This window comes from Rhodococcus sp. JG-3, assembly GCF_000482405.1.
Taxonomy (GTDB): domain Bacteria; phylum Actinomycetota; class Actinomycetes; order Mycobacteriales; family Mycobacteriaceae; genus Rhodococcoides; species Rhodococcoides fascians.
In genome coordinates this window covers 2,991,183-3,106,525 of the sequence record NZ_KI519398.1, presented here as the reverse complement: position 1 = coordinate 3,106,525, position 115,343 = coordinate 2,991,183, and the positions used below count along the sequence as shown (strand labels likewise).

104 protein-coding genes and 1 pseudogene (1 of these 105 only partly in view) are annotated in these 115,343 nt (G+C 63.0%); 37 read left to right on the top strand and 68 right to left on the bottom strand.

The genetic code is table 11. From position 1 onward, the window contains the following. The first annotated feature begins 36 nt into the window (after positions 1-36). The 3 genes from K414_RS0116135 (at position 37) to K414_RS0116125 (ending at position 3,073) form a co-directional block, all read left to right on the top strand. A complete protein-coding gene (locus K414_RS0116135) occupies positions 37-405 on the top strand; it encodes a DUF3099 domain-containing protein (protein WP_027496880.1) in 369 nt (122 codons plus the stop codon). Positions 406-450: 45 nt separating this feature from the next. Continuing rightward, the gene (locus K414_RS0116130) at positions 451-1,932 is read left to right on the top strand and encodes a class I SAM-dependent methyltransferase (protein WP_027496879.1); all 1,482 of its coding nucleotides are present in this window, start codon (positions 451-453) and stop codon (positions 1,930-1,932) included. A gap of 169 nt (positions 1,933-2,101) precedes the next feature. Beyond that, entirely contained in the window at positions 2,102-3,073 is a 972-nt protein-coding gene (locus K414_RS0116125) for a sigma-70 family RNA polymerase sigma factor (RefSeq protein ID WP_027496878.1), read from the top strand. 138 nt (positions 3,074-3,211) lie between these two features. Here the strand turns inward: K414_RS0116125 and K414_RS0116120 are convergent, their stop codons facing one another. Beyond that, the gene (locus K414_RS0116120) at positions 3,212-5,869 is read right to left on the bottom strand and encodes a bifunctional GNAT family N-acetyltransferase/acetate--CoA ligase family protein (RefSeq protein WP_027496877.1); all 2,658 of its coding nucleotides are present in this window, start codon (positions 5,867-5,869) and stop codon (positions 3,212-3,214) included. A gap of 64 nt (positions 5,870-5,933) precedes the next feature. Further along, on the bottom strand, positions 5,934-7,202 hold the full coding sequence (locus tag K414_RS0116115; RefSeq protein WP_051365138.1) for an acetoin utilization protein AcuC: 1,269 nt from the start codon (positions 7,200-7,202) through the stop codon (positions 5,934-5,936). A 185-nt stretch (positions 7,203-7,387) separates the two neighbouring features. On the opposite strand from K414_RS0116115, the gene K414_RS0116110 reads away from it, so the two are divergent. Together K414_RS0116110 and galE are read left to right on the top strand one after the other, a co-directional pair. Next, positions 7,388-8,074 (top strand): metal-dependent transcriptional regulator, encoded by a 687-nt coding sequence (locus K414_RS0116110; RefSeq protein ID WP_027496875.1) that lies wholly within the window; start codon positions 7,388-7,390, stop codon positions 8,072-8,074. Positions 8,075-8,120: 46 nt separating this feature from the next. Further along, positions 8,121-9,101 carry a UDP-glucose 4-epimerase GalE gene (galE, locus tag K414_RS0116105; RefSeq protein ID WP_027496874.1) on the top strand — a complete coding sequence of 327 codons (981 nt, stop codon included), beginning with the start codon at positions 8,121-8,123 and terminating at the stop codon, positions 9,099-9,101. Positions 9,102-9,113: 12 nt separating this feature from the next. On the opposite strand, the gene K414_RS0116100 is transcribed toward galE, so the two are convergent. The 4 genes from K414_RS0116100 to K414_RS0116085 all read right to left on the bottom strand — a co-directional run bounded on the left by K414_RS0116100 (position 9,114) and on the right by K414_RS0116085 (position 12,933). Then, positions 9,114-10,229, bottom strand: coding sequence for a DUF4192 domain-containing protein (locus tag K414_RS0116100; RefSeq protein WP_027496873.1), 1,116 nt, complete (start codon positions 10,227-10,229; stop codon positions 9,114-9,116). Positions 10,230-10,398: 169 nt separating this feature from the next. Next, positions 10,399-11,052: a DUF5642 family protein gene (locus K414_RS0116095; protein ID WP_032365090.1), complete on the bottom strand. Its 654-nt coding sequence runs from the start codon at positions 11,050-11,052 to the stop codon at positions 10,399-10,401. A 166-nt stretch (positions 11,053-11,218) separates the two neighbouring features. Further along, a complete protein-coding gene (locus tag K414_RS0116090; protein WP_027496871.1) occupies positions 11,219-11,851 on the bottom strand; it encodes an MBL fold metallo-hydrolase in 633 nt (210 codons plus the stop codon). Next, positions 11,848-12,933, bottom strand: a complete 1,086-nt coding sequence (locus K414_RS0116085) for an S-(hydroxymethyl)mycothiol dehydrogenase (RefSeq protein WP_027496870.1) — start codon at positions 12,931-12,933, stop codon at positions 11,848-11,850. Before K414_RS0116085 ends, K414_RS0116090 begins: the two co-directional genes overlap by 4 nt. 164 nt (positions 12,934-13,097) lie before the next feature. On the opposite strand from K414_RS0116085, the gene sthA reads away from it, so the two are divergent. The 7 genes from sthA to K414_RS0116045 all read left to right on the top strand — a co-directional run bounded on the left by sthA (position 13,098) and on the right by K414_RS0116045 (position 21,843). After that, on the top strand, positions 13,098-14,513 hold the full coding sequence (gene sthA, locus K414_RS0116080) for a Si-specific NAD(P)(+) transhydrogenase (protein WP_027496869.1): 1,416 nt from the start codon (positions 13,098-13,100) through the stop codon (positions 14,511-14,513). A 181-nt stretch (positions 14,514-14,694) separates the two neighbouring features. Beyond that, on the top strand, positions 14,695-15,639 hold the full coding sequence (locus K414_RS0116075; protein WP_027496868.1) for a PAC2 family protein: 945 nt from the start codon (positions 14,695-14,697) through the stop codon (positions 15,637-15,639). Between the two features lie 225 nt (positions 15,640-15,864). Then, positions 15,865-16,905 carry an alpha/beta hydrolase gene (locus K414_RS0116070; RefSeq protein ID WP_027496867.1) on the top strand — a complete coding sequence of 347 codons (1,041 nt, stop codon included), beginning with the start codon at positions 15,865-15,867 and terminating at the stop codon, positions 16,903-16,905. 65 nt (positions 16,906-16,970) lie between these two features. After that, positions 16,971-19,487 carry a DEAD/DEAH box helicase gene (locus K414_RS0116065; protein ID WP_027496866.1) on the top strand — a complete coding sequence of 839 codons (2,517 nt, stop codon included), beginning with the start codon at positions 16,971-16,973 and terminating at the stop codon, positions 19,485-19,487. Positions 19,488-19,943: 456 nt separating this feature from the next. After that, a complete protein-coding gene (locus tag K414_RS0116055; RefSeq protein WP_027496864.1) occupies positions 19,944-20,531 on the top strand; it encodes a peroxiredoxin in 588 nt (195 codons plus the stop codon). Between the two features lies 1 nt (position 20,532). Beyond that, positions 20,533-21,072 (top strand): carboxymuconolactone decarboxylase family protein, encoded by a 540-nt coding sequence (locus K414_RS0116050; protein ID WP_027496863.1) that lies wholly within the window; start codon positions 20,533-20,535, stop codon positions 21,070-21,072. A 96-nt stretch (positions 21,073-21,168) separates the two neighbouring features. Continuing rightward, a complete protein-coding gene (locus tag K414_RS0116045; RefSeq protein ID WP_027496862.1) occupies positions 21,169-21,843 on the top strand; it encodes a PhzF family phenazine biosynthesis protein in 675 nt (224 codons plus the stop codon). Here K414_RS0116045 and K414_RS0116040 read toward each other — a convergent pair. Then, complete coding sequence (locus K414_RS0116040) at positions 21,833-22,507, bottom strand: hypothetical protein (protein ID WP_027496861.1); 675 nt, start codon at positions 22,505-22,507, stop codon at positions 21,833-21,835. The two genes, K414_RS0116045 and K414_RS0116040, sit on opposite strands and share 11 nt — an antisense overlap. Positions 22,508-22,544: 37 nt before the next feature. On the opposite strand from K414_RS0116040, the gene K414_RS0116035 reads away from it, so the two are divergent. Next, on the top strand, positions 22,545-22,775 hold the full coding sequence (locus tag K414_RS0116035; protein WP_027496860.1) for a hypothetical protein: 231 nt from the start codon (positions 22,545-22,547) through the stop codon (positions 22,773-22,775). On the opposite strand, the gene K414_RS0116030 is transcribed toward K414_RS0116035, so the two are convergent. Then, complete coding sequence (locus K414_RS0116030; RefSeq protein WP_032383678.1) at positions 22,759-24,018, bottom strand: aminotransferase class III-fold pyridoxal phosphate-dependent enzyme; 1,260 nt, start codon at positions 24,016-24,018, stop codon at positions 22,759-22,761. The genes K414_RS0116035 and K414_RS0116030 overlap by 17 nt on opposite strands. Positions 24,019-24,115: 97 nt before the next feature. On the opposite strand from K414_RS0116030, the gene hrpA reads away from it, so the two are divergent. Beyond that, on the top strand, positions 24,116-28,012 hold the full coding sequence (gene hrpA, locus K414_RS0116025; RefSeq protein WP_027496858.1) for an ATP-dependent RNA helicase HrpA: 3,897 nt from the start codon (positions 24,116-24,118) through the stop codon (positions 28,010-28,012). 12 nt (positions 28,013-28,024) lie between these two features. Here hrpA and nrdR read toward each other — a convergent pair whose 3' ends face one another. Beyond that, positions 28,025-28,489 carry a transcriptional regulator NrdR gene (gene nrdR / locus K414_RS0116020; protein WP_027496857.1) on the bottom strand — a complete coding sequence of 155 codons (465 nt, stop codon included), beginning with the start codon at positions 28,487-28,489 and terminating at the stop codon, positions 28,025-28,027. A gap of 99 nt (positions 28,490-28,588) precedes the next feature. Continuing rightward, the gene (locus tag K414_RS0116015; protein ID WP_027496856.1) at positions 28,589-28,978 is read right to left on the bottom strand and encodes a hypothetical protein; all 390 of its coding nucleotides are present in this window, start codon (positions 28,976-28,978) and stop codon (positions 28,589-28,591) included. Positions 28,979-29,377: 399 nt separating this feature from the next. Here K414_RS0116015 and lexA point away from each other — a divergent pair, with 399 nt between their 5' ends. Beyond that, a complete protein-coding gene (gene lexA, locus K414_RS0116010; protein ID WP_027496855.1) occupies positions 29,378-30,061 on the top strand; it encodes a transcriptional repressor LexA in 684 nt (227 codons plus the stop codon). Between the two features lie 79 nt (positions 30,062-30,140). Here the strand turns inward: lexA and K414_RS0116005 are convergent, their stop codons facing one another. From K414_RS0116005 to ptsP, 3 genes are all read right to left on the bottom strand, one after another. Then, positions 30,141-31,283 (bottom strand): acyl-CoA dehydrogenase family protein, encoded by a 1,143-nt coding sequence (locus tag K414_RS0116005; RefSeq protein WP_027496854.1) that lies wholly within the window; start codon positions 31,281-31,283, stop codon positions 30,141-30,143. Between the two features lie 153 nt (positions 31,284-31,436). Then, entirely contained in the window at positions 31,437-32,708 is a 1,272-nt protein-coding gene (locus K414_RS0116000) for a solute carrier family 23 protein (protein WP_032400221.1), read from the bottom strand. Positions 32,709-32,728: 20 nt separating this feature from the next. Then, on the bottom strand, positions 32,729-34,468 hold the full coding sequence (gene ptsP / locus K414_RS0115995) for a phosphoenolpyruvate--protein phosphotransferase (RefSeq protein ID WP_237606194.1): 1,740 nt from the start codon (positions 34,466-34,468) through the stop codon (positions 32,729-32,731). 170 nt (positions 34,469-34,638) lie between these two features. On the opposite strand from ptsP, the gene K414_RS0115990 reads away from it, so the two are divergent. The 4 genes from K414_RS0115990 to K414_RS0115975 are packed head-to-tail and all read left to right on the top strand — an operon-like array spanning position 34,639 to position 38,777. Next, a complete protein-coding gene (locus K414_RS0115990; RefSeq protein WP_027496851.1) occupies positions 34,639-35,406 on the top strand; it encodes a DeoR/GlpR family DNA-binding transcription regulator in 768 nt (255 codons plus the stop codon). Continuing rightward, complete coding sequence (locus tag K414_RS0115985) at positions 35,403-36,413, top strand: 1-phosphofructokinase family hexose kinase (protein WP_027496850.1); 1,011 nt, start codon at positions 35,403-35,405, stop codon at positions 36,411-36,413. The genes K414_RS0115990 and K414_RS0115985 overlap by 4 nt, the downstream gene beginning before the upstream one ends. Before the next feature lie 8 nt (positions 36,414-36,421). Continuing rightward, positions 36,422-38,476, top strand: coding sequence for a fructose-specific PTS transporter subunit EIIC (locus K414_RS0115980; protein WP_027496849.1), 2,055 nt, complete (start codon positions 36,422-36,424; stop codon positions 38,474-38,476). A gap of 43 nt (positions 38,477-38,519) precedes the next feature. Next, positions 38,520-38,777, top strand: coding sequence for an HPr family phosphocarrier protein (locus K414_RS0115975; RefSeq protein WP_027496848.1), 258 nt, complete (start codon positions 38,520-38,522; stop codon positions 38,775-38,777). Here the strand turns inward: K414_RS0115975 and K414_RS0115970 are convergent. From K414_RS0115970 to K414_RS0115950, 5 genes are all read right to left on the bottom strand, one after another. Further along, positions 38,774-39,877 (bottom strand): hypothetical protein, encoded by a 1,104-nt coding sequence (locus K414_RS0115970; protein ID WP_027496847.1) that lies wholly within the window; start codon positions 39,875-39,877, stop codon positions 38,774-38,776. The genes K414_RS0115975 and K414_RS0115970 overlap by 4 nt on opposite strands. 5 nt (positions 39,878-39,882) lie before the next feature. Then, on the bottom strand, positions 39,883-41,304 hold the full coding sequence (gene hflX, locus K414_RS0115965; protein ID WP_051365137.1) for a GTPase HflX: 1,422 nt from the start codon (positions 41,302-41,304) through the stop codon (positions 39,883-39,885). 184 nt (positions 41,305-41,488) lie between these two features. Next, positions 41,489-42,358 carry a diaminopimelate epimerase gene (dapF, locus tag K414_RS0115960; RefSeq protein WP_027496845.1) on the bottom strand — a complete coding sequence of 290 codons (870 nt, stop codon included), beginning with the start codon at positions 42,356-42,358 and terminating at the stop codon, positions 41,489-41,491. Positions 42,359-42,382: 24 nt separating this feature from the next. Beyond that, positions 42,383-43,324 (bottom strand): tRNA (adenosine(37)-N6)-dimethylallyltransferase MiaA, encoded by a 942-nt coding sequence (gene miaA / locus K414_RS0115955; protein WP_051365136.1) that lies wholly within the window; start codon positions 43,322-43,324, stop codon positions 42,383-42,385. Continuing rightward, the gene (locus K414_RS0115950) at positions 43,317-44,039 is read right to left on the bottom strand and encodes a class III extradiol dioxygenase subunit B-like domain-containing protein (protein WP_027496843.1); all 723 of its coding nucleotides are present in this window, start codon (positions 44,037-44,039) and stop codon (positions 43,317-43,319) included. The genes miaA and K414_RS0115950 overlap by 8 nt, the downstream gene beginning before the upstream one ends. Before the next feature lie 152 nt (positions 44,040-44,191). Here K414_RS0115950 and K414_RS0115945 point away from each other — a divergent pair, with 152 nt between their 5' ends. Then, entirely contained in the window at positions 44,192-45,667 is a 1,476-nt protein-coding gene (locus K414_RS0115945; protein ID WP_027496842.1) for a DUF349 domain-containing protein, read from the top strand. A 26-nt stretch (positions 45,668-45,693) separates the two neighbouring features. On the opposite strand, the gene K414_RS0115940 is transcribed toward K414_RS0115945, so the two are convergent. Then, the gene (locus K414_RS0115940; RefSeq protein ID WP_027496841.1) at positions 45,694-46,281 is read right to left on the bottom strand and encodes a hypothetical protein; all 588 of its coding nucleotides are present in this window, start codon (positions 46,279-46,281) and stop codon (positions 45,694-45,696) included. Then, positions 46,278-47,828, bottom strand: a complete 1,551-nt coding sequence (miaB, locus tag K414_RS0115935; protein ID WP_081701705.1) for a tRNA (N6-isopentenyl adenosine(37)-C2)-methylthiotransferase MiaB — start codon at positions 47,826-47,828, stop codon at positions 46,278-46,280. The genes K414_RS0115940 and miaB overlap by 4 nt, the downstream gene beginning before the upstream one ends. A gap of 249 nt (positions 47,829-48,077) precedes the next feature. Between miaB and K414_RS0115930 the strand changes: the two genes are divergently transcribed. The 4 genes from K414_RS0115930 to K414_RS0115915 all read left to right on the top strand — a co-directional run bounded on the left by K414_RS0115930 (position 48,078) and on the right by K414_RS0115915 (position 51,335). Next, positions 48,078-48,806, top strand: coding sequence for an amino acid ABC transporter ATP-binding protein (locus K414_RS0115930; RefSeq protein ID WP_174557262.1), 729 nt, complete (start codon positions 48,078-48,080; stop codon positions 48,804-48,806). A gap of 52 nt (positions 48,807-48,858) precedes the next feature. Further along, positions 48,859-49,689 carry a glutamate ABC transporter substrate-binding protein gene (locus K414_RS0115925; RefSeq protein WP_027496838.1) on the top strand — a complete coding sequence of 277 codons (831 nt, stop codon included), beginning with the start codon at positions 48,859-48,861 and terminating at the stop codon, positions 49,687-49,689. A 96-nt stretch (positions 49,690-49,785) separates the two neighbouring features. Further along, positions 49,786-50,463 carry an amino acid ABC transporter permease gene (locus K414_RS0115920; RefSeq protein ID WP_027496837.1) on the top strand — a complete coding sequence of 226 codons (678 nt, stop codon included), beginning with the start codon at positions 49,786-49,788 and terminating at the stop codon, positions 50,461-50,463. Next, positions 50,463-51,335: an amino acid ABC transporter permease gene (locus K414_RS0115915; protein ID WP_027496836.1), complete on the top strand. Its 873-nt coding sequence runs from the start codon at positions 50,463-50,465 to the stop codon at positions 51,333-51,335. Before K414_RS0115920 ends, K414_RS0115915 begins: the two co-directional genes overlap by 1 nt. 96 nt (positions 51,336-51,431) lie before the next feature. Here the strand turns inward: K414_RS0115915 and K414_RS0115910 are convergent, their stop codons facing one another. From K414_RS0115910 to K414_RS0115890, 5 genes are all read right to left on the bottom strand, one after another. Next, a complete protein-coding gene (locus tag K414_RS0115910) occupies positions 51,432-51,983 on the bottom strand; it encodes a regulatory protein RecX (protein ID WP_027496835.1) in 552 nt (183 codons plus the stop codon). A gap of 12 nt (positions 51,984-51,995) precedes the next feature. After that, positions 51,996-53,033, bottom strand: coding sequence for a recombinase RecA (gene recA / locus K414_RS0115905; protein ID WP_027496834.1), 1,038 nt, complete (start codon positions 53,031-53,033; stop codon positions 51,996-51,998). 193 nt (positions 53,034-53,226) lie between these two features. Further along, positions 53,227-53,418 carry a DUF3046 domain-containing protein gene (locus K414_RS0115900; RefSeq protein ID WP_027496833.1) on the bottom strand — a complete coding sequence of 64 codons (192 nt, stop codon included), beginning with the start codon at positions 53,416-53,418 and terminating at the stop codon, positions 53,227-53,229. A 10-nt stretch (positions 53,419-53,428) separates the two neighbouring features. Next, entirely contained in the window at positions 53,429-54,601 is a 1,173-nt protein-coding gene (locus K414_RS0115895; RefSeq protein WP_027496832.1) for a nucleotide disphospho-sugar-binding domain-containing protein, read from the bottom strand. A 65-nt stretch (positions 54,602-54,666) separates the two neighbouring features. Further along, positions 54,667-55,293: a TetR/AcrR family transcriptional regulator gene (locus K414_RS0115890; RefSeq protein ID WP_228139207.1), complete on the bottom strand. Its 627-nt coding sequence runs from the start codon at positions 55,291-55,293 to the stop codon at positions 54,667-54,669. Between the two features lie 223 nt (positions 55,294-55,516). Here K414_RS0115890 and K414_RS0115885 point away from each other — a divergent pair, with 223 nt between their 5' ends. Beyond that, complete coding sequence (locus tag K414_RS0115885) at positions 55,517-56,413, top strand: diacylglycerol kinase (protein ID WP_027496830.1); 897 nt, start codon at positions 55,517-55,519, stop codon at positions 56,411-56,413. A 12-nt stretch (positions 56,414-56,425) separates the two neighbouring features. Here K414_RS0115885 and K414_RS29420 read toward each other — a convergent pair whose 3' ends face one another. The 5 genes from K414_RS29420 to pgsA all read right to left on the bottom strand — a co-directional run bounded on the left by K414_RS29420 (position 56,426) and on the right by pgsA (position 59,721). Beyond that, entirely contained in the window at positions 56,426-56,599 is a 174-nt protein-coding gene (locus K414_RS29420; protein ID WP_027496829.1) for a hypothetical protein, read from the bottom strand. A gap of 98 nt (positions 56,600-56,697) precedes the next feature. After that, positions 56,698-57,567 carry a hypothetical protein gene (locus tag K414_RS0115875; RefSeq protein ID WP_230591973.1) on the bottom strand — a complete coding sequence of 290 codons (870 nt, stop codon included), beginning with the start codon at positions 57,565-57,567 and terminating at the stop codon, positions 56,698-56,700. Between the two features lie 45 nt (positions 57,568-57,612). Continuing rightward, a complete protein-coding gene (locus K414_RS0115870; RefSeq protein WP_027496827.1) occupies positions 57,613-58,422 on the bottom strand; it encodes a PspA/IM30 family protein in 810 nt (269 codons plus the stop codon). Between the two features lie 144 nt (positions 58,423-58,566). Next, complete coding sequence (locus K414_RS0115865) at positions 58,567-58,908, bottom strand: helix-turn-helix transcriptional regulator (RefSeq protein WP_027496826.1); 342 nt, start codon at positions 58,906-58,908, stop codon at positions 58,567-58,569. Positions 58,909-59,127: 219 nt separating this feature from the next. After that, positions 59,128-59,721: a CDP-diacylglycerol--glycerol-3-phosphate 3-phosphatidyltransferase gene (pgsA, locus tag K414_RS0115860; RefSeq protein WP_027496825.1), complete on the bottom strand. Its 594-nt coding sequence runs from the start codon at positions 59,719-59,721 to the stop codon at positions 59,128-59,130. A gap of 203 nt (positions 59,722-59,924) precedes the next feature. Here pgsA and K414_RS0115850 point away from each other — a divergent pair, with 203 nt between their 5' ends. Together K414_RS0115850 and K414_RS0115845 are read left to right on the top strand one after the other, a co-directional pair. Further along, entirely contained in the window at positions 59,925-60,512 is a 588-nt protein-coding gene (locus K414_RS0115850) for an amino-acid N-acetyltransferase (RefSeq protein ID WP_237606192.1), read from the top strand. Between the two features lie 41 nt (positions 60,513-60,553). Beyond that, the gene (locus K414_RS0115845; RefSeq protein WP_027496823.1) at positions 60,554-60,838 is read left to right on the top strand and encodes a YciI family protein; all 285 of its coding nucleotides are present in this window, start codon (positions 60,554-60,556) and stop codon (positions 60,836-60,838) included. Between the two features lie 86 nt (positions 60,839-60,924). Here the strand turns inward: K414_RS0115845 and K414_RS0115840 are convergent, their stop codons facing one another. Then, complete coding sequence (locus K414_RS0115840; RefSeq protein ID WP_202595069.1) at positions 60,925-63,615, bottom strand: DNA translocase FtsK; 2,691 nt, start codon at positions 63,613-63,615, stop codon at positions 60,925-60,927. A 68-nt stretch (positions 63,616-63,683) separates the two neighbouring features. Then, complete coding sequence (locus K414_RS0115835; RefSeq protein WP_027496821.1) at positions 63,684-64,307, bottom strand: TIGR03085 family metal-binding protein; 624 nt, start codon at positions 64,305-64,307, stop codon at positions 63,684-63,686. A 79-nt stretch (positions 64,308-64,386) separates the two neighbouring features. Between K414_RS0115835 and K414_RS0115830 the strand changes: the two genes are divergently transcribed. Then, positions 64,387-65,166: a sulfite exporter TauE/SafE family protein gene (locus tag K414_RS0115830; RefSeq protein WP_027496820.1), complete on the top strand. Its 780-nt coding sequence runs from the start codon at positions 64,387-64,389 to the stop codon at positions 65,164-65,166. Positions 65,167-65,169: 3 nt separating this feature from the next. Here K414_RS0115830 and K414_RS0115825 read toward each other — a convergent pair whose 3' ends face one another. The 3 genes from K414_RS0115825 to thyX all read right to left on the bottom strand — a co-directional run bounded on the left by K414_RS0115825 (position 65,170) and on the right by thyX (position 68,816). Further along, positions 65,170-67,032, bottom strand: a complete 1,863-nt coding sequence (locus K414_RS0115825; protein ID WP_027496819.1) for a ribonuclease J — start codon at positions 67,030-67,032, stop codon at positions 65,170-65,172. Continuing rightward, a complete protein-coding gene (gene dapA, locus K414_RS0115820) occupies positions 67,029-67,937 on the bottom strand; it encodes a 4-hydroxy-tetrahydrodipicolinate synthase (RefSeq protein ID WP_027496818.1) in 909 nt (302 codons plus the stop codon). Before dapA ends, K414_RS0115825 begins: the two co-directional genes overlap by 4 nt. A gap of 99 nt (positions 67,938-68,036) precedes the next feature. Further along, on the bottom strand, positions 68,037-68,816 hold the full coding sequence (thyX, locus tag K414_RS0115815; RefSeq protein ID WP_237606189.1) for an FAD-dependent thymidylate synthase: 780 nt from the start codon (positions 68,814-68,816) through the stop codon (positions 68,037-68,039). Positions 68,817-68,942: 126 nt separating this feature from the next. On the opposite strand from thyX, the gene K414_RS0115810 reads away from it, so the two are divergent. After that, positions 68,943-69,419: a hypothetical protein gene (locus tag K414_RS0115810; RefSeq protein ID WP_027496816.1), complete on the top strand. Its 477-nt coding sequence runs from the start codon at positions 68,943-68,945 to the stop codon at positions 69,417-69,419. Positions 69,420-69,449: 30 nt separating this feature from the next. On the opposite strand, the gene zwf is transcribed toward K414_RS0115810, so the two are convergent. The 3 genes from zwf to K414_RS0115790 form a co-directional block, all read right to left on the bottom strand. Continuing rightward, a complete protein-coding gene (gene zwf / locus K414_RS0115805) occupies positions 69,450-70,904 on the bottom strand; it encodes a glucose-6-phosphate dehydrogenase (protein WP_027496815.1) in 1,455 nt (484 codons plus the stop codon). Positions 70,905-70,952: 48 nt separating this feature from the next. After that, positions 70,953-72,161 (bottom strand): crosslink repair DNA glycosylase YcaQ family protein, encoded by a 1,209-nt coding sequence (locus tag K414_RS0115800; RefSeq protein WP_027496814.1) that lies wholly within the window; start codon positions 72,159-72,161, stop codon positions 70,953-70,955. 148 nt (positions 72,162-72,309) lie between these two features. Further along, positions 72,310-73,680 carry an OFA family MFS transporter gene (locus K414_RS0115790; protein WP_027496813.1) on the bottom strand — a complete coding sequence of 457 codons (1,371 nt, stop codon included), beginning with the start codon at positions 73,678-73,680 and terminating at the stop codon, positions 72,310-72,312. A gap of 170 nt (positions 73,681-73,850) precedes the next feature. Here K414_RS0115790 and K414_RS27175 point away from each other — a divergent pair, with 170 nt between their 5' ends. Beyond that, positions 73,851-74,270 carry a hypothetical protein gene (locus tag K414_RS27175; protein ID WP_235610121.1) on the top strand — a complete coding sequence of 140 codons (420 nt, stop codon included), beginning with the start codon at positions 73,851-73,853 and terminating at the stop codon, positions 74,268-74,270. 56 nt (positions 74,271-74,326) lie between these two features. Here the strand turns inward: K414_RS27175 and K414_RS27170 are convergent, their stop codons facing one another. Continuing rightward, the gene (locus K414_RS27170; RefSeq protein WP_202595068.1) at positions 74,327-74,497 is read right to left on the bottom strand and encodes a hypothetical protein; all 171 of its coding nucleotides are present in this window, start codon (positions 74,495-74,497) and stop codon (positions 74,327-74,329) included. Between the two features lie 124 nt (positions 74,498-74,621). Between K414_RS27170 and K414_RS28960 the strand changes: the two genes are divergently transcribed. After that, positions 74,622-75,161, top strand: a complete 540-nt coding sequence (locus K414_RS28960; protein WP_152530437.1) for a hypothetical protein — start codon at positions 74,622-74,624, stop codon at positions 75,159-75,161. Positions 75,162-75,301: 140 nt separating this feature from the next. On the opposite strand, the gene K414_RS0115770 is transcribed toward K414_RS28960, so the two are convergent. Continuing rightward, entirely contained in the window at positions 75,302-75,706 is a 405-nt protein-coding gene (locus tag K414_RS0115770; protein WP_027496811.1) for a hypothetical protein, read from the bottom strand. A gap of 488 nt (positions 75,707-76,194) precedes the next feature. Between K414_RS0115770 and K414_RS0115760 the strand changes: the two genes are divergently transcribed. Beyond that, on the top strand, positions 76,195-77,070 hold the full coding sequence (locus K414_RS0115760) for a hypothetical protein (protein WP_027496809.1): 876 nt from the start codon (positions 76,195-76,197) through the stop codon (positions 77,068-77,070). Between the two features lie 88 nt (positions 77,071-77,158). On the opposite strand, the gene K414_RS28605 is transcribed toward K414_RS0115760, so the two are convergent. The 5 genes from K414_RS28605 to K414_RS0115735 form a co-directional block, all read right to left on the bottom strand. Next, positions 77,159-78,046 carry a phage major capsid protein gene (locus K414_RS28605; protein ID WP_202595067.1) on the bottom strand — a complete coding sequence of 296 codons (888 nt, stop codon included), beginning with the start codon at positions 78,044-78,046 and terminating at the stop codon, positions 77,159-77,161. A gap of 118 nt (positions 78,047-78,164) precedes the next feature. Continuing rightward, positions 78,165-78,602 carry a hypothetical protein gene (locus K414_RS0115750; RefSeq protein ID WP_027496807.1) on the bottom strand — a complete coding sequence of 146 codons (438 nt, stop codon included), beginning with the start codon at positions 78,600-78,602 and terminating at the stop codon, positions 78,165-78,167. Next, positions 78,599-79,942, bottom strand: coding sequence for a phage portal protein (locus tag K414_RS0115745; protein WP_027496806.1), 1,344 nt, complete (start codon positions 79,940-79,942; stop codon positions 78,599-78,601). Before K414_RS0115745 ends, K414_RS0115750 begins: the two co-directional genes overlap by 4 nt. A gap of 70 nt (positions 79,943-80,012) precedes the next feature. After that, a complete protein-coding gene (locus tag K414_RS28600; protein ID WP_081701613.1) occupies positions 80,013-82,082 on the bottom strand; it encodes a hypothetical protein in 2,070 nt (689 codons plus the stop codon). Beyond that, a complete protein-coding gene (locus K414_RS0115735) occupies positions 82,079-82,492 on the bottom strand; it encodes a hypothetical protein (protein ID WP_037219299.1) in 414 nt (137 codons plus the stop codon). The genes K414_RS28600 and K414_RS0115735 overlap by 4 nt, the downstream gene beginning before the upstream one ends. Positions 82,493-83,313: 821 nt before the next feature. Here K414_RS0115735 and K414_RS0115725 point away from each other — a divergent pair. Beyond that, positions 83,314-84,168 (top strand): hypothetical protein, encoded by an 855-nt coding sequence (locus K414_RS0115725; protein ID WP_027496803.1) that lies wholly within the window; start codon positions 83,314-83,316, stop codon positions 84,166-84,168. 410 nt (positions 84,169-84,578) lie between these two features. Here K414_RS0115725 and K414_RS29160 read toward each other — a convergent pair whose 3' ends face one another. From K414_RS29160 to dapB, 7 genes and pseudogenes are all read right to left on the bottom strand, one after another. Beyond that, on the bottom strand, positions 84,579-84,746 hold the full coding sequence (locus K414_RS29160) for a hypothetical protein (protein WP_161631806.1): 168 nt from the start codon (positions 84,744-84,746) through the stop codon (positions 84,579-84,581). 397 nt (positions 84,747-85,143) lie between these two features. Next, positions 85,144-85,785: a hypothetical protein gene (locus K414_RS0115715; protein ID WP_152530436.1), complete on the bottom strand. Its 642-nt coding sequence runs from the start codon at positions 85,783-85,785 to the stop codon at positions 85,144-85,146. 856 nt (positions 85,786-86,641) lie between these two features. Beyond that, positions 86,642-86,866, bottom strand: coding sequence for a hypothetical protein (locus K414_RS0115710; RefSeq protein ID WP_027496800.1), 225 nt, complete (start codon positions 86,864-86,866; stop codon positions 86,642-86,644). Between the two features lie 11 nt (positions 86,867-86,877). Next, positions 86,878-88,281, bottom strand: coding sequence for a recombinase family protein (locus K414_RS0115705; RefSeq protein WP_161631805.1), 1,404 nt, complete (start codon positions 88,279-88,281; stop codon positions 86,878-86,880). Between the two features lie 38 nt (positions 88,282-88,319). Then, a pseudogene (locus K414_RS27150) lies at positions 88,320-88,538 on the bottom strand (flavodoxin); the annotation flags it as partial. A gap of 5 nt (positions 88,539-88,543) precedes the next feature. Further along, a complete protein-coding gene (locus tag K414_RS0115695; RefSeq protein ID WP_072692106.1) occupies positions 88,544-88,963 on the bottom strand; it encodes a hypothetical protein in 420 nt (139 codons plus the stop codon). Positions 88,964-89,013: 50 nt separating this feature from the next. After that, positions 89,014-89,772, bottom strand: a complete 759-nt coding sequence (dapB, locus tag K414_RS0115690; protein ID WP_027496797.1) for a 4-hydroxy-tetrahydrodipicolinate reductase — start codon at positions 89,770-89,772, stop codon at positions 89,014-89,016. A 93-nt stretch (positions 89,773-89,865) separates the two neighbouring features. Here dapB and K414_RS0115685 point away from each other — a divergent pair, with 93 nt between their 5' ends. Further along, the gene (locus K414_RS0115685) at positions 89,866-90,654 is read left to right on the top strand and encodes an ATP-binding cassette domain-containing protein (protein ID WP_027496796.1); all 789 of its coding nucleotides are present in this window, start codon (positions 89,866-89,868) and stop codon (positions 90,652-90,654) included. A gap of 3 nt (positions 90,655-90,657) precedes the next feature. On the opposite strand, the gene K414_RS0115680 is transcribed toward K414_RS0115685, so the two are convergent. The 6 genes from K414_RS0115680 to K414_RS0115655 all read right to left on the bottom strand — a co-directional run bounded on the left by K414_RS0115680 (position 90,658) and on the right by K414_RS0115655 (position 101,145). Next, positions 90,658-91,764: an alcohol dehydrogenase catalytic domain-containing protein gene (locus K414_RS0115680; RefSeq protein WP_027496795.1), complete on the bottom strand. Its 1,107-nt coding sequence runs from the start codon at positions 91,762-91,764 to the stop codon at positions 90,658-90,660. Between the two features lie 116 nt (positions 91,765-91,880). After that, positions 91,881-94,559, bottom strand: coding sequence for a glucosidase (locus tag K414_RS0115675; protein ID WP_237606188.1), 2,679 nt, complete (start codon positions 94,557-94,559; stop codon positions 91,881-91,883). Between the two features lie 24 nt (positions 94,560-94,583). Then, positions 94,584-96,533, bottom strand: coding sequence for a putative nucleotidyltransferase substrate binding domain-containing protein (locus K414_RS0115670; protein ID WP_027496793.1), 1,950 nt, complete (start codon positions 96,531-96,533; stop codon positions 94,584-94,586). Next, entirely contained in the window at positions 96,523-98,070 is a 1,548-nt protein-coding gene (locus tag K414_RS0115665; protein WP_027496792.1) for a GMC family oxidoreductase N-terminal domain-containing protein, read from the bottom strand. Before K414_RS0115665 ends, K414_RS0115670 begins: the two co-directional genes overlap by 11 nt. Before the next feature lie 12 nt (positions 98,071-98,082). Next, entirely contained in the window at positions 98,083-99,594 is a 1,512-nt protein-coding gene (locus K414_RS0115660; RefSeq protein ID WP_027496791.1) for an amino acid permease, read from the bottom strand. 24 nt (positions 99,595-99,618) lie between these two features. Continuing rightward, complete coding sequence (locus tag K414_RS0115655; protein ID WP_051365132.1) at positions 99,619-101,145, bottom strand: aldehyde dehydrogenase family protein; 1,527 nt, start codon at positions 101,143-101,145, stop codon at positions 99,619-99,621. Between the two features lie 212 nt (positions 101,146-101,357). Between K414_RS0115655 and K414_RS0115645 the strand changes: the two genes are divergently transcribed. Both K414_RS0115645 and K414_RS27145 read left to right on the top strand, forming a co-directional pair. Beyond that, positions 101,358-101,612 carry a hypothetical protein gene (locus tag K414_RS0115645; RefSeq protein WP_027496789.1) on the top strand — a complete coding sequence of 85 codons (255 nt, stop codon included), beginning with the start codon at positions 101,358-101,360 and terminating at the stop codon, positions 101,610-101,612. Positions 101,613-101,739: 127 nt separating this feature from the next. Continuing rightward, positions 101,740-102,663, top strand: a complete 924-nt coding sequence (locus K414_RS27145) for a YdcF family protein (protein ID WP_051365130.1) — start codon at positions 101,740-101,742, stop codon at positions 102,661-102,663. Here K414_RS27145 and K414_RS0115635 read toward each other — a convergent pair. Further along, positions 102,657-103,250, bottom strand: coding sequence for a TetR/AcrR family transcriptional regulator (locus tag K414_RS0115635; protein ID WP_027496788.1), 594 nt, complete (start codon positions 103,248-103,250; stop codon positions 102,657-102,659). The two genes, K414_RS27145 and K414_RS0115635, sit on opposite strands and share 7 nt — an antisense overlap. A gap of 81 nt (positions 103,251-103,331) precedes the next feature. Between K414_RS0115635 and K414_RS0115630 the strand changes: the two genes are divergently transcribed. After that, on the top strand, positions 103,332-103,811 hold the full coding sequence (locus K414_RS0115630; protein ID WP_032370831.1) for a DUF4188 domain-containing protein: 480 nt from the start codon (positions 103,332-103,334) through the stop codon (positions 103,809-103,811). A gap of 11 nt (positions 103,812-103,822) precedes the next feature. On the opposite strand, the gene nuoN is transcribed toward K414_RS0115630, so the two are convergent. The 9 genes in view from nuoN to nuoF are tightly spaced (at most 26 nt apart) and all read right to left on the bottom strand, a layout consistent with a single transcriptional unit that may run on beyond the window. Beyond that, positions 103,823-105,385 (bottom strand): NADH-quinone oxidoreductase subunit NuoN, encoded by a 1,563-nt coding sequence (nuoN, locus tag K414_RS0115625; RefSeq protein ID WP_051365129.1) that lies wholly within the window; start codon positions 105,383-105,385, stop codon positions 103,823-103,825. Continuing rightward, positions 105,382-106,920: an NADH-quinone oxidoreductase subunit M gene (locus tag K414_RS0115620; RefSeq protein ID WP_027496785.1), complete on the bottom strand. Its 1,539-nt coding sequence runs from the start codon at positions 106,918-106,920 to the stop codon at positions 105,382-105,384. The genes nuoN and K414_RS0115620 overlap by 4 nt, the downstream gene beginning before the upstream one ends. After that, the gene (gene nuoL / locus K414_RS0115615) at positions 106,917-108,788 is read right to left on the bottom strand and encodes an NADH-quinone oxidoreductase subunit L (protein ID WP_027496784.1); all 1,872 of its coding nucleotides are present in this window, start codon (positions 108,786-108,788) and stop codon (positions 106,917-106,919) included. The genes K414_RS0115620 and nuoL overlap by 4 nt, the downstream gene beginning before the upstream one ends. A 16-nt stretch (positions 108,789-108,804) precedes the next feature. After that, positions 108,805-109,104 carry an NADH-quinone oxidoreductase subunit NuoK gene (gene nuoK / locus K414_RS0115610; RefSeq protein ID WP_027496783.1) on the bottom strand — a complete coding sequence of 100 codons (300 nt, stop codon included), beginning with the start codon at positions 109,102-109,104 and terminating at the stop codon, positions 108,805-108,807. Continuing rightward, positions 109,101-109,868, bottom strand: coding sequence for an NADH-quinone oxidoreductase subunit J (locus K414_RS27140; RefSeq protein ID WP_037219294.1), 768 nt, complete (start codon positions 109,866-109,868; stop codon positions 109,101-109,103). The genes nuoK and K414_RS27140 overlap by 4 nt, the downstream gene beginning before the upstream one ends. After that, positions 109,865-110,410 carry an NADH-quinone oxidoreductase subunit NuoI gene (gene nuoI, locus K414_RS0115600; RefSeq protein ID WP_027496782.1) on the bottom strand — a complete coding sequence of 182 codons (546 nt, stop codon included), beginning with the start codon at positions 110,408-110,410 and terminating at the stop codon, positions 109,865-109,867. Before nuoI ends, K414_RS27140 begins: the two co-directional genes overlap by 4 nt. Then, positions 110,403-111,683, bottom strand: a complete 1,281-nt coding sequence (gene nuoH, locus K414_RS0115595; protein ID WP_032391636.1) for an NADH-quinone oxidoreductase subunit NuoH — start codon at positions 111,681-111,683, stop codon at positions 110,403-110,405. Before nuoH ends, nuoI begins: the two co-directional genes overlap by 8 nt. Positions 111,684-111,709: 26 nt before the next feature. Beyond that, complete coding sequence (locus K414_RS27135; protein ID WP_081701611.1) at positions 111,710-114,316, bottom strand: NADH-quinone oxidoreductase subunit G; 2,607 nt, start codon at positions 114,314-114,316, stop codon at positions 111,710-111,712. Continuing rightward, a protein-coding gene (nuoF, locus tag K414_RS0115585; RefSeq protein WP_027496780.1) for an NADH-quinone oxidoreductase subunit NuoF crosses the window boundary here: on the bottom strand, positions 114,313-115,343 show its 3' portion. Its footprint extends 271 nt past the window's final position; the window shows 1,031 of its 1,302 coding nt (coding positions 272-1,302); its start codon lies off the right edge, out of view; it ends in the stop codon at positions 114,313-114,315. Before nuoF ends, K414_RS27135 begins: the two co-directional genes overlap by 4 nt.

Sequence of the window (115,343 nt, the reverse complement as noted above, 5' to 3'; positions counted from 1 at the left end):
TATGCAATCTGTGAGCGGTAGTGCCACAGTGGAGGTATGACGAGAACCCCAGGGTTCGACGGAAGCGCGTACAGCGACTCGCCGGATGGGCCCGTCCTGATCACCGAGGCGCAACAGTCGGTGGAAGAGCAGCACAAAGCGCGTGTCCGCAAGTACATGTTCATCATGTCCTTCCGCATACCGGCCTTGGTGCTCGCTGCACTGGCATACGGAATGTGGATGAACCCATGGATATCCATGGCGATCGTCGGTCTGTCCATTCCGCTCCCATGGATGGCGGTGTTGATCGCGAACGATCGGCCGCCGCGTACCAAGGACGAAATGAGCCGGTACGACTACCGGACCATCGACAGTCCGGCCATCGAATCGAGCAATCACCGCGTGATCGAAGCCGGCGAGGACTGACAGGAAGCCGACAGGCGGTGCGACACTTGCTCGGTGAACGCACAGATTTCTCCGTCCCCACTGGTCGCTGCCGCCGCTGCCCTCCGTGAAGCCTTCGATCGCGCGGGTTACGACGCCGACGGCGTCCTGACGTTGCTGGGCTCCGACGCCCACGCCGCACTGGGACGCAGCGAACCGGTACCGGTCCGCAACGCGAGCCTCGGCGGCGGGGATCTGGGTGTCCTGGTGCGATTGTTCCTGCTGGTCGACGACTGCCCCGAGGACGAGGTCGCGGCCGCTCTCGCACCGCTGACCGTCTCCGAAGCCATCTCGGCCGACATTCTCACTCGTACCGGATCCACGGTGCGCACCCTGCTCGACATCCGGCCCCTCGACGCCGGGCACGGAACCCGGTGGATCGTCTCCGATCCCGACGGCAGCATGCGCGTCGCCGACACGGCCTCCGATCATGTGCTCGGCGTCGGCCAGGCGTCGCTGTCGTTGTTGCGCGGTACACCGACCTCGCCAGTGGACACCGTCCTCGACGTCGGAACCGGATGCGGCGTCCAAGCCGTCCACGCGTGCGACTACGCAACGACGGTCACCGCGACCGACATCAGCCCGCGTTCGATGGATCTGGCGGCAGCGACGACGGCCCTCAACGGTCTCGACGTCGAATTGCTGCACGGTTCGTGGTTCGAGCCGGTGGCCGGACGTACGTTCGATCGGATCGTCGCCAATCCCCCGTTCGTCGTGGGACGAGCCGAAGTACTGCACTCGTACCGAGATTCCGGCCTCGACCTCGACGGTGCGAGCGCATTGATGATCGCCCAGGCACCCGAGCACCTCACCCTCGGTGGGACTGCTGCCATCCTCGCGTCGTGGGTGCACATCGAGGGCGAGGACTGGCGTACGAGAGTGGCGTCCTGGCTTCCCGCCCACGGCGTCGACGCCTGGGTGGTCGAGCGTGACGTGGCAGACCCCGCTCTGTATGTGGGCACCTGGATGCGCGACGGCGGTTTGGACCCGCGCGACCCCGATGCGGCCGCGGTGGCCCAGTCCTGGCTCGATCATTTCGCCGCCGCGGGTGTCGAGGGCGTCGGTTTCGGGTTCGTGTATCTACGCAAGACGGACTCTCCGACGGATCTGCTCGCCGAGGAGTTGACGCACGGGTTCTCCGACCCGCTCGGGAACGAGTCGCTCGAGTATTTCTCTCGGCTCGAGTGGCTCCGTGACAACCACATTCTCGACTCGGTACTGACTCTCGACCCCAACACCGCGCTCGAACGGGTGTTTCTTCCCGGCGACGAGGGCTGGGCTCCGGTGGCGATCCGTGTCCACCGGGGAAACGGACCACAGTGGCAGCACGACGTCGACGAGCTCGGTGCCGCGCTTCTGGCGGGCCTGCGTCCGGATGGGCTCGCGGTGGGCGAACTGGTCGAGCTGCTCGCCGCCGCGCACGGTGAGGATGCCGACGAACTGGCGGGGCATGCGGTGACGCTGATGCAGGGTCTGGTGCGGCACGGACTCGTGTTGCCGGCTCGCTGAACGGACCTGGGGCTGCGCTGCCGTTCCCGCTGCGAACGTTCTCAGCAACTTCTCAGGACGGACCCGCCGTATTCCCTGGTCAGGCGGGTATCACAAGGATCGGCGTGGGAACTTATCGGAGCGTCCCGAGCGTTGAACCTGTGAGACACCACCGACCAGGAGGCAAGTCATGACCAGCCCCAGCACCACGATTCGTCCGCGGCCCACCGATGCCGATCTGGACGCCCAGAGCCCAGCAGCCGATCTCGTTCGCGTCTACCTCAACGGCATCGGCCGCACCGCGTTGCTGACGGCTGAAGAAGAGGTCGACCTGGCCAAGAGGATCGAGGCAGGTCTGTACGCCAAGCAGGTTCTCGAGAACACGAAACGGTTGAGCGCAGTCAAGAAGCGCAACCTGGCCATCATCGTGCGGGACGGAAGCGCGGCGCGCAGCCATCTGCTCGAAGCAAACCTCCGGTTGGTCGTCTCGCTCGCCAAGCGCTACACCGGTCGCGGAATGCCGTTGCTCGACCTGATCCAGGAGGGCAACCTGGGCCTGATTCGCGCCATGGAAAAGTTCGACTACGCGAAGGGCTTCAAGTTCTCGACCTACGCAACGTGGTGGATCCGTCAGGCCATCACTCGCGGCATGGCAGATCAGAGCCGAACGATTCGGCTCCCTGTCCACCTCGTCGAGCAGGTCAACAAACTCGCCCGGATCAAGCGGGAGCTGCATCAGCAGCTCGGACGCGAGGCAACCGACGAAGAGCTGTCGAGTGAATCGGGCATCGCAGTCGAGAAGATTGCGGATCTGCTCGACCACAGCCGGGATCCGGTCAGCCTCGACATGCCGGTGGGTAGCGACGAGGAAGCGCCGCTGGGTGACTTCATCGAGGACTCGGAAGCCACGTCCGCCGAGAACGCCGTCATCGCCGGGCTGCTGCACAGCGACGTTCGCGTTGTGCTCGGCACCCTCGACGAACGTGAGCAGCAGGTCATTCGCCTGCGCTACGGCTTGGACGACGGCCAGCCGCGCACCCTCGATCAGATCGGCAAGCTCTTCGGACTGTCTCGCGAGCGCGTGCGTCAGATCGAGCGCGAGGTGATGGTCAAGCTTCGCCAGGGTGACCGCGCCGAGAAGTTGCGTTCGTACGCCAGCTGATTCCAGTTCTCCGACCGGTGGAGCGACGGTGACCACTCCCGTTCGCGCCATCCGACGCGGTGGCCGAACCGACGTTCTTTCCCCCTCGGGACGTCGGCTCGGTCGCCGCTTCTCTCGTTTTCGGCGACACAGTCCTCGTCAACGCAATCGTCGGGGACCCAGATCTGCCTTCGTCGGTTCGGGCCCGATTCGTACTCGCGCATCGGTGATGTACGCGCCGTCGGCGGATGCCAGCACCGGTTCGCAAGAAATCTCACGGATGTCGGGAATGTCCTCGGCCAGCGCAGATATGCGCTGGACGAGGTCGATCAGCGCACTCTTATTGACCGGCACGGCGTTTCGGTAGCCCGACAGCAGCGGAGCAGCCTTCGGCGCGTCGATCAACTGTGCCGCTTCGTCCTCGGTCAACGGCAGCACACGGTAGGCACGGTCGCCCAACAGATCCGAGATCACTCCGGCCAGACCGAACGAGATGAGCGATCCGAACGACGGGTCGTCCTGAACCCGCACCACGCAGCCGATTCCCTTGACTGCCATGCGCTGGACGTGCAGTAGCGGCTCTCCGGATTCGGCGGCCAGGTTGCGGTATGCCACCCGTACTGCCGAGGCGTCGGCGACGTCCAAGCGGACACCGCCCAGATCGGGCCGGTGCCGCCACCGCTTCCCTGTCGCCTTCACGGCAACCGGGTACCCCAGTTCGTCGGCCGCCGCGACGGCCTCGTTCTCGTCGGTGACGGCGCGGAACGCCACGACGTCGAGGCCATAACAGGCCAACAGTTCGGCAGTCTCGAAATCCGACAGCCAGCGCCCTTGTCCCCCTGCCGAACGCCAATCCCGGACAAGCTGCTTGGCGCGATCGCCGTCGATGCTCTTGGGCCGAACCAGATTCGACACCGGCCGCGAGCGCCAGGACGAATACCGCCACGCGGCAGCGAGTGCCGCCACGGCTCGTTCGGGGCTCGAGTACGACGGAACCGAGCCCCGAACCGGGTGCCCGCCGGGCCCGCGTACAGCCAGCACATCCGGGATACCTTCGGTGGCAAGGAATGTCGACAGCACCGGCTTGTCGGATCCCCGGACCGCATTGCCCAGCGCAGTCGCGAACGGTTCTACCTCGACCGCGACCGGGGGCACGAACACGACGATCACTGCATCGATGTCGGAGGCGGCCAGTGCCGACGAGACGGCCGCGGCAAAATCCTCGGGACCGGCCTGCGGTCCGACGTCGGTCGGGATATCGGCATGCAAGCCTTTGGCGCGAGCGGCGTCGACGGCCAGGACTCCCAGGGCCGTCGAGTTGCCCACGACGGCCACGCGCGGGCCGGCCGGGAGCGGTTGGTTGCCGAACAGTACTGCGCAGTCGAACAGTTCGGAGATGGTGTCGACCTGGATCACTCCGGCTTGGGCGAACAACGCTCGGACAATGGAATCGTCGATGTCGGCACCGATGGCGTGCGCGGGTGGCACGGCGCCGCGGCCACTCTTGACCGCGATGATCGGCTTGCTGCGCGCGACCCGTCGTGCGATCCGGGTGAACTTGCGGGGATTTCCGAAGCTCTCCAGGTACAGCAGGATCACCTCGGTCGCCGGGTCGGAGTCCCAGTACTGCAGTAGGTCGTTGCCCGAGACGTCCGCTCGGTTGCCGGCGGAGACGAACGTCGACAGACCCAGTCGGCGATTGGCTGCCTCGTCGAGAATTGCGATGCCGAGCGCGCCGGACTGGCAGAAGAACCCGACGTTGCCCGGGGTCGGCAGATGCGGTGCCAATGTGGCGTTCAACCCGAACTCAGGGTCGGTGTTCGCGACGCCGAGCGCGTTGGGCCCGATCAACCGCATCCCGTGGGCACGAGCGGCGAGCACCAGTCTGCGTTCGCTCTCCTGCCCCGCTGGCCCGGTCTCGCCGAATCCACCCGACACCACGAGCAGTGCTTTGACACCTTTGTCCAGGCAGTCGTCGAGCACCGCGTCGATGGCATCGGCCGGAACCGCAGCGATAGCAAGGTCGACCGGGTCCGGGATGTCGTGCACGGTGGCGTACGCGCGCACACCGCGCACCGAGCGGTGGTCGGCGTTGACGGGGTACACCGGGCCCGTGAAGTTACCGGCGAGCAGGTTCGCCAGCACCGCGTTGCCCACCTTGGAGCTGTCGGTCGATGCGCCGATCACGGCGACCGATCGAGGGCTGAGTACGTTGCGAACGCTACGGGCCTCGGCTGCGCGCTCGCGAGAGTTCCGCACCGACAGCAATGCCTCGCTCGGATCGATGGCGAATTCCAGCCGCAGGACGCCGCCCTCGAAGGAACGGCTCACCTGATATCCGGCCTCCCGGAACACGGTGACCATGTTGCGGTTTTCGGCCAACACCTCGGCGACGAACATGTTGACGCCGTTCTCGGCGGCCGCACCCGCGAGGTGCTCGAGCAGGATGGGTCCGAGTCCGCGGCCCTGGTGGGCGTCGGCGACGACGAAAGCAACCTCGGCCGAGTTGCCGTCGCCCTCGGGTAGCCGCTCGTACCGGCCGACCGCGATGATGTCATCGCCCAGTACTGCAACGAAGGCCACACGGTCGTGATGGTCGACAGTGGTGAAGTTCAGAACGTCCCGCTGCGGCATCGTCGGATAGGGGCCGAAGTACCGAAGGTATCTGGTGCGCTCCGACAGTCGTCCGTGAAAAGCCACGATGGCCTCGGAGTCCGAGGGCACGATGGGCCGCAGGTGCACGACGCCGCCGTCCGACGTCAGAACGTCGGCGACCCAGTGCCGCGGAAATTCTGTTTCCGCGCGCTCTCGTGCCAGTTCCTTGCTGCTCTTCTCGTCTGTCGCGGCGGCCTGTTCGGCGGCCGGATCGGTACCGGTGGAATCAGTCACGCGGGTCCTCCGGATCGAGTCCGAGCAGCGGAAACACTGCTCGACGAGTGGCGATGATGGCCGAGTCGACGCGTTCGAGTGCCCGGTCGGTGCCGTCCGTTCCGGCCAACGATCCGCCGGGACCGTCCCAGGCGGGATAGTCGACATCCCCACCGTCGCCCATGGTCTGGGGCAGATCCACGCTCGGTGCCATGGTTCTCACTCGCTCGCGCCAGGTGTCGGGTAGGGGTGCCATCGGATCGATGTTGCGGCCGAGGGCAGCGGCGATCAGGTGAGTCCAGGCCCGTGGAACCACCCGAACGAGGCCGTACCCGCCTCCCCCGACGGCCAACCACCGACCCTCCGAGTATCGGTCCGCAAGGTCGCGCATCGCCAGGAAGGCCGCGTTCTGCCCGTCGACGGTGAGCGCAAGGTCTGCGAGCGGATCCTCGCGGTGACTGTCGACGCCGCACTGACTGACGATGATCTGCGGCCGGAACGCTCCGATCGCGCCCGGAACGATCGCGTGGAAAGCGCGCAGCCAGAGCCGATCTGCGGTTCCGGGCAGCAGTGGGACGTTGATCGAGGAACCCTCTCCGCGTTCGGTTCCTACCTCCGTCGACCATCCGGTGTTCGGCCACAGTGTTGCCGGGTGCTGATGCAGCGAAACCGTCAGAACCCGAGGATCACCGAGAAACGCTGCTTGGACGCCGTCGCCGTGGTGTGCGTCGACGTCGATGTAGGCGATGCGATCGAACCCGTTGTCCAGCAACCACGAAATCGCGATGGCGGCGTCGTTGTAGACGCAGAAGCCCGAGGCCCAATCGGCCATCGCGTGGTGCATTCCACCGCCGATGCTCACGGCTCTCCTGGCCCGCCCCGACGCGATCTCCCGCGCGGCCGCCAAGGAGCCGCCGGTCAGCATCGCGCTGGCTTCGTGCATGTGCTCGAACACCGGGTTGTCGTCGGAACCGAGACCGTGGACGACGTCGTCGGGGTCTCGCAAGGCCGGACCCTGCGACGGCGCGCGCTTGACGGCCTCGATGTACGCGCTGGTATGAAAACGCAGCAGCTCCGAGTCCGGTGCCGCCGACGGTTCGACGAGCTCCACGCCCGCCAACACACCGAGATCGGTGGCGAGGGCCATCGTCAGATCGAGCCGCGTCGGGTTCATCGGATGGTCGTCGCTCCACCGGTAACCGAGATAGTCCGCGCTCCACACGACGATGTCCTCGGGACGGTTCGGAATGGATACGGCGGCGCGTGTCGCCTGATCAGACATACGGACAAAACTACGTTGCCGCGCGGGATGGTGTTGCCGGGTTCCGGTGTTGTCTTCGGTACCCGGTTGTGACGCGCCACGGCGAGCGGCTTCCGGGGTTGTGATGCGCCGCGCCCGCCGCCATCGGGTGCAGCGCCGATTCAGAGCCGCTGACGGTAGGATCGAACCCGACGAAGGGGTTGAGTGTGAAGGATCTGGTCGACACCACGGAGATGTACCTCCGGACGATCTACGATTTGGAAGAAGAAGGCGTCATCCCGCTCCGCGCGCGGATCGCCGAGCGGCTGGAGCAGAGTGGTCCCACCGTCAGTCAGACCGTCGCCCGAATGGAGCGCGACGGTCTTCTGTCCGTCGCCGGCGACCGGCATCTGGAGCTGACCGAGAAGGGCCGCAGCCTGGCCGTCGCGGTCATGCGCAAGCACCGTCTCGCGGAGCGTCTGCTCGTCGACATCATCGGACTGCGCTGGGAAGATGTGCACGCCGAGGCGTGCCGTTGGGAACACGTGATGAGCGAGGAGGTCGAGCGCCGGTTGGTCACCGTGCTGAACAACCCGACGACCTCGCCCTACGGTAATCCGATCCCTGGTCTGGCGGAGTTGGGTCTGGGTCAGACGACACTGGCACCGGAGGCTCTCATTCGTCTCACCGACGTACCGCTCGGCGAGCCTACGGCGGTCGTCGTTCGCCGCTTGGCCGAGCACGTTCAGTCCGACCCCGAGGTCATCGCTCAGCTACGCGAGGCGGGCGTGGTTCCCGATGCCCGGGTTACAGTCGAAGCCAAGCCCGGGTCGGTGACGATCACGGTGCCAGGACACAGTGGTGTCGACATATCCGACGAAATGGCGCATGCCGTTCAGGTGAAGAAGGTCTGATCTCTTCCCACGGACGGCCTCTGCCGCGTGTGAGGGAGATCGAACAGTGAAGCTTCTCGTTACCGGTGGTGCAGGGTACGTCGGCAGTGTGTGCGCGGCGGTACTCGACGAACGCGGCCATGAGGTCGTCGTCGTGGACAACCTGTCCACCGGTAATCGGGATGCCGTTCCCGCCGGGGTCACTTTCGTCGAGGGTGACATCAAAGACGTCGCGGCGGAAGTATTGACGGGCGGCGACTTCGATGCAGTTCTGCATTTCGCAGCGCAGTCGTTGGTGGGCGAGTCGGTTGTGTCGCCGGACAAGTACTGGAGTGGGAACGTAGTGACGTCCCTGGCTCTTCTGGACGCGATCCGGTCCTCCGGCACCCCCAAGTTGGTGTTCTCCTCCACCGCGGCCACCTACGGCGAGCCCGAGAAGACTCCCATCACCGAGGACGACCCCACACGTCCCACCAACCCGTACGGTGCGACGAAACTCGCGATTGACCACGCCATCACCTCGTACGCAGCGGCCTACGGTCTCGCCGCTACCAGTCTGAGGTACTTCAACGTGGCCGGCGCGTACAAGGGTTTCGGTGAGAACCGCGTCGTCGAGACCCATCTCATCCCCCTCGTATTACAGGTCGCCCTCGGTCAGCGAGAGAAGATCTCGGTGTTCGGCACGGACTGGCCCACTCCCGACGGCACAGCCGTCCGCGATTACATCCACGTCGCCGATCTCGCCGAAGCGCACATCCTCGCCGTCGATGCCGCCCAACCCGGTCGGCACTCCATCTACAACCTCGGCAGCGGAACGGGATTCTCCGTCGACGAGGTCATCTCGTCGTGCAAGCGCGTCACCGGACTGCCCATTGCCGTCGAACATGCGCCTCGCAGGCTCGGTGATCCGGCCGTGCTGATCGCATCGAGCGCCCGTGCCGTCGAGGAACTGCATTGGACGCCGGAGTTGACCGATCTCGATCGCATCGTGTCCGATGCGTGGGACTTTCTGCAGCAGCTCGGCGACCGTTCTCACGCGGCTCGCTGAGCAGACTCCAGATCAGCGCCGACCGAACCGGTCGCCCGGTAGCCGAATGCCACAGGCTCGCGCACAGGCGAACCCACTCTCGGCGACTTCGCGAACCAGGGCAGGACTGGCACCGACACCGAGCGACCGGTCCAACAGCGACGCCAAACTGTGGGAGCTGTCTGCCTTCAGGGCCGCATCGATCGCGATTCGGGCCATCGGCCCGTCTCCTCGCACGTAGGCGCTGAACGCGAGAAGTGTTGCTGCTATTGCTCTTTCGCGGTTCGGAACCACACGGACGAGGTGCACCCAGAATTCCTCGACGATATCTGCATCCTCACCGAGAGTCAGTGCCAGCACCGCGTCCCGGACCTGCACATGCCCGATCGCGACGGCGACCCGCGCGAAGTCGGTGGTCTCGAGCTCGGAGTCGTAGGGAGACCGCGCGAGGTAGGACAACACCGCTGTCAGGTGGTCGGTCAGCGACAGTGCACCGCTGCGCCGAAACTTTGCCATCTCGGCGGCGACTGCCTGCACCGTCTCGACCGGGCCGGGTGCGATGAATTCGGCGAGCTCGTCTCTCGAGCGTCGCACCGGATAGCCGTCCAGCACTCTGGCCACCGTCAGCGGCGATGCCGTCGGATCGGCTATACGACCGTGCTGCCGTGGTCCCTGTAGCGACCACCAGTGCGCGGCATCGGCAATGGCCGAGGTTGCGAAGGCGGCTTCGAGCCGCACACCGAACGTCGGGAGGGTGACCTCGAGCTCGTTCACCAGATCCTGAACGTCGAGTGTGTAGTGCGTTCGCTCGTTGCGGCCGAGTCTGTCGTCGACGAACACAGCGATCACCGAGACGATGTTCTCGAATGCGCAGTAGCCCGCCAGGTAGTCGATGACGTCGAGCATGTCCGGCGTGGCGCGAGTGTCGCTACCCGCACGTCGATCGGTGTGTTCGCCGGCCAGCACGAGGTCGTGCCGCATCGTCGGGCCGATGCTGGTGCCGCCGTCCTCGAGCGCGATCAGCACCATCGATCGATGGGGATCGAAGCCGAGCATCGCCGGGATCGCGGCCAACAGTTCGCTCGCGTCACCGATCCGTACGCGGTGTCGACCGGAGAAGGGGTCGTGGGAGTTCGTCGGTGTGTACATGCCTCGAAGTCTTACGAGGCTCCGTGGTGCCTTCCCGGCTCGACCAGGGGCCGAGCAGCACCCTGTGCATGCCGGACTCTCTGTGGATGAAACGGCGTCCACCCGCCTCCGCCGAGCGGACCGTGTCGGTCCGCTCTGCTAGAGAGGCCGCCACTTCGGCAGGAGAACGTCAGCTCTGGTTCACCTTCTGCACCGCGGCCGTGAACAGCTCGTCCAACGTCATTGCATCGGGTGTGGCGGACCCGAAGGACATGAATGTCGCCGAGATCCGCACGCCGTCGACCTGCGCCATCAGGGTCAACATCGACTGGGTGACGGCATCCCCGCCGGTGCCCGACGAGACGGTCTGTCGCACGGCGAGTGTGTCGTCGGCGTCTATCGGCGGTGCGGGTGTCAGCGTGGACGTGACCGTGGAGGTGGCACCGGACTTGGTTGCGGTCACTTCGCCGCACTGTTCGAGCTGCTCTTTGCGCGCCGAGAGCGGCTGGTCGACAGCGGTCAGTTCGATGGAGATCGTGGATCGACTGTCGTTGTCGGTGCCGACGATCATCGCCGTACCGGTCGGGCCGAAGTCCTGGTCCGCTGGTTTACACCCCGCCGGGCTGACCTCGGCACCGGCCGGTATTCCGCTGAGATCGGGAGCGGCCTGCGAGATGGCCTGCTGGGGCAAAACCAACGCGTCGTACGGGGCCGGGAAGCTCGCCGGGTCGATGAGCAGTGTGTTCAGGTCCGTGCCGGGCTGCGATGCGGTGGTGCCACCGGCAGTGGGCTCGGCTGTTCCGGTGACGGTGGAGCTGCACCCCACCAGCACGAATGCTCCGATCGCCGCCGACGTGGCAGCGATGGTCAGGCGGGTCTGTGCGGCGCGGCTCACGTGAAGTCCTCTTCGAGTTCGTGGGGACGCCGCAGCGAGCGCTTCGGCGTCCCCACCACTGTCTCATTCCACCCACCTCGAACGCGGCAGGCGAGCTACGGCAGTGTCGTCGGTGTCAGTTCCCGCGGGCGATCCATTCTTCGAGGTGCGGGGACTCGTCCCCGATACTCGTTCCGTCTCCGTGCCCGGTGTTGACTCGGGTCTCGGCGGGCAACGCGAACAATCGATCCCGGATCGAGCCGATGATCGTCGGGAAATCCGAATACGACCGACCCGTCGCCCCGGGCCCACCGGAGAACAACGTGTCCCCCGAGAACAACTGACCGGCCTCGGGCAGATACAGACAACTCGACCCCGGCGAATGACCGGGAGTATGCAACGCCACGATCTCCGTCCCCGCGACGGTGATCCGCTGACCGTCCTCGAGCACCGAATGACCGATGCCCGGATGCGTCTGCTCCCACAACACATCATCGGCCGGATGCAACAGAATCGGCGCATCCAACTCCCCCGACAACTGCGGCGCAACCGTCACATGATCGTTGTGACCATGCGTACAGACAATCGCCCGCACGTGCCGACCGGCGACCGCATCGACGATCGGACCGGCCGTATGCGCAGCATCGACGATCACCACCTCGTCGTCGTCACCGACCAACCAGATGTTGTTGTCGACCTCCCACTCGCCACCATCGAGCGCGAACGTCCCCGACGTGACCACCTTCTCGACCCGGAACTGCCCGCTCACAGGACCACCACCGAACGCAGCACCGTGCCCTGATGCATCTTCTCGAACGCCGCCTCGATATCACCGAGACCGATCCGTTCGGTCACGAACTTCTCGAGCGGCAACCGACCCTGCTCGTACAGATCGACCAACATCGGAAAATCCCGCTCCGGCAGGCAATCGCCGTACCACGACGACTTCAACGACCCACCCCGGGAAAAGAAATCGATGAGCGGCATCTCGACGGTCATCTCCGGGGTCGGCACCCCGACGAGGACGACGGTCCCGGCGAGATCGCGGGCGTAGAACGCCTGCTTCCACGTTTCCGGGCGACCGACGGCATCGATGACCACATCCGCCCCGAACCCGCCCGTGAGCTCTTGGATGGCCTCGACGGCATCGACCTGCGAGGCATCGACGGTGTGGGTGGCACCGAGTTCGAGGGCCCAGTCGAGTTTTTTCTTGTCGCGGTCGACGGCGATGATCGTCGACGCCCCCGCCAGGCGGGCGCCGGCGATCGCGGCATCACCGACACCGCCGCACCCGATCACGGCGACGGAATCCCCGCGGGAGACGTGGCCGGTGTTCATCGCCGCACCGAGTCCGGCCATCACCCCGCAGCCGAGCAACCCGACCACTGCCGGATCGGAGTCGGGGTCGACTTTGGTGCATTGTCCTTCGTGGACGAGGGTCTTGTCGGCGAACGCCCCGATCCCCAACGCCGGGGAGAGTTCGGTGCCGTCGGCGAGGGTCATCTTCTGCGATGCATTGTGGGTGTCGAAGCAGTACCAGGGGGTGCCTTTCTTGCAGGCTCGGCATTCCCCGCACACCGCCCGCCAGTTCAACACCACGAAGTCGCCGACCTCGACATGAGTGACCGCGTCGCCGATGGTTTCGACGGTGCCTGCGGCTTCGTGGCCGAGCAGGAACGGGAACTCGTCGTTGATGCCGCCCTCGCGGTAATGCAGATCGGTATGACACACCCCGCACGAGGCGATGGTGACCACGACATCGTTCGGGCCGGGATCGGGAATGGTGATCGTCTCGATCGAGACGGGCTCGCCTTTGCTCTTGGCGACGACGGCGCGGACCTGCTGCGGCATGTATTCCTCCACTGAAAATCGTGTGTTGCGTGCTCGGTTCAGCCTCGCACAACGCATCGTCACGTGGCGACATCTGCATTCGTTCGGTGGGACGAGCCGCGGAATTCACACGCTCGTGACCGAGCGGGCACACAGTCTTCTCGTGCGAGCGGTACCTATGAACGATGTCTGCACCCATGGAATACGACCTGGTGGTCATCGGCTCGGGCCCCGGCGGCCAGAAGGCCGCGATCGCGGCCGCGAAACTCGGCAAGCGAGTGGCGATCGTGGAGAAGGGCCACATGCTCGGCGGCGTGTGCGTCAACACCGGAACCATTCCGTCCAAGACACTCCGAGAAGCCGTGCTCTATCTGACGGGGATGAATCAGCGAGAGCTGTACGGTGCGAGCTACCGCGTCAAGGCCGACATCACTCCCGCCGACCTGCTGGCCCGAACCCAGCATGTGATCGGTAAGGAAATCGAGGTGGTGCGCTCGCAGCTGCTCCGTAACCGCATCGAGCTGATCACCGGGGTCGGCAAGTTTCTGGATGCACACACCATCGTCGTCGAGGACGAGGCCCGGGGCGAGCGCATCACGGTCTCGGCCGCCAACGTGGTGATCGCCACCGGCACCGCCCCCGCGCGACCCGCCGACATCGCATTCGACGACTATCGGGTGTTGGACTCCGACGGCATTCTGAACTTGGAGTTCATCCCGGCGTCGATGGTCGTCGTGGGTGCCGGCGTGATCGGCATCGAGTACGCCTCGATGTTCGCCGCCCTGGGCACCAAGGTGACCGTCGTCGAGAAACGCGATTCGATGCTCGACTTCTGCGATCGCGAGATCATCGAATCCCTGCAGTTCCACCTCCGCGATCTCGCGGTGACGTTCCGCTTCGGTGAAGCAGTCACGGCGGTGGACGTCGGGCCGAACGGCACGGTGACGACCCTTGCCAGCGGCAAACGCATCCCGGCCGAGACGGTGATGTACTCGGCGGGTCGCCAGGGGTTGACCACGGCCCTCGAACTCGAGAACGCGGGCCTCGAAGCCGACGCCCGTGGGCGCATCTTCGTCGACGAGCATTTCCAGACCAAGGTGGACCACATCTATGCCGTCGGCGACGTCATCGGGTTTCCGGCGTTGGCGGCGACGTCGATGGATCAGGGCAGGTTGGCGGCGTATCACGCGTTCGGGGAACCGAGCGCGCAGCTCACCGACGTCCAACCGATCGGCATCTACTCCATCCCCGAGGTCTCGTACGTCGGCGCGACGGAGGTCGATCTGACGAAGGGATCCATTCCATACGAGGTCGGTGTGTCGCGATACCGCGAACTCGCCCGTGGCCAGATCGCCGGGGACTCGTACGGGATGCTCAAGTTGCTCGTCTCCACCGAGGACCGTTCGATTCTCGGCGTGCACATCTTCGGTTCGGGAGCCACGGACCTGGTGCACATCGGTCAGGCCGTCATGGGGTGCGGCGGCACCGTCGACTACCTGGTCGACGCAGTCTTCAACTACCCGACGTTGTCCGAGGCGTACAAGGTCGCCGCACTGGAGGTCACGAACAAGATCCGAGCCCTGGCACATTTCGACCGCTGATGCGTCGACGCGGGGACCGAATCGCCGACCGGGAATGAACGACGGTTCCGCGGTTGTTCTGTCGGGTAGTGATTCACCACGATCGACGTCGGCGTGTATGCGGCTCGAGCAGACGGTCCGCGTATTCTGACCCGATGCTCGCGTCGAGGCATCGACGAGTCGATCCGAAAGGGGCCCGGCCATGACCGAACAGTCGAAGATGTACGAGCTGGAATTTCCGGCACCTCAGATTTTCTCCAACGACGGAGTCGGGCCCGTGCTGGTGCACGGGCTGGAAGGATTCTCCGACGCCGGCCATGCCGTGAAGCTTGCGACGACCCATCTGCGGGAGAGTCTCGAAACCGAGCTGGTGGCCTCCTTCGATGTCGACGAGTTGATCGATTACCGGTCCCGTCGGCCGACCATGACGTTCAAGTCCGATCACTTCTCGGATTACGACGCTCCCGAGCTCAACCTGTATGCCGTCAAGGACAACGTGGGGACCCCCTTCCTTCTTCTGGCAGGCATGGAGCCCGATCTGCGATGGGAGAAGTTCACGACGGCAGTGCGACTGCTTGCCGAGCAGCTCGGAGTGCGGCGCACGATCGGTCTCGGCTCCATTCCGATGGCCATTCCGCACACCCGCCCGCTGGGCGTCACCGCGCACGCGAGCGACAGGGCGTTGGTCAAGGAAGGCAACAGCTGGGCGGGCGAGCTGCAGGTGCCCGGTAGTGCGTCGTCCTTGCTCGAACTACGGATGGCACAGCACGGCCACGAATCGATGGGCTTCTCGGTACACGTCCCGCATTATCTCGCGCAGACGGACTACCCGGGGGCTGCGGAAACGCTGCTCGAGAACGTCGGTGAAGCCGCCGAGCTCGATCTACCGTTGGCAGCGTTGGGCGAGGCCGCGGCTCGCGTCCGGGAGCAGGTCAACGAGCACATCACCGGAAACGAGGAAGTGCAGTCGGTCGTACAGGCGCTCGAGCGCCAGTACGACACGTATGTCGCCGCGCAGGAACAACAGTCCACGCTGTTGGCCAGTGACGAGCCGCTCCCCAGCGGCGACGAGCTGGGTGCCGAGTTCGAGCGGTTCCTTGCCGAGCAGGCCGGCCTCGACGACGGAGACGGGCAAGCACCCCGGTAGTTGTGGAGCTGGTCACAGCGAAAGCAGTGGGATCCAGTCATATGCGACAGCCCCGGCGGATCGCAACATACCTGTAACCCGCAATACGCCCGATGCACTGCCCCGAGCGCGATCTCGTGCGAGAGTCGTAGCAACACACAACCGTCGTCTGTGTTGCTGCGCTCTCGTGAGCAGCGACGCCGTACTGCGTCGTACGTAGGCGCACCAGGGAATCAGGAGGCGCGAATGTCCACTACTCCGCGCAGTCGTAAGCTCCGGCCGGTTCCCGACGAGGAACCGCGGCTGATCTTTCGGACCATTCACGGCTATCGGCGGGCCTTTCGCATGGCCGGTGAAGGCCCTGTGCTGCTGCTGATCCACGGAATCGGTGACAATTCCGAGACGTGGAACGAGGTCATCCCGCACCTCGCCAAGAGCTACACGGTGATCGCACCCGATCTCCTCGGCCACGGCCGCTCCGACAAACCGCGGGCCGACTATTCCGTTGCCGCGTACGCCAACGGTATGCGCGATCTGTTGTCCGTTCTGGGCATCGAGCACGTCACCGTGGTGGGCCACTCGCTCGGCGGCGGGGTGGCGATGCAGTTCGCCTATCAGTTCCCGCACATGGTCGATCGCCTCGCGTTGGTGTCCTCGGGCGGAGTGACCAAGGACGTGCACCCCCTTCTACGATTGGCGTCGATGCCGTTCCTGTCCGAGGCGGTGAAGCTGCTGCGCTTGCCGGGCGCGATACCGGCGGTCAAGCTGGCCGGCGGCCTGTTGAGCAAACTGCACAGCTCCCCACTGCGACCGGGGTCGATGCTGCACGACACCCCCGATCTGATCCGAGTGCTGAGCGAACTGCCTGCACCGACGACATACGAGGCCTACCTACGGACGTTGCGTGCCGTGGTGGACTGGCGTGGCCAGGTGGTCACGATGCTGGACCGCTGTTATCTCACCGAAAATCTGCCGGTGCTGCTGGTCTGGGGTGAGCAGGACTCGGTGATCCCGGTGGCGCACGCCCGGCTGGCTCATTCCGCCATGCCCGGTTCGAAGCTGGAAGTGTTCGACAATTCCGGACACTTCCCGTTTCGTGATGATCCGATGCGCTTCCTTCAGGTCCTCGAGGACTTCATCGACTCGACTCCCTCGCTCAGTTTCGACGAGGTGCGCTGGCGCAACCTGCTCATCACCGGCGTCGGCGAGGACATGATCAGCGGCAGCTCGAGCACCAGGATGGCCGTGCTCGGGGCCATGGGGTCCGACGAGCGAAGCGCGACCTGACGCTCCCGTCGCAGGCGTTCGGTGTCGATTCGGGAACCGCCGTCACCGACACATAGCCTGTAGAGGTGCTCCTCACCGAACTGATACCCGACGTTTCCGCCGCCACCTCCGACGGCGTGGACCCGGACGTCCTGTTCGATACGTTCACCACCTGGGCCTCGGACCGGGGCCTGACGCTGTATCCCGCGCAGGAAGAGGCGCTGATCGAGCTGGTGTCGGGATCCAACGTCATCCTGGCCACGCCGACCGGTTCCGGAAAGTCCATGGTCGCCATCGGTGCCCACTTCGCGGCCATGGCCGCAGGCATTCGCAGTTTCTACACCGCGCCGATCAAGGCGCTCGTCAGCGAGAAGTTCTTCGCCCTGTGCGAGATCTTCGGAGCGCAGAACGTCGGCATGATGACCGGCGACGCGTCGGTCAATTCCGGTGCGCCGATCATCTGCGCCACTGCCGAGATCGTCGCGAACCTGGCACTGCGGCAGGGCGCCGACTCCGACATCGGCCAAGTGATCATGGACGAGTTCCACTACTACTCCGAGCCGGACCGGGGGTGGGCCTGGCAGGTACCTCTGATCGAACTGCCGAACGCCCAGTTCCTGCTCATGTCGGCGACGTTGGGCGACGTCTCGTTCTTCCGCGACGATCTGACCCGACGTACCGGCCGCACGACCACCGTCGTCTCCGGTACCGAGCGGCCTGTCCCGTTGATGTTCTCGTATGTCACCACCCCGATCGGCGAAACGATCGAAGAGCTGGTGCAGACGCACCTGGCTCCGGTGTACGTCGTGCACTTCACCCAGGCAGCGGCACTCGAACGCGCTCAGGCCCTGACGAGCATCAATGTCGCGTCCAAGCAAGAGAAGGCCGCGATAGCCGAGGCCATCGGCAACTTCCGCTTCACCACCGGCTTCGGGTCGACGCTGTCCAGACTCGTTCGTCACGGTATCGGGGTGCATCACGCCGGCATGCTTCCCAAGTACCGCAGGCTGGTGGAGAAACTGGCGCAGGACGGTCTGTTGAAGGTGATCTGCGGTACCGACACGTTGGGCGTGGGCATCAACGTTCCCATCCGGACCGTGCTGTTCACCGGACTCACCAAATACGACGGCATCAGAACACGCAAGCTTCGGGCGCGTGAGTTCCATCAGATCGCGGGACGCGCGGGCCGCGCGGGGTACGACACCCTCGGCACCGTCGTGGTCGAGGCACCCGAGCACGACATCGAGAATGCGCGGCTCGTGGCCAAAGCCGGTGACGACCCGAAGAAGCTCAAGCGGGTACAGCGCAAGAAGGCACCCGACGGCTTCGTCTCGTGGGGCGAGCCGACGTTCGAGCGCATCATCGCGGCGAGCCCGGAGCCGTTGACGTCCCGGTTCTCGGTCAGCAATGCGATGTTGCTCAATGTCATTGCGCGGCCGGGCAATTGCTTCCACGCGATGCGTCATCTGCTCGAGGACAACCACGAGACCCGGCCGGCTCAGCGCAAGCACATCCTGCGTGCGCTGTCGCTGTACCGCGGCCTGGTGGAGGCCGGAATCGTCGAACAGTTGGCCGAGCCGGACGCGGACGGGCGCCATGCAAGGCTGACGGTGGACCTGCAGCCGGACTTCGCGCTCAATCAGCCGTTGTCGACGTTCGCGGTGGCCTCGTTCGAGTTGCTCGACGTCGACTCCCCCACCCACGCGCTCGACGTGGTGTCGATCATCGAGTCGACGCTCGACGATCCTCGGCAGGTGTTGATGGCGCAGCAACATGCCGCACGCGGCGAAGCGGTGGCACAGATGAAGGCCGACGGCATCGAGTACGACGAGCGGATGGAACTCCTCGAAGAGGTCACCTGGCCGAAACCCCTTGCCGAGCTGCTCGTTCCGGCCTTCGAGATCTACCGCGGGTCTCACCCGTGGCTCTCCGAGGTGGGTCTGTCGCCCAAGTCCGTCGTCCGTGACATGGTCGAGCGCGCGATGACCTTCGCGGAGCTGATCAGTCACTACGGCCTCATGCGCTCGGAGGGCCTGGTACTGCGCTATCTTGCCGACGCGTACCGAACTCTGCGCCAGACGGTTCCGCCGGAATCGCGGACCGAGGAAGTGCAGGACATCACCGAGTGGCTGGGCGAGCTGGTTCGGCAAGTCGATTCCAGCCTGCTCGACGAGTGGGAGAACCTGACCGATCCCGGTGCCGAACCGGAAGCCCTGGTCGAGGCGTACGGGTCCGATGCGCCGCGTCCGATCTCGGCGAATCCACGGGCTTTCCGAATCCTGGCCCGTAACGCGATCTTTCGAAGGGTCGATCTGGCGGCGCGTCGTCAGTGGAACGCGCTCGACGACCTGGACGACGGGCCGGACTGGGAGGAGGAATTGGAGCCGTTCTTCGCCGAGTACGGGTTCATCGGCACCGGCCCCTCGGCTCGCGGACCGGCGCTGTTCACCCTGAACGTCGGTGCGGAATCCACCACGGTCCGCCAGGTACTCGAAGATCCGGACGGCGACCACGGCTGGTCCCTCGATGCTGTCATCGACCTCGCCGAATCCGACGCAGCCGGAGAAATCGTGTTCGACGAGATCGTCGTCACGCCCGGCTGATGCGTGCGCCTCGCACGCGAGAAAGCCTGCGAGCGTGGCGAAGTCGGTTACGGCCGACCCGTTCCACGCACTTCGGATCCGAATTGCGTTGCGCGGCAACGGTCAGGGTGCGTCCGCCGAGTACACGACCGGACGGTACGACGGGGACGAAATGCTCCGTGTACACGGTTGGTTGGGCAGGTACCTAGTTTTCGACGGCCCGATACGGTGCCGAGACCAATTGCGTTGCTGCCGTTACGAAGTGGCGGTACTGTGCGGATCGCGGACAAGACTGCGTCGGCCGACAGGGTCGATCGGGCACGCCTGTCGGTCCAGTGCCACTCATCACGTTTACCTTTCGGCCCATTTTTGGCACACTCGTCCAGGTCGGTCGAGCTCGTGCGGCTGCACAATCGCCACCGAGCCGAACCGCTTCCCGACGGAACCGACGCGATCATTTCGACACGAGGAGACCACATGGCACTGTTGACAATCGGCGACCAGTTCCCCGCATACAATCTCACCGCCGTCATCGGCGGCGACCTGTCCAAGGTGAACGCGCAGCAGCCCGACGACTACTTCACCACCGTCACCAGCGACGACCACGCCGGAAAGTGGCGCATCGTCTTCTTCTGGCCCAAGGACTTCACGTTCGTGTGCCCCACCGAGATCGCAGCATTCGGCAAGCTCAACGACGAGTTCGAAGATCGTGACGCGCAGGTCCTCGGTGCCTCCGTCGACAACGAATTCGTGCACTTCCAGTGGCGCGCGCAGCACGACGAGCTCAAGACGCTCCCCTTCCCTATGCTCTCGGATCTCAAGCGCGAATTGGCCGCTGCCACCGGTGTTCTCAATGCCGACGGCGTCGCCGACCGGGCCACCTTCATCGTGGACCCGCACAACGAGATCCAGTTCGTCTCGGTCACCGCCGGATCGGTCGGTCGCAATGTGGACGAGGTTCTTCGAGTACTGGACGCACTGCAGTCTGATGAGCTGTGCGCCTGCAACTGGAAGAAGGGCGATCCCACCATCGACGCCGGCGAACTACTGACTGCGAGCGTCTGACATGTCGATCGACAATTTGAAGAACGCCGTCCCCGAATACGCGAAGGACCTCAAGCTCAACCTCGGTTCGATCGTGCGGTCCACCGTGCTCAGCGAGCAACAGCTCTGGGGCACATTGCTTTCGGTGGCCGCCGCGTCGAAGTCCGCGACCACGTTGAAGGAGATCGCCGAGGACGCCGCCGACTCGTTGTCGGCCGAGGCGTACAACGCCGCTCTGGGTGCCGCGTCGATCATGGGTATGAACAACGTCTTCTACCGCACCAAGGGCTACCTGGACGGAAAGTACGACGATCTACGCGCCGGCTTGCGCATGAACATCATCGGCAACCCTGGCGTCGAGAAAGCCGATTTCGAGCTGTGGTCGCTCGCGGTCTCGGCCGTCAACGGATGCAACCACTGCCTCGAGGCGCACGAGAAGACTCTGCGCGCCGAGGGCGTCGACCGCGAGAAGATCTTCGAGGCGATTCGCGCCGCATCGATCGTCGCGGGTGTCGCGCAGGCCGTCGAGGCCGGCCGCGTACTCGACGGTGCCTCCGTCTGAGGTTCCGCTGAACAGGTCGAAACGGGGATCCGCTGCGGCGGGTCCCCGTTCGTCGTCGATCGAGACGCCCCGACGACGTATTGGTAACGTCCCCGCATGGCTATCGAAGTGTCCGTCGTCCGAGTGTTCACCGATGCCGACGGCAGGTTCGGTAATCCACTGGGCATCGTTGACGCACAGGCTGTAGGCGAGAGCGACAGGCAGGATGTTGCTAGGCAGTTGGGTTTCAGCGAGACGGTGTTCGTCGATCGCTCGTCACCTGGTACCGCGTCGGCAACGATCTACACCCCGGCTACGCAGCTCCCGTTCGCCGGACATCCGACGGTCGGACTGTCGTGGTGGCTTCGCAACAACGGACATTCGGTGCAGACGCTCGCCGTCCCCGCTGCCACGCTCGACATCCGCTACGACGGCGAGCTCACCTGGGTGCGTGCACGCGCCGAGTGGACTCCGCAGTTCACGTTTCATCAGGTCCACGACGCAGCCGAGGTGGCAGCGGCAGATCCGAACACCTACGACAGTGGCCACCACTACATCTGGGCCTGGACCGACGAGCAGCGCGCCGAACTGCGCTCGCGCATGTTCGCCCCGATGATGGGAATCGCCGAGGACGAGGCAACAGGTGCTGCCGCCGTCCGGCTCACTGCCGAGCTCGGTCGGGGCCTGAACATCGTCCAGGGTGCGGGGTCTGCGCTGTGGACCACCGTCGACGAGGATGGGTGGGTGGAGCTCGGGGGCCGAAGCGTCGACGACGACTCGATCACGGTGTGACGGGCACGTCCACTTCGATTTCCTCACCCAGACGCACCCCTTCCGCCAGTGGCAGACGGTCGCCGCTCCAGAACTTTCCTGGATCGAACCAGTTGGCTTTCTTGTTTCCCGTCAACAGACCCATCGAGTCGTAGGTCATCGCAACAACTTCGGCGCAGTACGCGGTTTCGAGCGCAGCGCTCTCCTGCGCGTTCTTCCGGAGCGCCGGCACGCGTCCACGGAACCACCGACCGGCGAGCGCCGCGGTGGTCGGAAAAGCCGTTCCGTCCATCCGCGCGATGGTGCGAAGCAGCGCGTCTTCCTGCTCCTTCGTCACGGCCGGAGTGGAGCCTGGGGAACGACCGGCGTATCCGTCCAATTGCCGCAGCCAACAACGCTGTTGATACCGCTGGGCCCAGTGCGTGACGGCAGCGCGTAGGTCGTGCAGCTGCACTCCACGCTGGAAGTTTCCGGTCCACATGTCCTGCAACGACTTTCCGAGCTCTGCGTGCCACATCAGCGGCGGGAGGTCGTCCAGGACGACGGCCATACCGACGTGGTTGACCGGGCTGTTCGTCAAAGCCTGGATTGCGCGGTCCGCCGACGAGTGGCCGCGGAAGATCCAGATGTCGCCGGTTCTGGTGGCATCCACAGCGGTATCGAGGCTGATTCGCGACGGATTCATGGACCAACCCTAGATCTCGTGGCGGTACGGTTGCCGCATGAACGTCTGGAAAGCTCTCGGTCTCGCCGGGATGGCCGGGGTTGCGGCCACCGGGGCGTTGGTGGTGCGGTCCGAGCGCAAGCGGCGCGCGTATGCGCCCGACGAAGTGCGCGATCAGCTGCACCGGCGGTTCGCCGCAATCTCCGCTGAGCCGGAACCCGAACCTGCTCCCCCGCTCTCGCGGGGGAAGCAGCTGTTGAGCAGACTCCGGTTCAGCCGAGCGCACTGAGGATGCGCGAGGCCATATCCTCGATCTCGGCGTCGGTCATGACGAACGCCGGCGAGATCTGCATTGCACCCTGTCCGGCCGCGCGGCCCGAAACACCATGAGCTCTCAAGGTTTTCACGAACGGTAATGCCTCCGCCGGGTCGGCGAGCTGAACGGCAGCGACAGCGCCGATGCCGCTGCGGACTTCCGCGACCCGATCGTGGTCGGCCAGGGGCGCGAGGTGGGTGTGCAGTGCGGCTTCGATGCGCTTGGAGTGACTCAGCAGGTCCTCGCGCTCGATGATGTCGAGATTGGCCATCGCTGCGGCGGCTGCACCTGCGTGGCCACCGTAGGTGTAGCCGTGACGCCACCAGACTCCGCCTGCGAAGAACGGTTCGGCGATCTTCGGAGCGATGAACACTGCGCCCATCGGGACGTAGCCCGACGTCAACCCCTTGGCGGTCGTCATCAGGTCGGGTTCGAGCTCGAAGCGGGTGGAGGCGAACCAACTACCGCCGATCCGGCCGAATCCGGTCACCACTTCGTCGGCGACGAACAGCACGTCGTTGTCGCGGCAGATCTGCCGTACCTCACGTAGGTAGCCCTCGGGAGGCAAGTAAATTCCACCCGCTCCGATCACCGGTTCGCAGAAGAAGGCGGCGACGTTCTCGGCTCCGACCTCTTCGATCAGCGCGAGAAGCGATTTCGCGTCGTCCCACGCCACTGTTCTGGCGTCCGGCATCAGCTCGCCGTAGTTCTCCTTGTTGACCGGAATGCCGGCGAGCGCGGTGCCCGCGACGTGCATGCCGTGGTACGCCTTCTGCCGTCCGACGATGATCTTCTTGGACGGCTGTCCCATTTCGACCCAGTAGCGGCGCGCAAGCTTCGCCGCGGTGTCGATGGAGTCCGATCCACCCGAGGTGAAGAAGATCTTGCTGCCCGGCACCGGTGCGATGGCGGCGAGACGATCGGCCAGGGCCAACGTGGTCTCGGGCACGAAGTCGCCGAAGTTGGAGTAGTGGGCGATCGAGCTCAGCTGCGCGGCAACGGCGTCGGCGATCTCGCGGCGGCCGTGACCGACGTTGGTGAACCACAGACCGGCGGTGGCGTCGAGGTACCGGTTGCCCTCGTTGTCGAAGATGTACGCACCCTCGCCTCGCGAGACGACGAACGGCCCATTGGCGGTGACGTTGCCCATGTCGGCGAAGCCGTGCCACAGCGCGGAGGTGTGTGTGGAGGCGGCTGGATCCAGGTCGGAAGACATGCGCTACACAGTAGTCACGTCGAATTCGGCGAGTGCATCGGTTCGTTCCCGGACGGAGTTCGGGTGAGTACCGCGTAACGGATATCCTGGTACGAGTATGTCTACCTCGAATTCGTCCGGTGATCGACGAGCACTCGCCGCACGTGTTGCACAGCTCACCATCCGCGACGAGAACCGGCTTCGACGACGTCTCGACAAGGCCCGCACCGAGGACGCCGTCGCCGCGCTCGAACGCGACGTAGCTCGCGCAGAAGCCGTCATCTCCACACGCCAGGCGGCAGTGCCCACCCTCGAATATCCGCAGGCGTTGCCCGTCAGCGCGCGCAAGGACGACATCGCCGCAGCGATCGCTGCCCACCAGGTCGTCATCGTCGCCGGTGAAACCGGGTCCGGCAAAACCACTCAGATTCCCAAGATCTGCCTCGAACTGGGGCGCGGAATCCGCGGCTCGATCGGTCACACGCAGCCCCGAAGGTTGGCGGCGCGCACCGTTGCCGAGCGCATCGCCGAGGAGGTGGGTCAACCACTGGGCGAATCGATCGGCTACAAGGTTCGATTCACCGATCAATCCTCCGATTCGACCCTCGTCAAGCTGATGACAGACGGCATTCTGCTGGCCGAGATCCAACGCGACCGACTGCTCCGCCAGTACGACACCCTCATCATCGACGAGGCGCACGAGCGCAGCCTGAACATCGACTTCATCCTGGGATACCTCGCGCAACTGCTCCCCCGGCGACCCGATCTCAAGATCGTCATCACGTCGGCGACCATCGATCCGGAGCGATTCGCGCAACACTTCGCACGCGACGGGGTCGCAGCACCGATCATCGAGGTATCCGGCCGTACGTTCCCGGTCGAGATGCGGTATCGACCTCTGACGGTCGACGCGGGAGACACGACGATCGACCTCGATCCCGTCGATGCCACCTGCCAGGCCGTCGACGAGCTGATGTCCGAGGGTGACGGCGACATCTTGGTGTTCCTGTCCGGTGAACGCGAAATTCGCGATACCGCGGACGCGCTGGCCGATCGCAATCTCCGCAACACCGAGATCGTGCCGCTGTACGCCAGACTCTCTGCCGCCGAACAGCATCGGGTGTTCTCACCGCACTCGGGACGCCGGGTCGTGCTGTCGACGAACGTCGCGGAAACGTCGCTGACGGTCCCCGGCATCCGCTACGTCGTGGACCCGGGCACCGCGCGCATCTCGCGATACTCGTTGCGCACCAAGGTGCAGCGGCTGCCCATCGAACCGATTTCACAGGCGTCTGCGCGCCAGCGGGCGGGTCGCTGCGGACGCGTCGCCGACGGGATCTGTATCCGCTTGTACTCGGAGGAAGACTTCGAGTCTCGTCCGCAGTTCACCGAGCCGGAAATTCTGCGCACCAATCTGGCCTCGGTCATTCTGCAGATGACCGCGCTCGGATTGGGCAAGATCGACGCGTTCCCCTTCGTCGAGCCGCCGGATCCACGCAGTATCCGCGACGGTATCGGCTTGCTGGAAGAACTCGGAGCACTGAAGCCGGCCACCAAGGACGGAACTGCCGAGCTCACCCCGATCGGCCGCGAACTGTCCGCTCTACCGGTCGATCCTCGAATGGCACGAATGTTGGTCGAGGCCAACGGCAACGGATCGCTTCGTGACGCGCTGGTGGTGGTGGCGGCGTTGTCGATTCAGGACGTTCGGGAGCGTCCCGCCGAGCACCAACAGGCTGCAGACGAGAAGCATGCCCGTTTCGCGGTCGAGAATTCGGACTTCCTGGCGTACGTGCAGCTGTGGAAGTATCTGCGGCAGCAGCGAGACGAGCTGTCTTCCAACCAGTTCCGACGCATGTGCCGCACCGAGTTCCTGCACTACCTGCGGATCCGCGAATGGCAGGACCTGCACGGACAACTCCGCCAGATCACTCGCGGCCTCGGATGGACAGTGCCCGACGCAGAGTCGAGCGAGAACGCACTGCATCAGTCCCTGCTGTCCGGCCTGCTCTCGCACGTCGGCCTCAGAGAGGGCGACAAGCGTGAATTTCTGGGTGCCCGCGGAGCACATTTCGCGATCTTCCCCGGGTCAGGTCTGTTCAAGAAGCCACCGCGCTGGGTCATGGCTGCAGAACTGGTCGAGACCGGACGACTGTGGGGCCGGATGGCCGCCCGCATCGAACCGGAATGGGCCGAACGGTTGGCACCGCATCTGGTGAAGCGCACGTATTCCGAACCACACTGGTCGATCAAACGGGAATCGGCGCTGGCCTACGAACGGGTGACGTTGTACGGCATCCCGTTGGTGACGCAGCGCCCGGTCAACTATCACCGCATCGATCCCGAGGCGTCTCGCGAGCTCTTCATCAGGCATGCACTGGTTCAGGGCGAATGGAAGACCCAGCACGGGTTCTTTCACAAGAACAGGGCTCTGCTCGACGACGTCGGCGAGCTCGAACATCGTGCTCGGCGACGGGACATCGTCGTCGACGACGACGCACTGTTCGATTTCTACGACGCCCGCATCGCCCCGGAAGCCGTGTCTGCGCGACACTTCGACACCTGGTGGAAGAAGGCTCGCCGGCAAGATCCGTCCCTGCTCGACTTCACTACGGACACCGTCGTCAACTCGGACGCCGCGTCGGTACTGACGGGTGCGTATCCGGACGCGTGGCGACAGGGTGACATTCAATTCCCACTGACGTATCAATTCGAGCCCGGCACGGCCGCTGATGGCGTCACCGCGCGGATTCCCATCGCACTGCTCGCTCAGGTACAGCCGGTCGGCTTCGACTGGCTGGTGCCCGGGATGCGCGCCGAGCTCGTCACCGCCTTGATCAAGACTCTACCGAAGGCATTGCGACGCAACGTGGTTCCGGCTCCGGACTTCGCTGCGGCAGCGTTGGCAGTGATGAAACCGCGGGCCGAAACACTCGTGACGGCTCTGGCCCGAGAACTCTCACGGGCCGCACAGTGCCACATCACCGCGAAGGACTTCGACACTGCGGCGCTACCCGATCACCTGCGAATGACGTTCGCCGCGGTCGACCCGTCCGGGACCGTGCTCGGCAGCAACAAGGATCTGACTGCGCTGCGCGCCGGTCTGGCCGGTGAGGTCGGCCGACAGGTCGCACGTGCGGTCGGCGACGCGGAGCGCGCCCCGACGCTGGCGTGGACATCGGGCACGTTGGGCCGCTTGGAACCCACGGTCACCCGAGACGTGGGCGGGCAGAAGGTCACCGGGTACCCGGCGTTGGTGCCCGAGGGTTCGGGCGTGGCGGTGCGAGTGCTCAGTACCCCCGCCCTGCAACGAGAAGCCATGCGCGCGGGCACCCGCACTCTGCTGCTCGCCACGGCACCGAAGGGAACGAAGGCGCTGTTGGCCGGGCTGCCGACCGCCGAACGTCTTGCGCTCGGCCAGAACCCGTACGGCGGTGTCGATGCGCTGCTCGAGGAATGCCGTGCGCTCGCTGTGGAAGAAGCGATGGACGCCCACGGCGGACCGGTTCGCGATCCGGCCGAGTTCGACAAGCTCAGGGCACTGGTGGACGCAGAGGTTCCGCGGCGTACTGCTGCTGTTCTCGCACTGGTTCGACCGGTCCTGACGGCCGCGTTGGCTCTGTCGGCCCAGTTGCAGAGCGCATCGGGTGAGCCGGCCGACGATGTCCGAGAACAGCTCGACGGCTTGATCTTTCGCGGTTTCGTCACCGAATTCGGTTCTCGACGGTTGGCCGATCTGCCACGCTATCTCGCTGCGGCGACGAAGCGGCTGTCCACGCTGCCGAGCAGCGCGGGCCGCGACGCTGCGGCGATGGACGTTCTCGACCGGGTGTACGGCTCGTACGGGCGGCTGTTGGATTCGCTTCCGGAGAGCAGGAAGAACAGCTCGGGTGTGCAGGAGCTGTTCTGGATGATCGAGGAGCTGCGGGTGGGGCTGTTCGCGCAGGGAATTCGTACCGCGTATCCGGTATCGGAGAAGCGCATCGAGAAGGCGATCGCCGATCAGTCTCGCTGATCGGCCCGCGGTTCACTCGACGTCGGCGGACTCTCGATGTTTGCGGAGTTCGTGAATTTCCTTCTCGAAGTCCTCTGCCGAACTGAACGAGCGGTAGACCGATGCGAAACGAAGGTAGGCCACTTCGTCGAGATCGCGTAGCGGTCCGAGAATGGCCAGGCCCACTTCGTTGCTGGGAATCTCGGCCGAACCGGCCGCGCGAATATTGTCTTCGACCTGCTGAGCCAGTAGGTTCAGCGCGTCGTTGTCGACGTCTCTGCCCTGGCAGGCGCGACGAACTCCTTTGACGACCTTCTCCCGACTGAACGGCTCGGTCACACCACTGCGTTTCACGACGGCGAGCACGGCAGCCTCCACGGTGGTGAAACGTCGACCGCACTCGGGGCAGGACCGGCGTCGCCGTATTGCCTGACCCTCGTCCATTTCACGCGAATCCACCACGCGTGAGTCGGGGTGCCTGCAGAACGGGCAATGCATGAGGGAGCCTCCGTCGTAGCCGATACTCCGACGACGAACGTGCGCGTCGGGGCAGTCTTCGAGGATACTCAGCCACGCTGGGCACCATGGTGCCGGTGGTCATCTGCTGGGTGCGTACTCGACGAGCGCTCCGTCGTGAACCATGACCGCGCCGGCGGGCTGGGTGGCCGCGTCGGGTGTGGTCGCGCTCAGATTCGCGATGCCGATCAGACCGCCGGCCACGACGACCACAGCCAACATCCACAGAACGAGAGAGCGTGGGCGCACGGTCTGGCTCGCGAAATGGGCCGAGGTGTCGTCGAAGTCTCGATCCGCCATCTCGCGATCGGTGACGTCGGTCCAGGACTCGTCCACGACAGGCAAGCACGGGCCGTTCTGCGTCCGACGCGCGTGATTCTGCAGCACGGGCCGCGAGCGCCGACGACGCTCGACGACACCGGATCGCGAACGCATACCGGCAGTGGTGGGACGATCGGTGGTGATGGTCATCGGAACCTCGTCTTCGCTCGTTGGATCGATTGTTCGATCAGGCGTTCGATGGACGCTTGTTCGAAGTTCTATCACGCGCCTCCGACAAAGTCTGTAGAAAACGCGACACGAGTCGAACAGATGTTTGATTCAACAGCTGATACACGCTAGATTCGTGTCAGAAACCACACGCCACACGAGTCGACATCATCAACTCCAGTCCGCGTGGATCGATACCGCGTAGACCGAATCCAGCCGCATCAGCAGGAGGCCGACAGCATGAAGGACGAGACCTCGACGAGGTCCATCACCGGTTCCAGTACGACGGGTTCCACGAAAGCTGGTTCCACGCGAGCCGGATCCTCGACGGTCGGCAAGGCTGCAGCCGCAAAGCCGGCTGCCGAGCCGACCCCGAAGGCCATGGAGGTGGGCACCGACATCAGTGCAGGGCTCACCGAGCGGCAACGGAAGGTGTTGGAGGTCATCCGGGCCTCGGTCACCGAGCGCGGATACCCACCCAGCATTCGAGAGATCGGCGATGCCGTGGGCCTGACGTCGACGTCGTCCGTCGCACATCAGCTTCGCACCCTCGAACGCAAGGGGTTCCTGCGGCGCGACGCCAACCGCCCTCGCGCTGTGGACGTCCGCGGACTGGACGAGGTGCAGGCCGATCAGGCCGCGGCAGCGGTGGACGGTTCGGCAGCGTCCGACGAGCAGGATCGGTTGCCGACGCCGACGTTCGTGCCGGTTCTCGGACGGATCGCCGCGGGTGGTCCGATTCTGGCGGAGGAAGCCGTCGAGGACGTGTTCCCGCTCCCCCGCGAGTTGGTCGGTCAGGGATCGCTGTTCTTGCTCAAGGTCGTCGGCGAGTCCATGATCGACGCGGCGATCTGCGACGGTGACTGGGTGGTGGTGCGTCAACAGTCCGTGGCCGACAACGGCGACATCGTCGCGGCGATGATCGAGGGTGAGGCCACGGTCAAGACGTTCAAGCGTTCCAAGGGTGAGGTGTGGCTCATGCCGCACAACCCACTGTTCGAGCCGATCCCGGGCAACAATGCCGCCATTCTCGGCAAGGTCGTCACCGTGATGCGCAAGCTCTGAACTCTGTTCGGACACAACGAAGAAGGGCCGCAGCACAGATGCTGCGGCCCTTCTCGTCGGTCCTGAACGATGGAAAGAATCAGAGATTCAGTCCGCGACCGATGATCTCCTTCATGATCTCCGTGGTGCCGCCGTAGATGGTCTGTACCCGAGAATCCATGTACGCCTTGGCAATCGGGTACTCCTTCATGTAGCCGTACCCACCGTGCAGCTGAAGGCACCGGTCGATGAGCTTGACCTGGTTCTCGGTGGTCCACCACTTGGCCATGGCAGCTTCCTGCACGGTCAACTTGCCGTCGTTGAGCAGTTCGATGAATTTGTCGACCATGATGCGGGTGGCGGTGGTTTCGGTAGCGAGTTCCGCCAACACGAATCGCGTGTTCTGGAACTTTCCGATCGACTTACCGAATGCCTTGCGGTCACGGCAGTACTGAATGGTCATCTCCAGTGCCGATTCCATGGCTGCAGCGGCGACGACGGCAATCGAGAGCCGCTCCTGAGGCAAGTTCTGCATCAGGTAGATGAAGCCCATGCCTTCTTCGCCGAGCAGGTTGGCTGCGGGAACCCGAACGTCGGTGAAGCTGAGTTCCGCGGTGTCCTGGGCCTTCATGCCGATCTTGTCGAGGTTGCGGCCACGCTCGAATCCGGGCATGTCGCGCTCTACGACCAACAGGCTGAAGCCCTGGGCACCTTTCTCGGGGTCGGTGCACGCTACGACAATGATCAGATCGGCATTGATGCCGTTGGTGATGAACGTCTTCGAGCCGTTCAGTACCCAGTCGTCGCCGTCCCGAACGGCCTTGGTCTTGATGCCCTGCAGGTCGCTACCGGTACCCGGCTCGGTCATGGCGATCGCGGTGATCAGCTCACCGGAGCAGAATCCGGGCAGCCACCGCTGCTTCTGCTCGTCGTTGGCCAACTCGATGAAGTACGGCGCGACGACGTCGTTGTGCAGAGTGAAGCCGATGCCGCTGTAGCCGCCGCGGGTGGTTTCCTCGGTGACGATGGCGTTGTAGCGGAAGTCCTTGACGCCGCCGCCGCCGAACTCCTCCGGTGCGGCAGTCCCGAGGAAGCCCTGCTTGCCGGCCTCTACCCAGACGCCGCGGTCGACGATGTTCTGCTCTTCCCACTTCGCGTGATTGGGGGCTACGTGCTGTTCGAGAAACTTCCGGTACGACTCCCGGAACAGCTCGTGCTCGGGCTCGAAAAGTGTGCGTTCCACGCGGGTCTCCTTGTTCGGTGCGCACCGTCGTCGACCGCGAGAAAGGGGTGTCACAGCGCGGTCGTCGGTGCGACTGACGTCACGGTTCAACAGTACGTTCGCGGTGCACCGAGGGTCGATGACCAAAACGTGCGCGATCCGTGACCGCCCCTGCTAGCGACGTCGAGTCGTTCTCCCTCGGGCCAACGCCGAGACGATCGGGTATCCCACGAGGATGCCCAGCGATCCCCACGCGATACCACCGAGTTCGACCGATCCGACGGAGAGCGTCAGGTCGCCGATTCCGGCGACGAGTGCGGCGGCGACGACGGTGAGGTTCACCGGATCGGTGAAATCCACCTTGGCGTCGGTCCAGATTCGAACGCCGAGCAGTCCGATGAGTCCGTAGAGCACAAGTGTCGCTCCACCGATGACACCGTCCGGGACGGTGAAGATCAGCGCACCGAACTTGGGCGAGAACGCCAACACGATCGCGGTGATCGCGGCAACCCAGTACGCAGCGGTCGAGTACACGCGGGTGGCGGCCATGACGCCGATGTTCTCCGCGTACGTGGTGGTTCCCGATCCACCGGCCGCACCGGCGAGGGTGGTCGCCAACCCATCGGCGATCAGAGCGTCACCGGCAACATCGTCGAGGTTCTTTCCGGTCATCGCCGCGACGGCTTTGACGTGTCCGACGTTCTCGGCGACGAGGACGATCACCACCGGCAGCGCCACCAGAATCACCGACAGCTGGAAGGACGGGCCACGGAACTCGGGTAACCCGATCCAGCTCGCGGCGCTCAGAGCATCGAGTCGTGGTTGCGCGATACCGCCGGTGACGGCAGCGAATACCCAGCCCACGACGACACCGAGCAGGATTCCGAGCCGACCCACCAGACCGGGACCGACGGCCGTCGCGAGGAGAATCGCCACCAGGGTGACGGCCGCGACGAGCGGTTGCGCTTCGAACGAGGTCGTCGCGGCAGGGGCCAGATTCAGCCCGATCAACACGACCACCGCACCGGTGACGACTGGCGGCATCGCTGCGTCGAGCACTCGCGCTCCGGCGAACTTCACGACGAAGCCGATCGCAGCCAACACGACGCCGACACACAGAACGGCACCGAGCTGCGCGGCGGGTCCGTCTGCTGCGGTCGCACCGAGCGGGGCCAGGAAGGCGAACGACGACCCGAGGTAGCTCGGTACCCGCCCGCGCGTGATGATCAGGAACAGCGCGGTGCCGATGCCCGAGAACAGCAGCGTCGTCGAGACCGGGAAACCGGTGATGGTCGGAACCAACAGTGTGGCCCCGAACATCGCGACGACGTGCTGCATCCCGATGCCGACAGTGCGTGGCCACGACAACCGTTCGTCCGGTGCGACCACCGCCCCTGCGTCGACGGTTCGTCCGTTTCCGTGCAGCGTCCAACCCATAGTTCTCATGATGGGAGAAGACTATTGCGTCACCCGAGGATCGCGCTCACTGCCTCACGGGCTGCGGCGGTGCTGTCGGTCTTCAGTGCAGCGGCAGCAGCGGCCTTGCACTGATCGAGGGTCACGGTCGCCAACTTGGACCCGACGTGGGCGACGGCGGCGGAGGCCGCGGACAACGACGTGATGCCCATTCCTACCAGCACACAGGCCAGCAGGGGGTCGGCGGCAGCTTCGCCGCAGACACCGACGGGCTTGCCCACCTTCGCGCCGGCCGCGGCCGTGTGCGCCACCAGTGCGAGCACGGCCGGTTGCCACGGATCGGTCAGACCGGCCAGCTGGGCCGACATCCTGTCGGCGGCCATCGTGTACTGAGCCAGGTCGTTGGTACCGATGGACAGAAAGTCCACGTGCTCGAGGATGTGCTCGGCGAGCAGAGCGGCAGCGGGAATCTCGATCATGACGCCCGGGGTCAGTCCGCGTTCGCGCACATCCGCGGCGAAGTCCTGTGCTTCCTGCGCGGTGGCGATCATCGGTGCCATCACCCACGGGGACGAATCGGTCGCCTTGGCTGCCGCGGCGATGCCGTCGAGCTGGCGGTACAGAATGCCGCGGTCGGCTTCGGCGATACGGATACCGCGGATGCCGAGCGCCGGATTGGCCTCGTCGGGGTGGTTGGCGAAGCGAAGTGGTTTGTCCGAGCCGGCGTCCAGGGTGCGGACGACGACCTTCTTACCTGCAAAGGCGTCGAGGACCTGGCCGTAGATCTCGGCTTGCTCGTCGACGGTCGGTTCGGAATCGCGGTCCAGAAAGCACAGTTCGGTGCGGAACAACCCCACCCCGTCGGCTGCGCTGGAGCGCGCTGCGCGGGCACCGGCACCGTCCTGGACGTTGGCGAGGATATCGATGGAATGTCCGTCGGAGGTCGCGCCCGGCCCGGTCCACCGAGACACTCGGTCCAATTCGTCCCTGGCCGAGACGACTGCTGCGCGGGCGGTGTCGGCATCCGGTTCCAGTTCGATGCGTCCACTGGTTCCGTCCACGGATGCATGCGTGCCGGCGGCGATGTCGTCGAGGCCTGCGACGGCCACGATGCAGGGAATCCCCAGCTGCCGCGCGATGATCGCGGTGTGACTGGTCGGGCCGCCCAGTGAGGTGGCGAGGCCGACGATGAGGGTGGGGTCGAGGCCCGCGGTGTCGGCGGGTGCCAGGTCGTCGGCGAACAGTACCGACGGTTCGGCCGGCACGGGAACACCCGGCTCGGGCACACCGAGAATTTCGGCGATGACGCGATCGCGAATGTCGCGCAGATCGGTCACTCGTTCGGCCATCAATCCGCCGAGCTGGGTGAACATGACGGCGAACTTCTCGGTCGCGGCAGCAGTGGCGGTGACGGCGGTGTTGCCCTTGGCGATCGAGGCGCGAGCGGCACCGAGCCATCCGCGGTCGGTTGCCATCGCGGCGTTGGCCGACAGCACCTCCGAAGCGGCTCCCGTCGCCAGCTCTGCGCGTCCGCGCAATCGAGTGGCGACGGCGTTCGCCGCTGCATCGAACACAGCCTTCTCGGACTCCCGATCGGATTCGGCCACCTCACCGGTGTCTGCCGGGATGGCCGGACGTGCCCCGGGACGGATGACGGGTCCGTAGCCGACTCCGGGCACGACCGGTGTGCCGCGCAGTGTCGTGGACTCCGCTCCGATCGACGACGTCCCATCTGCAGCAGGTGTTGCATCGGTGTGTCCGGTCGATGCGGTGCTGACCGATCCCGTCATGTGGTCCTCCTCGGATCCTGCGTGTACGTCTGTCGTCCCGGATGTCAGATGAGTGTGCCGCACCTGGCTTCCCGATGATGTTGTGACCGAGATTACTCCAAACCCTTGACATGTCAACACACACGGGCGTAAAACAACATAAAGCAACATCAACCGGGAAGGAGACGCAGGTGTACGCAGAAGAAAGACAGCACGCCATCGCTGAGCTGATCAGCACGCAAGGACGCGTCTCCGTCAACGACCTGGCCGCCAACTACGGCGTCACCACAGAGACCGTGCGACGCGATCTGGCCACCCTCGATCGACTCGGAGTGGTACGCCGCGTGCACGGTGGAGCAGTACCCGCCTCGGCGCTGACCACACTCGAGCCGGGCGTTTCGGAGCGGGAATTCACCCGCGCAGACCAGAAGGACGCGATCGCAGCGGCTGCATTGTCGTTCCTCCCACCCGTCGGCGGCAGCGCCGTCTTCGATGCGGGCACCACCACCGGCCGCCTGGCGGGACTGCTACCGCACGATCGCGAACTCACCATGGTCACCAACTCCGTACCGATCGCAGCCCGGGCCGCAACCATGCCGAGCATCAGTCTTCGATTGCTCGGCGGGCGTGTTCGAGGAACGACACAGGCCGCTGTGGGCGACGAGGCACTGCGCGCCCTCGAATGGCTACGGGTGGACGTTGCGTTCATCGGAACCAACGCCATCAGCGTCGGACACGGACTGTCCACCCCCGACAGCGACGAAGCCGCGGTCAAGCGCGCCATGGTCGACGCCGCGAACCATGTTGTCGTGCTGGCAGATTCGTCGAAGATCGGCCGCGAGCACCTGGTGAGTTTCGCCCGAGTAGACACCATCGACGTCATCGTCACCGACAGCGACATCTCGAACGAAGACCGTAAACAACTCAGCAACAAAGGAATCGAGGTGGTGATCGCATGATGGTCACGCTCACGGCCAATCCGAGCATGGACCGCACGGTCACGCTCGAGACGCCGCTGACCCGCGGCGGCGTGCACCGGGCGTCGTCCTCGGCCGTCGACCCGGGCGGCAAGGGCGTCAACGTCGCTCGCGTCATCGGCGGATCGGGAGTAGAGGCGCTGGCCGTACTCCCGGCCAACGTCGGCGATCCAATACTCGACGCAATGTCCGCCAAAGGCGTTCGATACTCGGCAGTTCCGACGTCCGGACCGGCGCGCACCAACATCACCGTCAGCGAAATCGGTGGCACGACCACCAAGATCAACGAGCCGGGTGCAACGGTGTCGGAGCAGACACGCGCCGAGCTGCGAGACCGGATTCTCACGCTCGCTGTCGATGCCGAGTGGGTGGTGCTGTCGGGTTCGCTTCCTCCCGGCCTGCCCGTCGAGTGGTACGCGGAACTGGTTGTCGCCCTTCGCGCTACCACGGCCAAAGTTGCGGTGGACACCTCCGACGAGCCGCTGCTCGCTCTCGCAGATCGGTTTCCGGAATCGGCACCCGACCTGATCAAGCCCAATTCGGAGGAACTCGCCCAGCTCACCGGGTACGATTCCGAGGAGTTGGAAAGCGCTGCGGCACAGGGTGATCCGTCGGCCGCTGTTTCCGCCGCGACGATCCTTCTCGGCCGAGGAGTAGGTGCCGTACTGGCGACGCTCGGCAGCGCCGGAGCAGTCCTGGTCACCCAGGGCGGTGCCTGGTACGCCAGCCCACCTCCGATCACGGCCGTCAGCACCGTCGGCGCAGGAGACTCCTCGCTGGCCGGCTACATTCTGGCCGACGTCGAGAACTGTTCCGACGCAGACAAACTTCGCCGCGCCGTCGCCTACGGAACGGCAGCCACCGCACTTCCAGGCACCACGCTTCCCCTGCCCGAGCAGACCCATCCGACTTCGGTGACGGTTCGCGCGCTCGACATCTCCACGTCCGTCACCCCGTCCACGCTCTCCCCTTCTTCGAACCGTCTCTAGGAGCCCCCATGTCCACCCCCACCGAAGATCAGCCGATCATCGCCGAGGATCTGATCCTCCTCGACGCCGATCTGGGCGAATCCAAAGCTGCCGTCATCGAACGCCTCGCAGGCGTGCTGGCCCACGCGGGTCGCGCAACCGACACCGACGCCCTGCGCGACGCAGCCCTTGCGCGCGAAGCCCAGTCGGCCACCGGCCTGCCCGGCGGCATCGCAATTCCGCACTGCCGTTCCGAGGCGGTCACGAGCGCCTCGCTCGGCTTCGCCCGCCTGAACCCCAAGGTCGACTTCGGCGCCCCCGACGGCCCCGCCGACCTCGTCTTCCTCATCGCTGCACCGGCCGGAGCCGGTTCGGCGCACATGAAGCTGCTCTCCAGCCTGGCTCGGGCACTGGTCAAGCCCGAATTCGTCACCTCACTGCGCAACGCGTCCTCGCCCGCCGAGATCGTCTCGCTGGTCGACGGAGTCATCAACCCGGCCGCCAAGCCGGTTGCCGCAACCGCTGCAGCTGCGCCGGTCGACACCGCGAAGCACAGTGCGCCTGCAGCCACCCCCGAGACGGCACCATCCGCCTCGCCCAAGCACATCGTGGCAATCACCGCCTGCCCCACCGGAATTGCGCACACCTACATGGCTGCCGATTCACTCGTCGCCGCAGGCGAGCGCGCGGGTGTCACGGTGCACGTGGAGACTCAGGGCTCGAGCGGCAGCACGCCCCTCGACCCCGCACTCATCGCCGGTGCCGAGGCCGTCATCTTCGCCACCGACGTGGGCGTCAAGGGCCGTGAGCGATTCGCCGGTAAGCCCGTCATCTCTTCCGGCGTCAAGCGCGCCATCAACGAGCCCGACGTCATGGTCACCGAAGCGCTCCGCGCAGCTCTCAATCCGGATGCTGCTCGCGTCGGCGGCACCGCTGTCGCGGCCGGCTCCACCGACTCTGCCGGTGAGCTCGGATGGGGCACCCGCCTGCGTCAGATCCTGCTGACCGGTGTCAGCTACATGATTCCGTTTGTCGCCGCCGGTGGACTCCTGATCGCCCTCGGATTCCTGCTCGGTGGGTACGAAATCAAGGATGTCGCCGAGGACATCGTCGTCAACAACTCCATCACTTCGCTGCCCGACGGCGGAATCGCCGCCTACCTCGGTGCCGTGCTGTTCCAGATCGGCGCGCTGTCCTTCAGCTTCCTGGTGCCCGCGCTGGCCGGTTACATTTCCTATGCCATAGCCGACAGACCAGGTCTGGCACCAGGTTTCACCGCCGGCGCAGTGGCCGTGTTGGTGGGCGCAGGCTTCATCGGCGGTCTCGTCGGTGGCCTGATCGCCGGCTTCGTCGCACTGTGGATCAGCAAGTGGAAGATCCCCGCGGTTCTGCGTGGCCTGATGCCGGTTGTCATCATCCCGCTGTTCGCCACCCTCATCGTCGGCGCGATCATGTTCCTGCTGCTCGGCAAGCCGCTCGCCGCGATCACCAGTGGACTGACCGACTGGCTCAACGGACTCAGCGGTTCCTCGGTCATCATCCTCGGCATCATTCTCGGCCTGATGATGTGCTTCGACCTCGGCGGACCGGTCAACAAGGCGGCCTACGCCTTCGCCACTGCAGGCCTGTCGGTCACCGACACCGCCTCACTGCGCATCATGGCAGCGGTCATGGCGGCCGGAATGGTGCCGCCCCTGGCCATGGCACTGGCCTCGACCGTTCGTTCGCGTCTGTTCACCGAGGCCGAGCGCGAGAACGGTAAGGCTGCATGGTTCCTCGGAGCAGCATTCATCTCCGAGGGCGCCATCCCGTTCGCCGCGGCCGATCCGTTCCGCGTCATCCCCTCGATGATGGCCGGCGGCGCAGTCACCGGTGCCATGATCATGGCCTTCAACGTCACCCTCAGCGCGCCCCACGGCGGGATTTTCGTGTTCTTCGCCATCGGAAACATCCTGTGGTTCATCGTCTCGCTGGCCGTGGGCACCATCGTCTCCGCATTCCTGGTGGTCTCCGCCAAGCAGTTCATCAAGGGCAAGAACGCACCGACCGACGCCGAACTCGACCCGGCACTCGCCACCGTCTGACGCTCGATACGATCCAACGAACCCACTACGCAAGGAGCAGCACATGCCCAGCACCACAGTCGCAGTCGGATCCTCGATCGGCCTGCACGCCCGCCCCGCAGCACTGATCGCCGATGCCGTAGCCGAAGCCGGAGTCGACGTCACGCTGGCAACAGCGGACTCCGAGCCGGTGGACGCCGGTTCGGCGCTGATGATCATGACCCTCGGCGCCACCAAGGGCACCGAAGTCACCGTCACCAGCGACGACCAAGCAGCACTCGACAAAGTTGCAGCACTCGTCGAAGCAGACCTGGACGCCTAACCAGAGCGCATCGATCGCCGGACGGTGAATCCCACCGCTCCGGCGATCAGCACCACCCCGGCAGCGACGGCAGCTCGGAATTCCCATTCCGAGTCCGTCGCTGTCGTCGTCTGTGCGGGTGCCGCAGGAGCAGCAGGATCACGGGTCGGCGACGCCGGCGCAACCGCGGCGGACGATGGTGTCGACAGCTCCACCGACGTCAGGTTCGGAATCTTCAGAATGGGCGGCAGCGTTCCGTCGGTCGGTCCGAACCCGGCTTCCGACGCGAGCAGAAGGGAACCGTCGTCCAGGAACGTCGCCGCCTCGCCCTGTGGCTGAGCCGGTAGCGCGAAAACGGCTCGGGGTGAGGTGGGGTCGACCAGCGCCGACGCGACGTCCCCGTCGGGCGGACGGAACACATACGCATCGGTGTACGTGCGCACCACGGCGGTCGATCCGTCTGCACTCACCGCTCCCCCGGTAGCCAGGATCGAGCCGACCACGAACGGCGGCCCACCGGCCGTACCGGTGGCCGTGAAAGCCATCTCACCGACCTTGCGCAGCGGCGTCGGGCCCGGACTGCTCAGATCGGTGACGGATTCGTCTCCGGTCGGTACGTATACCCCGCTGACACCCGAGAGTTCCTTGGTGACGATCACCGGCCGACCGCCGGGTTCGATGAGCAGTGTCTCGGCGTCGTGTGCGCCGTCGGGGTAGGCCAGTCGATACAGCTCGCCCGCGCCTGTTTCCGGGTCCATTCGCGTCAGTGCCACAGTGTCGCGGCGCAACTGATTGTCGCCGATGTCGGCCAACCACAGTGAGCCGTCGTACGACGCCATGTCCTCCACGTCGTACGGGTCGACGGGAACGTCGATCCAGCGCTGCACCGCACAATTCGCGTCGAGCACCGCCACCCGATCATCGGCACCGCTGTCGCCGATCCCGTACACGGTGCCGTCGAGCACCGTCGCACCGGACAGCTCGTCGAGTCCGGGATCGGTTGGTAGACAGTAGGTTGCAACGTCGACCGGCGCGGCCAGGGCGGTCGATGCACAGGTCAGCACGATCGCCGTGCCGACCACGGCCGCGGCACCACCACGCACCACTGCGCGCGGATTCACCGAACTCAGGCGCTGGGTACGGTCGCGGTGAACTCGACGAGGGCGGCCGCAAGTGATTGCGGCACACGAGCTTCGACGCGCGTGCCGTCCGCCTCGTGCGTCGATTGCACTATTCGGCCGTCGGTGTGGATCCGGGCGACCAGGTCGCCGCGGGTGTACGGGACGAGGACGTCGACCAACACATCGGGCTCGGACAGAATGTCGCCGAGGTGATCCCGCAGTGCATCGATGCCTTCACCGGTCTTGGCCGAGACGAATCGTGCGCCGTCGAGCAGGCCACGCAACTGCGTCAGCTGGACCGGATCTGCGGCGTCGATCTTGTTGACCACCAACAACTCCGGTGGCATCTTCGCGTCCTGCTCGCGGACCACCTCGGTGATCACTTCGCGTACTGCTTTGATTTGATCGATCGGTAGCGGATCGGAACCGTCGACCACGTGCAGCAACAGGTCGGCGTCGGTCACTTCCTCCAGCGTGGAGCGGAAGGCCTCGACCAGCTGGGTCGGCAAGTGCCGGACGAATCCGACGGTATCGGTCAGCACGATGGCGCGGCCGTCTTCGAGCGTCGACTTCCGGGTCGTCGGATCGAGGGTTGCAAACAGCGCATTCTGAACCAGCACACCGGAACCGGTCAGCGCGTTCAACAGACTCGACTTGCCCGCATTGGTGTATCCGACGATCGCGATCGACGGCACCGTGCCACTGAGCCGCTGCTCGCGTTTGGTGTCGCGAGCCTGCTTCATGCCTTTGATCTCACGGCGGAGCTTGGCCATGCGCTCACGGATGCGTCGGCGGTCGGTCTCGATCTTCGTCTCACCCGGTCCACGAAGACCCACGCCGCCGTTGCTACCGGCGCGTCCACCGGCCTGACGCGACATGGATTCACCCCAGCCGCGGAGCCTGGGCAACATGTATTCCATCTGGGCGAAGGCAACCTGTGCCTTGCCTTCTCGTGACGTCGCGTGCTGCGCGAAGATGTCGAGGATCAGTGCGGTTCGATCGATGACCTTGACCTTGACGACCTTTTCCAGCGCATTGAGCTGGGCGGGCGTCAGTTCGCCGTCGCAGATCACGGTATCGGCCCCGGTCGCGAGCACGATGTCGCGCAGTTCCTTGGCTTTGCCCGAGCCGATGTAGGTTGCCGCGTCGGGTTTGTCCCGGCGCTGCATCAGCGCCTCGAGTACTTCGGAGCCTGCAGTCTCGGCGAGCGCGGCCAGTTCGGTCATGCTGGATTCGGCCTGTGCCGCGGTACCGGTGGTCCATACTCCGACCAGTACGACGCGTTCGAGGCGCAACTGCCGGTACTCGACCTCGGTGACGTCGGCGAGCTCGGTCGACAGTCCGGCGACTCGTCGCAGCGCAGTCCGCTCCTCGAGTTGCATATCGCCCGAGGACGGGGAGTCGTCGTCGAGGGGTGAGCGCGCCATCCGCCTCGACCATGCGTCGGACTCCTCGCGGGTCCATGCAGATGCGGTATCGGGTGAACCGTCGGCATCATGGTCGACCGGTTCGCCCGCAGGTGATGTTTCATGTGAGTTCGTCATACAACTCCCATGATCCACGAAAAGCCCAGCGTGTGCACGCGGGTTTCGCTCGGAGCCGGCGCGACGGTCAGGACTGCCCGGCGAACCAATGGTCGTCGACCTCTCCCCGGGCGAGCAGTACCGACGGTCCGCGCAGGGTTGCACCGACGTGGTCGATGGCCACTCGGACCCGACCGCCGAGCACACCGACACTCACGTCTCCGGTCTCGAGCCCCTCGTAACTGAGCGCGGCAGCGGCGGCAGCGACGGTTCCGGTGCCACACGAGCGTGTCTCTCCGACGCCGCGTTCGAAGACGCGCATCTCGACTGCGCCGTCGTCGAGCCGGGTCAGAATCTCGACGTTCGCACCGTGGGGGAAGAACTCGGTATCGAGAGTCGGCGGAGCCGTGAAGTCCAATGCTCGCAACGCGGTGCGGTTCAGCGCGGGATCGACGCAGGCCAGATGCGGGTTGCCGACATCGACGCCGATCCCCTCGTACGCTGCACCGGCAAGGGTCGTCGCGCTCGAACCCAGCAGGGTGACGTCGCCCATGGCCACGGTCACGTCGGCATCGGTCTCGTCGTACGAGTGCACCGTCACCGCACGTGCGCCTGCGCGAGAGCCGACCACGAATTGATCGCGCTGCTCGAGATCGTGGACTCGCAGGTAGTGCGCGAAGACTCGGACCCCGTTTCCGCACATCTCGGCGATGGTGCCGTCACCGTTGCGGTAGTCCATGAACCAGTCGTCGACCTCGACACCGGCCGGGATTCGATCGAGCACACCCGCGTCCCGCAGCACCCCGGCGCGCGCGACACGCAGTATCCCGTCGGCGCCGATCCCCTGCCGTCGATCACACAGCACCGTGACCGCCGACCTGGTGAGTTCGAGCTCGGCACCGGGATCCGGCAGCACGACGAAATCGTTCTGCGTTCCGTGGCCCTTGGCGAATTCCATGTCGGCGAGTCTACGGGGACCGACCTAGCCGAGTTCGATCGCGGACAGCGCATCCGACCGCAGGGTGGGCGATGCGCCGTCGAGCCACCGCACTCGTTCGTCGCGGCGGAACCACGACCGCTGGCGGCGCACATAACGCCTGGTGCCGATGAACGTCCGCTCCCGCGCATGGTCGACGTCGTACTCCCCGGCCAGCACATCGAGCGCCTGGGCGTATCCGATCGCCCGTGACGCCGTCACCCCGTCGCGCAGGCCGAGCTCCAGCAACCCTTCGACCTCGTCGAGCAACCCGGAATCGAACATGCGCCGAGTACGCAGATCGATCCTCTCGTCCAACTCCGCAGTGTCACGATCGACGCCGAGCACCACCGTGCCCCAACGTGGTTCACCGATGACGGGGGCCGAGGCCGCGAACGGCCGACCGGTCAATTCGACCACTTCCAAGGCCCGCACCATTCGCCGTCCGTCCGTGGGGAGGATCGACGCGGCAGCGTCCGGATCGACCTCCGTGAGGGCTCGGTGGATCGCGTCGACTCCGTCGCGTTCGAGCACCGCCTCCCATTTGGCTCGGACTACCGGGTCCGTGGCGGGAAAGGCCCATTCGTCGAGCAGTGATTGGACGTACATCATCGAACCGCCCACGATGATCGGCCGACGGCCACGCGATCGGATGTTCTCGACGTCGGCGACGGCAGCCGATTGGTAACGCGCCACCGTCGCGATGTCGGTGACCTCGAGCACATCGAGCTGATGGTGCGCGATGCCCCGGCGCTCCGATACGGCCAGTTTCGCGGTACCGATGTCCATCCCCCGGTACTGCTGCATCGCGTCGATGTTGACGATCTCCCCGCCCAGCTCCTCGGCCAGGTCCAGCGCCAGATCCGACTTGCCTGCAGCAGTCGGTCCGATCACCGCCACCGGTGTCGTGGCCGAATTTCCGACAGTCGCGTCGGTTCCGTCAGCCACGGGACCAGACTCCGACGAAGTATCCGACACCGAACGGTGCGCCCCGATACAGCTCGGTCGTCGACACGGCGTCGGTTCCCGCGAGTGCTGCGAGCATCTGCCAGGCCGGTCGGCCCCGCACGCCGATGGCTGCGCACAGGCCCTCGTCGAGCTCTGCGAGGGCGTCGACGTCGGCGGTGGCGAGAGCATCGTCGATGTGACGCTGCACGTCCGCGGCACGCGAATCGAACGACCCCGGCGCCTTCGGGGTGAGGGTGTTCGCGCCGTCTGCCAGCACCAACACTCCCCACCTGCCGTCCAACATGTCGAGTTCGCGGCGCAGTTCCTCCCCGGTCTGCGAGCACCACTGCGCGCTCGCGTCCGCGGGTACCGTGCGGACCTCGATGGCCCCGTCGGCCGCCGCTGCACCGCGCAGCCAGCCGGCGAGGAGAACCGCCAGCGGCAACTCGGGGTCCGGCCCGGACCGTGCCGGCGAGCCGGACAGCCGCACCTCGACATCGACGCCGTACCCACGCATGGTGCCGACCGTCGTCTCGTCGTAACGCCCCTCGCCGTCGTCGACTCCGACCGCCAGCCACCGGTCGGCCACCGAGGACAGCTGCTCGACGGCAGAGACAGCAGCGGCCCGAAGCTCGGTTGCCTCGGCGGCTGCCCGGGCCATCAGTTCGGGGACCAGTAGCGGCGGAGAGGGCACCAGGGCCGCGGCACAGAACACACGTATCACGCTAGTCGGTGACGCGACTTGGCCGGACGAGTCCACCTCGAACCGTCTGAGCTGTTTCAATGGTCCGATCGGTCGTCACCGAGTTCAATGGTGTCCAGATCGCGATCGTAGGCAGCCGTGACGCGCGGCAGAGATGAGGAACAATGACCGACCCGAACGCCGGTACCCCCACCACCCCCGACGCCCCGTCGTCGGTTGCACCCGCCGATCACTCCGGCGGTGACGCGACCGGTACACCTCCGACCGGAGGACCCAAGCCCGGCGGCGGCCCCAAGCCCGGCGGCGGACCGAAGCCCGGCGGACCGAGTTCTGCTTCTCCTCGTCCCGGCGCACCCCGCCCCGGTGGCTCCTCGGCAGCCAAGCCACACCCGACGGCCGCGCATGTGCCCACCGTGGTCGCGACGGCGAGCGATCCGAGTAAGTACGGCCGGGTCGACGACGACGGCACCGCGTGGGTGAGCACCTCGGACGGCGAGCGTCAGGTCGGCTCCTGGCAAGCGGGCGACGCAGCGGAAGGCCTCGCGCATTTCGGGCGGCGCTACGACGATCTGGCCACCGAGGTCGGACTGCTCGAAGCCCGACTGACGTCGGGTACCGGTGATGCCAAGAAAACCAAGGCTGCGGCCTCGGCGCTGCTGGAGAGCCTGCCGACGGCTGCGGTGATCGGCGACCTCGATCTGCTGGCTCGCCGACTCCACGCCGTCGTCGAGCACTCCGACGCAGCAGCGGCGGTCGCCAAGCAGGAGAAAGAGCTCGAACGCGCCGAGCACACTGCCCGTAAGGAAGCCCTCGCCGCCGAGGCCGAGCAGATCGGCAGTGAATCGACGCAGTGGAAGCATGCCGGGGATCGGCTGCGCGAAATTCTGGACGAATGGAAGACGATCCGCGGGGTGGATCGAAAGATCGACGATGCGCTGTGGAAGCGGTACTCGAAGGCCAGGGAGAACTTCAACCGGCGTCGTGGTGCGCATTTCGCCGATCTCGATCGGGAGCGAGGAGCAGCCAAGACCCGCAAGGAAGAGCTGGTCGAGCGCGCAAAAGCGTTGTCCTCGTCCACCGATTGGGGTCCCACTGCAGCCGCATTCCGAGACCTGTTGGTGGAGTGGAAAGCGTCGGGCCGAGCTCCGCGGGACGCCGACGACGCATTGTGGAAGAACTTCAAGGCCGCCCAGGACGTGTTCTTCGCGGCACGCAACGCCGCGGCGTCGGAGCGCGACGCGGAATTCGAGGCCAACGCCGAGGCCAAGGAAGCATTGTTGGCGAAGACACATATCGATCCGAGCAAGGACCTCGACGCTGCTCGTGCGGCGCTGCGTGATCTGCAGGACAAGTGGGACGCCATCGGCAAGGTTCCGCGCGAGAAGATGCAGGAACTCGAAGGCAAGCTCCGCGCGATCGAGAAGACCGTCCACGACGCCGTGGAGTCTCAGTGGCGTCGGTCCGACCCCGAGGCGGTTGCCCGCGCGGCTCAGTTCCGTGAGCGAGTGGCCCAGTTCGAGGATCAAGCGGCCAAGGCGACGGCGGCAGGCAAGACCAAGGACGCCGAACGGGCGCGTGCGCAGGCCCAGCAGTGGCGTGAATGGGCCGATGCCGCGGAAAGTGCCGTCGACGAGTTGTGACCTGCAGTGCGGGCGGCCACACGAACTCAGGGGTTCGAGTGGCCGTCCCACAGGCGTAGCTTCTGCTCGCCCGACGCCGCCGCGATACGGCGCTGTTCCTGAGCGGCGAGCTGAGAGTTGGTCTTGTTCCATACGGCTTTGAGCCAATGGAACGTCAGCACCATCACCGCGATCCACGCAATGACGAGACCGATGCCCGGTCCGCCGCCCTGCAGGTTGTCCGGCACGGTCTGCCGCGTCCAGATCGAGAGCATCCCGTACACCGACGACACCGCACACCCGGCGAGGGCGGCCCAGGCCAGCGCCCAGACGCGGGTGACCAGCGCGAGCACCGACATCACCACACCGAACGTCAGCACCAGCACGACGAAAACGCGCGACGGCAGGGCAATCGATTCCGCGGCTGCTGCGTCGCTGCCCGTCAGCACGTCGAAGCCGGTGGCCGATCCGGTGTGCGGCAACGCGAACGTGACCAACAGGACCAGCACCAGCCCGGCCACGACCATGGCTCGCGCTCCCGGATCCAGCTCGGTCATCACCGCCCGCTCGGTTCGTCCGAGTTCCTCGGCGGTTCGCGAGGGTACGACGCGATCGGGTCCATCTGTGTCTGTCATACGGTGCATCCTGTCTGAACCGGAAGCGGTGCCGGGGCACCGATCGAGGGAAGTCCGAGACCGACCCCGATCGGGGCCGTCTTCGGCATGATGCCGCGTTCGTGGGCGTCGCCTGCCGCGGTCCGTCGGTGCGTCAGCACTCCGGCGTCGGCGATCAGGTGGTAGGGGGCCGCGGCGGTCAGGGTCGTCGTGACGACGTCGCCCGGGCGAATGTCGCCCGCCCGCTCGGCGTCGACGGCGAAGTGCACCAGTCGGCCGTCCCTGGCGCGTCCGCTCATCCGATGAGTTGCGTTGTTCTTGCGCCCCTCACCGGTGGCGACGAGCAATTCGGCCTCGGTGCCGATCAGGGCCTGATTCGCGGCCAGGACGATCTCCTCCTGCAACGCGATCAACCGCAGATACCGTTCCTGTACAACCTCTTTCGGTACCTGATCGGGCATGTCGGCCGCCGGGGTGCCCGGGCGTTTGGAGTACTGGAAGGTGTACGCGTTGGCGAACTTCGCACGCCGCACCACCTCGAGCGTCTGCTCGAAATCTTCTTCGGTCTCGCCGGGGAAACCGACGATGATGTCGGTGGTGATCGCCGCGTGCGGCATGGCCGCGCGAACCTTGTCGATGATGCCCATGAACTTCGTCTGTCGATAGGACCTGCGCATCGCCTTGAGGATTCGGTCCGAGCCGGACTGCAGCGGCATGTGCAGAGTGGGACAGATGTTCGGGGTCGATGCCATCGCCTCGATGACGTCGTCGGTGAACTCGGCCGGATGCGGAGACGTGAACCGCACTCGCTCGAGTCCTTCGATGGATCCGCACGCGGTCAGCAGCGCGGCGAACGCCCCACGGTCGCGAGGCAGATCGGGGTCGGCGAACGAGGCACCGTAGGCGTTGACGTTCTGCCCCAGCAGCGTCACCTCGAGCACGCCCTGGTCCACCAAAGCCTGTACCTCGGCAAGGATGTCGCCCGGCCTGCGGTCGATCTCCTTGCCGCGCAGCGCCGGAACGATGCAGAACGTGCAGGTGTTGTTGCAGCCCACCGAAATCGATACCCAGCCGGCGTACGCGGACTCCCGCTTGGCCGGCAGGGTGGACGGGAAGGCGTCCAGAGACTCGAGTATCTCGACCTGAGCCTGCTCGTTGTGCCGGGCGCGCTCGAGCAGTACCGGCAGCGACCCGATGTTGTGCGTACCGAAGACCACGTCCACCCACGGAGCCCTGTCCACGACGGTGTTGCGGTCCTTCTGTGCCAGGCAACCGCCGACGGCAATCTGCATGTTGGGGTTTCGCGTCTTCGCAGGCCGGAGCATGCCGAGGTTTCCGTACAGCTTGTTGTCCGCGTTCTCACGTACAGCGCACGTGTTGAACACCACGAGATCTGGGTCGGTACCGGCGTCGGCGGGCACGTAACCGGCCTCTTCGAGCAGCCCGGACAGGCGTTCGGAATCATGAACGTTCATCTGGCAGCCGTGTGTGCGCACCTCGTAGCTGCGGGCACCTGCCGCCGATGGGGCACTGGCCGTCTCGGGGTCGACGCTCCCGCGATCGGTCACGTCCACGGTCGAAAGAACACTCGTTTGCACCTCTTCAGGGTACGTCCATCGCACGGGCGGACACGCCGGGGTCACGGGGCCCTCCGCGGACTGTGCAGGCGCTATGCGTGCCGACAGTAAAGTTTCCATTACATAATCGAAGACTGCGGGCGAAAACGCCGGTCGGCGAGGAAACTACGCATAGGGTTTCCACCTATGACGCACGCCACCGACGCCCCGGCAGCGACACCACCGCCGGGCGCCCCTTCGATGATCTCGCTCAAATCCGTCGACAAGCACTTCGGTGATCTGCACGTACTCAAGGACATCAATCTCGAAGTGCCGGCCGGCCAGGTCGTCATCGTCGTGGGTCCGTCCGGATCCGGCAAGTCGACGCTGTGCCGGACGATCAACCGGTTGGAGCCGATCGATTCCGGGGCCATCGAGGTCGACGGGGATCTACTCCCCGCCGAGGGCAAGGCCCTCGCTGCACTGCGTGCGGATGTCGGCATGGTGTTCCAGTCGTTCAACCTCTTCGCACACAAGACCATTCTGCAGAACGTCATGCTGGCACCGATGAAGGTGAGAAAGCTCAAGAAGGACGAGGCCGAGAAGAGCGCACTGGCTCTGCTCGAACGCGTCGGCATCGCCAACCAGGCAGACAAGTACCCGGCTCAGCTGTCGGGTGGTCAGCAACAGCGCGTGGCCATCGCCCGCTCACTCGCCATGAACCCCAAAGTGATGCTCTTCGACGAGCCCACCTCGGCCCTGGATCCGGAGATGGTCAACGAGGTACTCGACGTCATGACCTCGCTGGCCAAGGAGGGCATGACAATGCTCGTCGTCACCCACGAGATGGGCTTCGCCCGCAAGGCAGGCGACCGAGTCATCTTCATGGCCGACGGTGCCGTAGTCGAGGACACCGATCCCGAAACCTTCTTCAAGTCCCCGAAGTCCGAACGCGCCAAGGACTTCCTCGGCAAGATCCTGGGTCACTGATCAGATTCACCGCTCGTCCCCGTACGTACGACCTATCCGAAGGACATTCACTGTGAGAATCACCCGACCGCTTCGCCTCGGTGTCGCCATCGCCGCTCTGTCCATCGTCGCCACCGCCTGTGGCGGCGGCGAAGAAGCGCGCACCATCTCGAGCAGCGCCGAGAACGGCAGCCTCATCGTCGGCATCAAGTTCGACCAGCCGGGCCTCGGCCTCCGCAATCCGGACGGCTCGTTCAGCGGCTTCGACGTCGAGGTGGCCAAGTACGTCGCAGGCAAGCTCGGTGTCGACGAGGCGAACATCGAATTCAAGGAATCCCCGTCCGCGCAGCGCGAGACGCTGATCCAGAACGGTGAGGTCGACTACATCGTCGCCACCTACTCCATCACCGACACCCGCAAGGAGAAGGTCGGCTTCGCCGGACCGTACTTCGTGGCAGGTCAGTCGCTCCTGGTGAAGCAGGACAACACCGACATCACCGGTCCCGATTCACTCGAGGGCAAGAAGCTGTGCTCGGTCACCGGTTCCACCCCGGCACAGAACATCGCCGACGAGTACCCGGGAGTCCAGCTTCAGCCGTTCGACACCTACTCCGCCTGCGTCGAAGCACTGCGCAACGGCACCGTGGACGCCGTCACCACCGACGACATCATCCTTGCCGGTTACGCCGCTCAGTCCCCCGGTCAGTTCAAGGTGGTCGGTGAGCCCTTCACCACGGAGAACTACGGCATCGGCCTGAACAAGGACGACACCGACGGACGCAACAAGATCAACGACGCCATCGAAGAGATGGTGACCAGCGGTGCCTGGGAGCAGGCGTTCAACGACACCGTCGGCGCGTCGGGCTACCCGCTGCCGAGCCCGCCCACCGTCGACCGCTACTGATCGACTGCTACTGATCGACCACGCCGTCGTGTCCCGCTCGTCGCGGGCGGGACACGACGGCTCGATCTCGCCGAGCCGTGAGGATCAACAAGCACCGTGAACCTATTGAGCAAGTACGGCGATCAACTGATCGACGCGTTCCTCTCGACCATCTACCTGACGTTGGCATCCCTCGTCGGTGCGTTGGTCATCGGAACGATCATCGCCGCGATGCGCGTATCACCCATTCCGATTGCGCGCGGAATTGCGGCGACGTACGTCACCATCTTTCGTAACACCCCCCTGACCCTGATCATTCTGTTCACCTCGTTCGGGCTGTACCAGACAATGGGCGTTTCTCTGGCGTCGGAGTCCTCACCGACGTCACTCGACGACAACAACTTTCGATTGGCAATCCTCGGGCTGAGCATCTACACCGCGTCGTTCGTGGCCGAGTCACTGCGATCGGGCATCAACACCGTCCCGGTGGGGCAGGCCGAAGCGGGCCGCTCGCTGGGAATGACGTTCACCCAGAACATCTCGATCGTCGTTCTTCCTCAGGCGTTCCGCGCGGTGGTCGGCCCGCTGGGAAGCGTCGTGATCGCGTTGACGAAGAACACGACCATCGCATCGGTCATCGGCGTCGCCGAGGCGTCGTTCCTGATGAAGAACATGATCGAGAACGAGGCCGCGATCTTCGTCGTCGGCGGAATCTTCGCGCTCGGATTCATGATCTTGACGCTCCCGACCGGGTTGCTGTTCGGCTACATCAGCAAGCGATTGGCGGTGTCATGATGAGTGATGCAGTAGCAGTTCTGTACGACGTTCCCGGACCCAAAGCGGTACTGCGATACCGCATTCTGACTGTCGTCGTAGCGGTGATCTCGCTCGGAATCGCATTTCTGATCTACCGCGCCCTCGACTCGAAGGGGCAGCTCACTGCCGAGAAGTGGGACCCGTTCCTCGAATCGACAACGTGGACCACGTACCTGTTGCCCGGTATTCAGGGAACTCTGGTCGCGGCGGCATTGTCGATCGTGTTCGCCCTGATTCTCGGTGCCGTCCTCGGCATCGGCCGCCTCTCGGATCACCGCGCTGTACGGATCGTCAGCGGTGCGATCGTCGAATTGTTCCGTGCAGTTCCCGTGCTGATCCTGATGATCTTCCTGTACGCGGTGTACGCCGATTACGAGGTCTTCAAGGTCAAGTACCTGGCGTTGGCCGCGGTGGTCACCGGCCTCACTCTGTACAACGGATCGGTGATCGCCGAGATCGTACGTGCCGGAGTCAATTCACTGCCGAAGGGTCAGCGCGAAGCCGCCTCGGCGCTGGGCATGCGCAAGAGCCAGGTCATGACCCTGGTACTGCTCCCCCAGGCCGTGACCGCGATGCTGCCCGCCATCATCTCGCAGATGGTGGTGGCACTGAAGGACTCGGCGCTGGGATACATCATCGGGTACGTCGAAGTCGTCCGTTCCGGTCAGCAGGTCGGCGCGTTCTACAGCAACTACCTCCCGTCGCTGATCATCGTCGCCGTCATCATGATCATCATCAACTCGGCGTTGACGAAACTGGCGACCGTGGTCGAGCGGCGTCTGCGATCGCGAAAGCGTAAGGGCGGCACCGCCGCTGTCGTGCCTGCACTCGACGGCGGTCAAGCGGCCTGAGCTCCGCACCGTTCGGCTGCACAGCAGTATGGCCCGCAACACCGATGGTGTTGCGGGCCATACTGTTTCTCGACTACCTGGACTCGATGTGGACGATCACATCGAATCTGGGCCGTCGAAGTCTTCGGTGTCGGCTCCCACGCGATCGAGTTGTTCCTTGACCACGGCGAATGCCATTCCCTGCGAGTAGCCGCGGCGGGCCAGCATCCCGACCAACTTGCGCACCACTTTGTCGCGTTCGGCTCGTGCGTCGGGCCCGTTCGGATCCGGCAGATGCAGCGTTCGGAATCGTTTGCGCACCAACTCCGCAGCACGCTGCCGCTCGTCTTCGGCATCGATCAGATCCAGGGCGTTCACGGCCAACTCGTTGCTGACGCCTTTGTTCCGCAGCTCCATGCTCAGAGCGCGTTTGCCCTTGCCGGAGTACTTGTGCCGAGATTGAACCCACTGCTCCGCGAACGACTCGTCGTCGACGAGTTTCGCCTTCTCGAGTCGGTCGAGCACTGCGGTGGAGACCTCGTCGGTGAAACCCTTCTTGGCCAAGCTGGCTTCGAGTTCGTGTCTGCTGCGGGCCCGGTCGGTCAGCAGCCGAAGGCAGACGTCTTTCGCCTGCGCTTCGGTGCCGCCGCCGTTGTCTCGCTGCTGCACAGCGAACCCAGGTTAGAAGTCGACCGGAGCAGCTGCGGGCTCCTCTGCGGTGACGTCCGCACCGATCTGCAGCTTCTCCATGATCTTCTTCTCGATTTCGTCACGCACATCGGGATTCTCGAGCATGAACTTACGGGCGTTCTCCTTGCCCTGTCCGAGCTGATCGCCTTCGTAGGTGAACCACGAGCCCGACTTGCGGATGAACCCGTGCTCGACACCCATGTCGATCAACGAGCCTTCACGGCTGATGCCCTTGCCGTAGATGATGTCGAATTCGGCCTGCTTGAAAGGCGGCGCGACCTTGTTCTTGACGACCTTGACACGGGTGCGGTTACCGATGGCCTCGGTTCCGTCCTTCAGCGTCTCGATCCGACGGATGTCCAGACGTACCGAGGCATAGAACTTCAATGCCTTACCACCGGTGGTGGTTTCGGGGGAACCGAACATGACGCCGATCTTTTCGCGCAACTGGTTGATGAAGATCACGGTGGTACCGGAGTTGCTCATGGCACCGGTGATCTTGCGCAGCGCCTGGCTCATCAGACGGGCCTGCAGACCCACGTGACTGTCACCCATCTCGCCTTCGATCTCGGCGCGCGGTACCAGTGCGGCCACCGAGTCGACGACGAGGATGTCGAGGGCACCGGAGCGAATCAACATGTCGGCGATTTCCAGGGCCTGCTCACCGGTGTCGGGCTGCGAGACCAACAGTGCGTCGGTGTCGACACCGAGCTTCTTCGCGTAGTCGGGATCGAGCGCGTGCTCGGCATCGATGAACGCGGCGATTCCGCCGGCACGCTGAGCGCTGGCCACCGCGTGCAATGCGACGGTGGTCTTACCCGAGGACTCAGGACCGTAGACCTCGATGACTCGGCCGCGGGGCAGACCTCCGATGCCGAGTGCCACGTCGAGCGCGATCGATCCCGTGGGGATGACGGCGATGGGCTGACGGACCTCGTCGCCGAGGCGCATCACCGAGCCCTTACCGAAATTCTTGTCGATCTGCGCGAGTGCGAGATCGAGCGCTTTGTCGCGGTCGTATGCAGCCATCGTGAGCTCCCTGTGTCGTTTCGTTCAGCTGTGTCTGTCGATCAGCTTGTTGGCGGTAACGCTAGAACGGGGTACCGACAAGAAGTTCTTCGAGACCGGCCAGCAACCGTTGACATCAGCATAGGCGAACACGTGTTCGAGTCAACTACCACGGCTTTCGACACGCCGAGCGACTCGAGCCGATGCGGTGGAGCTACCAACGTTCCTTGGGCACATCGAACTCGTAACAGATCGACCGCCATACTTCCCGCGGGTCGACACCGTCTTCGATGGCCTGCGCGCCCGTCCGTCCGATACCGGACAGCACATGATCGGCGAGCAGGGAATTGCCTCGAACGGAGCCGAACTCCTCGGTGAGCAGTTCACGAAATTCGGTCAGACGCACATCGATCAGCCTAACGCCCGCCCTCGGCGTCGCTACCGGCGAGCACCTCGCGGCAGACCGAGACAGGATCCTCGACGTGATGCGCGCCTGCAGCCGCCGAGGTCGCTGCCGCCGCATGACGAGGGTCGGACAGCACGGCGGACACGGCGTCGGCAATTGCACCCGCGGTGGCGGGACGCACCAGTACGGCACTCCCCTGCCGAGCGGCCCGGTTCGCCAGCTCCCATTGATCGCCGCCGCCCGGCACGGTGACCACTGGAACTCCGTGGATGAGCGCCTTCGCCAACATGCCGTGACCACCTCCGCACACCACGACATCAGCGCGGCGCAGCAATTCGTCCTGGCGACCGAGTCCGGCATTCGCCCATTCCGGCACGTCGTCGGGCCCCCCGTCGAGCACCGAGGCCACTACCCGGACGCCTGTGCCGTCCAATCCCTTCAGAGCCATCTCCAACATTCCCTCGGCCCCGGTGAACGCCGTCGACGGGGCCACCATCACCAGCGGCGTATCGCCGGCGGGGACGTCGAGCAATTCGTCGGTGGGCTCCCACAGCAGTGGGCCCACCACATGGGCATCCCTCGGCCAGTCGGGCCGCGGCACTTCCAGTGCGGGAATGGTGGCGATGAGCCGAGCAGCCGGCCCGGGATCGCGTGCGGGTAGTCCGATGCTCACTCGGGCGTCGGCGCGCTGTTGCTGCCCGCGGGCGATAGAGCGCGCCGTCAACGCGCGCATCACCGTATCGCGAAGACGGCCCCGAACACCGCGTCCGGGCGCGAGCCCACTTCCGATGGGCGGCAACCCCTTCGATGGCGAATAGAGCGGGTGGGGCGAGAGCTCGACCCAGGGAATTCCCAATCGCTCGGCAGCCATTCCGCCTCCGGCAGTGAGAATATCGGAGACCACCAGATCGACGTTCTCGCGCTCGAGGTCCGGCAACAGTTCTGTCGCGACAAAGGCTGCGCGCGAATGAATGCGCTGCCCGGCATCGAGATCGTCGTCCTCCGGTCGCGGCCGCAGGCCACCCAGTGGGAGCGTGCGAATACCGGCCGCTCTGGCGTCGCCGACCCACCGGCTTCCGGTGAACAGGACCGGATCGTCACCCGCCCGCTCGAACAACAGCGACAAGGCGATAGCGGGAAACGCATGTCCTGGGTCCGGGCCGGCCACCACTGCTACTCGCACGCGCTCAGCGTGCCACATCGCCGCGCTGGACGATCACCGATCGTGCCGGGCAGCGGCACCGACGGTCAGGCTTTGTCGGGACGAAGGTAGGCGTCGACGGCGTCCGCCATCTGGCGTACCACCTCGCCACCCGGAACCCGTTCGGACACCATCTCGGCGGACTGGACGGCGGACTGGACCATGAGCAGGACGAGCGTCGCCAGGGTATTCGGATCCCCGTCGCGGATCGACGAATCACGTTGTCCCGCTTCGACAAGACGCGCCACCGCATCGATGATCAACGATTGGCTGGTACCGAGGCGGTGCAGAATGTAGGTCGCGAGCACGTCCGAGTCCGACCGCAGAATCTTGACGAACAGCGGATGCTGCCTTATTCGATCTCCCGCCTGAACCACAGCAACGACGATCTGCTCGCGTCCGGACGCGGTGGCGTCGAAGTCGGGAATCAGGGCAGCGATCTCACGGGTGAGCAGGCTCGACACCACCGCTCGGGTATCGGCCCACCGCCGGTACACCGTGGGCCTGCTGACTTTGGCGCGTCGTGCGATCTCGGCGAGGGTCGTACGCTTGACTCCTCGTTCGAGGATGCACGATCGTGCGGCGTCGAGAACGGTGTCCTCCACCGACTTCTCGGGTGCTGCCTCCGGGGAGGACTCGACCGAGGCGGGAGTCGACACCTGCTGCTCGATCACAGATCACCCTTCGCACAACGGTCGGAAGTAAAGTACTTCACTCGGAAACATTTCGTGTCGTTACTATACCTCACAGTAACAGCGACACCGTGTTGCACAGTGACCGTCGGCCCGTCCGTCCGTATTCTTCGGTGCCATTGTCGGGTGCCGATCACGCCGCCGACCTGCGCAGGAAACCTCGACCCTGGCAAGCTGATCGAGTGACCGACGAATTCGAGCTTGCATGACGCGATCGGTGACCGTTCTGACCAATCCCACGGCCGGCGGTGGTCGAGCAGTCCACGCAGCACGGCGCGCCGTGACGCGTCTGCGCGAGCGTGAACTCGACGTCTCGACCGTCGAGGGCCGAACGGCGGGTGATGCGCTGGAGTTGTTGAAGCGAGCCGTCGGGTGCGGGACGGATGCCGTCGTTGCCGTGGGCGGCGACGGGGTCGTCAATCTCGCGTTACAGGTGATCGCGGGAACCGACACTCCGCTCGGACTGATTCCTGCGGGCACAGGCAACGATTTGGCCCGGACGCTCGGGGTCCCCCTCGACGATCCCACCCGCGCAGCGGATCTCGTGGTCGACGGAGTCGTGACGTCGATAGATCTCGGTAGGGTCGGGACGCGCTGGTTCGGTACGGTCCTGTCGAGCGGCTTCGATTCACTGGTCACCGAGCGCGCCGGCCGCCTGCAGTGGCTTGCCGGCCCGCTGCGGTACAACGCGGCCATGATATTGCAGTTGGCTGCTCTCCGAACACTCTCGTACACAATAGAATTGGATGACGCCGAGCTGCACCTGGATGCCGTTCTCGTCGCCGTCGGAAATGGCAGCAGCTACGGCGGCGGCATGGCCATCTGCCCGACCGCACGAGTGGACGACGGGCTGTTCGCCATCACTGTCGTCCGGGATGTTAGTCGAACGCGACTGCTTGCGCTGTCGCCGACGTTGTATCGGGGTGCCCACGTCGACCTTCCGGAGGTCGAGGTCTACAGCGCCCGGAACGTGACAGTGCACTGCGACGACATGGTGGCGTACGCAGACGGCGAACGCATCGCAGAATTACCCGTCACGATCGAATGCGTGCCGCGTGCGTTGCGAGTGTTCGTCGGAGCGGATTCCCCACTGCGCACGTAACGCGGTCGGCAGTCAGTATTTCAGCGACGAACGGTCGTGACCGGAGGAGATGGCCTTGTACAGCCACACCAGCCCGAAGACGATGGCCCCGGCCACGACCAACCAGAACAAGCCCTTGATGATGCTGCCCAGCAAGGCAAGTGCGATCCAGACGAGAACGATGAATCCGAGAATTTTCCAGAACATGAACGGCTCCTACCGTGTGACGCGCACCGGGTCGTATCGCGTTATGTCGATACTGGCAGCCGATCACGGCGAACACATCGGGGTGAACCCTGATCTTCTCACCGGTGTCGTGACCGGATTTCGTCGAGTTCGGTGAGCGCGTCGGCCCACCCTTGCAGTCGATCGGTGGCAGACAACAATTCTCGGCGATGAGATTCCACCACGTTCTTCGACGTGGACCCGGCCGGTCCGGTCATCCGTGCTGCAGCGGCGACGAGATCCTCGTACTGATCCACTCCGGCAGCGAGATCGCTTGCCGCAGCCTCGATTCCGGGCCGCAGATGCGTGCGTGTCGACGAGCTTGCCGCTCCCGCACGTTCGAGGGCCGCAATATCGACGGCAACACCTTCCAAGCCCCTCACCGCATCCGAGGCAACGCCGATCATCTCTTCGACGTCCTCGGCGGCGATGGTGCCCGATCGCGCCAGAATTCCGAGCAGCTCGAACAGACTCTGCTCTGCGCCTGCCAAACGTGACATCGGCTCGAAGGCGGCAGATCCACGCTGCGGTAACGAACGCCTGCCGGGCAGTCCCACCGGAACCGGTTGACCTCGCAGTCGCCGCAAACGACCGAAGGCGAACACAGCAGGAACGGCCAAGAGCGCGGCAGAACCACCACCGACGAACAGAGTCCATTCCGGAGCCGACAAGGCTGCGATCCCCGCAGTACTCACCGCAGTGGTCGTCGACGCGGCCCCGAACCTGATACTTCGCCGGCGAGCCCGTCGAATCTTCTTCAGGTGCTTGGCACGTGGATCCTTACGACGGCCGGCGGCATCGAGCAGTGAGGTTCCTGCGGCCCGTGCTGTCTCGGCCAGAGACCGGACCACCGCTCCGGATTCGGCAACGGCGGCTGTCACCGTCTCCCTGTCCAGCGAAACGGCCGGCCGCTTACGCGACCGGCCGGGTTCGTGATTCTTGTTGCTCATGCGTCGGAACTACTGTCTACTCGAACGAACTGCGCGTTCGGTCGATCACGCCTGTGCCGGCGGCTCGGGCGTTGCGTCCGGGGCCTTGGCGATCGACGGCTTGGCGGCGGAATTACCCGTGGGCAGGGAGTCACCGGCCATGGAGGCACGGATCTGCTCGAGCCGGCTGTGACCGGCCATCTGCACAGATGCCTGCTGAACCTCGAGCATGCGTCCGGACACGGAGTTCTGAGCGAGCTCGGCGGAACCGAGCGCGTCTGCGTAACGACGCTCGATCTTGTCGCGTACCGCATCGAGACTCGGGGTGTTTCCCGGTGCCGACAACGTGCTGTCCATCGAGCGCAGCGATTCGCTGACCTTCTCCTGCATCTTCGCCTGCTCGAGCTGGCTGAGCAGTTTGGTGCGCTCGGCGACCTTCGATTGCAGGGCCATCGCGTTCTGCTCGACGGCTTTCTTGGCCTGTGTAGCAGCCTGCAGAGACTGGTCGTGCAGAACCTTGAGGTCCTCGACGCTCTGCTCAGCAGTCACGAGCTGAGCCGCGAACGCCTCGGCCGCGTTGGTGTACTGCGTGGCCTTCTCGACGTCACCTGCAGTGGCGGCCTGATCGGCCAGCGTCACGGCCTGACGAGCGTTGGCGTTGAGCTTCTCGACCTCGTCCAGCTGCCTGCTGAGCTTCATTTCGAGCTGACGCTGATTGCCGATGACGGACGCCGCCTGCTGCGACAGCGCCTGGTGCTGCCGCTGCGCGTCTTCGATCGCCTGCTGAATCTGAACCTTGGGGTCGGCCTTCTCGTCGATCTTGGAATTGAAGAGCGCCATCATGTATTTCCAGGCCTTGACGAAAGGATTAGCCATGGGGTGGTCCTGCCTCCATCTGTTGCGCCGCGGTGGCCGCGTACGGGTCGGCTGCTGTCGCAGTGACCGAAATGAACCTGTCAGTGCAGTGATGTTCGGGTGATTCGGTGGGGCCGGCAGCCGACTTCGGCTACTCGTTCGATCTTAGGCGGCGGCGAGAGCTCTGGCAGCAGGTGCCGGAATCACGACTCGTGTATCTCCGTCGATGCGGGTGGCCACAGCCGATTCCTCGGCACGCACAGCAGCGGTGGATGCATCCGACAGCGTGATACTCACGTCGCTCATCACGTCGGAGAGAGGAACGGCGAGAGCATCGCAGATCGCTGCGAGCAGTTCGCTCGACGCTTCCTTGCGACCACGCTCCACCTCGGAGAGGTAGCCGAGGCTCACGCGCGCGGTGTTCGAGACTTCACGCAGGGTGCGGCTCTGTGCGACGCGAGTACGCCGCAAACTGTCGCCGAGTGCTTCACGCAATAGCAGCGCCATCTCGCTCCTCCTCGTTGGTGCTGTTGCCGACGACTGTGCCGTCGAGACGACCACGTTCGTATCGTTCGTTCGGAGCCGTCGTAGGGTCAACGTCCCAGCCGGCCCGATTGGTTCCCGACCCTATATGCCCGTCGCCTCCGACACGCGCCGAAGGGGCTCCGACACGGCTGTCAGAACTGTAAATTCCCGCATCGCCTCGTGGACGCCCGTCGAATGCACTCACACCGAGGACACACCCCGGCGCAACCGAATCGCCTGAACCACGTAGTCCAGGCCGGTGTACACGGTCAGCAGAACCGCCAGAGCCATCAGCGCCACCGCCACTGGATCGACTGCGCTGGGCAGCGGACACAGATACACGCCGATCGCGAATGTCTGGACCAGTGTCTTGACCTTGCCGCCACGACCGGCCGGAATGACTCCGTGACGAATGACGGCGAACCGGACAGCGGTGATGCCTATTTCGCGTACCCCGATGATCGCCGTCACCCACCAGGACAGATCGCCCAACATCGACAGTCCGACGAGGGCAGCGCCGATCAGCGCCTTGTCGGCGATGGGGTCGGCCATCTTCCCGAAATCGGTGACGAGTCCGTACTTGCGGGCGAGTTGGCCGTCGATCCGGTCGGTGATGGCCGCTGCGGCGAAGATCGCCGTCGCCGCCAACCGCCACGAGGTGTCGTGACCGTCTCCGACGAAGAGTGCCGCAAGAAAGACCGGAACCAGAGCGATGCGCAGCACGGTCAACACATTGGCGATGTTGAGCAGCGGGACGGCGTCCGATCCGCCCGGAGCAGCGTTGCCGTGCGGCAGCCCCGGACTGCGCGAGGCACCGCCGGGCGGAACACCGTGGCCCGGCGCTGTCGGGCCGGTCACGAAGCCGCTTCTCGGCCGCGGACCGGGCCTTCGATGGTGTGTCGGCGTTCGGGCAGCACCGACCCGTCGAGACGGGGACACTGCTCGCTGAACGACACACGGAAAGTTTATCGGTTGCATCGGTGACTACTGTTCACCACATGACTTCTGGGCCGAATCGGGCGAGTCGCGACACTGCCGATCCCGAATCCGACGAGTATTCCGACACCGTGGACGGCACGTCCATCGGCGACGCCACCCTGGTCGTGCGTCGAGCCCGAACCTCCGACATTCCCGAGATCAAGCGGCTGATCGACATCTACGCGGGCCGAATCCTGCTCGAGAAGAACCTGGTGACGCTGTACGAGGCAGTGCAGGAGTTCTGGATTGCCGAGCGCGCAGGCGACGTCATCGGATGCGGAGCTCTGCACGTGCTCTGGGCAGACCTGGGTGAGGTACGCACGGTGGCAGTCGACCCCGCAGCCAAGGGGCACGGAGCCGGCCACCTGATCGTCGCCAAACTCATCGAGGTGGCACGCGAGCTCGCGCTGCAGAAGGTGTTCGTGCTGACATTCGAAGTGGATTTCTTCGCCCGGCACGGCTTCTCCGAAATCGAGGGAACGCCCGTCACTGCCGAGGTGTACGCGGAGATGTGCCGGTCGTACGACACCGGCGTCGCAGAGTTTCTCGACCTGAGCTACGTGAAGCCGAACACGTTGGGTAACACGCGCATGCTGCTTTCGCTCTGACAGAATTCTCCGGACACCCCTCGAATCCGGAAGTGAGCTCCATGCCCCTGATCGCCGTCACCTACACGTACTCCCCCACGACAACCGAGGGCCGCGACACCCATCGCGCCGCACACCGGGCGTGGCTGGCCGACTTGTTGGAGAAGAAGACGCTCGTCTCCAGTGGCCCGTTCGCCGACGACAGCGGCGCTCTGCTGCTCGTGGATGGCCCGGACGCCGCATCCGTGGAATCACTGTTCGCCCAGGATCCTTTCGCGGTCGAGAACCTCATCGAGTCGGCAGACTTCCACGAATGGACACCGGTGATGGGCGCGTTCACGGCCTGAGTCTGCTCGCCCACCCGTTCTGCGTGAATGGACCATTGCACCGCCCAGACGGCTGCAATGGTCCATTCACGCAGGTGTAGAGCCCGTCAGAACTCCTCGGACGCCGGCTGCTCGTCCGGGTCCCCGCCCTTGATGGACCACAGCAATCCGTCGAGTTCGTCGGGCTTGACAAGTACTTCGCGGGCTTTCGAGCCCTCGCTCGGACCCACGACGCCGCGGTTCTCCATGAGGTCCATCAGTCGTCCTGCCTTGGCGAATCCGACCCGTAGCTTGCGCTGCAGCATCGACGTGGAACCGAACTGGCTGGTGACGACGAGTTCGACGGCTTGCAGCAGCACGTCGAGGTCGTCACCGATGTCGGGGTCGACGTCCTTCTTGTCCGAGACCTTCGCGGCGGTGACGGTGTCGTTGTACTCGGGCTCGGCCTGATTCTTGGCGAAGTCGACGACGGCCGAGATTTCCTCGTCCGTGATGAACGCACCCTGCAGACGCGTCGGCTTGCCCGCACCCATCGGCAGGAACAGCGCGTCGCCCATGCCGATCAATTTTTCGGCTCCGGGCTGATCGAGGATGACTCGCGAGTCGGTCAACGACGACGTGGCGAACGCCAGACGTGAGGGCACGTTCGTCTTGATCAGACCGGTGACGACGTCGACGGACGGACGCTGCGTGGCGAGCACCAGGTGGATACCTGCGGCGCGCGCCTTCTGGGTGATGCGCACGATCGCTTCCTCGACGTCGCGAGGAGCGGTCATCATCAGGTCGGCAAGCTCGTCGACGATGGCCAGGATGTAGGGGTACGGCCGGTAGACGCGTTCGCTGCCCAACGGTGCGGTGATCTCGCCGGACCGCACCTTCTTGTTGAAGTCGTCGATGTGCCGGACCTTGTTGATCTGCATGTCCTGGTAGCGCTGCTCCATCTCCTCGACCAGCCAGGCCAGGGCCGCGGCAGCCTTCTTCGGCTGCGTGATGATCGGCGTGATGAGGTGCGGGATGCCCTCGTACGGCGTCAACTCGACCATCTTCGGGTCGATCAGAATCATCCGGACCTCGTCGGGTGTCGCCCGTGCCAGCAGCGACACGAGCATCGAGTTCACGAAGCTCGATTTACCCGAACCGGTGGATCCCGCCACCAGCAGGTGCGGCATCTTCGCCAGGTTGGCACTGACGAAATCGCCTTCGATGTCCTTGCCGAGGCCGATCACCAGAGGGTGGTGATCCTTGCGGGTCGACGGGGCGGTCAGCACATCGGCCAGGCGGACCATCTCGCGATCCGAGTTCGGCACCTCGATACCGACGGCGGACTTGCCGGGGATCGGGGCGAGCAATCGCACGTTGTCGGTCGCGACCGCGTAGGCGATGTTGCGAGCCAACGCAGTGATCTTCTCGACCTTGACGCCCGGTCCGAGCTCCACCTCGTAGCGGGTGACCGTCGGTCCGCGGGTGAATCCGGTGACCGCAGCGTCGATCTTGAACTGCTCGAGGACCTCGGAGATGGCCTCGATCATCGCGTCGTTCGCCTGGCTGCGCGTCTTGGGCGGATCGCCGTCGATGAGCAGCGACAACGACGGCAGCGTGTAGTCGCCGTCGACGACGCGATCGACGACGATCTTGTCGTCGTCGGCAGCCGGCTTGGGTTCGGCGGCCTTGACGATCGGCTTGGGCTTCGGCCGTGGGGGCGCGGCAGGCTCGGGCATCGGGACCGGCGCGGCCGCGGCAGGCGTCATGACCTCGGTGGGGGCCTCCGGTGCCGGTGCAGGGGTCTTGCGAGCGCGTGATGGCTTGACGACCGGGATGTACTCCTCGGTCGGGTAGTTGTCGTACGGGTCGGTGGTGCCGTGCACCGGGTATCCGTCGGCGTCGAAGTTCGAGTCGTAGTCTCCGTAGCCCTCGTCGCCGAATTCCGAACCGAAATCGGCCGGGTCGTACTCGTCGTATTCGTCGCCTCGACTGTCGGTACCGAACAGTGCCCGCATCCGGTCCGGTACGTCTCGTACCGTGGTGCCGGTGAGCAGCAGCACGCCGAACAGGCCGGCGAGCAGCAGCAACGGTACGGCGAGCCACACCGTCAGGCCGTCGGCAATGGGTCCGCCCGCAACGTAGCCGACGAAGCCCGCTCCTTCGGACCGACCGGTGGCGTCGGTCGGTGACCCCGCCGCCATGTGCCACAGCCCGAGAACGGGCAAGCCCAGCAGTATCGAGCCCAGAACCAGGCGTGGTCTGACCTCGGGGCGAGGCTCGGAACGCATCAGCACGACGGCGATCGCCACCCCCAGCACGGGTGCGACGTAGCCGGCGTCGCCGATGACGGCACGGATCCCTACCTCGATCCACTCACCGACCGGGCCGCCGGCACTGAACCAGACGCTTGCGGCGACGACGACGCTGACGGCGATGAGCCCGAGAGCGATTCCGTCACGTCGGTGACCGTGCTCGATGTCCGCGGCCTTGCTGACGGTGCGTGTCGTGGCACCGACACCTCGTGCCGCCATCGACCATGTGGACGCGATTCCGCGACCGATCGCGTCGAGCGCACCGCGGGACTTCTTCTTCGTGGGGGGCCGCCGCGACGCCGCACCTCTCGCGGGTGCCTTACCGCGAGACGATGCGCTTGCCCGCGTGGTCGCCGGGTTGCGCGGTGCGGTGGGCTTCTTCGGTGTCGTGACGGTTCGAGCCGTGCGGCCGGTACCGGACTTACGAGAGGTACCGGACGCGCGCGAGGAGCCGGATCCGCTGGATCCGGCCCTGGCGGTGGAGGTGCTGGTCTTTCCTGCCATGCCCCCAGGCTAGTCGCAACAGCCCCGTCGAAACCATCCGCAACACCAGTAACAACGACGGATGTGCGTCAGAAACTCAGGTCGAGCGCCTTCACGGCGGCGACATCGTTCGCAGAACCTTCGTACACGACCTCTACCTGGTCCCGACCGAACGCATAGAGAAGGAGTTCGGAGGGTTCCCCCACCACCGTCACACCCGGGCCCGAGCCACCCTTGAAGGTGGCCTGTCGGCCGTCCGGGGTGCGGACATGCACCGGAACCGGTGCCGAGCGGTGCCCTGCTCGTCCGATCAACCGCACCTGGGGCCACAGTCGGGACTCGACGGCGCTGGGCAGAACCCGTCGGGTCCAGTTCCCTTCCGCGCGGCGCAGATCCTCGTGATGCACGAACATCTCACCGAGGTTGATCAGCGGATCCAGCAGGGCGAACGGCGACCACATCGGCGGCCCGGTGCGAACGTCCTCGACCACAGACGCGAACGGTCGATTCGCGACGGAACGCTGAACCCGCTCCGTGTATCCGGACAACGGACCGAGAAAGATACCCGGCGACGCATCGAGTCGCCGTTCGCGAACGACGAGGTGCGCGGCCAGATCGGCAGCAGTCCACTCACCACACAGTGTCGGCGCATCGGGACCGACGTCGAGAAGGGTCCGAACAAGTTGGGAACGTTCATCCTGGGCAAGGCTCACGTACTCCAGGCTACGGCTACACCGAAGGAGCGGCATCCTGCCGGGAGACCTACTCCTTCGTCTGGGTAGCCTCCCAACAGTGCCGGTATCGGAAATTCTCGTCATCCTGCTCGCCGGCCTCGGAGCCGGTGCAATCAACGCCGTCGTCGGTTCGGGCACGTTGATCACGTTCCCCACCCTGGTCGCGTTCGGCTATCCCCCGGTGGTCGCCACGATGTCCAACGCCATCGGACTGGTGGCGGGAAGCGTCTCGGGCACCTGGGGGTATCGCCGGGAACTTCGCGGGCAATGGCACCGACTGCGTTGGCAGCTTCCCTCCTCTTTCTTCGGCGCACTCGGTGGCGCGTGGCTGCTGTTGCATCTGCCCGAAAAAGTATTCGCTTCTGTCGTTCCGGTGTTGCTCATCGGTGCGTTGATTCTCGTTGTCGCACAACCGAAGATCCAGGCCTGGGCCAAACGTCGGTCCGAGGCGGCCGGCAAGGCGGCCGGCCACATCGGCCGCGGCCGCATGGCGCTGGTCACCGTCGGCACTCTGCTGGTCGGCATCTACGGGGGCTATTTCACTGCAGCACAAGGAATCCTGCTCATCGGAGTGATGGGCGCGCTGCTCCCCGAATCCATGCAGCGCATGAACGCTGCCAAGAACTTGCTCTCGCTGGTGGTGAATGTCGTTGCAGCAGTTGCTTTCACGATTTTCCGATTCGACGACATCAGCTGGCAGGCCGCCGGTCTGATCGCGGTCGGCTCCCTCATCGGCGGAGCGGTGGGAGCACGCTACGGCCGCCGGCTGTCGCCGGCGGCCCTGCGCGGTGCCATCGTCGTCCTCGGCCTCATCGGCCTGTGGCGACTGCTCGTCTGAACTCTAGGACTGCGGTTGCGGCTTGACCGCGATGATCGTCGGAACGATCATCGGCTTACGCCGGTACTTGTCCGCTACCCACCGGCCCACGACGCGGCGGACGGCCTGAGCGATCCGGTGGGTGTCGGACACTCCGTCCGAGGCCAGCCGCTGCAGCTCGGCCTCCACGAGCTGGCCGGCCTCTTTCAGGGCCGCCGGGTCGTCGGAGAAGCCGCGACCGGACACCTCGGGCGCGGTCACTGCACGACCGGTGGCCGAATCGACGGCAACGCTGATCGCGATGAAGCCGCCCTCGCCGAGCACCAGACGATCCGACAGCGTCGAATCTCCGACATCGCCGACCGACAACCCGTCGACGTAGACGTGACCGACAGGGACCTGCCCGACGATCTCGGCGAGCCCGTCGACCATGTCGACAACGACGCCGTCCTCGGCGAGCACGATCCGGTCCTCGGATACACCGGTCGCCTTTGCCAGAGCGGCATTGGCCCGCAGGTGACGCCACTCGCCGTGTACCGGCATGGCGTTGGTCGGCCGCACTGCGTTGTAGAGGTACAGCAATTCGCCTGCCGATGCGTGACCCGAGACGTGCACCTTCGCGTTCTGCTGCGTCACGACGGTCGCGCCACGCTTGGCGAGGCCGTTGACCACTGCGAACACGGAGTTCTCGTTGCCCGGGATCAGCGACGACGCCAGCACCACGAGATCGTTGGCTTTGACGTTGATCTGACGGTGCTCGCCGCGCGCCATCCTGGACAGCGCCGACAACGGCTCGCCCTGCGAACCGGTGGAGATGAGTACCAACCGGTCGTCGGGAAGCGTTGCGGCGGTATCGACATTGACCTCGAGGCCGTCGGGCACCCGCAGGTAGCCGAGATCCTGGGCGATCTGCATGTTGCGCACCATGGAACGACCGACGAATGCCACTCGACGGTTGTACCGCTCGGCCACGTCGATGACCTGCTGGATGCGGTGCACGTGACTGGCGAACGACGCGACGATGACCCGCTGCTTCGCCTTGCCGATGACGGTGTCGAGCACTCCGCCGATCTCCCGTTCCGGCGTGACGAATCCGGGCACTTCGGCATTGGTGGAGTCGACCAGGAAGAGGTCCACGCCCTCGTCACCGAGCCGTGAGAAACCGGCCAGGTCGGTCAGACGACCGTCGAGCGGCAGCTGATCGAGCTTGATGTCTCCGGTGTGCAGCACCAGTCCCGCGTCGGTTCTGATGGCGATCGCGAGGGCGTCGGGAATGGAGTGGTTGACGGCGAAGTACTCGCAGTCGAACGGCCCGTGCTGTGTGTGTTGACCCTCGATCACCTCGACGAGATTCGGCCGCAGCCGGTGCTCACGGCACTTGGCCGCGACCAGCGCGAGGGTGAACTTCGATCCGACGACGGGCAGGTCGGGACGCAGTCGAAGCAAGAACGGGACTGCGCCGATGTGGTCCTCGTGACCGTGCGTCAGCACCACCGCCTCGACATCGGCCATGCGGTTCTCGATGTGCCTGAAGTCGGGCAGGATCAGGTCGACGCCCGGCTGCTGATCCTCGGGGAACAGGACGCCACAGTCGATGATCAGCATCTTGCCCTGATGCTCGAAGACGGTCATGTTGCGACCGATTTCGCCGATTCCGCCGAGCGCGACCACTCGTAGGCCCTTGAACGGCGCCTTCGGCGGTGTGCCGAGACGCTCGGTCGGGTCGAACTCACGACGCTTGTCGGGACGCTGCGTCCGAGCGGAATTCTGCACCATCGGCTTGCCCTGGCGGGCACCCGAAGGTTGGCCCTGCTTGGGAGCGGGACGCTCGGACGGCGGTCCGGCGTTTCGGGTTGCGCGTCCGCGCGATCTGTTAGGTCGTGTCATACAAGAACTCCTGCCGCCCGCAGCTCGGCTGCGAGCAATTCGATGTGATCGATGCTCGGTGGCACCTGGGGAAGTCGTGGTTCGCCGACATCGAGTCCGATGAGGCGCAGTCCTGCCTTCGATGCGCTGACGCCGCCGAGGCGTGCCACCGAACGGATGACCGGGATGAGGCTGACGTTGATCGCTTGGGCGCGGGCGATGTCGCCCATCATGAATGCGGTGTGGAGTTCGCGCAGACGGGCCGGAACGAGGTGCCCGATGACGCTGACGAACCCGGTGGCACCGACCGAGAGCCAGGGCAGGTTCAGCGGGTCGTCGCCGGAGTAGAACTGCAGACCGGTCGACGCGATCAGCTCGGCACCGGCGTTGAGATCGCCCTTCGCATCCTTGACGGCAAGAATGCGGGGGTGCTCGGCGAGCCGACGCAGCGTTTCGGTCTCGATGGGGACGACCGATCGAGGCGGAATGTCGTAGAGCATCACTGGCAGATCGGTGGCGTTGGCGACCGCAGTGAAGTGGGCGTAGAGGCCCGCCTGCGGTGGCCTGGAGTAGTACGGAGTGACCACGAGCAGGCCGTGCGCACCGGCGCGAGCGGCATCACGGGCCAGTTCGACGCTGTGTGCGGTGTCGTTGCTCCCGGCCCCGGCGATGATCCGAGCCCGATGTCCGACAGCCGCGATCACGGCGCGCAAAAGCTCGAGCTTCTCGTTCTCGGTGGTGGTGGGCGACTCACCCGTCGTCCCGGCCAGCACCAGCCCGTCGTTTCCCTGTTCGACGAGATGATGCGCGAGCCGAACGCCTGCGTCGATATCCAACTTCCCGTCGGCCGTGAACGGGGTCACCATTGCGGTGAGCACCGTACCGAACACAGGCGCAACGGAAGGAGCGGCGTCACCGTAGGTCATGGCAGCAGATTACCCGGTGCTTTACCCACTCCTACGCAGCGGGACTCCCGGCTGACACCGGTGGTCCGCGCCGGTCCGTTCGAGCCTCGAACGCGATTCCTAGACCTCGGTGACGAAGGGGCTGCGTGCGACTTCCGTTCCGTCCGGCTGGGTCGTGATCTCGAAGTCGCCGAACACGTCGGGTGCCACGTTCACGAGCTTACGCAGACATTCGACGGCGACGCGGCGAATTTCGACGTCCGCGTGCTCCGAGGCCCGCATCGACACGAAATGCCGCCAAGCGCGATAGTTCCCACTCACCACCACGCGTGTCTCGGTCGCGTTGGGCAGAACCGATCTCGCGGCCTGCCGCGCCTGCTTGCCCCGCAACGCAGCATTGGTGACCGACTCCAGTTTGCCGTCGAGGGCAGCGAGCAACTCGCTGTACGCGGCCCGACTCGCCTCCGTCGCCGATGCGAACAGGGCCTCGAGCTCGGGATCGCCCTCCACGGCCGGCGGAAGCACCACGTTGGCATCGTGTTCGGGAACGAAGCGCTGCGACAACTGCGAGTACGAGAAATGTCGATGCCGAATCAACTCGTGTGTGCACGACCGGGAGATACCGGTGATGTAGAAGCTCACGCTCGCGTGCTCGAGCACCGACAGGTGTCCGACGTCGAGCAGATGACGCAGATACGACGCATTGGTCGCAGTGCGAGGGTTCGGTTTCGACCAACTCTGGTAACACGCTCTGCCTGCGAATTCCACCAACGCCTGCCCACCGTCCGCGTCGGTCTCCCACGGGATATCGGCGGGTGGAACGAACTCGGTTCGGGCCACCAACTGCACGTTCAGCGCGACTGTTCGAGGCGCAGCTCGACCTCTGATTTCTGACGACACCGCCCAACCCTAAACGGCGTCGACCGCACCCTGCCGCGCACGACGCCACCGCTGTTGCCTTCGTGACGTCGACCTGACATCACCCGACGCCTTGACTGACGCCATTCCTGACGTCACACTGGCGTCATGGAACTGAGCCAATACACCGACACGCTGCGCACCGATTTGATGGCCGCGGCGGCGTTGGGCGATGAACACACCAGGCAGACAGCCGAGGCCCTCGGCAAGACCGCGGAAGCGTCGGCGCGGTTGATGCTGCTGACCGCCCTGTCGGACTTCGCGGCCGAGGTGTCGAACGAACTGGACGATCGAACCGTGGTCGTCCGCCTGGACGGTGGGCAGGCACACGCAGACGTTCGACGCAACGATTCGACATCGGACCACGACGGCGAGCGCAAAGAGCCTGTTGCCGAGGAGTATCCGACCATGGACGACGTCTCGGGCGAGGTACGACGCGTCACGCTCCGACTCGTCGAGCAGATCAAGGAACGAGCCGAGGACGCAGCGAACAACAGCGGGGTGTCCCTCAACTCGTGGCTCTCCCAAGCGGTTCAGGGCGCGCTACGAGATCAGATGCGCAAGGACCGCGGTTGGAACAACTGAGGGCGCACTCCCCTGTTTCTTTTCGCGCCTCTACTTCTTCTCTCTCCACTGACGCTCGAACGGCAGCCGCCAGGCATGCGGCGCGATGAGTTGATGAATTGCGTTGGGGCCCCACGACCCCGGTGAGTACAGGCGCACCGGCGGTGGATCGGCAAGCAACGGCTCCGATACCTGCCACAGTCGTTCGATACCCTCCGCCGTCGTGAACAGCGTGTGGTCGCCGTACATGGCGTCGAGGATCAACCGCTCGTAGGCCTCGAGCACGTCGCCGGCGCGTTCGGTTTCGTGTGTGGCGAACTGCATGCTCAGTTTGTCCAGCCGCATCCCGGGCCCGGGCCGCTTGCCGTAGAACGACAGCGACACCTTGGATGCGTCCGCCAGGTCGAAGGTGAGGTGGTCGGGACCTTGCGCTCCGACGCCCGAACCGGCAGGGAACATGCTCTTCGGTGGCTCTCGGAACGCTATCGAAATGATGCGTTGGCCTTCGGCGAGACGTTTCCCGCTACGGAGGTAGAACGGCACACCGGCCCAGCGCCAGTTGTCTATTTCGCATTTCAGTGCAACGAACGTGTCGGTGTCGGAATCGGGGGCGACACCTTCCTCCGAGCGGTAGCCCGTATATTGTCCGCGCACAACATTTTTCGGGTCCAACGGGACCATCGATCGAAACACCTTGTTCTTCTCTTCACCGATCGCACGCGGTTCGAGCGCCGTCGGCGGTTCCATCGCCATGAACGCGAGCACCTGGAACAGGTGAGTGACGACCATGTCCTTGTACGCACCGGTGGACTCGTAGAACCCGGCCCGACCGTCGAGGGCGAGCTCCTCCGGGATGTCGATCTGAACGTGATCGATGAAGTTGCGGTTCCAGATCGGCTCGAACAGCCCGTTGGCGAAACGGAACGCCAGGATGTTCTGCGCCGGTTCCTTGCCGAGGAAGTGATCGATTCGATAGATCTGTTCTTCGTCGAAGGTCTCGTGCAGGCGAGCGTTCAGGTCGATTGCGCTCTGCAGATCGGTTCCGAACGGCTTCTCCATGATGATGCGCGATCGCTTGACCAGGTCTGCGGAGGCGAGCGTATCCACTACGGCCAGTGCAGCTCTCGGCGGAACCGACAGGTAGTGCAACCGCCTGGCGTTGCCTCCGAGTTCGATCTCGGCCTCTGCTACCGCGGCACCCAACGCCGCCGGCCCGGCTTTCTGCGAGACGTACGTCAGCCGCGACGCGAACTGCCGCCACTGTTCGTCGCCGACTTTGCGGCTGGAGTACGCATTGATCGATTCGCGAGCGAGGGCGCGAAATTCGTCGGTGGACATTTCCTCGAGCGAGGTACCCACCACGCGGATGTTCGGTGCCAGCTCGGACAGCGCCAAGTGCATCATCCCGGAGAGCAGTTTCCGTTTGGCGAGATCTCCCGTCGCCCCGAACAGGACGACGACCTGGGGTGGGAGTTCGGTGTCGATGCCTGTCGGAAAAGTGGTCATGCTCGAAAATACTGGCACCGATCCGTACCGAGCGCACGCCGGATCATGTCATCGCAGCGCAGCGACGAGATCACCTCGGGTACCCACCACCACACGTTCGAGTTCGAGCCACTCCGCCATCTCGTGCAGGACGTCGCGTAACCGGGGTGCGATGTCGCGTGGATCGCGGTCGCCTTCGACGTACGCCGCTATGACGTGTAGTTCCGAGTTCGCCCGCACGGCCTTGAGATCGACGCGTGCCACGAGATGGCCGTCCAGCAGGAAGGGAAATACGTAGTACCCGTGAATTCGCTTGTGCTGCGGGGTGTATATCTCGATGCGATAGTGGAAATCGAAGATTCTCTCCACACGCGGCCGATAGAAGATCATCGGATCGAACGGGCACAACAGGGTTGCGACGGTGGCAGTCCTCGGTGTTCTGGCGTCGCGGTGCACATAGGCCGGCGCGTTCCACCCTCGGACGGACACCTGCTCCAGGACGCCGTCTTCCACGAGGTCGGCGATTGCGGCCTTGGACTGCTTCTGGGAGAGCCGATAGTAGTCTCGCAGATCCGGCTCGGTGCCGATTCCCAGTGCACGAGAGGACTTTTCGATCAGGGCCCGCACCGCATCCGCTTCGTCGAACTGCCTGCGGAGAACAGTTTCGGGAAGCACCCGTTCGCTGAGCTCGTACTGCCGAACGAACCCGGACCGTGCCGGCACGCTGACCACTCCGGCAGCGAAGAGTTGCTCGCACACGACCTTGACGTCGCTTCGATCCCACCAGGGACCCTTGCGCCCGGGCTTCTCGACGTCGAGATGCTTCTCGATCTCACCCGCACTGGCCGCGCCGCGCTCTGCGATCACAGCGAGAACATCGTCCACCAGTGTGGGTTCACGATCGAGAATGCGGGCGGCTCCACCCCATCGACCGTGTCGGTACAACTCCATGCGCCACCGCATCAGCGGCCAGTCCTCCACCGGGAGCAACGCTGCCTCGTGCGCCCAGTATTCGACCAACCGCCTCGGGCGTCGGGTGGTATCGGTCCATGCGGCGTCGTCGAGGATTTTTCTGTCGTAGACACCGACGCGACTGAACACCGGCGCGTAGTGCGCGCGCACCACCACCGACACCGAATCGATCTGCAACAACCCGGTGGTGTCGATGGCTCCGTGCACCGCGCTCTTGCTCGCCGGCCGCGTGCGCGATCGGGTCGACGCCAGTCCTTGGGCGGCCAAGGCGGTGCGGCGCGCCATGGCAGCGCTCATGTCTCGCATCGGGCCACCCTGTCACGATCCACCGACACGGTGGTTCAGGTGCTGAAGAGATTCTTGGCCTTGAGGATCAGCTCGTACAGTCCGTAGGCGAACGGCACGGACACCCAGAGCCATGCGATCACCATCGTTCCCTGCATTCGCGCGGTGGTCATGCCTTGGCTCCTGTCGAGGTCGTCGAATCGGCGGCGTCGGCCGAATCGGATTCATGGAATTTCGACGCCACCGGTTTGATGGCTTCGTTGGCCAGGAACCCGACGACCAACAATCCGATCATCACGTAGAAGGCCGGTAGGTACCGGCCGGTGGTTCCCGCCTCGCCGGCGTCGGCGATGGCGTTGACGATCAGTGGTCCCAGAACACCTGCCACCGACCATGCGGTGAGCAGTCGTCCGTGGATTGCGCCCACCTGGTACGTACCGAAGAGGTCTTTGAGATAGGCCGGAACGGTTGCGAATCCCGCGCCGTAGAACGACAGGATCAACAGCGCCGACACCATGAAGAGAATCTTGTTCGTGTTGGTGAACAGGGCGATGTAGAGGTACAGGAGCGCGCCGACACCGAGGTACAGACGATAGATGTTCTTGCGACCCACCACGTCCGAGACCGAGGACCAGACGAAGCGACCGATCATGTTGGTCAGAGACAGGAACGCCACGAAACCAGCGGCCGCCGCGGCCAACGATTCCGGGGAGGTGGCGTCCGGAAAGAAGTCTTGGTAGATCCCGGAGCCGCGTTCGAGGATGCCGATGCCGGCAGTGACGTTGAAGCACAACACCACCCACAGGAGCCAGAACTGCGGAGTCTTGACGGCGTTGGCCGCGGAGACGTTGTGGGTCGAGATCATCGCCGACGCCGCGGGAGGCGTCCAGCCTTTCGGTGTCCACCCCTCGGCCGGGACTCTGATCAGCACGACTCCCAGCGCCATGAACACCGCGTACCCGACGCCGAGGGTGAGGAACGTCTTGGCGATCGAACCATCGGTGAAGCCGCCGAAGTTCACCATCAGTTGGCTGGTGAGAGGTGACGCGATCAGGGCGCCGCCGCCGAAGCCCATTATCGCGATACCGGTCGCCATTCCCGGCCGGTCCGGGAACCACTTCATCAGCGTCGACACGGGCGAGATATATCCGATTCCGAGGCCGATACCGCCGATGAAGCCGTATCCGAAGATCACCAGCCAGAACTGGCCGAGTGCCATGCCGAGTGCGGAAATGAGCAGTCCCGATACGAAGAAGACAAGTGAGACGGCCATCGCCCACCGCGGGCCGTTCTTCTCCACTCTGGTGCCGAAGATCGCGGCCGACAGGCCGAGCATGACGATGGCGAGCTGAAACGGTATGGCGGTGACCGTTCCGCTGAGCCCCAGGGCGTCGGGCTGTGAGATGGCGTTCTTGAAGACGCTCCAGGCGTACGCAGATCCGATCGCCAGGTGTATCGACAGGGCTGCCGGGGGTATCAGCCAGCGACTCCATTCGGGCGTAGCAACGATTCTGGAGCGGTCGAGAATGGGGAGGGTCATCGAAATCCCTTGGTATGGAGAGCGGTACAAATGTCGACTATCCCCTGCAGTCAAACACGAGCACGACCCTGCCTGCTCACAATCGGACATAGTTTCTTCACCGAACTCACTACATCGAGCCGCGTATCCTCGAGTGAGTGGATGTCGAGCGGTGGCGTAGCAGATTGCCGGTGAAACGAGCCTCGGACGGCGAGGTGATCGGATGGACCGTCGCACACAGCGCGGATGAATCGGCCCCGTACGACGAACACGACGAGGGATACCTGGTCGATGCCGTCAATCCGGTGGGTATCACCGTAGCGCTGGGTGTGTCGCTGGAGGACGCGATTGCCGCCCTGGAGGAACGCGGACTGGCTTCCCTGTCGTTGCCGCACTGGACGAAAGCCCCACTGCCGTTGCAGCCCGAGACCGATCTGCTGACACCGCAAGACGATTGGCAGTGGCGCCGGGTGTTGATGACTCAGCTCGACGACAACCGTGTCTGGATCAGACCCGCGTACCCGAGTTGGCCGGAACGACTTCTGGAAATTCCGTTGTCGATCCCAGCCGACGACGTGCTGCGATCCCACTCCCCTGTCGAGTCGGACTGAGTCGGTACTCGCGCGACCGCAGCGTGCCGAGACGTACACGTCGACTCGGGCAGCGGTCAGTCGGACAGACCGGCCGCGATCGTCCCGCCGAGTTCGTAGCAGCGCTCCCGCGACTCCTTGCCGCTGTCCACCAGGTGAGCGGTCTCGGCCACCTTGTCCAATCCCCAACCCGCTGCAATACTTTCGATTGCCCGCCCGGCACCAGCGGTATCACTGTTTCCGTACACCCACGCACCGTAGGGCTTTCCGGATACCGCATCGAGACTCGGGTAGTAGACGGTGTCGAAGAAATGCTTCTTTGATTGACCAACACATACTAGCTGGTAGATCCACACGTGAGACGATGCACCGATGTATCTACTAGCAGCAGATCCTCCGGTACAGGTGCCGACCAGTAATCCGACGTACTTGCTCATCGGCGCGGCTATCGGTGCCGTAGCTGGTCTGGTAGCGGCCCTGATTACAAGTTGGCGGGCAGACAGACGAGAGCACCAGAGTTGGCGACGGGAACAACTCGGCATCGCTGTCGCCTTAATTCATGACAAATTTGCCGCTATCAAAAAGGGCATCGATCATTTGCCGAACATGAATCGGGATCAGCTACTCACCCTACTTCGCTCTGCTACAGATGATGTGTACCGTGTACAGCTCGTATCCTCGGATTGGTTCGCTGGAATAGTGATCAATCTGATCGAAGAGATGGAGAAGCCAATAGAAATGATTGGGCAGGAAAAACGAGTCGTAGAAATAAACAAATTACAGTCTATTCTGATATTGACGGCTCGAGAAGAACTCAAAAAGAGCAAAACGAGTTGGCGACACCAGTGGAAAGCCCACAAGATGGAAAAGGCTTTTATGAAACGAACTGATCCCATCCAGCAAAACAAATAAACAATCCCCCGATGAAGACGCTACAAATCGTCCATAACTCATCGGGGGATCATTCTGCACAAAATACATCTTTATGAAAGAGAACGGGAAGGAGGTTGCCCGTTCCACTCAATTATACCAATTCCTACAATCTTCCGCTTTCAATTTTCAGCTAGCTCTAGGTACGCCACATAGCAGACTAGATTTCCGAGTGCATCGATTTGCGTATTGACACCCGACACATTGAAAATATAGTTCCCCGGCGCGTTGTCATCTATATAATAATACTTCGATGATCCGTCTTTGGTTCGGAGATTTCCAGCCTGGTGCCTGAGTGTTATAACGTTCGTCGCGTACTCAATCTTGACAAATATCTTGTTGGTGTACTCAGCACCGAACTGTTCCAGAGAATTGTCGGGCTCTAGGCTCGTGACGTTGCATGCGACGGTTTTGGGATTGCTGTAGTCCCAATCATACGAATAGGTACCCAGTTCCTCGTTGAATATCTCAGTCTTCTCGTAGATATCGACCAGACTCGGATATCGTTTGGTAATCAAATTGACCACTCACCAATACCACCAATCGGGAAGCGTGTTCTTTCTGAAGTTCCAGCCTCGTAGTTGAATGCCTCTCGACTTGTTCCAAGACAATCGCTTGACAGCCTCTACCACCAGCGGGCTAAGTGCGAACACTCGATCAGCGAACTCGACACTACTTCTGTCCTGAGTAACCTTGGATACATTCGCTTGCTCGAATACGTCGGAGTTGTGCATGTAAGCGGCCTGCCAACACACGGCGTATTCCAACCAAGCTCTGTCCGCCTCTCTGGTTACCGCCGACTCGGGTCTGCCACTTGCGAGCTCTACGATTGCCTGAGCGCGCCTCAACGCGGCATCCGTGACCTCGTAACCAGTAACTTCCATAACGGTCTGTAGATCTGCGTAGATATGTAATCATTCCTTTCAAATTTATACAATAATAATACCATTTTCACCGCGACCCGGTATGATGCGAAGAAATCGAGAGACGAAAGACACCGTGAGAGAGGGGCATCATGACTACCAGCTATCGCTATGCCGCCAAGCTCTATCTTCCCAGTCAGTCGAATGGTGCGAAGCGACAATTTTATATCATTAAAGAACTATCCGAGTCTGACTACGAGCGTTACTCCGATGCATACGCATACGTCGACGATATTGTGAATCTCAACATTTTCACCTATCTACAGACAACTTTTCAAGATTTCAAGAGCGCTGTCCAGAAGGACGTGGAAGAATTGGGATCGGGACAATTCAATTTTGACGGTCAAGATGATATTGTCCGAATTGGAACGAGAATGAGAAGTGCGGTTCTGGCATTCTGCACCGCGCTTCACTTTCATCAAGAACACACATACACGGAGATTCTCTTAACCCACGATCAGAGCAGTCGCCTCTACAAGCAGGTTCAGAAAATCTTCCAACGAATGCATGAAAAATCGCCCGAGTACAGACTCTTATGGCAAGTGCGAAATACTATGGTTCACTGCACAATGCAAACCATCACAATTCGCGGTGGCATAATTCCGAACGCCAACGGCGAAGATCAATGCTGGACCAATCCGCAGATCGACATTAGTTCTATAGCGCAGCTCAATAAGCGAATTTCGGACTCTTTCAGACGGGAACTTGAAACATACGAAGATGATCCCAGTGTTATCGAATGCATAACCAAGGCTTATCCACTAATTGAAGAAGCCAACGGTAGGATACTCGGCCGGATGTACCCAGATATATCGGGCCATTGTGCCACAATACGAGAGTTCGATTCACTTTTTAACGGCAGGATCGGCACTCGAGCATTGACAAAGTCCGAGGCATTGACAGGGCCACGTAATGAGAATTACCGTGGATGGGCAAATAACGTGATCAAGTTCGCGCACGATCGATGATCCAATTTCCATATGCAGAAAAAGCGGCCAGGCTCGATGTGAACCTAGCCGCTATCTCTAGAATGAACTATTTAATTGTGGGTACTACTTAGGCTGCTGTTACTTCCAGCACGCCGAATGCTTCTTTACGGCCAACGGCAAATGCCTTACGGGTACGCATCTTGATGTGTGGCTCGTCGGTACCGAATCCTGCATCGAAACTAATCAATGACTCGATTGGTGAACGATCACCCACGATCAGGTGCTTACGGTTGCCTACGATCAGCAACGGATTACCGGCACTTGGATTCCAAGTTGCTACCGAACTGGTCTTGGCACCATCCGAGAATCGAATCTCGTAGCCGAATAGGGTTGCTGGCTGACTTGCCGAAACCTGATCGATGAACAGTGGACGACCGTTGCCGTCCACTAGACCTCGTAGCTGGCCCTTAAAACTGGTATGCGCAATCACGATTGTGTCGGGATCGGCAAAGTAGCGTCCGTTCTCGGCTAGGCCTAGAACATCGGACACATCAGCATAGGTCAGTGGTCCAGCAGTCTTGATTACCGCGTTTCCGGCTTCCTTGTATACAGAAGTGAACGGAACGGTTGTACCGTTGGCCACTGCTGTAGTTCCGAGACACGCGTTGTCGAACTTGCGCGCATAGTTGGTTGCCCAACCCTTCTGGAACTCTACGATGACATTTACATTTGCATCGTTTAGATCTTCTTCGGCGATGATAATTCGATCACCGAACTTGACTGCATCCAATAGAACATTGTCCAATGTTGGATTGTCTTCTGGATACACTCCACCCTTTGCGATGACCTGTACATCTACATCGCCTAGTCTAGGTGTCTTCTGGGTATCGCTAGTCATATTGACGCGTCTACCTACCGCTTCTACAGCGGAAAACTGCTCTACTGTCTGAATGACCTCGGAACCATATTCTTCTGGTACCCAGGCGTCTGCATTTACTCTTGCTATTTGAAACACTTGCTTTCTAAATGAATTTACAGTTTAGAGTCTCGCATAGACTGTGAACGAATTAGGCATCTCGCTTCATTCGTGAGAAAGCATCCCGCTTTGTAACTATATTGTATCAATTTCTCGTTTATCGTGCGCGCTGGATTAGTTTCTCGGCACTTGTCAGTGCTTTCTTCTGGACAGGCTTGTCGGCACCGTCGATCTTTGGTGCACGACGCTTAGGATCGAATAGTTCGGGCAGGGTTGTTTTTAGCTCGGCGATCTGCTCGTCTAGCCCTACCAGCTCCCCCGTTTCGTCCACGTCGATCTTGTTGAAGTCTAGGAACTTGGATACATTTGTATTCGCTACTCCTAGACTCGATAGCGTGTTAGCGGCCTTGCTGGTGACATAGGCAGACTTGAACCTATCCCCCGCCTTGCTGGCCTCGGCTAGCTGAGTTTCCAGCTCGGATGCCTTGTGACGATTACTAGCGGCCTCGGCGTTCGCGGCCTTCAGTGCTTCGCGCACCTTGGATAGTTCATCATCGGTACCTACTTCTACATTTTCATTCTCGTTGTCGCTCATGCGGCTTTTTCTCCTTCTATTGGGTTAGTTTCGGTATTCAATTGTGGTTGTACTAGTAGCCCGTCGATCTTCCACTGAGCCACCACCTCGGCGTCATAGCCTTGTTCTAATAGGATCTGCTCGACAGGCAGGCCGGCTTGTAACTTCTTATATGCAATTTCCCACTGTTCTTTCGTATCGATCGATTCGAGCTGTCTCCACTGAACCTGCACATCTTCATCGATGTCATTCAGCTTGAGAACGAACATGAAGACACGTCGTAGTGTGTTGCCGATCGCCAGCTGTCGAGTACGTGACTTCTTGACCAGTGGTGCCTCGGATGCTCGGAGAGCTTCACCGGACACGTTGGTCTGAGTGTTTTCGAAGTAGTGCAACGGTGTATCCGTAACCGATGCCATGGCACGTACGTATTCGCGATACGGCTCGATGTACGAACGCGGATCGGCAGGTGCGAACTGCCCGACCTTCTCGATACCGGCTAGGGACCACACTTCACCCGGTGCCCCGGTCAGATCGTCCTCGTCGCCATCGTCGCCTAGATCGGACAACGTGCCTGTCTGGTCTCTCTGAAGCATCCAACGTGTGGGGAAACCGTAGTGCTCCACCGATGCAAGCTGAGAAATCAGCATCTTGTTAATCATGTCCTGACAGCTGTAGGCACTGACATGTTCGGGCCTGCCGTACTGGTCGATACCCGTGGTGAAGTGGAATACCGGGATGACGCCGAACTCGTTTGGCACAGAGCCGTTTTCGTCGGTCTCGTCGTCTATGAACGGCTCGAAGTCGCTGTCTTTAACTGTGAACGGCAGACGTTCTGAGGTCGATAGGTACTTCTCGATACGATCCGCGTAGTACAGGTTCACGCGTGATCGTGGTTTGCCGTCTACCTCGACTGGCCACAGCTTCGCGGCTACGACTGCCCTACGTGGGTTCTCAGGGTCGTAGAGCACCACTGTGGACAGCGGACTGTTGTAGTACAGCTGGGTCGTACCGTCTGCATCTGGCCAGACTGTGAGGTAGGCAGAGCCGTACACCAGCGTTTTCGTGATCAGCTCTGTCAGTGTCAGCTCGAGGTTGTTGTCCTGCCAGGTAGAGCCGATGACTGCCTCGGCAGCGGGAGACAGTGTGGTTACCCCGGTGACCTCCAGCCTGTTGGCTACGGCGTTGACTGGGGTAGCTGCGTAGTTGACTCGGTAGTGATCTCCGGACTTTGCTAGCTCACGCTTGACGGCTGCACTAGCGAATACTTCTTCTACGGTGCCGTTGTAATAGTTCTCGGCCTGTATGTATTCATCTTGCTTGTCTAGAATAGATTGAACGGATAGGGACAGTAAACTCATATAGTTTTGATATAACTCCTTTTCATTTTGTTTACTAATGATACCAGTTTAGTAACAATTCTCGCTGTCATTAGATATAGCTTCTCTTTCTGACACGTGGCCTATTGCTGAATGACAGAAAGTAATGCACCCCGGCACCCATCGAGTCGAGTAGGTCATCGTGGGCAACCTTGGGATAGCTGTACATCTGCTCTTCAAGCTCTGTGAAGTGGCGTGTGTGTCGAACCTTGTCTTTGCGGTAGTAGTCGAGTGCCCTACCAGCGCGAACAGGCTTCGGCTCGGTCTGGTGGATGCCCTTGTAGTTGGCAGTGATCCCATCGAAGACAGATGACCACAACATGCCGCCCTGATTGGTCTCGCAGAGCACCAGCTGTGCATCGAACGTCTCGATCAGCTCGTTAACCCTGTCTCGTAGCGCCGTGGAGACAATACGAACCTGCTCGGCATGCCTCACGTACACCAGACCGTCGTTGCCTAGTGAGATGACAGTCAGAGCCGTGTAGTCGTTGGACTGCTTGGTCGATACAGCCGGGTCGACAGAGATCAGCGTGTACTTGTATCCCTCGGCACACTCGGCAATCTGTATGTCCGACTCAAGCCAATATGACGCATCGACGTTGACAGGCCTGTTCATGTAGTTCATAGCGAACGAACGGGTATGACGAATCTTGTCCAACTCATCGAGTGGCTTGTATTCAGGCCACCATGACGACTCGGTACCATCTACATCGATAACAACGGCAGGATAGTAATGCACGTTTATTCGTTCATCTACCACCCATTGCAATTCCTGATCCAATGAATCGTAGAAAGAGACAGATTCTATTTGCTTTTCATCTAATACTGATTCACCTTTGTTAGGCACTGGTGCATCTTGCAATAGCGCTAGCTGTTGTGCCTCCAATTCTGCAAAATCTCTTATATGGGAGTTAGGTATAGATGACGTATGAAAAGGCGCGTTCGATTTAAGATCGTTTTCTGCGGGGCATGAATCATGATCGCCGGCCTTTGTCAAGCATTCACCAGAATCAGCGCTTGTTAATTCTTGCAAAGATAACGATTGCGTATCACTATCCCCCACTATTGATAACTTTGTACCATTTGACAATGCTCGGCCTATTTGAGTCGATACGTCATTCTGGCTTATCGAATCCGTGCCCTCTATCTCGTCTAGGACAGACTTATTATCGATATCGGTCAGTGAGTGGCTTACCGATACCCCAATCGATTCTGACGGATATGAGGTACTAATCTCGCCTTCATCACTACTTAGGTTACCCTCACAATGGTTTACATAATAGTTGTTATCAGTACATTCATCTTCGCCTTGCTTATGACTCTCGATATCACTGTCTACCTCGCGTTGACGGTTGGTACTACCCCACGTAGTACGGTACTCACCCACCTTACGTAGTTGGTCGATAATGCTGTTCGACATCACGGTAGTTCCGACGATGACAATGGTTGCTCTGTCATTGAGCATGAACACACCATCGAGCATTGTTCGTTTGCGGGTCTCGGCTAGATGTGGACTGTAATTAGATTCGGTTGGTTCGATGTCATCGAGCAGAATCAGATCAGGTCGAGTGTTACCGATCTTCAGACCTAGAGACTTACTGTCGATACCTTTGGCAGAGAATGAGAACCCGTTAGCCTGTTGGATCATTGTGTTCGATTGGGATATGTATCGCTTCACTGCCCCGGCCATCATCGGCCTACACAATTCTGGATAGTCTTTCTTCAGTAGTTCGTTGTTGTCCAGCTCGGACTTGAACGTACGTAGGTGCCCCGATGCCTGGTCTTCGGAGTCACTGAATGCAGCAATGAACTTCTTATGACCGTGTGCCGCTGCCCATAGAGGTAGCAACGTGAACAGCCATGTGGACTTGCCACTGTTACGGGGTGCAATCCAACAGTCTCGACTGCCCTCGTTCGTCAACCATGACTGTGCGTACTCGCATATATCGATATGGAACTGAGCTATCGATGCCTCGCCGTCGCCGGGTCTGATCAGATGCGGCAACTCATACACAATTGCAAATAACATTGGATCGTCACGCGTCAGTAGCTTTCGACCGGCAGTGGTAGTCAGTAGCTCACTCGGTACACCCAACTCTGCTAGATACTCGAATGCTTTCATGTTGAAGGATCAACCTTCTTGGCATTGATGTAGTCCTCGTATGCCTTGGCCGCCTCGGCCTCTAACGTGTCCTCTTTAGCTGGTACGTGAGAGTTAGCCTTGCCTTGTATGGTTCGGATCATTTCAGATGCTTTCTTGAAGGCATTGGAGATCTTGTCCAACCCGTTCGCGTCGAGAGTCTTGTCTCTCAACTTCTCCATACCGACAGCAATGATCTCTTGTTGAGCTATCAACAACTCTGAGTCGTGGTACCAGGTGTTCCAATTGGCTGCCTTTTGCTTCACCTCGTCTAGCTCTACCTCTACCCCCGCATCTATGCACCACTTCTTCATGGTGTGGAACGACGGGTACCCAAGCTCACGTATCGCGGCACTGAGTCCAATATCTTCGGCTAGCTCAATGGCTGCCAATCTTTCCTCGTCTGTATATTTAGCTATTCTAATCAATCCTTTCTGACAATGAATGTCATTTGTTTTTGTAGGCCGGCGTTTTGAGCCTGACTAACGATTTGCACAATCGCTTCGCTCATTGTGCATTGCAATATCTGCGCGATTAAGTACAGGCGCGACATTGCAATATAACTATTTAGCTATTCCTAGCCCTCTCTCTTTCTTTCTTACTGTCCATGTTTTTGTTCTCCTAGTCCGTTTACGATTTGATGGTTGTTGAAGTTACACACTCTGCATTTGGGTATTGGCTTTACTGCTGATGGGTTTGGATCGTTTATTTCTAGTAACACTTTTAACTAGCCCTCCCCCGGGCTGCCACCATTGCCTTGCAGACTTTGCAGATTGTTCTACCGTTGTACTCGTAGCTATTGAGTCCTGTTAGCTCATGACCACCCGCGCAAAAACGCTTCTTGTCGTTCTCTCTGTCCGCAATGTTCTCTGCCTGAGTTCCTAGAATCAGATGGTTAGGGTTGACACAATCACGTTGTTTCTTGCATGTATGCCTAACAACTAGACCGGCTGCTATCTCACCCTTGTATTTGAGAAAATTGTATCGATGTGCTCGGTATGTCTTTCCATTGAAGTTCAATATCCCGTAGCCGTGACCATCTTTGCACCCGTCGAACAACCAACAACCATTGTCGTTGACGGTGTACTTCAACTCTCTAGAATAGAACTCATTTATACTAGTAAACTTCATCACTGTAATTGTAGCAATTATGTAGCATTACCGTTTTTGTAATCAAACTGTTCTGGCGCAGTGCATCCGGTATGGTTCTCTCATGTTGACGACCATTCTTCCGGGACTTCGCGAACTCCGCACCCCGCTTGCTACCGGCTATCTGTGGCTTGTTGCGATCTACCTGTCAGTTGCAGAACTCTTACCGGACAAAGACGCCGATTCATTTCTGATTGGTCAGTTGTACAGTCTGGGTGGTCAGCTTGGAACACCGACCGTGCTCGGTATCCTGTCGTTCGTTGCCTACCTCGTCGGGTCCGTGACCACCATCGAATATCCGAACTCAGGATTTTCTGCGGTACCTCTGAGCCGTGGGAATATCGGCGGCAGGTTCCGGCGGTACGTTCTTGAGTATCTAGACAATTCCAACGCAGAAGTCGATGAGCAGTATCAGCAGACCATTCTGACTCTGGTAGAGACAGCAATGAAGCGGACTGCAAACGGCTACGCAGCCGTAATGGATGCAATAAACATGCCGATGGATATTCGGCCACGTGACAACTTCGGCCCACAGATCACTCTGTGGATACGCGGGACGATCAGAGATGAAGTTACGGTAATCGAAAAGAATATTCAGAACGACAAACTTGCATTGTGGGATGAATACGACAGAGAACGAGCGGAAGCATCGTTTCGAGCAAGTATCGTAGGCCCTCTTGCTGTCATCTTCATTGCACTGATCGTTCGGTATATCGTCGCGGTTGGATGGTCGTGGTGGCTGTTTGTGGCCCTGCTGTTTGTATGTCTCGCGATCAGTGCACTCCTCCAAACCTATCTTCGTTGCTTCAAACGAGTACTGAAGGCTGAGTCAATGATAAAAATGGCTGTTGTGCTCGAACCGACTCGATCCCCCGTCATGGCCAAGTTGCATCGGTTTGCATACGATATCAACCAATAGATTTAGTCTCGGTTGTTGCTGTATGGCTCTCTAATGCCATTTGTGGAGTCCCCCGGCCATTCATACCGGGGGATATCCAACTGGTGCTGCAATGGACTATATGGGTACCAGAATCGCTATCTGGTGCCGTACTTACCGGAGAAATATTTCATGGCTAGCGTGACTCGTAGAGGATCAACGTCGAGCTTTTGCGCTTGTTCAAGCAGTGAGTCAATCTGCTCGAAGATTCGATCGATGTGTGGTTGGTTCGGATTCGATATTGCCAGGTATTTGGATTCAGCCATCGTCGTCGGTCCTCGGAACTAGCTTTCTGTATTCTTCTAGGCTTGCCCAATTGGACATGTCTAGGTTTACCTCTCCCCTGGCCTTGATCAGTTGATCTGTTGTGCGGATACGTGGCTTTTCTTTCTTCACCATGAATACTTCTTTCCTTCCCCGGCAGGTACGTCTCTAGCGGGGTACGGGTCGATCCCTCGGCGCTGTAGTTCCTCGTAGATTTCCGTATGGATGCCCGACCAGTACTCGGCCTCGTCATCCTCGTATTTCTTACGGCCCACCTCGTAGAGTTGTTGGGCCATGGCTAGACCCTCTACCAGGTCGTCGTTACTTGCTGTGTGAATCTGATTCATTTCTTACCTTTCTTTTTCTCGTAGTCTGCCGAGCATTGACGGCACTTGCGCCCTCGGCCATCGGGGCGAATGTATGTGTTCTCTTCGGTATATTCATGTCCTCGCCCGCAATGCGTTGCCTTAGGTTTACGCTGGTGGGTTCGTCGGTAACGTTCACGCTGAGATGCGTTGTACTTGTCACGATTGTCTATTTGCCACTGCCGCGTCTTCTGATCCATGTGCTCTTTGCACAGTTTCTTCAACTTGTCCCGCCGAGCGTTATCCTTGTAGAACTCACTGATTGGCTTTGTATCGTCACACTCTGGGCAGTACCTGTTTGTCTCATCATTGAACTTTGGTTGTTCGGTCACCAGTCATACTTCTTTCTGGACTCGGCAAACTCGTCGGGTGCCTTTTCGGTTCCTAGATATTCGTCTAACTGATCGGCAGCGGTAACGGTCTTCAGATGTAGAGCATCGAATGCCGCTTTGACCTCTTCGGGGGAATGGTCTTTGGTCGTCATTTTGTAGATGTTCGACTGGCCTCGGCTGGTCGAATGACGAACAACTGAGAGCAGACCAAGATCGATCAGCTTCTTACATGCATTCGAGACGTTGCGTTGTGGCACTCCCGGCACGCTTGACTGATTGAATATCGGCTCGAATGTCCAATGTCGTACTGCTGTCTTTGCAATCTCATCGATGACCTTTTCGACAAGGCTGTACGTTCTCCAACCTGCTATCTGTTTCTTTGCATCTGCCGCCCATACGCAAGCGATGTACAGAATGTTGAGCTTCATTTCTTCCCCGGCGTCTTCATCCATGTAAATGTTGTCCATAATCTCCGTTGCCCTTTCCTTGGTGTATTTCTTTTCCAGATGCGGGGTCGGGTCCCCGCCTAGTTCATGTAATGCCCATACGAGCCCGATGACGCTTCTATCGTTCGAGTTGCCCGACTCGATTGCCTTACCCAGTCTCGGCAACGTGTTTCTGTGTATATCAATCCCCATCGTGTCTATGATCTGCTGTCTTAGATTAGGCATCCCGACCAGGCATTCTTTCTAAGACTGGAGATATAACTGGAGTATTTAACTGGTGTATAACACTGGAGTCTTTTACTGGAGTCTTTGACTGGGGATTACTGGTGTGAGCTTCGCTCACACGCATATCTTTCATATGTTCCGCATTATTCTCGCAGAGGAAATAGGGTGAACAATATTTCCCGGCGATTGGCGCGGCTGTGGTGCTGTTGGTTTTCACGTGGTTCTCCTCAATTAGTAGTCAGTCGAGGTGCTTAAAACCTCAACTGCTGTAGATACAAAGATGCCCTACCCAAGGAACCACTCTCAGGTAGGGCTATCTCTGCTATTCTACTAATTGGAGAAAGTTAGACGATGAACTCCTAAAGCTGTAGTGGTCCTAGATACTGCTTTTCGCTCTACATAGATTATACGCCTGAATTGCACCTATTCGCAACTCTGTTCGAACAATATTGATTGGTTTGTTGCAGTGGTTGTAACGCTTTTGACTCCCCCGCGATTCATCGGTATGAACAAGCTGAGAGTTGCCACAGTCGCTCTGTGCGTGCCGTTGATTCTGCTGATAGCTGGTGGTACTGCCAGCGCTAACCCCGGTTCCGGCCCTGCCTGGCCCGTGGGCATGCCTGATTGGCTCTGGCCTCCGTACGTCTACCTATGGGCCATTGGTGAGTCACTGAAGCGACTGTTTGGCCTAGATGCATAGATAGAACAATGCCCCCGATTTGTAATCGGGGGCATTGCCTTGCCGTCTAGTAGGACGAATTAGCAAGTGGTGAAAGATTGGCCGGAACCGATTTCTCTCTCCACCAACCATTATACTCCGGTTCTACACCTTTTTCTCGAAGTAGTACTCGATAGCCACCGCGACGGGATCGCTCGTGAATGTCGAGTTCTGGTCTACTTCTGCCGCATAGACATTCTTTTTATCCGAGACATAGCCGTTCAGTTCGATGGAGCGCACAAGGTCAAGCGCCTTATGGTTCTCTGTGTCGTAGTCGAACGTTTGCACATCCCCGTCCGGTACATAGACCCTGACCTCGTGTTCGTACATTTTGTGTCCTTTCAGGACTTCGTTGCGGTGTCACTCGAATCGTAGTCGGTAGATAGGTATGTTTTGAGTGGTTTGGGCAATTCGAGCTGATCTAGCGAGAACCTGACACCCTTGGTTACCGGCTTGATTCCCACTGCCGGAAAGAACCGCCGTATCGTCTCCCGCTTTTCATCGGTGGGTGATGCTCGGAACTCTCGGTCACGTCCCGACAGGGTTATCAGGGTGGTTGCACTGTCCATCTCGACGACCAGCTTTGTCTTCTGACGTTGAAGTGCCTCGTTTTGGTCGAGGAATGTGACCATATCTATTCGTCCCGACTTACGAGCATCGGCCAAAAGTTCGATATCGTGTTCGACCTGATCAAGCTCAGAGCGATCTACATGCTTCTGCTCGTGCTCGAACGGCAGCTTTCGTATCTGCATAGCAGTGAGTTCGATCAGTGCCCAATCGACTTTGGCAGCGTTACGGCTCACCCGACCGCAACCCCCGTTCGTGGTGCTGCATCGGTAGCTGTCGCGTCCGTTGTTGCCGCCTGTCATCTTGGTATGGCAGATGCCGCAATACAGAATCCCGGTCAGCAGGTAGCGGCGTACGTTCCTGTTCGTCTGGCCACGGGTCAGATTGAGCTTGCGCATGATTCGTTCATGGGTGTCGCGGTCGATGATCTTCGGCCACTTACCTTCGGCCACAATCTCGCCGTTGAACTCTCGTAGCCCCGCGTAGGCAGGATTTGCCAGGATTCGCCGTACCTGTTGGGTGAGCCATGGTTTGCCGCTGATCGAGCGCACACCGTCGTCGTTCAATGTCCGAGTGATCGAGTGGATTGTTCTACCGGCTAGGTACCACTCGACAATCTGTAGCAAGTGCTTACGTTCGACAGGATCGACAGTGGTTCGTTGCTTGTCCTGGTACCCGTACAGCCGATAGCGGCCACCTAGCACCCTGCCAGCTTGCGCGGCTTGTGTCTTCTGCGCCCTGACACGCTCTGCAATGACGCCACGTTCGTACTGAGCCAACTCGGCACGGATACCGGCCATTAGCGCCCCATCGGGGGTGTCTAGGGTGACCAGCCCCTCTTGCTGAGTGTGAAGCTTGACCTTGTTGGTTCTCAGTAGCTCGTAGAACAACTGCAACGCGATTCGATCTCGGCTCAACCGATCTGTTTTCCATACCAGCACCACGTCGATGGATCGGTCAGCTACGGCTTGTTTCAGTTGTTCGTAGGCAGGTCGTAGTACACCGGCTTTGCCGCTCAGATCGTTGTCTACGAACACAGCGGCCACGTCCAGACCTAGCGATACCGCCAGTTCGCGACAGAGTCGTTCTTGCCGTTCTACACCTAACGTCTCGGTGTCGTCCTCGTCGTTACGTCTGGCCTTGCTGATACGGCAGTAGATAGCTGCGTTGCTGGTCACGGCGGGTACCTCCACGTATGTGGTCGTGAAACACTCTAGTGTTTCAGGGCACCGCTCATGTAACCGAAGTTCGCCGGGGTACCGAAGAGAAAGCCATCGGCGGCAAGCACATCCGGGACTGTCGCGCCGAGCGCAGGCACACTGCGCACGTCCACACCGCTGATCTCGGGATCACGGGCTCCGGCGAGGACCGATTCGAGCAGTTCCCGCATCGGCGGGCTCGGTGTGTGGTGAACGATCAGCAGAGTGCGCGCCATGTCCGTCAGCTCTCGGCACGTTCCAGTGCCACAGCACGTTTCATCGTCTCGCGAGCTCGCCCGCGATCACCCGCGTAATCGTAGGCCCGCGCCAGTCGATACGAATTTCGCCAGTTGTCGGGGTCTTTTTCCCATTCGGCCTTGACCTGTTGGAAGAGTTCGTCGGCCGCGTCTCGTTCGATGCGCCCCGACGGCCTCCTCGGCAGATCGTCGACGTCGAGTTCGAGGCCTTCCTCTCGGATGCGCGACGCCAGCCGCTGATGGTCCAATCCTGCTTTGAGCGTCGCCCACACGATCCACAACCCGACGATCGGCAGCAGAATGACCCCGATCCCCAGGGCAATACTGGCCACCCCGCCGTTCTGGATCAACGTCACTCCGCGCTGTCCGAGCAGGAAGAAGTAGAAGCCGAGGATCAACACCATCACTGCAATGATGGCGACGACTTTGGTCGCTTTGTTCACTGTCGATCAGCTCACAGATCCAGAAGCGGGTCGAGGCCGACGGTCAGCCCCGGACGGGCAGCGATCTCTCGGACTCCGAGCAGTACGCCGGGCGCAAAGGACGTCCGGTCCAGCGAGTCGTGTCGGATGCTCAGCGTCTCGCCCTGTGTCCCCAGCAGAACCTCTTGGTGCGCAACGAGTCCCGCCAGTCTGATGGAGTGCACGCGCACCCCGTCCACGTCGGCTCCGCGAGCACCGTCGAGCTCCGTCGTCGTCGCATCGGGACTCTTCGGGGTGCCCGCTGCCGCCCGCGCTTCGGCGATCAGCGCGGCGGTACGGTACGCGGTCCCCGAGGGCGCATCGGCCTTGTTCGGGTGATGCAGCTCGATCACCTCGACGGAATCGAAGAATCGGGCTGCCTGCTGAGCGAAGCGCATCGACAGCACCGCTCCGATGGCGAAGTTCGGTGCAATCAACACACCCGTCTGTGGCGATCCGGCCAACCACTCACGAACCTGCTCGAGCCGCTGCTCGTCGAAACCCGTCGTACCGACGACAGCATGGATGCCGTGCTCGACCAAGAACTGCAGGTTGTCCATGACCACATCGGGATGGGTGAAATCGACGACCACCTGCGCACCGCTGTCGACGAAGTTCGCCAGCGGATCGCCCTGGTCGACAGTTGCCACGAGCTCCAGATCGCCGGCAGCGTCGACTGCGGCGCAGATCGCCTGACCGACCTTGCCGCGTGACCCCAGTACCCCTACTCGAACAGGTGCCGTTGCACTCACGTCGTTCCCACACTCGTTTCGTCGTCGTCTTGTCGTCCTACCGAAGACCGAGCCTACTTCCAGGCCCCCGACACCGGCAGCTACGGTCGGTCGGTGAAGTCCAGCGTTCTGTTCGCCGACCGCGTCGATCTCGTCCGTGGCGGCCGCTATCTCCTCAGCGATGCGACCGTGCGGGTCGACGAAGGCGAGCACTGGGTGTTGCTCGGTGCCAACGGTGCCGGCAAGAGCACCCTGCTCAGCTTGCTGGGAGCCGTCGTCCATCCCACGCGGGGCGCGGTGCACGTACTGGGCCACCGCCTGGGCCGAGTGGACATGCGCGAATTACGCACGCACATCGGACACGTCGACCCTCGTCTGAAGATCGACGCCCCGCTGACTCTGCTCCAGGTCGTCCTGACAGGACTGACCAACACGCCCGATCTGATCCCGAGATGGTCGGCCACCGAGGACGAGGTCGCTCGCGCCCACCGGCTCGTCGAGTCGCTGGGAGTCGCCCACCGCGTGGACGCGTCGTGGCACACCCTCTCCCAGGGCGAGCGGGGCCGGGCACTGATCGCTCGCGCACTGCTGCCCGATCCGGCGCTGCTGCTACTCGACGAACCCGCCACCGGCCTCGATCTCGCTGCCCGCGAACAACTCCTGACGGCGCTCGACTCGCTGCGTGCCGAACATCCCGGGCTCGCCAGCATCCTGGTCACCCACCATCTCGAGGAAATCCCCACCTCGACCACCCACGCATTGCTGATCCGCGACGGGCGCGTGCACGCTCAGGGGCCTGTCGACACGGTGCTGACGACCGACAACATCAGCACGTGCTTCGACCATCCGATCCACATCTCTCGCCGTCGCGGGCGGTGGGTGGCCACCGCGGCCCACCGCTGACGGTCAGTCGAAAACGATGACCTGACGGATGGCGTTGCCGTCGGCCAATTCGTCCATGCCGCGATTGATCTCGTCCAACGTGATGCGCGAGGAGATCAGCTTCTCGACGGGCAGTCGACCCTCGCGCCACATCTGGGCGTACTTCGGAATGTCGCGCGCCGGGACGGCCGAGCCGAGGTAACTACCGATGATCGTGCGCGCCTCGGCTACCAGACCGAGAGGAGAGATCGACGAACGGGCGTCGGGAGCAGGCAGGCCGACGGTGATCGTCCTTCCGCCGGGAGCCGTTGCCGCGACTGCAGTCTCGAATGCACGGGCGTTGCCCGCTGCCTCGATGACGATGTCCGCCTTGATCCCCTTCTCTGCGAGATCCGCAGGTGAATAGACCTGCGTTGCACCCAGATCGGTTGCGGCGACGAGCTTGTCGGGGACGCCGTCGACACCGATGACCTCACCGGCACCGATCGATACCGCGGTCAGTACGGCCGCCATGCCCACTCCGCCGAGGCCGACCACCATCACCGACTGCCCCGGCTTCGGAGTCCCGGCGTTGAGGACAGCGCCGCCGCCGGTGAGCACTGCACAACCGAGGACCGCTGCGATGTCGGCTGGGATGTCGTCGTCGACCGGTACCACCGACTTCCTACTGACCACTGCGTGTGTGGCGAAGCCGGAGACTCCGAGGTGATGCTTGATCTCGGCACCGTCGCGGTGCAATTTGATGTCTCCGCCGAGCAACGTGCCCGCATTGTTCGACGCGCTTCCCACGACGCAGGGCATCTGGCCGTCCGTGGCGCACCCGGCGCAGTCACCGCAGCGCGGCAGGAACGTCATGACCACACGGGTTCCGACTGCTATGTCGTCGGCGCCCGCGCCGACTTCCTCGACGCGGCCCGCGGCCTCGTGGCCGAGCAGCATCGGTACCGGACGAACGCGATTACCGTCGACCACCGACAGATCCGAGTGGCACAGTCCGGCGGCTTCGATCCGGACGAGCAGTTCCCCGTCACCCGGTGAGCCCAGTTCGAGATCGGAGACGGTGATGGGATGCGAGTCCGCGAAGGGACGAGATCGGCCGATTTCTTCGAGTACAGCGCCGCGAATCTTCATCCCGCCAGACTATGCGGCTGCGCCGCATGTGCGTGGATTTGGAGTGGAGCCCGCGGAACGACCCGAAAACACTTCGTAGCCCACTACGAAGTTCCACTCACATGGGCCGCAGGCCATCACAGCGGCAGACGTGGCCTGAGCAGGTGCGCAACCAACGCCGTCCAGCCGGTTTGGTGTGTTGCTCCGAGTCCCTCGCCGGTGTCTCCGTCGAAGTACTCGTTGAAGGTCGGGTGCTCACTCCACAGTGGATCGGAACTCGATTCGATCCGCCGACCGTCGGCAGGCCGCTTGCCGTCGACAGGACGGAACAGTCCTGCCAAGCCGTTGTCGATCAAGTCTGCGGCATCGGTGAGAGTGCGATGGTTTCCCGAGCCGGTGGGAATTTCGATGGTGAACGAGTCGCCGTAGTAGCGCCCGTAGGCGCGCAGCTTGTCCGCCAACAGCACGTTCACCGGGAACCACACCGGCCCTCGCCAATTGGAGTTGCCCCCGAACATTCCGGTCCGTGACTCCCCCGGCTCGTACTCGATGGACAGGCTTCGACCGTCGACGTCGAACGTGACCGGCTCGCGGTACGAAGCCGACAAGGAACGAATACCGAACTCCGACAAGAACTCTTCCGAGTCGAACATGCGAGAGAGGATCCGCTTGAGACGTTCGGGCTGCACGAGGGTGAGCAGAAGGCGCACCTCATTGCCTTCCCGACGCGCCAGCAGCGGTGAGACCATTTCCGGCCGACGGTGCTGAACCCACCGCAGCCGCGCCGCGAGGTCCGGGCACTCCGCCTCGACCCAGGGCGGAATTTCCGTGGCCCCGAGAATGGGAAGCAGACCGACCATGGATCGCACTCGCATCGGTACCGCGTCGCCCTCTGGTTGGACGAGGACGTCGTAGAAGAATCCGTCTTCCTCGTGCCACAGCGAGATGTGCTGGGAACCGAACGAGTTGACCGCCTTCGCGATCGAGAGGAAATGCGAGAAGAACTTGGTCGCGACGTCGTCCCAGGCGCTGTCGTGGCGCGCGAGCTCGAGTGCGATCTTGAACATCTGCTGGCAGTAGAACGCCATCCAACTCGTGGCGTCGGACTGTTCCAGACGGAAACCGGGCGGCAGCGGAGCGGAACGATTGAACAATCCGATGTTGTCCATTCCGAGGAATCCACCCTCGAAGATGTTGGACCCCTCGGAGTCCTTTCGGTTGACCCACCACGCGAAATTGAGCAGCAGCTTGGTGAACACCCGGACCAGGAACTCGCGATCCTGGTACCCGTCGATCCGATAGACGTGCCAGGCCGCCCAGGCGTGGACCGGAGGGTTGACGTCGCCGAACTCCCACTCGTAGGCCGGCAGTTGGCCGTTGGGATGCATGGCCCATTCCCGGCACATCAGGACCAACTGCTCCTTCGCGAAGTCCGGGTCCACATGTGCGAGAGGAATAGCGTGAAAGGCCAAGTCCCAGGCGGCGAACCATGGATATTCCCACTCGTCGGGCATCGAAATCACATCGGCCAGTGCGAGGTGACGCCAATGGGCGTTACGGCCCTTGGGGTCCTGACGCGAGTGCGGCGCCGGGGCTCCCACCTTGTCGCCCTCGATCCACTGCTCGACGTCGTAGCGGTAGAGCTGCTTGGTCCACAACAGCCCCGCATATGCCCGGCGCGCCACGTGTCGATCGGCATCGGTGAGGTCCGCACCGATCACTGCGCCGTAGAACTCGTCCGCCTCCGCACGACGGTCACCGGTGACCGCGTCGAATCCCGCACCGAACGTCTGCTCGTCCGGCCGATGGGGCGACAAGCGCAGTCGCACCGATTCGGTTGCGCCCGAGGCGATGTCGTCGAATCTATACCAGAATGCAGCCTTCGTTCCGGTCTGCTCGGGGTTCACCGCACCCTGTTCGCCGTCGACGACATGTCGGCCGATGCCGTCCTTGGGGTACTTCGACAGGTTGTCCTGCCCCCACAAGGACTCTGCATTGGTTTCGTTGTCGCAGAACAACACTGACGGCGACCCCTCGGCGCTGAGGTAGTACCGACCGAGAAAGCCGTGATCGGCTGCAACGGCCTCGAGGCCGCCGGCCAGAAGTTCCGGTCGGGTCAGCTGGGTGAGCGATCCGCCGCGATCGTCGCGCCCCCACGACCAGGTGTTGCGCAGCCACAGTTGCGGCAGCAGATCGACCGATGCCGCCTCGGGTCCGTGATTGGTGATGGAGATCGTGATGCAGATGTCGTCGGGCGACGCTTTCGCATACGTGACCTGAACGTCGAAGAACCGGTTCTCGTCCAGGATCCCGGTATCGGCCAATTCGTATTCGCGGTCGTCTCGGCCGCGTCGGGCACTCTCCTCGCGCAGGTGCGCGTACGGATACTCCGCATGCGGGTAGCGGTAGAGCCACTGCATCCAACTGTGCGTCGGAGTGCCGTCGATCGCCCAGAAATACTCCTTGACGTCCTCGCCGTGATTCCCCTCCTCGTTGGCCAACCCGAAGAGTCGTTCCTTCAGAATCGGATCCTTGCGATTCCACAGGGCGAACGCGAAATTCAGGAAACCGAATCGATCGCAGATTCCACCGATTCCGTCCTCACCCCAGCGGTAGGCACGCTTGTGCGCCTGATCGAACGGAAACGACGCCCACGCGTTTCCGTCCTCGGAGTAGTCTTCGCGCACCGTGCCCCACTGCCGTCCCGCCAGGTACGGTCCCCACTGACGCCATGGCCCGCTGACCCCTGGTGACTCCGCCAAACGGTTGTGTTCGACGGTGGACGGGGTGGGAACGCTCACGGGATTGGTGGTCACGGCACACAGTCTGGTGCTTCCCGGTCAGCGATGCACGCCGACATTGGCGGCGAGGTACCCGACTCGGCGTTGCACCGCGGCGATCTCTCGGATGCCGTCGGTGAGCAGACTGCGCTCGAGCGGTGAGAGATCGGCCATGATCAGCACATCGCCGGGCCGATGGCCTGCCGTCATCTGATCGATCTGGTGTGACAGCCGCAGCCGTTGAAGCAACGCGAACACCTCGGTCAACGTGGTGACGTCCCGTTCGGAGAGCATCCCGTTGCCCGACGCGGCCGCCAGACGCGCCGGTGTCGAGGCCGAGGCCATTCCGACCGACAGTCCACCCCACCGAGCGAGATTGACGATGGGAGTCAGTGCATGGGCCTTGAGGTCGAACGTACCGCCGCGCCGCGCCAGCACGTCTCGCAGCGAACGCAGCCGGGCCCGTCCGGCGAGGGCATCTCTGAGTTGCAGTCGCAGTGCATCGGGGTTGTCGACCAGCAGTCGGCGATAGGCCTGGGGAACCGTGTTCAACTCCCTCGGGCCCCACACCACCCTGCCGTCGATCATCAGCGAGGACATGATGAGGCCGGAGTCCCCAGCCGGAGTGGAGCCTGCGGAACGACCAGGGGTTCCTGCTTTGCCACGATCGCCGAAGGGGTTGCTGAGCCAGTGGGCCGCGGCACTTTCCCACTGTCCGGCCGAGCGTGCGAATCTCGGCGAACTCGCAACCGCACCGTTGGTGTCGGACGGCAACCCGGCACCGTCGAGGCTCGCGTGTACCCGAGCGGCCAGGCCCATCAGCACTTCGTCGCGAGTTCTCGGCACCGAGTTCGATCGTCCACGCACGTAGGGGTCGGCGGTGGTATCCGACCAAGTCAGAGCGCTGTCGACGTCCGAGGAGGGCATCGCCTCCCGACGGGCGACGCTGCCCAGGGTGATCCAGGCGAAGTTGTGTCGCGGTACTTCGGGCCGCGCCGCCCATTCGATCTCCACGGCTCGGCGAACGAGGCTGTCGACCACGACGGACAGAATCGCGCTGACGGCCAGGGCGTCGGTCCCACCCCGGAACAGGTCCGCCACCAATCCCGGAACGAGCCTTCCTGCGTCGGCGAGTTCGGCCGATGTCGTTGCCGAGGTCACCGCGCGACGAACCACGAAGCTGCGACGCGTGGACGCGGCATGCAGATCGGAGTCCTCGACGACGCCGAGTACCTCGCCTCGGCTGGACACGACGGGCATGTGCCGCAGTCCCAGCTCGAGCATGTCCATCAGGACGGTGCCGGCCAACCGGTCCGCGGTGACCGTCTCTGTGGGCGACGTCATGACGTGCTCGACCGGGGTGTCGACGCCGATTCCCGCGGCGACCACCCGCACCCTGAGGTCACGGTCGGTGAATATTCCGTAGCGCGAACCTCGCAGCGGAACCAGGACGTACGAGCTGCCCTGCTCGGTCATGTGCCGAACTGCGTCTCGGACGGAGGTGCCGACGGAGACGAACACCGTTGGGGCCGAGAGCAGTTCGCCGACGGCGCGGCCGGCACTACCCTCGGCCGCCCCACCGCGATGCGTGCTGGCCGAGGTGACGGCGTCGGCCAGAAACGCCAGCCCGGTCGGCGTTGCGAACAGCGGTCGAATCAGCTCTCCGGGCAACCGAAGAACGGTACTCGGCTCGGTTGCGCGCGCACAGAATTCGACCGTCCCGCCGACAAGCAACGCCGAGAAACCGAAGACCCCGCCCGGACCGATGGTGTCGATCGGTACGGCGGCGGGCGAGGTGTCGTCGGAGTGCACGATCACCACTCGACCGGTACGCACCACCCACACGGTGTCGGCCACATCGAGCTTCGACGTCGGGCCCACAACCCATGCGCCACTGACATAGTCGAGTTCGACGGCTGCTCCGGCGATGTCGGTCAGTACCGCAGGTGACGCGCCTTGGAACGGTGGGTGCGCGCCGAGGAAGTCGGCAAGCTCCGATCTATCCGCCACGGATCAGGTCGGCGCACTTTTCCGCCATGGTCATGACCGTGATGTTGGGATTGACATACGGCAGCTTCGGCATCGCCGACGCGTCGACCACGCGTAGGTTCGAGATGCCCTTGACGCGCAACTCGGGATCGAGCACGGCCATGGTATCGTCCACCGATCCCATCCGCGCCGTGCCTGCCGGGTGATAGACCGTGTTGTGGGTCTTGTGCACGTAGTCGAGCAGATCATCGTCGGTGACGGCATCGGGCCCGGGGGCGAGTTCGCGTTCGATCCAACCCGCGAGTGGACCGTCTGCGGCGATAGCGCGCGCCAGCTTCAGCCCGGCAAGCATCACCGCGTCGTCATGGCCGTCGGGATCGGTGAAATAGCGCGGATCCACCTTGGCGCGATCGCGGAAGTCTCTGCTGCGCAACCGAACAGTTCCCCTAGAACGACCCTGAGTGACGTTGGGCGTCAAACAGAACCCGTTGTCGGTGGTCGGATAACCCCACCGGAGGGTGTTCATGTCGAACGGCACGCTGCCGTAATGCATCATGATGTCCGGGTAGTTCAGCGACGTGTCGGTCTGTGCGAACACCCCGATCTCCCACCACTGCGAGGACGTGGTGACCATCGGCTTGCTCGCCTCCCAGAACACCAGTCCCTCGACGTGGTCGTCGAGGTTCTCACCCACGCCGGGCGAGTCGACCCGAACGGTGATTCCCATCTCCTGCAGCTGTGCCGCCGGTCCGATTCCGGAGAGCATCAACAACTTCGGAGTGTCGATGGCACCGGCGGTGACGATCACTTCGCGTCGCGCGGACACGGTGTCGTAACCGGTCAGGTCAGGGCGTTGGTACCGCACACCCGTCGCAGTCAGCGACTCGTCGATCAGGATCTCGCTGATCCAGCAGTCGGTGCGCACCTCCAGGTTCGGCCGCGAGCCGATGATCGGATGCAGGTAGGCATGGGACGTCGACATACGCGACCCGTCCTCACCCGCATTGATCTGAAACCAACCCGCGCCGTTGAGTACCGGCGTCCCGCGATTGAATGCGACTGTCGGAAGGCCTATTCCGGCGGCCGATTCGAGCACTGCCGCACCGCAGGGATCGTGCGGCGGCACGTCGCGTATCCGCACGGGTCCGTCGTGACCGCGGCCGGTGTCGTTGTTCTCCACGCGCGCAACGAAAGGAAGGATGTCCGACGCGCCCCAGCCCGTCGCGCCGGCCGCGGCCCAATCGTCGAGAGTTTCGGCCGGCGGATGAAAAGCGATGCAGGAGTTGTGCGAAGAGCAACCGCCGAGCACTTTCGCACGCGCATGCCGCATGAAGCTGTTGCCACGTTCCTGCGGCTCGACGGGGTAGTCCCAGTCGTAGCCGGAGTCGAGCAGATGCATCCACTCGACGAGTTCCAGGATCGCTTTGTCGCCGATGTCGGTGGGACCTGCCTCGACGAGGCAGACGCTCACAGAAGGATCTTCGCTCAGCCGCGCGGCCAGGACGCACCCCGCCGTGCCACCTCCTGCGACGACGTAATCGAACTGGGTGTCTGTCACTGCACGCTCCTTCTAGTTGCCCGTGGAGGCATGTGATTTCAGAGTGCCGATGTGCTTGCGCCCCTTGAGTGCGTACCACAGCAGGCCTACGCCCAGGATGCCGCCGATGTAGACGAACGCACCGAACGTGTTGTACCAGGGGGTTCCGTACACGGCCTCGCGCGGCCAGGCGAGGTTGAGCGCCATCCCGGCACCCCACACCACCGCCGCAATGTTGACCGGCAGGCCGAACTTGCCCATCGTGAAGTATCCGCCGGGTTTGAGATCCTCCGGCGGCCACTCGCCTTTGATGCGCTTGACCAACAGTGGTCCGGTGACCATCAGATACGCGAGATAGATCATGATGATCGCGATCGAGGTGAGGACCGTGAAGATCTGCGGCTGACCGATGTTGACGACGAGGATCACGATGGCCAGCACGCCGATGGTCACCGCGGGCACCACCGGGGTCTGGGTCTTGGGATTGACCTTGGCCAGATTCTCACCGAAGGGCAACGCGTTGTCTCGCGCCATGGCGAACGTGAGCCGGATCGCCGCGGTGTGTACTGCCAGTGAGCAGACGAAGACCGCAATGACGATGCAGATGAGGAAGACGGTGCCGAGCGGGCCCCACATCACCGATTCGACGATGGATTGCAGGCTGCCGTCGGGGCTGCCGAGGGAAGGATCGTTCAGGTCCGGCGCGGCCATGACGGCGAACACCAGGATGGCTCCACCGATGACGAACGACGCGAGGATGGCGCGAAAGATCGCTTTGGGGGCGGTGCGCCGAGGTTCGACGGTTTCCTCCCCGAGCGAGCTCGCGGTGTCGAATCCGTACATGACGTATCCCGACGCCAGCGACGCCACCAGGAAAGCACCGAGGTAGCCGCCGCTCTCACCGGCACCGTAGCCGTTGGTGGAGAAGAACACCTCGGGTCCTCGAGTGATGTTGGCCGCGAGCAAGATCGCGATGAGCACGGCCGCGATGAGTTCGATGAACACACCCGCACTGTTGATCATCGCCATCAGTCGAACGCCCAGCGCGTTGATCGTGGTGGTGATGGCGATCAGAATCGCACCGAGCAGCACTGCATTGGCCGCGAAGTCGGTGGCTCCCGAGCCGTCACCAATGATCTGAAATCCGCTCCAGATGCGTGGCAGATTCAGCTGCAGAGCGAGGGCAACGGCGGCCAGTGTCACGATCGATGCCGTGAGCATCAACCAGCCCGCCGACCAACCGACGATCCTGCGGCCCAACAGCTTCGCCCAGTTGTACACCGATCCCGCCACCGGATACTTCGCGGCCAACTCCATGAAGCACAGTGCCACGCAGAGCTGACCGACGAAGACCGCAGGCCACGACCACAGGTATGCCGGTCCGGCGGTGCCGAAACCGAAGTAGAACAGTTGGAAGGTACCGGTGAGAATCGAGATGTAGCTGACGCCTGCGGCGAAGCTGGCGAATTTGCCGAGACTGCGGTCGAGCGATTCCTTGTAGCCGAAATCGTCCATTCCGCTCGAATTGTCGTTCAGTATTGCCATGCCTGTGGCCTTTCCCATCGTGCTCTATCGGGTACCGAACCACCCCGCCGCTGTAGGTGAGGTGTTGTGCCAAATATGCTTCGCTTCTTGATATTCGGACATACCGGACGGTCCGAGTTCGCGGCCGTTCCCGGACTGCTTGAAGCCGCCCCATTCCGCGGCCGCCGTGTAGACACCGAAGTCGTTGAGCCACACCGTTCCATGACGAAGCCCACGCACCATTCTTTCGCCTCGCGCGGCGTCGGATGTCCGAACACCCGCGGCGAGACCGTAATTCGTATCGTTACCCAGTAGAAGCGCCTCGGCCTCGGTGTCGAATCGCTCCACAGTGAGTATGGGCCCGAACGTCTCGTCTTGCACGATATTCATCGACCGATCGCAGTGATCGAAGATGGTGGGCAGGAAATAGCTACCTTTGCTCAAGGACGGATCGTCCGGCTTGGTACCTCCTATGACCAAGGTGGCCCCCTCCTCGATACCCGTCGCCACGAAGCCTTCGATCTTCTCGCGCTGCGCCTGCGACACCAGAGGTCCGGTCTCGCTGGCCGGGTCCATACCCGGCCCCATCACGATGGTCTTCGCACGCTCTGCCACGGCGGCCACGAACCGGTCGGCCACTGATTCCTCGATGATCAGTCGGGTACCGGCCGAACACACCTGACCGGAATGCAGAAACACTCCGGTCAGCACGTTGTCGACCGAATCGGCGAACGACTGCTCGTCGGCCACCGCGTCGGCGAAGACGATATGTGGATTCTTGCCCCCGAGTTCCACCGCCACCTTCGTGACGTTCTCCGCGGCCGCGGCAAGAATGTGCCTGCCAGTGGCGAGTCCGCCGGTGAAGGAGATGAAGTCGACGTCGCGGTTCCTGGTGAGCGCATCTCCGAGCGTCGCGCCGCTGCCCTGCAGCAGGTTGACCACACCGGCAGGCACTCCCGCTTCTTCCACGAGCTTGGTGAACGCGATGGTGCTCAGTGGCGTCACCTCGCTGGGTTTGAGCACCATGGTGCACCCAGCAGCCAAGGCGGGGGCGATTTTCCACGAGATCTGCAACAGCGGGTAGTTCCAAGGCGCGATCATCACGCAGACACCGATGGGCTCGTGCACCACTCGGCTCAGAATTTCCGGACGGTCGACGTCGATCAGTCGATCTGCCTGCACCACAGCGAGATCGGCGTAGAAGCGGAACACCGAGGTGACGTCGTCGATATCGATCTCACTCTCGCCGAACGTCTTTCCGGTATCGAGGGTCTCGATGTGCGCCAACTTCGCCTTGTCTCGTTGGAGCAAGTCCGCGATGCGATTGAGCAGATCACTGCGCTCACCCACCGTCACCGAGCGCCACGGGCCGTCGTCGAACGCAGCCCGAGCCGCGGCAACGGCAGCCAGGGCATCGTCGGGTGTCGCCTCGTCGACGACGGCCACGACGCTGCCGTTGGACGGATCGACGATGTCGCGGGTCCCGCCGTCACCGGCTTCCTGCCATTGCCCGTCGATGAACAACGACGGCCGCAGTGAGCTCGGGTCGAATCCTGCATCGGAGTCGGTCACTCGACACCTTCTTCCGTGTGGGGGCCTGTTGGTGTGTCTACGGTATGCCTCAGCGGCCGGTGACTCCATCGATCTGTTCTAGAACAATGATTGTCGAACATGCGTCGACAACTCGCAGGGGCTCGAGTGGAGCCTGCACGACGACCAGTGCGAATCCGGGATCGGGGACCGAGCAACAACCCATTCGGACAATTCACACTACGGTGGGATTCATGACAATCGAAGATGTGGGCGGCAGGCGAACGGTGACGGCGGATGAGCTTCTTCTGTTGGTGGGTGATCATCTCCTCATCGAGGAGGGTGTCCCGACCGGGTTCATCGAGAGCGCTGGACAGGTTGCCGAGAACGTGGCGGTGACGGTCACCGATGGCGTCGACGGAACCACCACGACCGAGCGCGTTTTTCTTCCCGACGCCGAGGTGACCATCGAACCAGCCGACCGCGGACGCGCTCCGGTCACGATGTGACGATCGAGTTCAGCCGACACCGAAGTACATTCCTGTAACTCGAGCAACTCGGATCACACCAGCCACACTGGCACCGAACTGAGCTAGGGTGACGAAAACCCATCATCGTTCAGGAGGGCAGCCGACAATGCGATCCGACCGACAACAACCGTCGATTCGCGTTGCCGTGGTCTCCTGTGTCGCCGTGTTCGGGCTCGCCATGGGATCCAGTTCGGCGACGGCCGAGCCCGCTGCGCCGATCTCGACCCCAACGATTGCCGACGCAGTACGTTCGGCCGACGCGCAGCAGTACAACGATGCGCAGAATGCTCTGGTCAAGGGTCGCTACGAGGCCGGTTTCGCCGCACTGGACGCGGTTGCCACCGCCGCACCGAACGATGCCAATGTGGCAGCACTGCAGACGTTCTACGCCAACGCAACCGATGATGCCGACGCACGTGCGCAGCACTCGGCCCGCCTGCGCGCCCTGTCTCCCCCGCTTGCCGATGCGGTGGATCGGGCTATCGAAGTCATCGACGAGGCGGCGACGGAGACGATCGACTTCGCGCCTGCGACCGATGGCGTGAGGACGGCAATCGTGGTGCTCGGCCTGGGCCTGAACGACGACGGCAGTATGGCACCGGAATTGGTGCAGCGACTGAAATCCGCTGCCGCGGTCGCCGAGCGTTCCCCCGAATCACCCATCATCGTCACCGGTGGAAATCCGCAGCGCGGCGTCACCGAAGCCGAAGCGATGAAGAAGTGGCTGATCGACAACGAGATTGAGGCCGACCGCATTCACGCCGAGTCCACTGCGAATTCGACGGTGCAGAATGCGCAGCGCGCCACCTCACTGGCCGCTGAGATCGGTGCTGTGAATCTGGTGCTCGCAACAACTCCCAGCCATCTTCGGCGAGCGATCTCCGACTTCGAGATCGCTGGTGCCGACGTGATCGGTGCCGCCACATCCACCCCCGACGATCTTCCGGCCCTGCCCGCGCTCGCTCCGACAGCACGGTTGGGTATGACCGTCGACGCCACCAAGATCATCGGGATACCGCGCACCTACTGACGCATCCACCCGCGCAGCACAGACGCCGCCCCGGCGTCGAACATCACCCGACGATCCTCGTCGTCGGCCATCCCGGGTATCGACAACTCGAGCGACACCAGACCGTGCACGATCGCCCAGAACGAGTGGCTGATCACGTCCACCGACGCGCCGCTCATCGTGCCTGCCTCGACGGCGCTCGCCACCGCCGCCCGAAGCGGATCCATCGCGGCGGCCGCGAGGTGTGCTTGATCGGATACGTCGACCGAACCGAGCACTCCGCCGAACATCACTGCGTAGAGGTGTGGGTTGGCCATGGCCCAGCGGCGGTACGCAAATGCCAGTTCGCGCAGGTCGACCTCGGATTCCCCGGTGACAGGAACGCTGCGTTGCGCGTCACCGAAACTCGAGAACGACGCGCCGAACAGAGCCACCAGCAGCTCCGCTCGACCGCCGAACAGCGAGTAGATGGCCGTGGTCGAGGTGCCCTGCGCGGCCGCGAGTTTACGCAACGACAACGAGTCGACGCCATGGCGCGCAACGGTTTCCGCTGCGGCTTCGAGTAGCCGGGTGCGCAGTTCGGCATCGTGAATTCTGGGTCTCGCCACTTGCGAAATCTATCACAACAGTGTTTTATAACAGTGTCACGCCATGCGCTCGGCCCCGAAACGAACAGACGGGAACACGTCATGCAATCCATCATCGACGGCCGCACCACGGTCGAATCCGACCGCGACACCGTCACGGTCTTCCTCATCGGAATGCGCATCAACAATCCCCTTGCCGTTCGGTCCTGGCTTCCCGCCGCGCGCGCGATGCCGCGGATGCTCAGCCACCTCGAGCAGGATCCCACCTCCGGACTGCTCGGCTACCACTCGTGGTTGGGCCGCACCACCATGCTCGTCAGTTACTGGCGCAACGCGGAAGACCTGACGCGATTCGCCTCCGATCCCGACGCACCACATGCCCCCGCATGGCGTGCCTTCAACCGATCGGTCGCTGCGACCGGCCATGTCGGCGTATGGCACGAAACCTATACCGCGACAGCCCAGGACAGTGAAGCGATCTACGTCAACATGCCGACATTCGGCCTCGCGGGAGCCATCGGTGGAATCCCCGTGGGCACCGGCTCGCACACGTGGAAGCAGCGAATGAAGTCCGCTAAGTAGGCCTGTACGAGCTAGAGGAAGTTCCCGGCCCGCGCGGCGATATCGAGAACGGGCTGAGGAAAGACTCCCAGTGCCACGGTGACGATCACCGACACCCCGATCGCACAGGCCACCGGCGCGGTAGGACGCACCACCGTGGCGGTCCGTTCGCTGGGTTCGGCGAAGAACATCAGCACGATCACGCGCACGTAGAAGAACGCTGCAATCGCACTGCACACCACTCCGACCACGACCAGTGCGGCTCCCCCCGCACCCGAGGCTGCGCTGAACACCGCGAACTTACCGATGAACCCACTGGTGAGCGGGATCCCGGCGAACGAAAGCAGGAACAAGCCGAACACAGCGGCGACGAGCGGCGAGCGGCGACCGATACCCGCCCATCGCTCCAGGTCGCTCACCTCACCGCGTTCGTCTCGGGCCAGACCGATGACGGCGAATCCACCCAGCGTGCTGAAGGCATAGGCAAGCAGGTAGAACATCGTGGCCGACACCCCCGAATCACGTACATCACCCGAACTACCCAGCGCAGTCACTCCGGTGAGGATGAACCCGGTGTGCGCCACGGACGAGTAGGCCAGCATTCGTTTGACGTCGGTCTGCGTCACCGCGACAACCGAACCGAGCACCATCGTCGCGATAGCGATCACCCACAACATCGGACGCCAACTCGACTCGAGACCGGGCAGCGCCATTCCGAAGATTCGCAGAATCGCACCGAAGGCCGCCACCTTGGTCACGGTGGCCATCAGCGCCGTCACCGGAGTAGGGGCACCCTGGTAGACGTCGGGAATCCACGAATGGAAAGGCACGGCACCGACTTTGAACAGCAGACCCACCGCAAGCAAGGCGGTTCCGTTCAGCGCGAGCGATCTGCCCTGGCCGTTTGCCGTGATGGCGTCGGCGATTCCGTCCAATCGGACCGTCCCGGCGTAGCCGTAGAGGAACGCGACTCCGAACAGGAAGAACGCAGACGAGAACGCGCCCAGCAGAAAGTATTTGAGGGCTGCTTCCTGAGAGAGCAGTCGTCGTCGTCTCGCCAGTCCGCACAGCAGATACAGCGGCAACGACAGCACTTCCAGCGCCACGAACATCGTCAGCAGATCCGTGGACGCCGGAAACAGCAGCATGCCTCCGATCGCGAACATCGCCAGTGGAAAGACCTCGGTCTGGGCGACGCCTGCATCGATGGCCTGCTTCTCTGCCACGCTGCCCGGCGTGGTCGAGGCCTGCGGAGTGAACGAGTCGATGCGGCGCTCGGCTCCGGCCCCGGTGACGGCGACGGTGCGCTCCGCCAACAGTGCGATGGCCGGAATTGCCACGAGCACAATGGTTCCCTGCAGGAACAGAGTCGGTCCGTCGATCGCGACGGCCCCGTTCATCGCGGCTGCCTCGGTGCCGCCCAGGCCGAGCACTGCCGCGAGGGCGCCGACCAGCCCTGCCAGAGCGAGACCCACGTGGGTTGCGCGACGAGCACGTAGCGGTACGAACGCCTCGACGAGAATCCCGAGAACCGCGACACCGAAGACGATCAACATGGGCGACAGCAGACCGTACTGCACTTCGGGAGTGGTCATCGTTGACCTCCTGCACTGTCGACGATCGTGGATTGCACTGCCGGAGTGATGATGTCGAGTGCCGGTTTCGGGTACACCCCGAATACGATCAGCAGCGCAAGCAACGGGACCACCACCAACGCCTCACGGGGAACGAGATCGGAGATCTTGTCGCTGCCCTCTCGGACGGGCCCCGTCATCACCCGTTGATAGAGCCAGAGAATGTAGATCGCCGACAGCACGAGCGCACCGGTGGCCACGATTGCGGCGACGCCGTAGCGACCGAATGTGCCGATCAACACCAAGAATTCGCTGATGAACGGGGCAAGACCGGGTAGCGAGAGCGTGGCCAGACCAGAGATCAGAAACGTTCCGGCGAGCACCGGCGCGACCTTCTGGACGCCGCCGTAGTCGGCGATCGCGCGTGAACCACGACGGGACACGAGAAAGCCTGCGATCAAGAACAATGCGGCGGTGGAGATTCCATGGTTGACCATGTACAGCGTGGCACCGGCCTGACTCTGACCGGTCATCGCGAAGATGCCGAGGATGATGAATCCGAAGTGCGAAATCGAGGTGTAGGCAATGAGTCTCATCATGTCGGTCTGACCGATCGCCAGTATCGCGCCGTACACGATTCCGATCACTGCGAGCGTGATGATCCACGGGGCGAACGTCTGCGACGAACCGGGAAAGAGCTCGAGGCAGAAGCGCAGCATGGCGAAGGTGCCGACCTTGTCCACCACCGACATCATCAGCACAGCAGTCGCCGGGGTGGACTGCACTGCAGCGTCGGGTAGCCACGTGTGGAACGGCCAGAGCGGTGCCTTGATCGCGAACGCGAACATGAAGCCGAGGAACAGCGCGTTCAGAACCATCGGATCCACATCGAGTCCCCCCGATGACGCCGCATCCGCGATCGCGCGTAGATCGAACGTCCCGCCGTCGAACGGGCCGTCGGGCCTGGCCGTGACGACGTACAACCCGATGACGGCAGCCAGCATCACCAGTCCACCGAACAGGTTGTAGAGCAGGAATTTCACCGCGGCGCGCGTTCGCTGAACACCGCCGAACCCACCGATGAGGAAGTACATCGGAATCAGCATCGCCTCGAAGAAGATGTAGAACAGCAATACGTCCAAGGCGAGGAACGAGACGATCACCATGGACTCGACCACCAGGATCAACGCCATGTAGGTGTGCGAGATCCGGCGCGATCCGTAGTTCGCGATACGGCTGCCGTCGTGCCAGCCCGCGACCAGGAGCAGTGGGGTCAGAACGGTGGTGAGCATCACCAGCACGAGGCCTATTCCGTCGAGGCCGAGCGTGTAGCGCGCACCGAATGCCGCTATCCACGAATGGTCTTCGAGGAACTGGTAGCGATCGCCACCGGAGTCGAACGCGACCGCGAGTACCACCGACACCGCGAGGGTGCCGGTGGCGAACCCCACGGCGACGCCGCGCGCGATCGTCGGACGATCGGCCGGCACCAGGGCGACGACAATCGCGCCGAGTACCGGCAGAACCCACAGGACGGTCAACCAGGGCAGTGTCACAGGACCACCACCATCAGCACGACAAGAACGGCCCCGGCGAACATCGCCAACGCATAGGACCGTACGAATCCGGTCTGCAGCCGCCTCGATCGAGTCGATACTCCGCCGATCGATCTCCCCACCCCGTCCACGACCGCGTCGATACCCGCCTTGTCGGCGAATACCATTGTGTTCGTGAGCTTTTGACCGGTCCGCATGAATGCTGCCTCGTTGAAGGCGTCGCCGTACAGGTCAGCGCGTGCGGCTCTGGTCAGCACCGATACGTCCTCGGGTGGAGTCGGGGGAACGTCACGAGCGATGTACGTCCGGTACGCGACGCCTGCGCCCACGAGTACCACTGCCAGAACTGCGACCGTCACGACCCAGGCAGGTATCGCGTGTTCTTCGTGCGCCGATCCCACCACCGGTTCCAGCCACGTCTCGAGGCGTCCACCCACCGCAAGGAAGGCACCCGATGCCACCGAGCCGACGGCCAACAGAATCATGGGGGCTGTCATCGTCGCCGACGCTTCGTGCGGGTCTGCCTGCGCCGACCAGCGTTTCGGGCCGAAGAACGTCATCAGCATCACCCGAGTCATGTAGAAGGCCGTCAAGCCCGCACCGAGCAACGTGACGCAGCCCAGCACCACACCTGCCGCTCCCCCGGCCGCGAACGCGATCTCGATGATCGGATCCTTTGCGAAGAAACCGGAGAACGGCGGAACTCCGATGATGGCGAGGTAGCCGAGACCGAACGTGACGAACGTGATCGGCATCGCGGCACGGAGCCCGCCGAACCGTCGCATGTCGGTCTCGTCGTACATCGCGTGCATCACCGAGCCGGCCCCGAGGAACAGGCCTGCCTTGAAGAATCCGTGCGACAGCAGCAGCACGATGGCGAAGGCATAGCCGGACGGGCCGAGTCCGGCCGCGAGCACCATGTACCCGATCTGACTCATCGTCGAGGCGGCGAGCGCCTTCTTGATGTCGTCTTTCGCACAACCGATGACGGCACCGAACAGCAACGTCACCGCGCCGACCGTGACGGTCGCCGCCCGCGCCACCGGCGAGGCCTCGAACACCGGTCCGGATCGGACGATGAGATACACCCCGGCGGTGACCATCGTCGCCGCGTGGATGAGTGCGGAGACCGGCGTCGGGCCCTCCATCGCGTCGCCGAGCCACGACTGCAGCGGCACCTGGGCCGACTTCCCGCAGGCCGCCAGCAGCAACATCAGTGCCATGGCGGTCGCCACCGATTCACCCGCGTTCCCGATTCCCGCGAACACCACGTCGTACTGCACAGACCCGAAGTTCACGAACATGATCATCAGGGCGATGGCCAAGCCGATATCGCCGACGCGGTTGACCACGAACGCTTTTCGAGCAGCCGTCGCTGCCGATGGCTTGTGTTGCCAGAATCCGATGAGCAAGTACGACGCCAGACCGACACCCTCCCACCCCAGATAGAGGCCGAGGAAATTGTCTGCCAGCACCAGCAGCAGCATGGCTGCGAGAAACAGATTGAGGTACGCGAAGAAGCGTCGCCGCTCCGGGTCATGGCTCATGTACCCGATCGAGTACACGTGAATGAGTGATCCGACCCCGGTGATCAACAGGACGAAACAGATCGAGAGTTGATCGGCACGCATGCCGAAGTCGACCTGCAATTGGTCGACGGGCACCCAGCGGAACAGCGTGTGAGTCAGTGTTCTGTCCGACTCGTCCCGTCCGAGCATCGACGAGAACACCAGCGCCGCAACGACGAACGACGACACCGCGGCGGCCGTCGCGAAAAGGTGGCCCCACGAGTTGCAGCGCCGGCCACCGAGCAGCAGGACGGCCGCACCGAACGCCGGCAGAGCCGGGAGAAGCCACAGGATCGACATCGTTTCTGCTCCCCCGTCAGTTCTTCATCAGATTGTTCTCGTCCATCGAGATCGAGCGACGAGAACGGAAGATGGCCATGATGATCGCCAGGCCCACCACCACCTCGGCTGCAGCTACCACCATGGTGAAGAACGCGAACAATTGGCCGTCGAGATTGCCGTGCATGCGAGAGAACGCGACGAACGCGAGATTGACTGCGTTGAGCATCAATTCGATGCACATGAACACGATGATGGCGTTGCGCCTGACGATGACTCCCGCCGCGCCGATCGTGAACAGCAGAACCGACAGGTAGAGGTAATTCTCTGGATTCATCGCGTGTCACCCCCGTCCACCTTGTACTCGATGCCTCGATCGGCGAACAGTGCGTTGACGGACGAGTCCGACTCGCTTCCGTCCGGGAGCAGAGCCCGTCGATCGACGCCGTTGTGACGAGCGAACACACCGGGGCTCGGCAGCGGCGTCACCCTGGAGCCGTCACGGAACCGGTCCTGCGACATCTCCCGCTGACCCTTCACCGGTCCCAGAGCCTCCCGGTGCGCCAGAATCATCGCCCCGATGGTGGCCGTGATCAACAGCGCGCCGGTCAGCTCGAACGCCCAGACGTACTCGACGAAGATCAGCTCGGCCAGAATTTCTACGTTTCCGGTGGAGTTGGCCGCGTCGAGTCCGGCGAAATCGAGTCGCCCGGCGCGGGCCGAGTCGCGCAGCAGCACCCCGATGATCAACAGCCCGAAGCCGATTCCGATGACAACGGCCGCGATACGGTGCCCGCGCAGTGTCTCGGTCAACGACTCCGAGGTATCGACCCCGACGAGCATCAGGACGAACAGAAACAGCATCATGACCGCGCCGGTGTAGACGACGATCTGCACGACACCGAGAAACAGGGCCCCTTGGGCCATGTAGAAGGTAGCGAGAACCACCATGGTGGCCGCGAGGAACAGTGCCGAGTAGACGGCCTTCGTGCTCATCACCACACCCAGTGCACCGATGACCGCAACGACACCGAGGGTCCAGAACTGCACGGCCTCGCCGGTGGAGGTTGCCTCGAGCGCGAGCTGAACGGTGGCAGTCATCGAACCGGCCCTCGATCGGTGTCGGCCTCGCTCTCGGCACCGGTGACGGCACCGCGGTAGTAGTCCTCTGCCGAACGCCCCGGTGCCATCGCGTGCGGCGGCGGCACCATGTCCGGCTCCAGCGGTGCCAGCAGCGAATCCTTCTCGTAGATCAGGTCGGCTCTGTTGTCACCGGCCAGTTCGTATTCGTTGGTCATCGTCAGAGCCCGTGTGGGACAGGCCTCGACACACAGTCCGCAGCCGATGCACCGGAGATAGTTGATCTGGTAGACCCCGCCGTATCGCTCGCCCGGCGAAAACCGTTCGGTCTCGGTGTTGTCGGCACCTTCGACATAGATCGCGTCGGCCGGGCAGGCCCACGCACAGAGTTCGCAACCGATGCACTTCTCGAGCCCGTCGGCGTACCTGTTGAGCTGATGGCGGCCGTGATAGCGCATCTCGGTCGGCTTCTTCTCCTCCGGATACAGCTCGGTTTCGGGCTTTTTGAACATGGTGGCGAAGGTGACACCGAAACCTGCTATAGGACCGAGGAATTCAGGCATCGGCGTTCTCCTTCTGGGACGCGGCCACGGTGGACCGTGCGCCGGCGTGCCGGCTCGCGATGTTCGTGCCCTGCTTCGGAATGGGAGGTACGGGAAACCCGCCCGCCGCAGCGTCGAACGGTGCGACGGGTGCAGCAGGCGGCAGGTTTCGTGTGCGCGCGCGGCGGCGCAGTAAGAGCAGCAGCGAACCCAGGACGGCGACTGCAAAGATCGTCGACACCACGAATGTGACCAGAGGTACGTCGTATCGCCCGGCCCCCAGAACCCGCACCGTCGCGATCACCATCACCCAGATCAGAGCGACGGGAATGAGGATCTTCCAGCCGAAGTTCATGAACTGGTCGTAACGCAATCGCGGCAACGTCGACCGCAACCAGATGAAGACGAACAGGAACACCCACACCTTGGCGACGAACCACAGCACCGGCCACCACCCGGAATTGGCACCGCTCCACAGACTCAACGGAATCGGAGCCCGCCAGCCACCCAGGAACAACGTGGTCGCGAGCGCCGACACCGTGACCATGTTGATGTACTCGGCAAGCATGAACATCGCGAAACGCAAGGAGGAATATTCGGTGTGGAACCCGCCCACCAACTCCCCCTCGGCCTCGGGCAAGTCGAACGGCGCGCGGTTGGTTTCACCCACCATCGCCGTCACGTACACCAGAAACGACGGCAACAACAGGAACACGTACCAGGTGTTCTGTTGCGCACCAACGATTCCGGACGTCGACATGGTGCCCGCGTACAGGAACACCGCAGCGAACGAAAGCCCCATCGCAACCTCGTAGGAAATGACCTGAGCCGTCGAACGCAGTGCACCCAGCAACGGATACGTCGAACTCGACGCCCAACCGGCCAGGACGATCCCGTACACACCCACCGAGGTGACCGCGAGGATGTACAGAACCCCCACCGGCAGGTCGGTCATCTGAAGCGGAGTCGTAGTGCCGAACACCGACACCTCGGGACCGAACGGAATCACCGCGAAGGCCATGAAGGCAGGGACCACCGAAATGATCGGAGCCAGAATGTAAATCGGCTTGTCGACGCCGGTCGGAGTGATTCCCTCTTTCAGAGCGAGCTTGATCCCGTCCATCAGAGACTGCAACAGTCCCCACGGACCCACCCGATTGGGCCCGACGCGCATCTGCATCCACGCCATGATCTTGCGTTCGGCATAGATGGCCACGAGCGGTGTGAGCACCAGAAAAACGAAGACCGCCAGGGCCTTGCCGACCACCAGCCACCACGGGTCGGTGCCGAACATCGACAGATCGGTCGGCGCTGCGACAATCACGATGCACCACCCCCGGGTCGTTCCGCAGGCTCCACTCCTGCACCCTCGGGTCGTTCCGCAGGCTCCACTCCGGCACCCCCGGGTCGTTCCGCAGGCTCCACTCTTGCACCCTCGGGTCGCTCCGCGGGCTGATCCCTGCGAATCCTCACCACCGCACCCGACTCCGCGCCGAGTGAGCCGTACACCGAAGACCCCGGTGAGTTCATCGGCACCCACACCACGTTGTCGGGTAGATCGGTGACTTTCAGTGGCAACGTGATCGAGCCCCGGCCCGTCTCGACCCTGACCAGGTCGCCGGACGACGCTTCGATGCTCGACGCCGTCGTCTCGGACAGCCTGATCACGGGTGCCCGGCCGGTCTGCGCGAGATTGTCCTCGCCGTCCTGCATCCGTCCCGAATCGATGAGCATTCGCCAGGTGGCCAGAATTGCCTGGCCGATGGAGAGCGTCGGCATATCTCGCCGTGGTGCCACTCGGGCCACAGGAATCCGTGATCCGCTCCAGGCTCCCAGCCGTGCCAGCTCGCCGCGCGCCGCCGCCGCGTCGGGTAGCGACAGTTCGACTCCCATCTGCGCGGCAATGGCGTCGAGAACGCGTTGGTCGGGTAATACCGCGCCGGCACCGAGCGCCGTGTCGAACGCGCGAGGCCTGCCCTCCCAGTCGACGAAGGTGCCGGGCTTGTCGACCACCGGTGCCACCGGAAACACCACGTCGGCCCGGTCTGTGACAGCGCTGTGGCGTAGTTCGAGGCTGACCACGAATGCCGATCGGTCCACCGCGTCGAGCGCACCCTGCGGATCGGGCAGATCGTCCGGGTCGATCCCTGCGGTGATCAGGGCGCGGTCAGGCCCGGCATCCGCCAGTATCGCCGCGGTATCTCGGCCCGCGTCTGTAGGCAGTTCTGTCACTCCCCACACGGCTGCCACCTCGGCGCGGGCGGCGGCGTCGGCGACGGGCCGCCCGCCCGGCAGCAGGTTCGGCAACGTGCCTGCGTCGAGGGCACCGCGCTCTCCTGCCCGTCGCGGAATCCATGCCAGGTTCGCTCCGGTGTCGTCGGCCAACTTCGACGCTGCGGACAATGCACCGGGAACGGAACCGAGCCGCTCGCCCACGAGCACGATCGCTCCCGGGCTCCGGAGGAGCTGGGCGATCGATTCGGTACCGCGGTCACCGACGTGCAGTGCGTCGAGCCACTGTGGTTCCTCGCCGGGAATCGACTGCAGGAGCACCCCGTCGAGCTTGCGCAGACCGCGGCTGGCCCAGGGTGCGATCGACGCCACGACCACGCCGCGCGTCCGGCGCGCCTTGCGTAACCTGAGGAAGACCAGCGGTGACTCTTCTTCCGGCTCGAACCCCACCATCAACACCACAGGAGCGTTTTCGAGATCCGAGTAGGTCACGCCCAGCCCCGTCGCCGCGATACGACCGGCCAGGAACTCCGCTTCCTCGGCGCTGTGAGCACGGTTGCGGAAGTCGATGTCATTGGTGTGCAGCAGTGTTCGCGCGAACTTGGCGTATGCGTAGGAGTCTTCGACAGTCGATCTTCCGCCCACGAGTACCGCAGCGTTCCCGATCGACGCAGCCAGTCCCGTTGCCGCCGCCGCCAATGCGGCCGACCAGGACGTCTCGACCAGAGCCCCCGATTCGTCTCTGACCATCGGTGCGCCGATGCGGTCCGGCTCGCTGGCGTACTTGAATGCCCACCGGCCCTTGTCGCAGTTCCACTCTTCGTTGACCTGGGGATCGTCACCAGCCAAGCGGCGGAGGACCTTGCCACGACGATGATCCGTGCGTTGCGCACAGCCTCCTGCGCAGTGTTCGCACACGCTCGGCGAGGACGTCAGATCGTACGGGCGCGCTCGGAACCGATACTCGGTGTTCGTCAGTGCACCCACGGGGCAGATCTGGACGGTGTTTCCCGAGAAGTAGGAGTCGAACGGCTCGGTGCCGAAGATGCCGACCTGTTGCACGGCACCGCGTTCGAGCAGCTCGATGGATGGATCACCGGCAACCTGCGCCGCGAAGCGAGTACATCGAGCACACAGGACGCAGCGTTCGCGATCGAGCAGAACCTCGGCCGACAACGGAATCGGTTTGGGATACGTACGTTTGGTCTCGGTGAACCTGGACTCGGTGCGACCCGCGGCCATCGCCTGATTCTGCAGTGGACACTCACCGCCCTTGTCGCACACCGGGCAATCGAGAGGATGGTTGATCAGCAGCAATTCCATGACGCCACGTTGCGCTTTGCCCGCGACCTCCGACGTCACCTGAGTGCGCACCACCATGCCCTCGGCCACGGTCGTCGTACAAGACGCCAACGGCTTGCGTTGCCCCTCGACATCGACCAGACATTGGCGGCAGGCACCCACCGGATCGAGCAGCGGGTGATCGCAGAATCGCGGAATCTGTACGCCCATCAACTCGGCCGCGCGAATCACCAACGTGCCCTTGGGAACACTGATCTCGTGGTCGTCGATGGTCAGTGTCACCATCTCTACTCTGGTGACCGAGTGATCGGGATTGGCAGGAGTGGAGCCTGCGGAATGACCCGGGGATGCAGGAGTGGAGCCCGCGGAACGACCATGTGCTGCTGCAGTCATGACGTCAGCTCCTCTGCCATCAGGGTCGATCGGTGTGGATCGAAGGGGCATCCCTGCTCGGTGACGTGACGGATGTATTCGTCACGGAAGTACTTCAGCGAAGACACGATCGGGCTGGCGGCACCGTCTCCCAACGCGCAGAAGGACTTTCCGGCGATGCCGTCGGCGATGTCGAGCAGGGTCGTCAGGTCGGCCTCGGTGCCGGTTCCACCGTCGAGGCGACGCAGAATTTGCACCAGCCAGTACGTGCCCTCCCGGCACGGTGTGCATTTGCCGCAGGATTCGTGTGCGTAGAACTCGGTCCAGCGCAGCACCGCTCGCACCACGCAGGTCGTCTCGTCGAATATTTGCAGGGCCTTGGTGCCCAGCATCGATCCGGCGGCACCGACGCCCTCGTAGTCGAGTGGGACATCGAGATGCTCGCCGGTGAACATCGGCGTCGAGGATCCTCCCGGCGTCCAGAACTTCAGTTCGTGTCCCGGTCTGATCCCGCCCGCGTAGCCGAGCAACTCCCGCAGCGTGATCCCCAACGGTGCCTCGTACTGGCCTGTACGGCAGACGTGGCCCGAGATGGAGTACAGCGTGAAGCCGGGTGACTTCTCGCTACCCATCGATCGGAACCACTCGATTCCCTTGCGCAGGATCACTGGAACGCTGGCAATCGATTCGACGTTGTTCACCACCGTCGGGCGCGCGTAGAGGCCCGCCACTGCGGGGAACGGTGGCCGCAGCCGAGGTTGTCCGCGCCGACCTTCCAACGAGTCGAGGAGGGCTGTCTCCTCACCGCAGATGTAGGCGCCGGCTCCGGCGTGGATCACCAACTCCAAGTCGAATTTCGTTCCGAGAACACCCTTTCCCAGATAGCCCGCCGCGTAGGCCTCGGCGACCGCAGCCTGCAGCCTGCGTAGCACCGGCACTACCTCGCCGCGGACGTACACGAATGCATGGGATGCGCGAATTGCGTACGCGGCGATCACTATTCCTTCGACCAGCGTGTGCGGGCTCGCCATCAGCAGGGGCATGTCCT

What these genes read in the sequence shown, in the direction of transcription:
- K414_RS0116135 (WP_027496880.1), top strand. Translation starts at nt 37, where the DNA reads ATGACGAGAACCCCAGGGTTCGACGGAAGCGCGTACAGCGACTCGCCG.
- K414_RS0116125 (WP_027496878.1), top strand. Translation starts at nt 2,102, where the DNA reads ATGACCAGCCCCAGCACCACGATTCGTCCGCGGCCCACCGATGCCGAT.
- K414_RS0116115 (WP_051365138.1), bottom strand. Translation starts at nt 7,202, where the DNA reads ATGTCTGATCAGGCGACACGCGCCGCCGTATCCATTCCGAACCGTCCC.
- K414_RS0116100 (WP_027496873.1), bottom strand. Translation starts at nt 10,229, where the DNA reads ATGTACACACCGACGAACTCCCACGACCCCTTCTCCGGTCGACACCGC.
- K414_RS0116085 (WP_027496870.1), bottom strand. Translation starts at nt 12,933, where the DNA reads ATGCCGCAGCAGGTCCGCGCCGTCGTCGCCAAGAGCAAAGGCGAGCCC.
- sthA (WP_027496869.1), top strand. Translation starts at nt 13,098, where the DNA reads ATGTCTGCACCCATGGAATACGACCTGGTGGTCATCGGCTCGGGCCCC.
- K414_RS0116075 (WP_027496868.1), top strand. Translation starts at nt 14,695, where the DNA reads ATGACCGAACAGTCGAAGATGTACGAGCTGGAATTTCCGGCACCTCAG.
- K414_RS0116070 (WP_027496867.1), top strand. Translation starts at nt 15,865, where the DNA reads ATGTCCACTACTCCGCGCAGTCGTAAGCTCCGGCCGGTTCCCGACGAG.
- K414_RS0116055 (WP_027496864.1), top strand. Translation starts at nt 19,944, where the DNA reads ATGGCACTGTTGACAATCGGCGACCAGTTCCCCGCATACAATCTCACC.
- K414_RS0116050 (WP_027496863.1), top strand. Translation starts at nt 20,533, where the DNA reads ATGTCGATCGACAATTTGAAGAACGCCGTCCCCGAATACGCGAAGGAC.
- K414_RS0116045 (WP_027496862.1), top strand. Translation starts at nt 21,169, where the DNA reads ATGGCTATCGAAGTGTCCGTCGTCCGAGTGTTCACCGATGCCGACGGC.
- K414_RS0116040 (WP_027496861.1), bottom strand. Translation starts at nt 22,507, where the DNA reads ATGAATCCGTCGCGAATCAGCCTCGATACCGCTGTGGATGCCACCAGA.
- K414_RS0116035 (WP_027496860.1), top strand. Translation starts at nt 22,545, where the DNA reads ATGAACGTCTGGAAAGCTCTCGGTCTCGCCGGGATGGCCGGGGTTGCG.
- K414_RS0116030 (WP_032383678.1), bottom strand. Translation starts at nt 24,018, where the DNA reads ATGTCTTCCGACCTGGATCCAGCCGCCTCCACACACACCTCCGCGCTG.
- hrpA (WP_027496858.1), top strand. Translation starts at nt 24,116, where the DNA reads ATGTCTACCTCGAATTCGTCCGGTGATCGACGAGCACTCGCCGCACGT.
- nrdR (WP_027496857.1), bottom strand. Translation starts at nt 28,489, where the DNA reads ATGCATTGCCCGTTCTGCAGGCACCCCGACTCACGCGTGGTGGATTCG.
- K414_RS0116015 (WP_027496856.1), bottom strand. Translation starts at nt 28,978, where the DNA reads ATGACCATCACCACCGATCGTCCCACCACTGCCGGTATGCGTTCGCGA.
- lexA (WP_027496855.1), top strand. Translation starts at nt 29,378, where the DNA reads ATGGAGGTGGGCACCGACATCAGTGCAGGGCTCACCGAGCGGCAACGG.
- K414_RS0116000 (WP_032400221.1), bottom strand. Translation starts at nt 32,708, where the DNA reads ATGAGAACTATGGGTTGGACGCTGCACGGAAACGGACGAACCGTCGAC.
- ptsP (WP_237606194.1), bottom strand. Translation starts at nt 34,468, where the DNA reads ATGACGGGATCGGTCAGCACCGCATCGACCGGACACACCGATGCAACA.
- K414_RS0115985 (WP_027496850.1), top strand. Translation starts at nt 35,403, where the DNA reads ATGATGGTCACGCTCACGGCCAATCCGAGCATGGACCGCACGGTCACG.
- K414_RS0115980 (WP_027496849.1), top strand. Translation starts at nt 36,422, where the DNA reads ATGTCCACCCCCACCGAAGATCAGCCGATCATCGCCGAGGATCTGATC.
- K414_RS0115975 (WP_027496848.1), top strand. Translation starts at nt 38,520, where the DNA reads ATGCCCAGCACCACAGTCGCAGTCGGATCCTCGATCGGCCTGCACGCC.
- hflX (WP_051365137.1), bottom strand. Translation starts at nt 41,304, where the DNA reads ATGGCGCGCTCACCCCTCGACGACGACTCCCCGTCCTCGGGCGATATG.
- dapF (WP_027496845.1), bottom strand. Translation starts at nt 42,358, where the DNA reads ATGGAATTCGCCAAGGGCCACGGAACGCAGAACGATTTCGTCGTGCTG.
- K414_RS0115945 (WP_027496842.1), top strand. Translation starts at nt 44,192, where the DNA reads ATGACCGACCCGAACGCCGGTACCCCCACCACCCCCGACGCCCCGTCG.
- K414_RS0115940 (WP_027496841.1), bottom strand. Translation starts at nt 46,281, where the DNA reads ATGACAGACACAGATGGACCCGATCGCGTCGTACCCTCGCGAACCGCC.
- K414_RS0115930 (WP_174557262.1), top strand. Translation starts at nt 48,078, where the DNA reads ATGATCTCGCTCAAATCCGTCGACAAGCACTTCGGTGATCTGCACGTA.
- K414_RS0115915 (WP_027496836.1), top strand. Translation starts at nt 50,463, where the DNA reads ATGAGTGATGCAGTAGCAGTTCTGTACGACGTTCCCGGACCCAAAGCG.
- recA (WP_027496834.1), bottom strand. Translation starts at nt 53,033, where the DNA reads ATGGCTGCATACGACCGCGACAAAGCGCTCGATCTCGCACTCGCGCAG.
- K414_RS0115885 (WP_027496830.1), top strand. Translation starts at nt 55,517, where the DNA reads ATGACGCGATCGGTGACCGTTCTGACCAATCCCACGGCCGGCGGTGGT.
- K414_RS29420 (WP_027496829.1), bottom strand. Translation starts at nt 56,599, where the DNA reads ATGTTCTGGAAAATTCTCGGATTCATCGTTCTCGTCTGGATCGCACTT.
- K414_RS0115875 (WP_230591973.1), bottom strand. Translation starts at nt 57,567, where the DNA reads ATGAGCAACAAGAATCACGAACCCGGCCGGTCGCGTAAGCGGCCGGCC.
- K414_RS0115870 (WP_027496827.1), bottom strand. Translation starts at nt 58,422, where the DNA reads ATGGCTAATCCTTTCGTCAAGGCCTGGAAATACATGATGGCGCTCTTC.
- K414_RS0115865 (WP_027496826.1), bottom strand. Translation starts at nt 58,908, where the DNA reads ATGGCGCTGCTATTGCGTGAAGCACTCGGCGACAGTTTGCGGCGTACT.
- K414_RS0115850 (WP_237606192.1), top strand. Translation starts at nt 59,925, where the DNA reads ATGACTTCTGGGCCGAATCGGGCGAGTCGCGACACTGCCGATCCCGAA.
- K414_RS0115845 (WP_027496823.1), top strand. Translation starts at nt 60,554, where the DNA reads ATGCCCCTGATCGCCGTCACCTACACGTACTCCCCCACGACAACCGAG.
- K414_RS0115840 (WP_202595069.1), bottom strand. Translation starts at nt 63,615, where the DNA reads ATGGCAGGAAAGACCAGCACCTCCACCGCCAGGGCCGGATCCAGCGGA.
- K414_RS0115825 (WP_027496819.1), bottom strand. Translation starts at nt 67,032, where the DNA reads ATGACACGACCTAACAGATCGCGCGGACGCGCAACCCGAAACGCCGGA.
- dapA (WP_027496818.1), bottom strand. Translation starts at nt 67,937, where the DNA reads ATGACCTACGGTGACGCCGCTCCTTCCGTTGCGCCTGTGTTCGGTACG.
- K414_RS0115810 (WP_027496816.1), top strand. Translation starts at nt 68,943, where the DNA reads ATGGAACTGAGCCAATACACCGACACGCTGCGCACCGATTTGATGGCC.
- zwf (WP_027496815.1), bottom strand. Translation starts at nt 70,904, where the DNA reads ATGACCACTTTTCCGACAGGCATCGACACCGAACTCCCACCCCAGGTC.
- K414_RS0115800 (WP_027496814.1), bottom strand. Translation starts at nt 72,161, where the DNA reads ATGCGAGACATGAGCGCTGCCATGGCGCGCCGCACCGCCTTGGCCGCC.
- K414_RS0115790 (WP_027496813.1), bottom strand. Translation starts at nt 73,680, where the DNA reads ATGACCCTCCCCATTCTCGACCGCTCCAGAATCGTTGCTACGCCCGAA.
- K414_RS28960 (WP_152530437.1), top strand. Translation starts at nt 74,622, where the DNA reads ATGTATCTACTAGCAGCAGATCCTCCGGTACAGGTGCCGACCAGTAAT.
- K414_RS0115760 (WP_027496809.1), top strand. Translation starts at nt 76,195, where the DNA reads ATGACTACCAGCTATCGCTATGCCGCCAAGCTCTATCTTCCCAGTCAG.
- K414_RS0115750 (WP_027496807.1), bottom strand. Translation starts at nt 78,602, where the DNA reads ATGAGCGACAACGAGAATGAAAATGTAGAAGTAGGTACCGATGATGAA.
- K414_RS0115745 (WP_027496806.1), bottom strand. Translation starts at nt 79,942, where the DNA reads ATGAGTTTACTGTCCCTATCCGTTCAATCTATTCTAGACAAGCAAGAT.
- K414_RS28600 (WP_081701613.1), bottom strand. Translation starts at nt 82,082, where the DNA reads ATGAAAGCATTCGAGTATCTAGCAGAGTTGGGTGTACCGAGTGAGCTA.
- K414_RS0115725 (WP_027496803.1), top strand. Translation starts at nt 83,314, where the DNA reads ATGTTGACGACCATTCTTCCGGGACTTCGCGAACTCCGCACCCCGCTT.
- K414_RS29160 (WP_161631806.1), bottom strand. Translation starts at nt 84,746, where the DNA reads ATGGCCCAACAACTCTACGAGGTGGGCCGTAAGAAATACGAGGATGAC.
- K414_RS0115715 (WP_152530436.1), bottom strand. Translation starts at nt 85,785, where the DNA reads ATGGGGATTGATATACACAGAAACACGTTGCCGAGACTGGGTAAGGCA.
- K414_RS0115710 (WP_027496800.1), bottom strand. Translation starts at nt 86,866, where the DNA reads ATGTACGAACACGAGGTCAGGGTCTATGTACCGGACGGGGATGTGCAA.
- K414_RS0115695 (WP_072692106.1), bottom strand. Translation starts at nt 88,963, where the DNA reads ATGGTGTTGATCCTCGGCTTCTACTTCTTCCTGCTCGGACAGCGCGGA.
- K414_RS0115680 (WP_027496795.1), bottom strand. Translation starts at nt 91,764, where the DNA reads ATGAAGATTCGCGGCGCTGTACTCGAAGAAATCGGCCGATCTCGTCCC.
- K414_RS0115660 (WP_027496791.1), bottom strand. Translation starts at nt 99,594, where the DNA reads ATGGCAATACTGAACGACAATTCGAGCGGAATGGACGATTTCGGCTAC.
- K414_RS0115645 (WP_027496789.1), top strand. Translation starts at nt 101,358, where the DNA reads ATGACAATCGAAGATGTGGGCGGCAGGCGAACGGTGACGGCGGATGAG.
- K414_RS27145 (WP_051365130.1), top strand. Translation starts at nt 101,740, where the DNA reads ATGCGATCCGACCGACAACAACCGTCGATTCGCGTTGCCGTGGTCTCC.
- K414_RS0115630 (WP_032370831.1), top strand. Translation starts at nt 103,332, where the DNA reads ATGCAATCCATCATCGACGGCCGCACCACGGTCGAATCCGACCGCGAC.
- nuoN (WP_051365129.1), bottom strand. Translation starts at nt 105,385, where the DNA reads ATGACCACTCCCGAAGTGCAGTACGGTCTGCTGTCGCCCATGTTGATC.
- nuoL (WP_027496784.1), bottom strand. Translation starts at nt 108,788, where the DNA reads ATGTCGATCCTGTGGCTTCTCCCGGCTCTGCCGGCGTTCGGTGCGGCC.
- nuoK (WP_027496783.1), bottom strand. Translation starts at nt 109,104, where the DNA reads ATGAATCCAGAGAATTACCTCTACCTGTCGGTTCTGCTGTTCACGATC.
- K414_RS27140 (WP_037219294.1), bottom strand. Translation starts at nt 109,868, where the DNA reads ATGACTGCCACCGTTCAGCTCGCGCTCGAGGCAACCTCCACCGGCGAG.
- nuoI (WP_027496782.1), bottom strand. Translation starts at nt 110,410, where the DNA reads ATGCCTGAATTCCTCGGTCCTATAGCAGGTTTCGGTGTCACCTTCGCC.
- nuoH (WP_032391636.1), bottom strand. Translation starts at nt 111,683, where the DNA reads ATGTTCGGCACCGACCCGTGGTGGCTGGTGGTCGGCAAGGCCCTGGCG.
- K414_RS27135 (WP_081701611.1), bottom strand. Translation starts at nt 114,316, where the DNA reads ATGACTGCAGCAGCACATGGTCGTTCCGCGGGCTCCACTCCTGCATCC.